Annotated in this window: 97 protein-coding genes, 1 tRNA gene and 2 pseudogenes (1 of these 100 only partly in view); 35 read left to right on the top strand and 65 right to left on the bottom strand. The window is 70.9% G+C overall.

The window, feature by feature from the left end; translation table 11 throughout:
- Positions 1-764: 764 nt before the first annotated feature.
- Entirely contained in the window at positions 765-2,492 is a 1,728-nt protein-coding gene (locus ACWGJ5_RS22615; RefSeq protein ID WP_453311473.1) for a recombinase family protein, read from the top strand.
- Here the strand turns inward: ACWGJ5_RS22615 and ACWGJ5_RS22610 are convergent.
- The 4 genes from ACWGJ5_RS22610 to sucC form a co-directional block, all read right to left on the bottom strand.
- Positions 2,457-2,541 (bottom strand) — tRNA-Leu (locus ACWGJ5_RS22610). The genes ACWGJ5_RS22615 and ACWGJ5_RS22610 overlap by 36 nt on opposite strands.
- A gap of 174 nt (positions 2,542-2,715) precedes the next feature.
- The gene (locus ACWGJ5_RS22605) at positions 2,716-4,314 is read right to left on the bottom strand and encodes an aldehyde dehydrogenase family protein (protein ID WP_453311472.1); all 1,599 of its coding nucleotides are present in this window, start codon (positions 4,312-4,314) and stop codon (positions 2,716-2,718) included.
- A 78-nt stretch (positions 4,315-4,392) separates the two neighbouring features.
- Positions 4,393-5,274 (bottom strand): succinate--CoA ligase subunit alpha, encoded by an 882-nt coding sequence (sucD, locus tag ACWGJ5_RS22600; protein ID WP_453311471.1) that lies wholly within the window; start codon positions 5,272-5,274, stop codon positions 4,393-4,395.
- Between the two features lie 11 nt (positions 5,275-5,285).
- On the bottom strand, positions 5,286-6,416 hold the full coding sequence (gene sucC / locus ACWGJ5_RS22595) for an ADP-forming succinate--CoA ligase subunit beta (protein ID WP_453311470.1): 1,131 nt from the start codon (positions 6,414-6,416) through the stop codon (positions 5,286-5,288).
- A 235-nt stretch (positions 6,417-6,651) separates the two neighbouring features.
- Between sucC and ACWGJ5_RS22590 the strand changes: the two genes are divergently transcribed.
- The 5 genes from ACWGJ5_RS22590 to ACWGJ5_RS22570 all read left to right on the top strand — a co-directional run bounded on the left by ACWGJ5_RS22590 (position 6,652) and on the right by ACWGJ5_RS22570 (position 14,739).
- Positions 6,652-8,334 (top strand): thiamine pyrophosphate-binding protein, encoded by a 1,683-nt coding sequence (locus tag ACWGJ5_RS22590; RefSeq protein ID WP_453311469.1) that lies wholly within the window; start codon positions 6,652-6,654, stop codon positions 8,332-8,334.
- A 12-nt stretch (positions 8,335-8,346) separates the two neighbouring features.
- On the top strand, positions 8,347-9,588 hold the full coding sequence (gene frc, locus ACWGJ5_RS22585; protein WP_453311468.1) for a formyl-CoA transferase: 1,242 nt from the start codon (positions 8,347-8,349) through the stop codon (positions 9,586-9,588).
- A gap of 4 nt (positions 9,589-9,592) precedes the next feature.
- Positions 9,593-11,725, top strand: a complete 2,133-nt coding sequence (locus tag ACWGJ5_RS22580) for an acetate--CoA ligase family protein (protein ID WP_453311467.1) — start codon at positions 9,593-9,595, stop codon at positions 11,723-11,725.
- Positions 11,726-11,996: 271 nt separating this feature from the next.
- Positions 11,997-13,319, top strand: coding sequence for an MFS transporter (locus ACWGJ5_RS22575; RefSeq protein WP_453311466.1), 1,323 nt, complete (start codon positions 11,997-11,999; stop codon positions 13,317-13,319).
- Position 13,320: 1 nt separating this feature from the next.
- The gene (locus ACWGJ5_RS22570; protein WP_453311465.1) at positions 13,321-14,739 is read left to right on the top strand and encodes an OFA family MFS transporter; all 1,419 of its coding nucleotides are present in this window, start codon (positions 13,321-13,323) and stop codon (positions 14,737-14,739) included.
- A 363-nt stretch (positions 14,740-15,102) separates the two neighbouring features.
- Here ACWGJ5_RS22570 and ACWGJ5_RS22565 read toward each other — a convergent pair whose 3' ends face one another.
- The 7 genes from ACWGJ5_RS22565 to ACWGJ5_RS22535 form a co-directional block, all read right to left on the bottom strand.
- Positions 15,103-15,819, bottom strand: a complete 717-nt coding sequence (locus ACWGJ5_RS22565) for a hypothetical protein (RefSeq protein WP_453311464.1) — start codon at positions 15,817-15,819, stop codon at positions 15,103-15,105.
- A gap of 302 nt (positions 15,820-16,121) precedes the next feature.
- Entirely contained in the window at positions 16,122-18,488 is a 2,367-nt protein-coding gene (fxsT, locus tag ACWGJ5_RS22560; protein WP_453311463.1) for an FxSxx-COOH system tetratricopeptide repeat protein, read from the bottom strand.
- Complete coding sequence (locus ACWGJ5_RS22555; protein ID WP_453311462.1) at positions 18,485-18,904, bottom strand: hypothetical protein; 420 nt, start codon at positions 18,902-18,904, stop codon at positions 18,485-18,487. Before ACWGJ5_RS22555 ends, fxsT begins: the two co-directional genes overlap by 4 nt.
- A 625-nt stretch (positions 18,905-19,529) precedes the next feature.
- The gene (locus ACWGJ5_RS22550; protein WP_453311461.1) at positions 19,530-20,207 is read right to left on the bottom strand and encodes a GntR family transcriptional regulator; all 678 of its coding nucleotides are present in this window, start codon (positions 20,205-20,207) and stop codon (positions 19,530-19,532) included.
- A 117-nt stretch (positions 20,208-20,324) separates the two neighbouring features.
- Positions 20,325-21,272, bottom strand: coding sequence for a beta-ketoacyl-ACP synthase III (locus tag ACWGJ5_RS22545; protein ID WP_453311460.1), 948 nt, complete (start codon positions 21,270-21,272; stop codon positions 20,325-20,327).
- Positions 21,273-21,410: 138 nt separating this feature from the next.
- Complete coding sequence (locus tag ACWGJ5_RS22540) at positions 21,411-21,539, bottom strand: MFS transporter small subunit (protein WP_283844141.1); 129 nt, start codon at positions 21,537-21,539, stop codon at positions 21,411-21,413.
- A complete protein-coding gene (locus tag ACWGJ5_RS22535) occupies positions 21,514-22,845 on the bottom strand; it encodes an OFA family MFS transporter (protein ID WP_453311459.1) in 1,332 nt (443 codons plus the stop codon). The genes ACWGJ5_RS22540 and ACWGJ5_RS22535 overlap by 26 nt, the downstream gene beginning before the upstream one ends.
- Positions 22,846-23,069: 224 nt before the next feature.
- Here ACWGJ5_RS22535 and ACWGJ5_RS22530 point away from each other — a divergent pair, with 224 nt between their 5' ends.
- The 5 genes from ACWGJ5_RS22530 to fdhD are packed head-to-tail and all read left to right on the top strand — an operon-like array spanning position 23,070 to position 29,520.
- A complete protein-coding gene (locus ACWGJ5_RS22530; RefSeq protein WP_453311458.1) occupies positions 23,070-24,041 on the top strand; it encodes a 2-dehydropantoate 2-reductase in 972 nt (323 codons plus the stop codon).
- A 23-nt stretch (positions 24,042-24,064) separates the two neighbouring features.
- Positions 24,065-25,984: a molybdopterin oxidoreductase family protein gene (locus ACWGJ5_RS22525; protein WP_453311457.1), complete on the top strand. Its 1,920-nt coding sequence runs from the start codon at positions 24,065-24,067 to the stop codon at positions 25,982-25,984.
- Positions 25,985-25,989: 5 nt separating this feature from the next.
- Positions 25,990-27,807, top strand: coding sequence for an NADH-ubiquinone oxidoreductase-F iron-sulfur binding region domain-containing protein (locus ACWGJ5_RS22520; RefSeq protein WP_453311456.1), 1,818 nt, complete (start codon positions 25,990-25,992; stop codon positions 27,805-27,807).
- The gene (locus tag ACWGJ5_RS22515; protein ID WP_453311455.1) at positions 27,804-28,664 is read left to right on the top strand and encodes a 2Fe-2S iron-sulfur cluster-binding protein; all 861 of its coding nucleotides are present in this window, start codon (positions 27,804-27,806) and stop codon (positions 28,662-28,664) included. Before ACWGJ5_RS22520 ends, ACWGJ5_RS22515 begins: the two co-directional genes overlap by 4 nt.
- A gap of 7 nt (positions 28,665-28,671) precedes the next feature.
- Positions 28,672-29,520 carry a formate dehydrogenase accessory sulfurtransferase FdhD gene (gene fdhD / locus ACWGJ5_RS22510; protein WP_453311454.1) on the top strand — a complete coding sequence of 283 codons (849 nt, stop codon included), beginning with the start codon at positions 28,672-28,674 and terminating at the stop codon, positions 29,518-29,520.
- A gap of 70 nt (positions 29,521-29,590) precedes the next feature.
- Here fdhD and ACWGJ5_RS22505 read toward each other — a convergent pair whose 3' ends face one another.
- A complete protein-coding gene (locus ACWGJ5_RS22505; protein WP_453311453.1) occupies positions 29,591-30,406 on the bottom strand; it encodes a LysR family transcriptional regulator in 816 nt (271 codons plus the stop codon).
- 120 nt (positions 30,407-30,526) lie between these two features.
- On the opposite strand from ACWGJ5_RS22505, the gene ACWGJ5_RS22500 reads away from it, so the two are divergent.
- Positions 30,527-31,246, top strand: coding sequence for an SDR family oxidoreductase (locus ACWGJ5_RS22500; protein WP_453311452.1), 720 nt, complete (start codon positions 30,527-30,529; stop codon positions 31,244-31,246).
- A gap of 4 nt (positions 31,247-31,250) precedes the next feature.
- On the opposite strand, the gene ACWGJ5_RS22495 is transcribed toward ACWGJ5_RS22500, so the two are convergent.
- Complete coding sequence (locus ACWGJ5_RS22495; RefSeq protein WP_453311451.1) at positions 31,251-31,778, bottom strand: isochorismatase family protein; 528 nt, start codon at positions 31,776-31,778, stop codon at positions 31,251-31,253.
- Between the two features lie 19 nt (positions 31,779-31,797).
- Entirely contained in the window at positions 31,798-32,235 is a 438-nt protein-coding gene (locus ACWGJ5_RS22490; protein WP_453311450.1) for a MarR family winged helix-turn-helix transcriptional regulator, read from the bottom strand.
- Positions 32,236-32,365: 130 nt separating this feature from the next.
- Between ACWGJ5_RS22490 and ACWGJ5_RS22485 the strand changes: the two genes are divergently transcribed.
- Positions 32,366-33,283 (top strand): quinone oxidoreductase family protein, encoded by a 918-nt coding sequence (locus ACWGJ5_RS22485; RefSeq protein WP_453311449.1) that lies wholly within the window; start codon positions 32,366-32,368, stop codon positions 33,281-33,283.
- Positions 33,284-33,422: 139 nt separating this feature from the next.
- Positions 33,423-35,300, top strand: coding sequence for an exo-alpha-sialidase (locus tag ACWGJ5_RS22480; protein ID WP_453311448.1), 1,878 nt, complete (start codon positions 33,423-33,425; stop codon positions 35,298-35,300).
- On the opposite strand, the gene ACWGJ5_RS22475 is transcribed toward ACWGJ5_RS22480, so the two are convergent.
- On the bottom strand, positions 35,250-36,266 hold the full coding sequence (locus ACWGJ5_RS22475) for a bile acid:sodium symporter family protein (protein WP_453311512.1): 1,017 nt from the start codon (positions 36,264-36,266) through the stop codon (positions 35,250-35,252). The two genes, ACWGJ5_RS22480 and ACWGJ5_RS22475, sit on opposite strands and share 51 nt — an antisense overlap.
- A gap of 162 nt (positions 36,267-36,428) precedes the next feature.
- Between ACWGJ5_RS22475 and ACWGJ5_RS22470 the strand changes: the two genes are divergently transcribed.
- Positions 36,429-37,298, top strand: a complete 870-nt coding sequence (locus ACWGJ5_RS22470) for a LysR substrate-binding domain-containing protein (RefSeq protein ID WP_453311447.1) — start codon at positions 36,429-36,431, stop codon at positions 37,296-37,298.
- A 642-nt stretch (positions 37,299-37,940) separates the two neighbouring features.
- Positions 37,941-39,767: an AMP-dependent synthetase/ligase gene (locus tag ACWGJ5_RS22465; RefSeq protein WP_453311446.1), complete on the top strand. Its 1,827-nt coding sequence runs from the start codon at positions 37,941-37,943 to the stop codon at positions 39,765-39,767.
- Between the two features lie 25 nt (positions 39,768-39,792).
- Here ACWGJ5_RS22465 and ACWGJ5_RS22460 read toward each other — a convergent pair whose 3' ends face one another.
- The 9 genes from ACWGJ5_RS22460 to pqqA all read right to left on the bottom strand — a co-directional run bounded on the left by ACWGJ5_RS22460 (position 39,793) and on the right by pqqA (position 51,751).
- Entirely contained in the window at positions 39,793-41,823 is a 2,031-nt protein-coding gene (locus tag ACWGJ5_RS22460; RefSeq protein ID WP_453311445.1) for a PQQ-dependent sugar dehydrogenase, read from the bottom strand.
- Between the two features lie 22 nt (positions 41,824-41,845).
- Complete coding sequence (locus ACWGJ5_RS22455) at positions 41,846-44,092, bottom strand: alpha-galactosidase (protein ID WP_453311444.1); 2,247 nt, start codon at positions 44,090-44,092, stop codon at positions 41,846-41,848.
- Entirely contained in the window at positions 44,089-47,334 is a 3,246-nt protein-coding gene (locus ACWGJ5_RS22450; protein WP_453311443.1) for a glycosyl hydrolase family 28 protein, read from the bottom strand. The genes ACWGJ5_RS22455 and ACWGJ5_RS22450 overlap by 4 nt, the downstream gene beginning before the upstream one ends.
- Positions 47,335-47,347: 13 nt before the next feature.
- Positions 47,348-48,133 (bottom strand): Tat pathway signal sequence domain protein, encoded by a 786-nt coding sequence (locus ACWGJ5_RS22445; protein WP_453311442.1) that lies wholly within the window; start codon positions 48,131-48,133, stop codon positions 47,348-47,350.
- Positions 48,130-49,326: a glycoside hydrolase family 88/105 protein gene (locus ACWGJ5_RS22440; protein WP_453311441.1), complete on the bottom strand. Its 1,197-nt coding sequence runs from the start codon at positions 49,324-49,326 to the stop codon at positions 48,130-48,132. Before ACWGJ5_RS22440 ends, ACWGJ5_RS22445 begins: the two co-directional genes overlap by 4 nt.
- A 157-nt stretch (positions 49,327-49,483) precedes the next feature.
- Complete coding sequence (pqqE, locus tag ACWGJ5_RS22435; protein ID WP_453311440.1) at positions 49,484-50,584, bottom strand: pyrroloquinoline quinone biosynthesis protein PqqE; 1,101 nt, start codon at positions 50,582-50,584, stop codon at positions 49,484-49,486.
- Positions 50,581-50,865, bottom strand: a complete 285-nt coding sequence (gene pqqD / locus ACWGJ5_RS22430) for a pyrroloquinoline quinone biosynthesis peptide chaperone PqqD (protein WP_453311439.1) — start codon at positions 50,863-50,865, stop codon at positions 50,581-50,583. Before pqqD ends, pqqE begins: the two co-directional genes overlap by 4 nt.
- Positions 50,862-51,587: a pyrroloquinoline-quinone synthase PqqC gene (pqqC, locus tag ACWGJ5_RS22425; protein WP_453311438.1), complete on the bottom strand. Its 726-nt coding sequence runs from the start codon at positions 51,585-51,587 to the stop codon at positions 50,862-50,864. Before pqqC ends, pqqD begins: the two co-directional genes overlap by 4 nt.
- Positions 51,584-51,751 (bottom strand): pyrroloquinoline quinone precursor peptide PqqA, encoded by a 168-nt coding sequence (gene pqqA, locus ACWGJ5_RS22420; protein WP_453311437.1) that lies wholly within the window; start codon positions 51,749-51,751, stop codon positions 51,584-51,586. The genes pqqC and pqqA overlap by 4 nt, the downstream gene beginning before the upstream one ends.
- Before the next feature lie 315 nt (positions 51,752-52,066).
- Between pqqA and ACWGJ5_RS22415 the strand changes: the two genes are divergently transcribed.
- Positions 52,067-52,903: an aldo/keto reductase gene (locus ACWGJ5_RS22415; protein WP_453311436.1), complete on the top strand. Its 837-nt coding sequence runs from the start codon at positions 52,067-52,069 to the stop codon at positions 52,901-52,903.
- Between the two features lie 399 nt (positions 52,904-53,302).
- Here the strand turns inward: ACWGJ5_RS22415 and ACWGJ5_RS22410 are convergent, their stop codons facing one another.
- Complete coding sequence (locus ACWGJ5_RS22410) at positions 53,303-53,914, bottom strand: hypothetical protein (protein WP_453311435.1); 612 nt, start codon at positions 53,912-53,914, stop codon at positions 53,303-53,305.
- A gap of 208 nt (positions 53,915-54,122) precedes the next feature.
- Between ACWGJ5_RS22410 and ACWGJ5_RS22405 the strand changes: the two genes are divergently transcribed.
- Positions 54,123-54,830 (top strand): glycoside hydrolase family 75 protein, encoded by a 708-nt coding sequence (locus ACWGJ5_RS22405; protein WP_453311434.1) that lies wholly within the window; start codon positions 54,123-54,125, stop codon positions 54,828-54,830.
- Positions 54,831-54,843: 13 nt separating this feature from the next.
- Here ACWGJ5_RS22405 and ACWGJ5_RS22400 read toward each other — a convergent pair whose 3' ends face one another.
- The 5 genes from ACWGJ5_RS22400 to ACWGJ5_RS22380 all read right to left on the bottom strand — a co-directional run bounded on the left by ACWGJ5_RS22400 (position 54,844) and on the right by ACWGJ5_RS22380 (position 61,294).
- Positions 54,844-55,545, bottom strand: coding sequence for an SDR family oxidoreductase (locus ACWGJ5_RS22400; protein ID WP_453311433.1), 702 nt, complete (start codon positions 55,543-55,545; stop codon positions 54,844-54,846).
- A 282-nt stretch (positions 55,546-55,827) separates the two neighbouring features.
- Entirely contained in the window at positions 55,828-56,736 is a 909-nt protein-coding gene (locus ACWGJ5_RS22395) for a class I SAM-dependent methyltransferase (protein ID WP_453311432.1), read from the bottom strand.
- A gap of 146 nt (positions 56,737-56,882) precedes the next feature.
- On the bottom strand, positions 56,883-57,848 hold the full coding sequence (locus tag ACWGJ5_RS22390; RefSeq protein ID WP_453311431.1) for a hypothetical protein: 966 nt from the start codon (positions 57,846-57,848) through the stop codon (positions 56,883-56,885).
- 200 nt (positions 57,849-58,048) lie between these two features.
- Positions 58,049-59,779 carry a glycoside hydrolase family 6 protein gene (locus ACWGJ5_RS22385; protein ID WP_453311430.1) on the bottom strand — a complete coding sequence of 577 codons (1,731 nt, stop codon included), beginning with the start codon at positions 59,777-59,779 and terminating at the stop codon, positions 58,049-58,051.
- 39 nt (positions 59,780-59,818) lie between these two features.
- Positions 59,819-61,294, bottom strand: coding sequence for a cellulose binding domain-containing protein (locus tag ACWGJ5_RS22380; RefSeq protein WP_453311429.1), 1,476 nt, complete (start codon positions 61,292-61,294; stop codon positions 59,819-59,821).
- A 259-nt stretch (positions 61,295-61,553) separates the two neighbouring features.
- On the opposite strand from ACWGJ5_RS22380, the gene ACWGJ5_RS22375 reads away from it, so the two are divergent.
- Entirely contained in the window at positions 61,554-64,472 is a 2,919-nt protein-coding gene (locus ACWGJ5_RS22375; RefSeq protein ID WP_453311428.1) for a glycoside hydrolase family 48 protein, read from the top strand.
- A 360-nt stretch (positions 64,473-64,832) separates the two neighbouring features.
- On the opposite strand, the gene ACWGJ5_RS22370 is transcribed toward ACWGJ5_RS22375, so the two are convergent.
- Genes ACWGJ5_RS22370 through ACWGJ5_RS22360 form a run of 3 tightly spaced genes read right to left on the bottom strand, consistent with a single transcriptional unit; the run spans position 64,833 to position 67,121 of the window.
- Positions 64,833-65,633, bottom strand: coding sequence for a class I SAM-dependent methyltransferase (locus ACWGJ5_RS22370; RefSeq protein WP_453311427.1), 801 nt, complete (start codon positions 65,631-65,633; stop codon positions 64,833-64,835).
- 4 nt (positions 65,634-65,637) lie between these two features.
- The gene (locus ACWGJ5_RS22365) at positions 65,638-65,946 is read right to left on the bottom strand and encodes a 4a-hydroxytetrahydrobiopterin dehydratase (RefSeq protein WP_453311426.1); all 309 of its coding nucleotides are present in this window, start codon (positions 65,944-65,946) and stop codon (positions 65,638-65,640) included.
- A 56-nt stretch (positions 65,947-66,002) separates the two neighbouring features.
- Positions 66,003-67,121 (bottom strand): ADP-ribosylglycohydrolase family protein, encoded by a 1,119-nt coding sequence (locus ACWGJ5_RS22360; RefSeq protein WP_453311511.1) that lies wholly within the window; start codon positions 67,119-67,121, stop codon positions 66,003-66,005.
- A 48-nt stretch (positions 67,122-67,169) separates the two neighbouring features.
- On the opposite strand from ACWGJ5_RS22360, the gene ACWGJ5_RS22355 reads away from it, so the two are divergent.
- From ACWGJ5_RS22355 to ACWGJ5_RS22345, 3 genes are all read left to right on the top strand, one after another.
- Entirely contained in the window at positions 67,170-68,000 is an 831-nt protein-coding gene (locus ACWGJ5_RS22355) for a helix-turn-helix domain-containing protein (protein ID WP_453311425.1), read from the top strand.
- A gap of 98 nt (positions 68,001-68,098) precedes the next feature.
- Positions 68,099-68,962, top strand: a complete 864-nt coding sequence (locus ACWGJ5_RS22350; protein ID WP_453311424.1) for a helix-turn-helix domain-containing protein — start codon at positions 68,099-68,101, stop codon at positions 68,960-68,962.
- Positions 68,963-69,000: 38 nt separating this feature from the next.
- Positions 69,001-69,810 (top strand): SAM-dependent methyltransferase, encoded by an 810-nt coding sequence (locus tag ACWGJ5_RS22345; RefSeq protein ID WP_453311423.1) that lies wholly within the window; start codon positions 69,001-69,003, stop codon positions 69,808-69,810.
- 52 nt (positions 69,811-69,862) lie between these two features.
- Here ACWGJ5_RS22345 and dnaK read toward each other — a convergent pair whose 3' ends face one another.
- From dnaK to ACWGJ5_RS22315, 6 genes are all read right to left on the bottom strand, one after another.
- Positions 69,863-71,722: a molecular chaperone DnaK gene (dnaK, locus tag ACWGJ5_RS22340; protein WP_453311422.1), complete on the bottom strand. Its 1,860-nt coding sequence runs from the start codon at positions 71,720-71,722 to the stop codon at positions 69,863-69,865.
- A 137-nt stretch (positions 71,723-71,859) separates the two neighbouring features.
- On the bottom strand, positions 71,860-72,285 hold the full coding sequence (locus ACWGJ5_RS22335; protein ID WP_228620741.1) for an OsmC family protein: 426 nt from the start codon (positions 72,283-72,285) through the stop codon (positions 71,860-71,862).
- An 82-nt stretch (positions 72,286-72,367) separates the two neighbouring features.
- Positions 72,368-74,101: a vWA domain-containing protein gene (locus ACWGJ5_RS22330; RefSeq protein WP_453311510.1), complete on the bottom strand. Its 1,734-nt coding sequence runs from the start codon at positions 74,099-74,101 to the stop codon at positions 72,368-72,370.
- 83 nt (positions 74,102-74,184) lie between these two features.
- Positions 74,185-75,246, bottom strand: a complete 1,062-nt coding sequence (locus ACWGJ5_RS22325) for an ATP-binding protein (RefSeq protein ID WP_453311421.1) — start codon at positions 75,244-75,246, stop codon at positions 74,185-74,187.
- Positions 75,247-75,326: 80 nt separating this feature from the next.
- Positions 75,327-77,474, bottom strand: a complete 2,148-nt coding sequence (locus ACWGJ5_RS22320; RefSeq protein ID WP_453311420.1) for a phage holin family protein — start codon at positions 77,472-77,474, stop codon at positions 75,327-75,329.
- Positions 77,475-77,649: 175 nt separating this feature from the next.
- Complete coding sequence (locus ACWGJ5_RS22315) at positions 77,650-77,883, bottom strand: hypothetical protein (protein WP_453311419.1); 234 nt, start codon at positions 77,881-77,883, stop codon at positions 77,650-77,652.
- 257 nt (positions 77,884-78,140) lie between these two features.
- On the opposite strand from ACWGJ5_RS22315, the gene ACWGJ5_RS22310 reads away from it, so the two are divergent.
- A complete protein-coding gene (locus tag ACWGJ5_RS22310) occupies positions 78,141-80,486 on the top strand; it encodes a DUF4132 domain-containing protein (protein WP_453311418.1) in 2,346 nt (781 codons plus the stop codon).
- Positions 80,486-80,878 carry a hypothetical protein gene (locus ACWGJ5_RS22305; RefSeq protein WP_453311417.1) on the top strand — a complete coding sequence of 131 codons (393 nt, stop codon included), beginning with the start codon at positions 80,486-80,488 and terminating at the stop codon, positions 80,876-80,878. The genes ACWGJ5_RS22310 and ACWGJ5_RS22305 overlap by 1 nt, the downstream gene beginning before the upstream one ends.
- Positions 80,879-80,919: 41 nt before the next feature.
- On the opposite strand, the gene ACWGJ5_RS22300 is transcribed toward ACWGJ5_RS22305, so the two are convergent.
- On the bottom strand, positions 80,920-81,357 hold the full coding sequence (locus tag ACWGJ5_RS22300) for a hypothetical protein (RefSeq protein ID WP_453311416.1): 438 nt from the start codon (positions 81,355-81,357) through the stop codon (positions 80,920-80,922).
- Between the two features lie 85 nt (positions 81,358-81,442).
- On the opposite strand from ACWGJ5_RS22300, the gene ACWGJ5_RS22295 reads away from it, so the two are divergent.
- Positions 81,443-82,216, top strand: coding sequence for an MBL fold metallo-hydrolase (locus ACWGJ5_RS22295; RefSeq protein ID WP_453311509.1), 774 nt, complete (start codon positions 81,443-81,445; stop codon positions 82,214-82,216).
- Positions 82,217-82,230: 14 nt separating this feature from the next.
- Positions 82,231-82,848 (top strand): DedA family protein, encoded by a 618-nt coding sequence (locus ACWGJ5_RS22290; protein ID WP_453311415.1) that lies wholly within the window; start codon positions 82,231-82,233, stop codon positions 82,846-82,848.
- A 50-nt stretch (positions 82,849-82,898) separates the two neighbouring features.
- Here ACWGJ5_RS22290 and ACWGJ5_RS22285 read toward each other — a convergent pair whose 3' ends face one another.
- From ACWGJ5_RS22285 to ACWGJ5_RS22275, 3 genes are all read right to left on the bottom strand, one after another.
- Positions 82,899-84,065, bottom strand: coding sequence for an MBL fold metallo-hydrolase (locus ACWGJ5_RS22285; protein ID WP_453311414.1), 1,167 nt, complete (start codon positions 84,063-84,065; stop codon positions 82,899-82,901).
- Entirely contained in the window at positions 84,062-85,318 is a 1,257-nt protein-coding gene (locus tag ACWGJ5_RS22280; RefSeq protein ID WP_453311413.1) for an aminotransferase class I/II-fold pyridoxal phosphate-dependent enzyme, read from the bottom strand. The genes ACWGJ5_RS22285 and ACWGJ5_RS22280 overlap by 4 nt, the downstream gene beginning before the upstream one ends.
- Before the next feature lie 261 nt (positions 85,319-85,579).
- Entirely contained in the window at positions 85,580-85,738 is a 159-nt protein-coding gene (locus ACWGJ5_RS22275; RefSeq protein ID WP_453311412.1) for a hypothetical protein, read from the bottom strand.
- A gap of 1,127 nt (positions 85,739-86,865) precedes the next feature.
- Between ACWGJ5_RS22275 and ACWGJ5_RS22270 the strand changes: the two genes are divergently transcribed.
- From ACWGJ5_RS22270 to ACWGJ5_RS22260, 3 genes are all read left to right on the top strand, one after another.
- Positions 86,866-88,662, top strand: coding sequence for a thiamine pyrophosphate-requiring protein (locus ACWGJ5_RS22270; protein ID WP_453311411.1), 1,797 nt, complete (start codon positions 86,866-86,868; stop codon positions 88,660-88,662).
- A 16-nt stretch (positions 88,663-88,678) separates the two neighbouring features.
- Positions 88,679-89,056: a DUF2795 domain-containing protein gene (locus ACWGJ5_RS22265; RefSeq protein ID WP_453311410.1), complete on the top strand. Its 378-nt coding sequence runs from the start codon at positions 88,679-88,681 to the stop codon at positions 89,054-89,056.
- 251 nt (positions 89,057-89,307) lie between these two features.
- On the top strand, positions 89,308-89,850 hold the full coding sequence (locus ACWGJ5_RS22260; protein ID WP_453311409.1) for a type 1 glutamine amidotransferase domain-containing protein: 543 nt from the start codon (positions 89,308-89,310) through the stop codon (positions 89,848-89,850).
- Between the two features lie 91 nt (positions 89,851-89,941).
- Here the strand turns inward: ACWGJ5_RS22260 and ACWGJ5_RS22255 are convergent, their stop codons facing one another.
- Positions 89,942-90,199 (bottom strand): DUF6158 family protein, encoded by a 258-nt coding sequence (locus ACWGJ5_RS22255; RefSeq protein WP_228620719.1) that lies wholly within the window; start codon positions 90,197-90,199, stop codon positions 89,942-89,944.
- A 191-nt stretch (positions 90,200-90,390) separates the two neighbouring features.
- On the opposite strand from ACWGJ5_RS22255, the pseudogene ACWGJ5_RS22250 reads away from it, so the two are divergent.
- A pseudogene (locus ACWGJ5_RS22250) lies at positions 90,391-90,696 on the top strand (hypothetical protein); the annotation flags it as partial.
- 52 nt (positions 90,697-90,748) lie between these two features.
- On the opposite strand, the gene ACWGJ5_RS22245 reads toward ACWGJ5_RS22250, so the two are convergent.
- Together ACWGJ5_RS22245 and ACWGJ5_RS22240 are read right to left on the bottom strand one after the other, a co-directional pair.
- Positions 90,749-92,368, bottom strand: a complete 1,620-nt coding sequence (locus ACWGJ5_RS22245; protein WP_453311408.1) for an ABC-F family ATP-binding cassette domain-containing protein — start codon at positions 92,366-92,368, stop codon at positions 90,749-90,751.
- A gap of 113 nt (positions 92,369-92,481) precedes the next feature.
- Positions 92,482-93,138: a histidine phosphatase family protein gene (locus ACWGJ5_RS22240; RefSeq protein WP_453311407.1), complete on the bottom strand. Its 657-nt coding sequence runs from the start codon at positions 93,136-93,138 to the stop codon at positions 92,482-92,484.
- 81 nt (positions 93,139-93,219) lie between these two features.
- On the opposite strand from ACWGJ5_RS22240, the gene ACWGJ5_RS22235 reads away from it, so the two are divergent.
- From ACWGJ5_RS22235 to ACWGJ5_RS22225, 3 genes are all read left to right on the top strand, one after another.
- On the top strand, positions 93,220-94,728 hold the full coding sequence (locus ACWGJ5_RS22235) for a phosphatase PAP2 family protein (protein WP_453311406.1): 1,509 nt from the start codon (positions 93,220-93,222) through the stop codon (positions 94,726-94,728).
- A 115-nt stretch (positions 94,729-94,843) separates the two neighbouring features.
- On the top strand, positions 94,844-95,665 hold the full coding sequence (locus ACWGJ5_RS22230) for a methyltransferase domain-containing protein (protein WP_453311405.1): 822 nt from the start codon (positions 94,844-94,846) through the stop codon (positions 95,663-95,665).
- 42 nt (positions 95,666-95,707) lie between these two features.
- On the top strand, positions 95,708-95,878 hold the full coding sequence (locus ACWGJ5_RS22225) for a hydrophobic protein (RefSeq protein WP_453311404.1): 171 nt from the start codon (positions 95,708-95,710) through the stop codon (positions 95,876-95,878).
- A gap of 157 nt (positions 95,879-96,035) precedes the next feature.
- Here the strand turns inward: ACWGJ5_RS22225 and ACWGJ5_RS22220 are convergent, their stop codons facing one another.
- The 17 genes from ACWGJ5_RS22220 to ACWGJ5_RS22140 all read right to left on the bottom strand — a co-directional run bounded on the left by ACWGJ5_RS22220 (position 96,036) and on the right by ACWGJ5_RS22140 (position 112,503).
- Positions 96,036-96,317 (bottom strand): hypothetical protein, encoded by a 282-nt coding sequence (locus tag ACWGJ5_RS22220; RefSeq protein WP_453311403.1) that lies wholly within the window; start codon positions 96,315-96,317, stop codon positions 96,036-96,038.
- Entirely contained in the window at positions 96,317-101,017 is a 4,701-nt protein-coding gene (locus ACWGJ5_RS22215) for a putative T7SS-secreted protein (RefSeq protein WP_453311402.1), read from the bottom strand. The genes ACWGJ5_RS22220 and ACWGJ5_RS22215 overlap by 1 nt, the downstream gene beginning before the upstream one ends.
- A complete protein-coding gene (locus tag ACWGJ5_RS22210) occupies positions 101,017-101,658 on the bottom strand; it encodes a hypothetical protein (protein WP_453311401.1) in 642 nt (213 codons plus the stop codon). The genes ACWGJ5_RS22215 and ACWGJ5_RS22210 overlap by 1 nt, the downstream gene beginning before the upstream one ends.
- 8 nt (positions 101,659-101,666) lie before the next feature.
- Complete coding sequence (locus ACWGJ5_RS22205) at positions 101,667-102,212, bottom strand: hypothetical protein (protein ID WP_453311400.1); 546 nt, start codon at positions 102,210-102,212, stop codon at positions 101,667-101,669.
- Positions 102,213-102,946: 734 nt separating this feature from the next.
- On the bottom strand, positions 102,947-103,228 hold the full coding sequence (locus ACWGJ5_RS22200; RefSeq protein WP_453311399.1) for a gas vesicle protein K: 282 nt from the start codon (positions 103,226-103,228) through the stop codon (positions 102,947-102,949).
- Positions 103,225-103,413 carry a gas vesicle protein gene (locus tag ACWGJ5_RS22195; RefSeq protein WP_351606526.1) on the bottom strand — a complete coding sequence of 63 codons (189 nt, stop codon included), beginning with the start codon at positions 103,411-103,413 and terminating at the stop codon, positions 103,225-103,227. The genes ACWGJ5_RS22200 and ACWGJ5_RS22195 overlap by 4 nt, the downstream gene beginning before the upstream one ends.
- Positions 103,410-104,168 (bottom strand): GvpL/GvpF family gas vesicle protein, encoded by a 759-nt coding sequence (locus ACWGJ5_RS22190; RefSeq protein WP_453311398.1) that lies wholly within the window; start codon positions 104,166-104,168, stop codon positions 103,410-103,412. The genes ACWGJ5_RS22195 and ACWGJ5_RS22190 overlap by 4 nt, the downstream gene beginning before the upstream one ends.
- Positions 104,165-104,500, bottom strand: a complete 336-nt coding sequence (locus ACWGJ5_RS22185; RefSeq protein ID WP_453311397.1) for a gas vesicle protein — start codon at positions 104,498-104,500, stop codon at positions 104,165-104,167. Before ACWGJ5_RS22185 ends, ACWGJ5_RS22190 begins: the two co-directional genes overlap by 4 nt.
- Entirely contained in the window at positions 104,497-105,627 is a 1,131-nt protein-coding gene (locus tag ACWGJ5_RS22180; RefSeq protein WP_453311396.1) for an SRPBCC family protein, read from the bottom strand. Before ACWGJ5_RS22180 ends, ACWGJ5_RS22185 begins: the two co-directional genes overlap by 4 nt.
- Entirely contained in the window at positions 105,624-106,235 is a 612-nt protein-coding gene (locus tag ACWGJ5_RS22175; protein ID WP_453311508.1) for a DNA primase, read from the bottom strand. Before ACWGJ5_RS22175 ends, ACWGJ5_RS22180 begins: the two co-directional genes overlap by 4 nt.
- Before the next feature lie 2 nt (positions 106,236-106,237).
- On the bottom strand, positions 106,238-106,495 hold the full coding sequence (locus tag ACWGJ5_RS22170; RefSeq protein ID WP_453311395.1) for a gas vesicle protein GvpG: 258 nt from the start codon (positions 106,493-106,495) through the stop codon (positions 106,238-106,240).
- A gap of 26 nt (positions 106,496-106,521) precedes the next feature.
- Entirely contained in the window at positions 106,522-107,292 is a 771-nt protein-coding gene (locus ACWGJ5_RS22165; RefSeq protein ID WP_453311394.1) for a GvpL/GvpF family gas vesicle protein, read from the bottom strand.
- On the bottom strand, positions 107,289-107,708 hold the full coding sequence (locus ACWGJ5_RS22160; RefSeq protein WP_453311393.1) for a gas vesicle structural protein GvpA: 420 nt from the start codon (positions 107,706-107,708) through the stop codon (positions 107,289-107,291). The genes ACWGJ5_RS22165 and ACWGJ5_RS22160 overlap by 4 nt, the downstream gene beginning before the upstream one ends.
- 69 nt (positions 107,709-107,777) lie before the next feature.
- On the bottom strand, positions 107,778-108,152 hold the full coding sequence (locus ACWGJ5_RS22155; RefSeq protein ID WP_453311392.1) for a gas vesicle protein GvpO: 375 nt from the start codon (positions 108,150-108,152) through the stop codon (positions 107,778-107,780).
- Positions 108,153-108,197: 45 nt separating this feature from the next.
- Positions 108,198-109,133: a non-homologous end-joining DNA ligase gene (gene ligD, locus ACWGJ5_RS22150; RefSeq protein WP_453311391.1), complete on the bottom strand. Its 936-nt coding sequence runs from the start codon at positions 109,131-109,133 to the stop codon at positions 108,198-108,200.
- Positions 109,130-110,977 (bottom strand): transketolase, encoded by a 1,848-nt coding sequence (locus ACWGJ5_RS22145; protein WP_453311390.1) that lies wholly within the window; start codon positions 110,975-110,977, stop codon positions 109,130-109,132. The genes ligD and ACWGJ5_RS22145 overlap by 4 nt, the downstream gene beginning before the upstream one ends.
- Positions 110,978-111,042: 65 nt before the next feature.
- Positions 111,043-112,503, bottom strand: a complete 1,461-nt coding sequence (locus tag ACWGJ5_RS22140; RefSeq protein WP_453311389.1) for an NAD(P)/FAD-dependent oxidoreductase — start codon at positions 112,501-112,503, stop codon at positions 111,043-111,045.
- 207 nt (positions 112,504-112,710) lie between these two features.
- Between ACWGJ5_RS22140 and ACWGJ5_RS22135 the strand changes: the two are divergent.
- Positions 112,711-112,916, top strand: a pseudogene (locus tag ACWGJ5_RS22135) (LLM class F420-dependent oxidoreductase); the annotation flags it as partial.
- 93 nt (positions 112,917-113,009) lie between these two features.
- On the opposite strand, the gene ACWGJ5_RS22130 reads toward ACWGJ5_RS22135, so the two are convergent.
- On the bottom strand, positions 113,010-113,438 hold the full coding sequence (locus ACWGJ5_RS22130) for a phage holin family protein (protein WP_453311388.1): 429 nt from the start codon (positions 113,436-113,438) through the stop codon (positions 113,010-113,012).
- An 80-nt stretch (positions 113,439-113,518) separates the two neighbouring features.
- Between ACWGJ5_RS22130 and ACWGJ5_RS22125 the strand changes: the two genes are divergently transcribed.
- Positions 113,519-113,866, top strand: coding sequence for a VOC family protein (locus ACWGJ5_RS22125; protein WP_453311387.1), 348 nt, complete (start codon positions 113,519-113,521; stop codon positions 113,864-113,866).
- 5 nt (positions 113,867-113,871) lie between these two features.
- On the opposite strand, the gene ACWGJ5_RS22120 is transcribed toward ACWGJ5_RS22125, so the two are convergent.
- Positions 113,872-114,378 carry the final stretch of a DUF5107 domain-containing protein gene (locus ACWGJ5_RS22120; protein WP_453311386.1) on the bottom strand. Its footprint extends 1,455 nt past the window's final position, so only the last 507 of its 1,962 coding nucleotides appear in the window; the start codon falls outside the window, past its right edge; the stop codon is at positions 113,872-113,874.

Below are 114,378 nucleotides of genomic sequence, written 5' to 3'. Positions count from 1 at the left end.
CGCCAGGGCTCGACAGCCATGAGCCGTCACCCGGCACACGACACCGCTCGGCTCCAGGGAAACGGACTGTCCTGCCGCTGAGCCGCAACCGTCCAGCGGTTCAGGCTGGAGTCTCATGGCGGCCTAAGTAATCGCCGCCCGGTGCGCTCCGCCAACGTTTCCTGCGAGACAGCCGCTCCGACGCCCCAAGATCAATGCACATCCAGTGCACAACCGCCCGGGAACTCCCGGGAAACCGCAGGTACATGCGGGAACTCCCACAGCACGCACTGGGGCCCTGACCAGGTAGTTTCGCCTGGTCAGCGCCCCAATGGCAGACGAGTCGGGCTGTACGCCGGGTTCAGTCCGGGCCGGAATGGACCAACGGAATCCGCAGCCGGCCGGCTTGCCTTGGCCAGCCGAACGGCAAAACCGACGTGCAACATCTCTATACGGGATGTGCCGGCACCGACGATTCCCCCTGGCCCTGACGCCCAGCAGCGCATGCCCCAGCCCCCATCCGAGCCGTACTCAAGTCCGGACAACCCGCAGAAGATCCACGTGGCCCTCCCCGAGGAGCCACCCGACGTGACGGCATCCGTTGCTGCCGCCCTCCTTGAGCTCCTTCACGCCATAAGCGCCGATCCCGACCGGCCACACCCCGAGCTCGAAGGACTCCAGGCAGGCAGGCCCGCTGGCTCTTCTCGCCCGTTCGAGGTACGACAGACCGCCACATAGCACCCGCATCACGCTGCACACCACAATCGCTGGGGGTCTGACCACACGTGATCCGCTTCGCCTTCGCCGGACGCTGTTCCACCGAGGACCTGCAAGACCCCGAGGCCTCCAGAAACTGGCAGCTCACCCGCGCCCGAGCCCTGATCGAACCCGCCGACGGCCGCATCGTCGCCGAGTACTTCGACATCGGCCACAGCCGCTCCCTGCCCTGGCAACGGCGCCCACGCGCCAACGACCTCCTCCAAGCACTCCGCGACCCCAACCGCGGATTCGACGCCGTCGTCATCGGAGAGCCACAACGCACCTTCTACGGCAACCAGTTCGGCAACACCTTCCCCGTCTTCGTCCACTTCCGCATCCCCCTGTGGGTCCCCGAGGTCGGCGGCCCCATCGACCCGGACAACGAGGCCCATGACCTCGTCATGTCCGTCTTCGGCGGCATGAGCAAGGGCGAACGCAACCGCATCAAGATCCGCGTCCGCACCGCCATGAGCTCCCAGGCCAAACTCCAGGGCCGCTACCTCGGGGGACGACCACCCTACGGCTACCGGATCACCGACGCCGGAATCCACCCCAACCCCGCCAAAGCAGCCACCGGACAGCAACTGCACAAACTCGAACCCGACCCCGAAACCGCACCCGTCGTGCTGCGCATCTTCACCCTGTACGTCGGCACCCCGTACGTCGACGGCATGAGCGACGAGGCCATCGCCCGCCGACTCGACAGCAACAACGTCCCCTGCCCCTCCGCCCACGACGCCGCCCGCAACCCACACCGCACGAAATCCGGATGGCAGGCCGGTGCGGTCAGAGCGATCCTCCACAACCCCCGCTACACCGGCCATGAGGTCTGGAACAAACAACGCAAGGAAGAACGCCTCCTCGACATCGACGACGTCACCCTCGGCCACCGCACCACCATGACCCACAACCACACCGACGAATGGATCTGGTCCAACGAACCCGCACACGAGCCGCTCATCACCAAGGAACTCTTCGAAGCCGCCCAACGAGCCCGGAGGCAACGCGCCCGCGCCTACCAGCGGCAGGAACGCCCCAACAGGCGAAGCGACCGGCGGGCCTACGTCCTGCGAGGCCGGGTGAAGTGCACGCTGTGCGGCCGGAAGATGCAGCCCTCTGCGATCCGCGACCGCGTCTACTACCGATGCGAGTACAAGGAACAGGAAGCAGCCCTCTACCCCGGCCTCGACCACCCGCGCACCATCAACCTGCGCGAAGACATCATCTGCCGGGCACTCGACACCTGGATCGCCCGCGCCTTCGCCCCGGGCCGGCTCACCGCCACCCTCACCGCGCTCAGCCACGCCAGCGCCGCAGCAAGCGCCACGCAGCCCCAGACCCCCGAGCAGGCCCAAGCCCGCCAGGCGATCAAGGAATGCGAGCGGCGCCTCGCCCGCTACAAGGCCGCCCTCGACACCGGAGCCGACCCAGCCGTCGTCACCCAGTGGATCAACGACGCCCAACGCGACAAAGAGGCGGCACAGAAGAAGCTCGACGCCCTCCCCGCCGTCACCCGGAAGAAGGAACCACCGCTCACCCCCGACCAGATCCGGAAGATTACTGAGAGACTCGGAGACATCGCACAACGCATCCAGACCGCCGACGCCGAGAAGAAGGAACCCCTCTACGAGGCCCTGGGCATCACGATCACGTACGACAACGCAACGAGGACCGCGACCGTAAGGTCGAGGCCCTCGATTCCGTATCGCTATAAGGAGTGTCCGAGGGGGGACTTGAACCCCCACGCCCGATAAAGGGCACTAGCACCTCAAGCTAGCGCGTCTGCCATTCCGCCACCCGGACTAGGTGTCTGCCGCCTTGCCGGGGGTGTTCCCCGCGGCGACATGGACAACAATACCAAGGTTTCGGAGCGCGTTTCACCTGCGTATCCGTCCCGTGGGGCGGCCCGGCACGAGCCGGGCCGCCTGGTCGGCGGACGTGTACGGAATGCATGATTCCGTGTACGTCGTGTGAGAGTCACGGCATGAGCTGGTACTCCGGGAAGTTCCCGGGCAGCCGCTCGCCCACAGGGCCCCGGGTGACGGCTCGCACCAGAAGATCGCCGCCGACGAAGGCACCGCGCCAGGACGCGCCGGAACCGCCGAACAGTTCGTCGCGGTCGCCCCGGGAGCGGGGGACGCCGTGACCGGTCTTGAAGGCGCGGATGTGCGGGGCGAGCCGGTCGTAGGTGGCCCGGTCGTCCGTGGCGAGGGTGGCGACCAGCGCGCCGTTGGACGCGTTCATGGCGGCCAGCAGCTCGGCCTCCGTGTCGACCAGGACGATCGTGTCGACCGGGCCGAAGGGCTCCGCGTGGTGCAGCGGGGAGGACGGCGGCGGGTTGAGGAGGGTCACCGGGTGGACGTAGGCGGAGGTGTCCTGGCCCGGTAGGAATCGCGTCTCGTCGGGGCGCCCCCGGTACAGCGGTACGGCGCCCCGGTCGACGGCCTCGGCGACCTGGTCGGTGAGCTCCTTGGCCTTAGCGGCGTTGATCAGCGGGCCGAAGTCGAGCTCGGGGAGCGGGTCGGCCGGGTCCGCCACCGCCAGGGGGTGGCCGACGCTGACGGAGCGGACCGCGGGAAGGTAGGCGGCCAGGAACGCGTCGAACAGGGAACGCTGCACGACGAAACGCGGGTAAGCGGTACAGCGCTGTTTTCCGTAGTCGAAGAGCTTGGGGATCATGGCGGTGAGCCGCTCCCAGCCGGAGAAGTCCCAGATGCCCCAGGTGTTCAGGCCCTCCTGTTCCAGGATGTGCGGTTTGCCGAGGCCGGCGACCGCCGTGGCGACGTCGGCTCCGGTGTCGCGGCCGCCGACGAAGGACACGCAGCCGATCTCCGGTGCCCGTACCAGTGCCCGGTTCAGCTCGCGGCCGCTGCCGCCGACCAGGGTGACCGGCACTCCCTCGCGGGCGGCCAGCGCCATGGCCAGGGTGAGGCATGCGACTCCGCCGTCGGTCGGGGTCTTGGCGATCACGGCGTTGCCGGCCAGGGCCTGCACGAGGGCGGCGTGCACGAGCACGCTCATCGGGTAGTTCCAGCTGGCGATGTTGGAGACCGGTCCCTCCAGCGGGGTCCGGCCGGCGAGCACGGGCTCGATGCCGTCGGCGTACCAGCGCACGCCGTCGATCGCCCGGTCGACGTCGGCGAGGGCGAGCCGCCAGGGCTTGCCGATCTCCCAGACGAGAAGCAGGGCGAGCAGCTCACGGTGTGCGGTGAACGCGTCCAGGGTGGCGGCGATCCGCGCCCGCCGTTCGGACAGCGGGATGTGCCGCCAGGCGCGGTGCTGGTCGAGGGCCGCTCGTACGGCCTGCTGGGCGGTGGCGCCGTCGAGCCGCGGGGCGCCGGCGATCGGGGTGCCGTCGACCGAGGTGGTCGCCGGGAGCGTCCGTCCGTCGGGCCGCCACTCCGCGCCCCAGAGGTTGAGGACGCGGTCGTCCCGGAAGGCCTCGGGCGCGGCGGCGAGACAGCGCCGCCAGGCGTCGGCGTAGGCCGTGCCGGGTTTCAGGAGCGCGGGGGTCGGGCCGGCCGGGCGCCCGGCCGGGTTCGGGGGCGGCGGGTTCGGGGTGAGGGTCGGTGTCATACGTCGGCTCCGCTCTCGGTGCACGGTCGGGGCGGGGTGGGCAAAGCTTCGGTGTGAGGAGGGGCGGTGCCGCGGGAGTCAGCCGGCGCCGAGGGTGTCCAGGACCAGCCGGGCCGTCTCGGTCGGCGTGCGGCCGACCCTGACTCCGGCCGCCTCGAGCGCCTCCTGCTTGGCGCGGGCGGTGCCGGACGAGCCGGAGACGATCGCGCCGGCGTGGCCCATGGTGCGGCCCTCGGGTGCGGTGAATCCGGCGATGTAGCCGACGACGGGCTTGGTGATGTGGTCGCGGATGTAGGCGGCGGCACGTTCCTCGGCGTTTCCGCCGATCTCCCCGATGAGGACGACGAGTTCGGTGTCGGGGTCGTCCTGGAAGGCGGCGAGGCAGTCGATGTGGCTGGTGCCGACGACGGGGTCGCCGCCGATGCCGACGCAGGTGGAGAAGCCGATGTCGCGGAGCTCGTACATGAGCTGGTACGTCAGCGTGCCCGACTTGGAGACCAGGCCGATGGGGCCGGGCTTGGTGATGTCGGCGGGGATGATGCCGGCGTTGGACTGGCCGGGGGTGATCAGGCCGGGGCAGTTGGGGCCGATGACACGGGTGCCGTTGCGGCGCGCGTACGCGGTGAAGGCGACCGTGTCGTGGACCGGGATGCCCTCGGTGATGACGACGGCGAGGGGGATGCGGGCGTCGGCGGCCTCGGTGACGGCGGCCTCGGCGAAGGCGGGCGGCACGAAGACGACGGTGACATCGGCGCCGGTCGACCGGATGCCGTCGGCGACCGAGCCGAAGACGGGGACGGCCCGCCCGTCGAAGTCGACGGTCTGCCCGGCCTTGCGCGGGTTGACCCCGCCGACGACGTTCGTGCCGGCCGCGAGCATGCGCCGGGTGTGCCGCATCCCCTGCCCCCCGGTCATGCCCTGGACGAGGACCTTGCTCTCCTTGGTGAGGTGGATGGCCATGTCCCGGCTCCTCAGGCGGCGTGGGCGAGTTCGGCGGCCCGGCGGGCGGCGCCGTCCATGGTGGTGGCCTGTTCGACGAGCGGATGGGCGCGCTCGCCGAGGATCGCGCGTCCGCGTGCGGCGTTGTTGCCGTCGAGGCGGACGACGAGCGGCTTGGTCGGCCGGACGGTGTCGACGGCGGCCACGATTCCCTCGGCCACCGCGTCGCAGGCGGTGATCCCGCCGAAGACGTTGACGAGGACGGACTTCACGGCCGGGTCGGAGAGGATCACGGACAGTCCGTCGGCCATCACCTGCGCGGAGGCCCCGCCGCCGATGTCGAGGAAGTTGGCGGGACGGGCGCCACAGCCGGCGACGACGTCCAGGGTCGACATGACCAGGCCCGCGCCGTTGCCGATGACCCCCACCTCTCCGTCGAGCCTGACGTAGGTGAGGCCGCGCTCGGCGGCGGCCGCCTCCAGCGGGTCCTGGTGCTCCTCGTCCCGCGCGCCCCAACGGGCCTGCCGGAAGCGGGCGTTGTCGTCCACGGTGACCTTGCCGTCCAGGGCGAGGATCCGCCCCTGGGCGGTGCGCACCAGCGGGTTGACCTCGACCAGCAGGGCGTCCTCGCGGACCAGTACCTGCCAAAGGCGTACGAGGACGTCGACGGTCTGCGGGGGCAGTCCGGCCGCGCTCGCGATCTCCCCCGCCTTGGCGGAGGTGACGCCCTCGGCCTGGTCGACCGGGATCCGCGCCACCGCCTCCGGCCGGGTCGCCGCGACCTCCTCGATCTCCATGCCGCCCTGGGCGGAGGCGATGGCGAGGAAACCGCCGGCGCTGCGGTCGAGGACGTAGGAGACGTAGAACTCCTCGGCGATGTCGACCGGTTCGGCGAGCAGCACCGTGCGGACCCGGTGGCCCTTGATGTCCATGCCGAGGATCTGGCGTGCGGTCAGCTCCGCCGCGGCGGGGTCGGCGGCGAACCTGACTCCGCCCGCCTTGCCGCGCCCGCCGGTCTTCACCTGGGCCTTGACCACGGCCGGGCCGCCGAGCCGGCGGGCGGTCCCGCGGGCCTGCTGGGGCGAGTCGGCGACCTCGGCCCGCGGCACGGGGATGCCGTGTTCCTCGAAGAGCTGCCGTGCCTGGTGTTCGTACAGGTCCATGCGTGGCTCCTGTCTGCGAGGCCGTCGTGAGTCCGCCCGGCACTGACCGAAAAGGGCCGGACTCCGATGACCGAAAAGTGTGTACGCCCCCTGGACACCACCCACCGGATGCGGGATAACAAGCTTCATACAGTATTCGTCGACTGTATGCAATCTACTGCATACAGCTCTCCGGCTGTCCGTATGCAGTGCACCGCGAGCCGCCCAACCCCTACGAAAGGGACAGGACTTCGCCATGCCCGACGACACCCAGGACGTGATCTCCGGTGGTCATCTCGTTGCCAAGGCGCTGAAGGCCGAGGGGGTCGACCGCATCTACACGTTGTGCGGCGGCCACATCATCGACATCTACGACGGTTGCGTCGACGAGGGCATAGAAGTCGTCGACGTACGCCACGAGCAGGTCGCCGCGCACGCCGCCGACGGCTACGCCCGCATCACCGGCAAGCCCGGCTGCGCGGTCGTCACCGCCGGCCCCGGCACGACCGACGCCGTCACCGGGGTCGCCAACGCCTTCCGCGCGGAGTCCCCGATGCTGCTGATCGGCGGCCAGGGCGCGCTCACCCAACACAAGATGGGATCTCTGCAGGACCTGCCGCACGTCGACATGATGACGCCGATCACCAAGTTCGCGGCGACCGTCCCGGACACCGCCCGCGCCGCCGACATGGTGTCGATGGCGTTCCGCGAGTGCTACCACGGTGCGCCCGGCCCGTCCTTCCTGGAGATCCCCCGCGATGTACTGGACGCCAAGGTGCCGGCCGACCAGGCACGAGTGCCCCGGCCCGGCGCCTACCGCGCCTCCACCCGCTCGGCCGGCGACCCCGAGGCGATCGAGAAGCTCGCCGACCTGCTGGTGCACGCCGAGAAGCCGGCGATCCTGCTGGGCAGTCAGGTGTGGACGACGCGGGGCACGGAGGCCGCCGTCGAGCTGGTGCGGACGCTGAACATCCCGGCGTACATGAACGGCGCGGGACGCGGCACGCTCCCGCCGGGCGACCCGCACCACTTCCAGCTCTCCCGCCGCTACGCCTTCGCGGGCGCCGATGTCATCGTGATCGTCGGCACGCCGTTCGACTTCCGCATGGGCTACGGCAAGCGTCTCTCCCCCGACGCCACGGTCGTCCAGATCGACCTGGACTACCGCACCGTGGGCAAGAACCGGGACGTCGACCTAGGCATCGTCGGCGACGCGGGGATGGTCCTGAAGTCCGTCACCGAGGCCGCCTCCGGACGCCTCAACGGCGGCGCGGCCAAGCGCAAGGAGTGGCTGGAGGAGCTGCGGGCGGCCGAGCAGGCGGCGCTGGAGAAGCGGTTGCCGCAGCTGAGGTCGCACTCCTCCCCCATCCACCCGTACCGGCTGGTCAGCGAGATCAACGACTTCCTCACCGAGGACTCGGTCTACATCGGTGACGGCGGCGACATCGTCACCTTCTCCGGGCAGGTCGTCCAGCCCAAGTCGCCCGGCCACTGGATGGATCCGGGCCCCCTCGGCACCCTCGGCGTCGGCATCCCCTTCGTACTCGCCGCCAAGCAGGCCCGCCCGGACAAGGAGGTCGTCGCCCTCTTCGGCGACGGCGCGTTCTCCCTGACCGGCTGGGACTTCGAGACCCTGGTCCGCTACGACCTCCCCTTCGTCGGGATCGTCGGCAACAACTCCTCGATGAACCAGATCCGTTACGGCCAGGCCGTCAAGTACGGCAAGGACCGCGAGCGGGTCGGCAACACCCTCGGCGACGTGCCGTACGACAAGTTCGCGCAGATGCTGGGCGGTTACGGCGAGGAGGTCCGCGACCCCGCCGGCATCGGCCCCGCACTGCGCCGGGCCCGCGAGTCGGGCAGGCCGTCCCTGATCAACGTCTGGGTCGACCCGGACGCCTACGCCCCCGGAACCATGAACCAGACCATGTACAAGTGAGGAGCGCCCGTCATGACCGCAACTCCGACCAGGGCTCTTGACGGCATCCGCGTCCTGGACATGACCCACGTCCAGTCCGGGCCCTCCGCCACCCAGCTGCTGGCCTGGCTCGGCGCCGACGTCGTCAAGCTGGAGGCACCCACCGGCGACATCACCCGCAAACAGCTGCGCGACCTGCCCGACGTGGACTCCCTCTACTTCACGATGCTCAACTGCAACAAGCGCAGCATCACCCTGAACACCAAGACCGAACGCGGCAAGGAGATCCTCACCGAACTCATCCGGCGCTCGGACGTCATGGTCGAGAACTTCGGCCCCGGTGCGGTCGACCGGATGGGGTTCACCTGGGACCGAATCAAGGAGATCAACCCGCGGATCGTCTACGCCTCCATCAAGGGCTTCGGCGAGGGCCCGTACACCAACTACAAGGCCTACGAGGTCGTCGCGCAGGCCATGGGCGGGTCGATGTCGACCACCGGCTTCGAGGACGGGCCACCGCTCGCCACCGGCGCCCAGATCGGGGACTCGGGCACCGGAGTGCACACAGTCGCCGGCATCCTCGCGGCGCTCTTCCAGCGCGAGCGCACCGGGCGCGGCCAGCGCGTCAACGTCGCCATGCAGCACGCCGTCCTCAACCTCTGCCGGGTCAAGCTCCGCGACCAGCAGCGCCTGGCGCGCGGGCCGCTCGCCGAATATCCCAACGACGACTTCGGCACCGAAGTTCCCAGGTCCGGCAACGCGTCCGGTGGCGGTCAGCCCGGCTGGGCGGTCAAGTGCGCACCCGGCGGCCCGAACGACTACGTGTACGTCATCGTCCAGCCCGTGGGCTGGCGGCCGATCACCGAGCTCATCGGCCGGCCCGAACTCGCCGACGACCCCGAGTGGGCGACCCCCGAGGTCCGGCTGCCGAAGCTGAACAAGATGTTCCAGCTGATCGAGGAGTGGTCGTCCGCCCTCCCCAAGTGGGAGGTGCTGGAGAAGCTGAACGCGCACAACATCCCGTGCGGGCCGATCCTGTCCACCAAGGAGATCATCGAGGACGCCTCGCTGGCCGCCAACGAGATGGTGGTGCGCGTCCCGCACCCCGAGCGCGGCGAGTTCGTGACCGTCGGCAGCCCGCTCAAGCTCTCCGACTCCCCCGTCGAGGTGACCGGTTCACCGCTGCTCGGCGAGCACAACGAAGAGGTCTACGTCGGCGAACTGGGCCTCGGTGACGAGGAGCTGCGCCTGCTGAAGTCGAACGGAGTGATCTGACGTGATGGCAGAGGATGGGGAACTGCGGGTGCGCGCGCTCCTCGACTCGGTGCGTGCCGAGGGCCGTACGGCACTCACCGCGCCCGAGGGCAAGGTGATCGCCGAGGCGTACGGGATCGCCGTACCGGGCGAGGAGTTGGCGACGGACGTGGACGAGGCGGTGGCCGCGGCGGCACGCTTCGGCGGGCCGGTGGTCATGAAGATCGTCTCGCCGGACATCCTGCACAAGACCGACGCCGGCGGTGTCGTGGTGGGCGTGGAGGGCGCGGCGGACGTACGGGCCGCGTTCTGCCGGATCGTGGAGAACGCCCGCGCGTACGACGCCGCTGCCCGGATCGAGGGCGTGCAGGTGCAGGAGCTGCTGCCGAAGGGACAGGAGGTCATCGTCGGCGCGGTCACCGACCCGACGTTCGGGAAGGTGGTGGCCTTCGGGCTCGGCGGGGTGCTGGTCGAGGTGCTGAAGGACGTGACGTTCCGGCTGGCGCCGGTCACGGCCGACGAGGCGCTGTCGATGCTGGACTCCATCCGGTCGGCGGAGATCCTGCGCGGGGTGCGCGGGCAGGCCGGCGTGGACCGGTGGGCGGTCGCCGAGCAGATCCGGCGGGTCTCCCAACTGGTGGCGGACTTCCCGGAGATCGCCGAGGTGGACCTCAACCCGGTGATCGCGACACCCGAGGGCGCGATGGCCGCCGACATCCGGGTGATCCTCGCCGGGAAGCAGCCGGTGGCGAGGAAGACGTACACCCGCGACGAGATCCTCGCGTCCATGCGCCGGCTGATGCAGCCGTCCTCCGTCGCCGTCATCGGGGCCTCCAACGAGGCGGGCAAGATCGGCAACTCGGTCATGCGCAATCTCGTCGACGGCGGTTTCTCCGGGGAGATCCATCCGGTGAACCCCAAGGCCGATGACATCCTGGGCCGCAAGGCGTACAAGAGTGTCACGGACGTTCCCGGTGAGGTGGATGTGGCCGTCTTCGCCATTCCCGCCAAGTTCGTGGCAGCCGCGCTGGAGGAGGTGGGACGGAAGAAGATCCCCAACGCCGTCCTCATCCCTTCCGGGTTCGCCGAGACCGGCGAGCACCAACTCCAGGCGGAGATCGTGGAGATCGCCGAGCGGCACGGGGTGCGCCTGCTCGGCCCGAACATCTACGGCTACTACTCCACCTGGCAGGACCTGTGCGCCACGTTCTGCACGCCGTACGACGTCAAGGGCGGGGTGGCGCTGACCTCGCAGTCCGGCGGCATCGGCATGGCCATCCTCGGCTTCGCCCGCACCACGAAGACGGGTGTGTCGGCGATCGTCGGCCTCGGCAACAAGTCGGACCTGGACGAGGACGACCTGCTGACCTGGTTCGGCGAGGACCCGCACACCGAGTGCATCGCCATGCACCTCGAAGACCTCAAGGACGGACGGGCGTTCGTGGCGGCGGCACGGGCGACCGTGCCCAAGAAGCCGGTGGTGGTGCTGAAGGCGGGCCGTACGGCGGCGGGCGCGAAGGCGGCCGGCTCGCACACGGGCGCGCTCGCGGGCGACGACGCGGTGTACGACGACGTCCTCAGGCAGGCGGGCGTCATCCGGGCACCGGGCCTGAACGACATGCTGGAGTACGCCCGCGCCCTGCCCGTCCTGCCCGCTCCCAAGGGCGACGACGTCGTGATCATCACCGGCGCGGGCGGCAGCGGCGTGCTGCTGTCGGACGCGGTGACCGACAACGGGCTGTCCCTGATGGAGATCCCGCCCGACCTGGACGAGGCGTTCCGCCGGTTCATCCCGCCGTTCGGCGCGGCCGGCAACCCGGTCGACATCACCGGGGGCGAGCCGCCGTCGACGTACGAGGCGACGATCCGGCTCGGCCTGGAGGACCCGCGGATCCATGCGCTGGTGCTCGGCTACTGGCACACCATCGTCACCCCGCCGATGGTGTTCGCGGAGCTGACGGCACGCGTGGTCGCCGAGTTCCGCGAGCGCGGGATCGAGAAGCCGGTCGTGGCGTCCCTCGCGGGGGACGTCGAGGTCGAGGAGGCCTGCCAGTACCTGTTCGAGCGGGGGGTGGTGGCGTACCCGTACACGACCGAGAAGCCGGTGGCCGTGCTCGGGGCGAAGTACCGCTGGGCGCGAGCGGCGGGGCTCCTGTGACGGCGGGGGCCCGCACGGCATCGGCCGGGGGTCCGGGGGCTGCCCCCCGGGCGAAACACGGTCCGCTGGGCGCGGGCGGCCGGACCGCTGGGGGGCGGTTCATGAGGTGAGTGACGCGGGGGCCGGCCGGCGGTGCGCGTCGGCCGGCCCCGGGACCCGAGCGCGCACGAAAGGCAATGGACAGGGGGCGCCGGCCAGAACTTTCGACGCAAGGGGTGCAAGCCGCGAGATGGAAACGATCGTTCCCCCCGCCTCCGTGCTGTGCAGGGAGGTGAGGGACCGCAGGGGCCGCGTGTACCGGGTCGGCGAGAGCGACGTCGAGCTGCTGGGCCGTGGCCGGATCTGGATGGTCGTCCTGCCCTGGGTGGGCATGGCGGGCATCAGCTGGGCGGCGTGCGCGTTCTTCGCGGCGCAGGCCGGTCTCCGTGCCGACCACCGGTGGGGCGGGGACCCGTACTGGCCGGCGGGCCTGTGGGCACTCGCCCAGGCGGCCGTCGCCCTCCCCGCCGGGCGGCTGCGGGAGAGCGGCCGGCTCCCCGCCCGTGCGGCCATGACAACCGGAGCGCTCGGCACCCTGGCCGGGTACCTGGCGCTCGCCCTCGCCCCGCAACTCGACGTGGCCCGGCTTGCCTTCGCGGTGTGCGCCGGTGCCGGGGCCGGGCTGGTGCACGCCACCTGTCTTACGCTGCCGGGCAGGTGGTGGCCGGAGCGCCGGGGCGGTCCCACGGCAGTGGTGGCGAGCGGGCTCGCCTTCGGGGCCGTACCGCTTCTCCTTCCTCCTGTCCTGGACGCCGACCCGCGGGTGCTGCTCGCGGTCGCGGGCGCCGGAGTGTCCCTGGCCTTGGCCGGCGCCGGCCGCATCTTCCGGGACCCGCCGCGGAACTGGTGGCCGCCGCGGCCCGACCCGCTGTCCCTGCCGGCCGATCCCGTCGCCCGGCGGGCACGCGAGAAGAACCCGCCCGCCGTACGCCACCACACCCTCCGGCAGGCGGGCAGGAGCCCGGTGTTGTGGCTGTTGTGGCTGTGTCTGCTGGGCGCGACCGGAGGCACCGTGCTGGGCATCGTCCTGCAGGAGCGGTACGCCCAACAGCTCGGCGTCCCCGCCGAGTTGCTGCGGTCGGTGACCGTCGCGGGTGTCGCCGCGGCGGCCGTGGCCGGTGCGCTGTCGGACCGCTCGGGGCGGCGTACCGCCCTGATGGCGGCCTGTCTGCTGCTGGGCACGGCACAGTTCGGCGTGCTGATCGCGGCCCGCACGGGCAGCGGTGCGCTGCTCCTCGGCTGTGCGGCGGCCACCGGGACCGCCGGCGCCACGGCCTTGGCGCTGGCCACCGCGCTGGCCGCGGACCTGTTCGGTGAGAACCACCACGCGAGCGTCCACGGACTGCTCACCGGCGCCTGGCTCCTGCCGGTCGCCGCCGGCTGCGGCACGGGGGCGGCCCGGTACGCCGCCCGGGACCCGCACGCCGCGTTCCTCCTGGCGGGCTGCACCGGGCTCGCCTGCGCCGCAGTGGCGCTGTTCCTCAGAGCTCCGGGCAGGCTCAGCGTCCGGCGCATCGTCCCCAATCCCCACCCCCTCGGCGAGGAGATGGCCTGACATGACGGCTGATCCCACAACAAGGAACACGCCGGCCGATCCCGGCGCGGCGAACCGCTCGTACCGCGAAGTCACCGACTCCCGGGGGCGGGTCTACCGCGTCGGCGAGACGGACCGCGACATACTCGGCCACTCGCGCAAGCTCATGGTGTACCTGCCGTGGATATCGATGATGGCCATCAGCGTCTCGGAGTACGCCTACGGCTCCGCCGAGGACACCCTGTCCAGCGCGCACGGCTGGACCCAGAGCAACACCTTCTGGATCCTCAGCGTCTGGGTGTTCTTCCAGGCCGGCATCGCCTTCCCGGCGGGCTGGCTGCGCGAGAAGGGCATCCTCACCGCACGCCGCGCGATGTACCTCGGCTCCGCGATGTGTCTGCTCGGCTTCCTGGCGCTGTCCCACCTGGACAACGTGTTCCTGGCGATCCTCGGTTTCGGTGTCGTCGGCGGTGTCGGCTCCGGGCTGATCTACGCGACCTGCATCAACATGGTCGGCAAGTGGTTCCCGGAGCGGCGCGGCGCGAAGACCGGCTTCGTCAACGGCGGCTTCGCGTACGGCTCGCTGCCGTTCATCTTCATCTTCAACTACGCCTTCGACACGGGCAATTACAACGAGGTGCTGGATCTGATCGGGGTCTACGTGCTGATCGTGGTCGCCGCGTGCGCGTGGTTCTTCAAGGACCCGCCGAAGAACTGGTGGCCGGCCGACGTCGACCCGCTGTCGTTCTCGGGGAACACCCGCAGCGCCGTGAGTCTGGCCAAGAATCCGCCCGCCGTACGGCAGTTCACCCCCATGGAGGCCATCCGGACCGGCATGCTGCCGCTGATGTGGATCACCGTGGTGATGACCGCCGGGGTGTCGATCTTCGGGATCTCCTTCCAGGTGGACTTCGCCAAGAAGATCGGCTTCGGGCCGCTGGTCGCCGCGTCGTCGATGGGCGTGATGGCCGTCATCAACGGCGTGGGGCGGGCCGCGGTCGGCTGGCTGTCGGACCGGTGGGGCCGCAAGACGACCCTGGTCTTCGTCATCGTGGTGCTCGGGCTCGCCCAGTTCGGCGTCATCTGGGCCGGTGACATGAAGAGCGAGTGGCTGTTCCTGTTCTTCGCCTTCCTCTCCGGCTTCGGCGGCGGCGCCTTCTATCCGATGTTCGCGGCGCTCACCCCGGACTACTTCGGCGAGAACTACAACGCCACCAACTACGGCCTCGTCTACAGCGGCAAGCTGGTCAGCGGCCTGTTCGGCGGCGGCCTCGGCTCCATGGTGGTCGGCGCCTGGGGCTACAACGGCGCCTACGCCCTGGCCGGCGGGGTGTCGATGGTGGCGGCGGCGATCGCCCTGCTGCTGCACCAGCCGGGCCGGGACAGCACCGGGCGGACCGAACGGACCGCCACGCCACCGAGGACGCAGCCGACGTCCTGAACAAGGCCGGCAGGGCTGGGCAAAGCGGCCCTGTGGATGTACACCGCCTCGACAGGGCTGCAACACCCCGGGGGTGTTGCAGCCCCTACGTCGTCGTCCCGTCAGGGCTTCAGCATCCGGAGGTGACCGCCGCCCCTGCCACGTTCCGATCCCCACCGGATGCCCATGACCAGGGACAGACCTCACCCTGCGCCCCCGCCCATCGTGCTGGGTATACCGGCAGTGCTCTGCTACATCGCGTTCGCTGCGTGGCTGCCCTCCGACAGGGAGCGCTACCGGGACCACCAGGCTGCCGAACCATGTCCCGCTCATGCAACAGTGCGGGTGGAGAGTGACTGCCGCGACGGCGGCGGCTCTCGGGTTTCAGGGGGTGAGTTGTTTGGCGATCCTCAGAAGTTCGGCTTCGTGCAGGTCCTGATCCGTGGTGCTCACGATGAATGTGTAGGTCCCGTTCGTCCGTGTCACGGTGCTATTGGAGTCCGGGGTGAGCCCACCGATCCACCCGTGGATGGACTCCGGAGTGCCTGCGGCACTCACCGTGGGACTTCCAGCGATTTGCGTGATACTCAAAGACGCCTTCTCCGAGGCGCGGTGGTAGAAACGGGTCCAGGCGGGGGCCGAGCTCCGGGTCCGAAAGAGTCGTGGCAGCAGCTCATTCTGGCTGGAGTCACTCCAGTGCACGTCAGTTGTCGGCGCATAGCCTGGCGGGAGATAGTGCGGGTTGGCCAGCCGCTTCTGGTCGAAGGGGGCAATGGTCCAGCCGTTGCCAGGGTCTATCAGCCGTCGTGTTCCCAGCGGTGACTGCAGCGTCGTGGTGATCTGCTCGTCGATCATGTTGCACTCAGGTCGGAGATCGACATCGCTTTCCTTCAGTACCAGGCTGACGGAATCGCGGGATTCGCTCGCCACTAGTTCGGGCGGGTCCTGCCGGCATGGGGTCCGACTGTTCAGGGTGGTGAGGGTACGGCCGTCACCGCTCACCAGTACCTCACCCAACGCCCCCTCCCCATGTCTGGGGTCCTTCATGATCCATGCAGTGACGGCAATGGCGAGAGCAGCCCCTACGGCAACGGCCACCATGAGGCGCAGGGTGCGATGGAGCCTTTTCGGGTTCACGGTCGCGCTCCAAGGCGGGCGAGCCAGCTCCCTGGCTTCATTCGATGGGTCGTGCAGCCCTCGGGGCGACATCCCCGCTTCGCATCACACGGGTTCAACGGCTCGTCCAAGTCGAGATGGAGGAGGGGACGGCTCACCAAGGTGCACTGCCTCTCACCAAGCCGTACGGATCCCGGTGACCATCCGCAGACTGAGGAAGTCCTCGATCGGCGGGGCTGACCTCATTTGGCGACAGTGGAGGCTTGGACGGAGCGACCGAGTTTCGCCTATTGCGACATTTCGACATTTCTTTTGTGATACGCCTGGGCGAGACTGTCACGAAGAGCCAGGGTTTCTGCATGAGTGGGACCAATGACTTGTTGAGACTCGGCCAGTGCTGCCTCAAGGACACAGATGGCGCGCTCCAACTGACCTGCTACCTGGTAGCCGGCGGCGAGATTTTGTCGCGCATTAAGTGTGACAGGGTGAGTGCCACCGAGGACTTTTTTGTACTGCGCAGCGACTATTTCGAGCAAGGGTAGACCATGCTCCAAATTTCCCGAAAACAAGTACGCTGTACCAAGATTATTGCGACTTTGCAGAGTGTCAGGATGGATGTCACCGAGCAATTGCTCACGTTGCGCGAGCACTTCCTCCAAAATAGGGATTGCGCGGCGCAAGTCCTGCTTTTCCACGTAGGCATGACCAAGGTTGTTACGAACGGTCATCGTGTTGGGGTGATTCTTGCCGAGTATTTGCTCATGTTGCGCAAGAGTCGACTCAAGCATGGGAACGGCTCGCTCTAGATCCCCTGCCGCTTGGCATGCGGTGGCGAGGTTGTTGCGGGTGTTCAAGGTGTCTGGATGGTAAATTCCGAGCGAGGCCTCCCGTTGGGAAAGGATACCCTCGTACAGCCGCATAGCTCGCTTGAAGTTTCCCGAGACCTTGTACGCATAGGCAAGGTTATTCCGCACTGTCAGAGTCTCGGGGGCTGCGTTGCCAAAGGCCTGAGCAGTCTGTTTGTGAACCTTTTTATACAAGGAAATGGCACGTCCCATATTCCCTGCAGATTCGTACGAGCCCGCCAAGTTCGCGCGAGTTATCAAAGTGGTTGGATGATGATGTCCGAATACTTCCTCACACCTTCCAAGAGCCGCCTCGTACAGAGAAACAGCCTCAGCCACACTTCCTGCAGATTCATACGAGGTGGCCAATTTGCATTGCGCGAGTATCGTGTCAGGATGCGTCTCTCCTTCGAACGTACTGAAGTGGTTGAAGATGGCTTCCCGCAATGGGAGTGCACTCGCTTTATGACCCATTTCGTAGAGATGCTCAGCGGCGATACGGTATGCGGCAACGACCGACTCATTTTGATGGTTTGGTGGAGTGGTGGCGGCCAGAGACACCAGGTGGGGGGTCAACAATGCCCACTCTGGTGCTAGTTCTTCATGGGCCCCTGCGGGGACAGGTAGAGCGTGAAGGACTGCCTCTTCGGCCAGGCGTCGGCCTTGAGCGTCTGGGCTTGACGTCTCGGTGCTGCGGAGTACCGCCTGGACGAGTCGATGGATACTGACGCTTGTCCGATCCGGAGAGAAGCCAATCATGCTGTAGGCCCGTAGGGCTCCGAGGGCTTCGGCGATGTCGTCGGGTTCGTTGTCGAAGACTTCCATGAGGCGGACAGGGACGCTGTCGGGGGCGAGCCACGCGAGGACGTGCAGGATGCCGACGGCGAGCGGATTGTTTGAAGTGAGAGCTTGCAGGGTGTGGGTCCAGATACGGGCGATGGTGCGCTCGGCATCAATGCCGTCGGCAGCCTTGTCGAGTTTGGCGACCAGGCGCCGACGGTAGGCATCGATGCTGATAGTGGGATTCTGCTGTAGGTAGGCGCCGGCTTGCTCCAAGGCGAGTGGAAGGTAGCCGAGTTCAGCGGCGAGCGCACGAGCCTCCTGCAGCTCGATGGCTGTCGGTACAGCACTGTCCAAGGCGTAAGTGCACAGCAGTTCAGCGGCTTCGTCGGGAAGCAGAGTGCCCAAGGCCCGACTCGGCGTGGTGCGGGGCCACCCGGTGACGCGGCGACTGGTGGCCAGATGGTGTCCGCGGTTGAGTGCGCCAGTGTAGGGCGCGAGGTCGCGGGGGGCGTCGACGTTGTCGAACACCAGGAGCCAGCCAGGGTGCCACTGCAACCAGTTGAGTGCCCACTGGAGCTGCTCGTGCTCAGACGCCCTTGCTGCCCACGAGGGGAACAGACGGAGTGCAAGGCCGGCGATGGATTGTTCGATGCGGGCTGGCGAGTCGGCTGCAACCCACCAGATGAACGTGTAGTCGGAACGGTGGCGGTGGGCGTATTCCAAGGCCAGGGTGGTCTTACCAATCCCGCCTAGGCCATGCACCGCCGGCATCTGCGTGATCGCGGTCTCGTTACCAGCCGCTAGTACGTCCCGCAGCCATGCAAGGTCGTCCTCGCGCCCAAGACACAGGCCACGAGGGGGCAAGTTGCCGGTCCCGGGAGCCGCCTCAATGTCGCGAGCCGCGTTCAGCGCTTCCGCAGGCAGAACAACATCGCCCGTGACGGCAGTGCCGATGACACCAGCAGCAATCGACCGAGTTCCCGAAGCTTCGATGCGGGCGCCTGCGGAGGGCCGGTCGGAGGTCACTTCCCGATCCGGGTGTGGTCACCGGTGACGGCAGTGCCAATAGTGTGGGCCGCGATGGCCCGGGCCCCCGATGCAGTGATCGTCATTGGTCCGGACGGATCGGGCATGAGATCCGCGAGCTCGCGACGCAAGTCCTCGTCATCGCGTAGGGCTCGCTTGAGCGTGTAGCGCAGCGTTGCCGCAGCGTCAGCGTCCCCACTGTCCTCGGCCGCGTCTTGTACCGCACGTTCCATCAGAGCCTGCTCATGCTCGTTGCGGCGCGACCAGACCGCTTGCAGCAGGCGACGGCCCAGATTGGCGGTGGCGTCGGCAGCTGCATCCTCCGCCCGGGTCAGTACACCACCGCCATACGCTCCCAGTGCCGCAGTCAGGTACGGGCCGGCCTGTTCAACCCACTGCGCTATCTCCGCACTCAACTCATACCCCCGGCTGAGTAACCTTCACTGATCGGTATGACGCAGCGTAGAGCCGTTCCCGTGGCGACGTAGGCTATCGGGCAAAGTGAACGCCGAGGAGCAGCCGCTCACCGCACGGCCAACCTCGTGCTCTCAAGCCACGACAGCCGTGGACCGAGAGCAAGAGGCCGGTCCTGGACCGACTGAATCCCAGGCGCTCGGCCCCCTCCCCCGCTTCGGCCCGGATCGGGTGCACAAGGCGGAACTACCGCCTCCGGTGAATAGGCGGAGGAACTGATGTCCTCGACCCGCTGCCATTTGTTCCATCGCACTGCGATCCGGGCCGAGTGTCCGACTGCGTGACAACGCCGACGAACGACGGCGGACGAGCGTGACTGCCTGCGGACCATCGACGCAGGTGAGCGGCACTCCAGCCCAAGGCACAACCCTCAGCCAAGTTGCTGTGAGACAAAAACGTAGGCCGAGGCCGCGTTCCGGGTGACGCCGCCGCCGGTCCGCCGGGGTCCGGCGCTGAACGCGTACTACTGCGCCTGCATGTCGATGCCGCTCGCCGCCGCCACCCCCTGGGCCGGAGCCCGTATGCCTCTCTACATGGAATTCCCGCCGTTGATGGCCGTGTTGGTGATCAGGACCCGTTGCGCTCATGGTAGGAGCGGCGGGTGTGTTCCGTGTGGGTGCGCATCAGCTGGGCGGCCCGCTGTTCGTCGCGGGCGGCGATCGCGGTGATCAGTTCGCGGTGCTCGATCCAGGACTGGCGTCCGCGCCGGCGGGCCACCGGGGTGTAGTACCAGCGGACCCGGCGGTCGACCTGGGCGGCGAGTTCGGCGAGGACCGCGTTGCCCGCCAGTTCCATGATCTTGGCGTGGAAGGCCGCGTTGAGGGCGACGGCGCGGTCCACGTCGTCGGCGGCGACGGCCTTCTCGCCCTCGGCGCACAGCTCCTCCAGCGCGCCGACGCCCGGGGCACCGGCGTGCGCGGCGGCCAGCCGGGCCGCCTCCGCCTCCAGCAGGGTGCGGACGGTGAGGAGCTGGTCGGCCTCCTCCTCGGTCGGTTCGTGCACGAACGCGCCCTGTGCGGGCCGCAGATCGACCCAGCCCTCGGTGTTGAGCCGCTGCAGCGCCTCGCGCACCGGCTGCCGGGAGACGCCGAGGTGTCCGGCGAGCTCGCTCTCGACCAGATGCTGGCCGGGCTGCAGGGCGCGGGTGGTGATGAGCTCCAGCAGTGCCTCGTAGACGCGCTCGCGCAGCGGTCCGGGGCGTTCCAGCCTGGGCACCGCCCCCTGCGGCAGTCCGGTCGACAACATCGCGGTCCCCTCCTGGGCAGGTCTGGCTGTGTGGACGCTGGACGCTCAGTATCAATTGTCTTTTGTCTACAGTCTACGGTGCACAAAATCCAGACCTGTTTGCGCCCGCTTCGCCGTTCAGGGGCAGCGTACGACCTGCCCGGCGTAGGACAGGTTGCCGCCGAAGCCGAACAGCAGCACCGGATCGCCGGCGCTGAGCGCCCCCCGCTCGAGCAGCTTGGAGAAGGCGAGCGGGATGCTGGCGGCCGAGGTGTTGCCGGATTCCGTGACATCGCGGGCGACCACGGCGTTGACGGCGCCGAGCCTCTCGGCCAGCGGTTCGATGATGCGCAGGTTGGCCTGGTGCAGGACGACACCGGCGAGGTCCTCGGGGGCCACGCCGGCCCGTTGGCAGGCGCGGCGGGCGACGGCCGGAAGCTGGGTGGTGGCCCAGCGGTAGACGCTCTGCCCCTCCTGCGCGAACCGGGGTGGGGTGCCCTCGATCCGCACGGCGTGCCCCATCTCCGGCACCGATCCCCACAGCACCGGCCCGATGCCCGGCTCCTCCCCCGGCGGGCAGGCCTCGACGACGGCGGCCCCGGCCCCGTCGCCGACCAGGACACAGGTGGTGCGGTCGCTCCAGTCGGTGACGTCGGACATCTTGTCGGCGCCGATGACCAGCGCGCGGGCGGCCGCGCCGGCCCGGACGGTGTGGTCCGCGGTGGCCAGCGCGTGGGTGAACCCGGCGCACACCACGTTGACGTCCATGGCGGCGGGCTGCGGGATGCCGAGCCGGGCCGCGACCCGGGCGGCGGTGTTCGGGGAACGGTCGATCGCCGTGGAGGTGGCGACCAGGACCAGGTCGATGTCGCCGGGGGTCAGACCGGCGGCGGCGAGGGCCTTGGCGGCGGCGTGCGCGGCCAGCTCGTCGACCGGCTCGTCCGGTCCGGCGATGTGCCGGTTCCGGATGCCGACCCGGCTGCGGATCCACTCGTCGCTCGTGTCGACCATGCCGGCCAGGTCCTCGTTGGTGAGCACCCGGGCGGGCTGGTAGTGACCGATGGCGGCGATGCGCGAGCCGTTCATGACGGAAGTCCCCTCGTGGCCGTGGGTAGCGGGATCCACCAGTCTGATCAGTGACCCACGGGTACGACGGCAGGTGAAGCCACAGGAATCGGGCGTCCGAGTTGTCGGCTTCCCTCAGACCCTCGGACGCCCGAGCACTCATCCTGTGAACAGCTGCGTCGCCTTCTGCACGAGTTCGTACACCCCGTAGGCGAGGGGCGCCCCCACCCACAGCCAGGCGAGGGCGATCAGGCCCCGGCGGCTAGGCGGGCTGCTGGCGCTGGGCATCTGCGGCCTCCCTCTGGGCGGGGATGTGGTGGCGGGTGTGGACGGGCCGGACGAGTTCGTTGGCGACGAAGCCGACGACGAGCAGGCCGATCATGATGCCGAACGACAGCCCGTACAGCGCCGGGCCGTGCTTCCCGGCCTCCTTCTGCCGGTCCGCGATCCAGTTGACGATCAGCGGCCCGAGCACGCCCGCGGTGGACCAGGCGGTGAGCAGCCGGCCGTGGATGGCGCCGACCTGGTAGGTGCCGAAGAGGTCCTTCAGATAGGCGGGGACCGTCGCGAAGCCGCCGCCGTAGAAGGAGAGGATCACGAGGGCGCACAGCACGAACAGCGGCTTCGCCGAGTCCCCGAACAGCGCGATGAGCAGGTACATCAGCGCGCCGACGCCGAGGTAGCAGCGGTAGATGTTCTTGCGGCCGATCCGGTCGGAGGCGGACGACCAGCCGATCCGGCCGGCCATGTTGGCCGCCGACAGCAGCGCGACGAAACCGGCGGCCGCGGAGGCCGACACCGGGGTGGAGCTGTCCGCGAAGAAGTCCGTGATCATCGGGGCGGCCTTCTCCAGGATGCCGATGCCGGCGGTCACGTTGGTGCACAGCACGACCCACAGCAACCAGAACTGGGGAGTGCGCAGCGCGCTGTTGGCGGACACCTGCACGCCGGCGACGGAGCTCGGCCCGCTCGCGCCCGCGCCGGGGGTGTCCCCGCGGGGCACCCGCACGAGGAGCACGCCGAGCGTCATGAAGACGGCGTACGACAGTCCGTGCACCAGGAACGCGAGGGCGATCCCGGAGTGGCCGGTGCCGAAGGAGGAGAGCATCTGCGCCGACCAGGGCGAGGCGATCAGGGCGCCGCCGCCGAAGCCCATGATGGCGATGCCGGTGGCCATGCCGGGCCGGTCCGGGAACCACTTGATCAGGGTGGAGACGGGCGAGATGTACCCGATGCCGAGGCCGATCCCGCCGACGAAGCCGTAGCCGAGGACGATCAGCCAGTACTGCTGCGTCTGGGCACCGAGCGCGGAGATCAGGAAGCCGGAGGAGAAGCAGACGAGGGCCACGGTCATCGCCCAGCGCGGCCCGTTGCGCTCCACGAGCGTGCCGCCGAACGCGGCGGACAGGCCGAGCATCACGATCGCGAGCTGGAAGGGCAACGCGCTCTGGGTGCCGTCGAGATGGAGCGCGGATTCCAGCGGCGGCTTGAACACGCTCCAGGCGTAGGCCTGCCCGATGGACAGATGGACGGCGAGGGCGGCGGGCGGGACGAGCCAGCGGCTCCAGCCCGGGGGTGCGAGAGGGGGGCTCATGCCCGCGGACGGTAGGGCGGGCGACGGGAGTTGAGAAGGGCGCGGTCGACCGTATGCGGTGAACGGTGTCCAGCAGGCGCTCAACGGTCGCCGCTCGAACCCTTGTCGAGTGCCATTCCATACTGTAGACAATATTTCGTCGACAGCATTCAGCCGACGAGCGGCTCGCGTCGGCCCTTCTTCCCCCTCTCCGCGGTATCCCTCAAACCGAACGGAGTGCTCCCGTGAAAGTGGCAGTTCTCGGCGCCGGCGCCATCGGCGCCTACGTCGGTGCCGCGCTCCACCGCGCCGGCGCCGATGTGCATCTCATCGCCCGTGGATCGCATCTCGCGGCCATGAGGCAGCACGGAGTACGCGTGCTCAGCCCGCGCGGCGACTTCACCGCACACCCCCACGCAACCGACGATCCCGGCGAGGTGGGCCCGGCGGACTACGTCCTCCTCGGCCTGAAGGCCAACGCGTACGCGGCGTGCGGGCCGCTGATCGCGCCGCTGCTGCACGAGCGCACCGCGGTGGTGGCCGCGCAGAACGGCATCCCCTGGTGGTACTTCCACCGGCACGGCGGTCCCTACGACGGCCACCGCCTCGAGAGCGTCGACCCGGACGGCGCCGTCAGCCGCGTCCTCCACCCCGAGCGGGCCGTCGGTTGCGTCGTCTACGCGGCCACGGAACTCCAATCCCCCGGTGTCGTACGGCACTTGGAAGGCACCCGGTTCTCCCTCGGCGAGCCCGACCGCAGCGTCTCCGCGCGCTGTCGGGACCTCAGCGAGGCCATGCGGACCGGCGGACTGAAGTGCCCGGTGGAGTCCGACCTGCGCGGGGACATCTGGGTCAAGCTGCTCGGGAACATCTCGTTCAACCCGATCAGCGCCCTGGCGCGCGCCACCATGCGGCAGATGTGCCGGCACGGCGGCACCCGCCGGGTCATCGAGACGATGATGCGCGAGACGCTCTCGGTCGCCGAGGCCCTCGGCTGCACGGTCGGCGTCTCGGTCGAACGCCGGCTCGCGGGCGCCGAACGGGTGGGCGACCACCGCACCTCCACCCTGCAGGACCTGGAGCGCGGCAAGCCGCTGGAGCTGGACGTGCTGCTCGCGGCCGTCGTCGAACTCGCGGAGATCACCGGCGTGGAGGTGCCCACCCTGCGCACCGTGCACGCCATCTCGGACCTCCTCGCGCTGAGGAGCGCCGCATGAGGAACGTGCCTGAGGAGCGCCGCATGAGGAAACGGCAACCGAAGACCTACACCCGGCTGACCCACCCGCTGGTCCGGGACAGCCGCGACGCACCGTTCCGTCAGGCGAGCTGGGAGGAGGCGCTGGACCGGGCGGCCCGGGGCCTCGCCCGCAACAAGGGCGCGTTCGGGATGTTCTCCTGCGCCCGCGCCACCAACGAGATGAACTACGTGGCGCAGAAGTTCGCCCGGGTCGTCATGGGCACCAACAACGTCGACTCCTGCAACCGCACCTGCCACGCCCCGAGCGTCGCGGGCCTGTCGGCGGCGTTCGGCTCCGGCGGGGGGACGTCGTCGTACGAGGAGATCGAGCACACCGACGTCATCGTGATGTGGGGGTCCAACGCGCGTTTCGCGCACCCGATCTTCTTCCAGCACGTGCTGAAGGGGATCAGGAACGGCGCCCGGATGTACGCGGTCGACCCGCGGCGCACCTCCACCGCCGAGTGGGCGGAGAGCTGGCTCGGGCTGAACGTGGGCACGGACATCCCCATGGCGCACGCGATCGGCCGCGAGATCATCCGGGCCGGTCTCGCCAACGAGTCGTTCGTCGAGCGGGCGACCACCGGCTTCGGGGAGTACCGCGCGCTGGTCGAGCCGTGGACGCTGTCGCTCGCCGAGAAGGTGACCGGCGTACCGGCCCGCGCGATACAGGAGCTGGCGCACGCCTACGCCCGCGCCGAGCGTGCCCAGCTGTGCTGGACGCTGGGCATCACCGAGCACCACAACGGCACCGACAACGTCCGCGCGCTGATCAACCTGTCCCTGCTCACCGGCCACGTCGGCCGCTACGGATCCGGTCTGCAGCCGCTGCGCGGGCAGAACAACGTGCAGGGCGGCGGTGACATGGGCGCGATCCCCAACCGGCTGCCCGGCTTCCAGGACATCCTCGACCCCGATGTCCGGCTGAAGTTCGAGTCCGCCTGGGACACCGTCGTCCAGCCGCACTACGGGCTGAACCTGACGGAGATGTTCGAGGCGATGGAGGAGGGCAGTCTGCGGGCCGTGTACTGCATCGGGGAGAACCCGGCGCAGTCGGAGGCCGACAGCGAGCGGGCCGTACGGCGGCTGGAGGCGCTGGACTTCCTCGTCGTGCAGGACATCTTCCTGACCAGGACGGCCGGACTGGCGGACGTCGTGCTGCCGGCGACAGCCGGGTGGGCGGAGACCGAGGGCACGACCACCAACAGCGAGCGCCGGGTGCAGCGGGTGCGGCGGGCGGTCACCCCGCCCGGTCGGGCCCGCGAGGACATCGACATCATCTGCGAGCTGGCGGCCCGGCTGGGCCACGACTGGAAGTACGCCGACGCCGAGGCCGTCTGGAACGAGCTGCGCTCGGTGTCCCCGGACCACTACGGGATGACGTACGAGCGGCTGGAGGAGCACCGGGGCATCCAGTGGCCCTGCCCCAGCACCGACCGGCTCGAACCGACGTATCTGCACGGCCGGTTGTGGGAGTCCGACGCGGACATGAGGGGTGTGCCGGCACCCTTCGGGCTGGTGCAGCACGATCCGCCGGTGGACCTCACCGACGAGGAGTACCCGATCCGGCTGACCACCGGGCGACGCCTGGACTCGTACAACACCGGGGTGCAGAGCGGCGGTTTCGCCTCCCCGCTGCGCCGCGGCGAGTACGTCGAGCTGTGCCCGGAGGACGCCGAGCGCCACGGGGTCGTGGTCGGCGAGGAGGTGCGGGTCGTCTCGCGGCGCGGATCGGTGCTGGCGCCGGTGTGGATCGACACCGCGCTGCGACCCGGACTGGCCTTCATGACCATGCACTTTCCCGACGAGGTGGACACCAACCAGCTGACGATCGAGGCCAACTGCCCGATCGCGGGGACGGCGGAGTTCAAGGCGTCGGCGATCCGCATCGAGAAGCTGCCCGCAGTGACGTACGTGAGGTGACGTGAGTGGACCTGCACTTCGGCGACGGCAAGCCGACGGACGAGGAACGGGCCGCCGTGGACGCCCTGTTGGGCCCGCCCGAGTCCTCCTGGGAGGGCGCCGGCCGCAGCGACGCCGACCTGAGGTGGGCGCGCGGCGGCCGGGCGGCCCGGGACCGGCGCGATCTGCTCCTGCCGGGGCTGCACGCCCTCAATGACCGGATCGGCTGGATCAGCGACGGCGGCCTCGGCTATCTGTGCCGCCGGCTGACCGTGCCGCCGGCCGAGGCGTACGGGGTCGCCACCTTCTACGCCATGTTCTCCCTGAAGCCCCGCCCGGCGACCGTGCTGCACGTGTGCACCGACCTGGCCTGCGCGGCCGCCGGAGCCGACGCGCTGTGCACCGGCCTGGAGGAACGTCTCGGCAGCGGGGTCGGCGTCGAGCGCAGCCCCTGCCTGGGCCTGTGCGAACGCGCTCCGGCCACCCTCGCCGTCAGGGCGGGCGATCCGGTGCGTACGGCCGTGGCGGCGCCGGCCACCGTGGACGAGGCCGTACGCGCAGCCCGTGCACCCGACTCGGCACCGGAGGAACCTCCGGCGGTCATGGCGGTGCCTCAGGCCGGCCGGGAAGACCTCGTGCTGTTGCGGCGTGTGGGGGTCGTCGACCCGGCCTCCCTGGACGACTACCGTGCGCACGGCGGTTATACGGCGTTGCGCCGGGCCTTCGAGCTGGGGCCGGCCGAAGTCATCCGCGAGGTCACCGACTCCGGCCTGGTCGGCCGCGGCGGCGCCGCCTTCCCCACCGGCCGCAAATGGCAGGCCACGGCCTCCCGGCCCGACCACCCGCACTACCTCGTCTGCAACGCCGACGAATCCGAGCCGGGCACCTTCAAGGACCGCGTGATCATGGAGGGCGACCCGTACGCGCTGGTCGAGGCGATGACCGTCGCGGCGTACGCGACCGGCGCCCACAAGGGCTACCTGTATCTGCGCGGCGAGTACCCGCGCGCCCTGCGCCGCCTGCAGCACGCGATCGGGCAGGCACGCGCGCGTGGCCTTCTCGGGGACGACGTCCTCGGTCAGGGCTACGCCTTCGACATCGAGATCCGGCGGGGCGCGGGAGCGTACGTCTGCGGTGAGGAGACGGCCCTGTTCAACTCCATCGAGGGCTACCGGGGCGAGCCGCGCTCCAAGCCGCCGTTCCCCGTGGAGAAGGGGCTGTTCGGCAAGCCGACGGTCGAGAACAACGTGGAGACACTGGCCAACGTCCTGCCGGTCCTGACCATGGGTGCCCCGGCGTACGCGGCGATCGGCACCGAAAGGTCGACCGGGCCGAAGCTGTACTGCGTCTCCGGGAGCGTGGCGCGGCCCGGCGTCTACGAACTCCCCTTCGGTGCCACGCTCGGCGAACTGCTCGAACTGGCCGGCGTCCGGGAGGCGTTGCGGGCGGTGCTGCTCGGCGGCGCGGCGGGCGGGTTCGTACGGCCCGACGAGCTGGACATCCCGCTGACCTTCGAGGGCACCCGTCAGGCGGGCACCACGCTCGGCTCGGGCGTGGTGATGGCCTTCGACGACGGCGTGCCCCTGCCCCGGCTGCTGCTCAGGATCGCCGAGTTCTTCCGTGCGGAGTCCTGCGGCCAGTGCGTGCCGTGCCGGGTCGGGACCGTCCGGCAGGAGGAGGCGCTGCGCCGGATCGCCGAGCGCACCGGAGCCGCGGCCGCCGACGACATCGCCCTGCTGCGGGAGGTCGGCCGGGCGATGCGGGACGCCTCGATCTGCGGTCTGGGGCAGACCGCGTGGAACGCCGTGGAATCCGCCATCGACCGTCTGGGGGCGTACGCATGACCGTCACACCGCTGGGGATCCCGCGCAGGATGCTGGAGTTCACCCTCGACGGCGAGCCCGCGCGGGTGCCGGAGGGCTCGACCGTCCTGGACGCCTGCCGGGCGGCCGGGAAGGACGTCCCGACGCTCTGCCAGGGCGACACGCTGCGGCCGAAGAACGCCTGCCGGGTGTGCGTGGTGGAGGTCGAGGGCTCGCGGACGCTGGTGCCGGCCTGCTCGCGCAAGGCGGAGCCCGGAATGGAGGTCCGCACCGGCACCGAGCGCGCCCGGCACAGCCGCAAGATCGTCCTGGAGCTGCTCGCCTCCTCGGTCGACTTGTCGACAACCCCGAAGGCGACCGGGTGGATCAAGGAGTACGACGCGAAGCCGGACCGTTTCGGCCCCGACGCGGCCCGGGTGAAGGAGAAACCGAGGATCGACAACGAGCTGTACGTACGCGACTACGGCAAGTGCATCCTGTGCTACAAGTGCGTCGACGCCTGCGGCGACCAGTGGCAGAACACCTTCGCGATCTCGGTCGCCGGGCGCGGTTTCGACGCCCGGATCGCCGTCGAGCACGACGCGGCGCTCACCGACTCGGCGTGCGTGTACTGCGGGAACTGCGTCGAGGTGTGCCCGACCGGGGCGCTGGCGCCGAAGACGGAGTTCGACATGCGGGCGGCGGGCACCTGGGACGAGTCCCGGCAGACGCGGACGTCCACCGTGTGCGCGTACTGCGGAGTGGGCTGCACCCTCACGCTCCACGTGCAGGACAATGAGATCGTGAAGGTCACCTCGCCGCACGACAACCCGGTGACCCACGGCAATCTCTGCATCAAGGGCCGTTTCGGCTACCAGCACGTACAGAACCGGGGCTGATCAGGACATGGGACGAGTCACGGAACGACGCAAGGTCCTCCGCATCCGGGACGGGGCGCTCTCCACCCGGCCGGACACACTCGTCGCCGAGGAACCCCTGGAGATCCGGCTGAACGGCAAGCCGCTCGCGATCACCATGCGCACACCGGGCGACGACTTCGCGCTGGCGGCCGGGTTCCTGGTCAGCGAGGGCGTACTGGCGACTGCGGACGAACTGCAGAACATCGTCTACTGCGCGGGGGCGACGGCGGACGGCTCGAACACCTACAACGTGGTCGACGTGAAGACCGCGGCCGGCGTCGCCCTGCCGGACTTCACCCTGGAGCGGAACGTCTACACGTCCTCCTCGTGCGGCCTGTGCGGCAAGGCCAGCCTGGACGCCGTACGGACGACCGCGCGTTTCCCGATCGCCGACACTCCCCCGGTCCGGGTCGCCCCGGAGCTGCTGGCGAGCCTCCCCGACCGGCTCCGGGCGGCCCAGCGGGTGTTCGACCGGACCGGGGGCCTGCACGCGGCGGCCCTGTTCACCGAGGACGGGGAGCTGCTGGACGTACGGGAGGACGTGGGCCGGCACAACGCGGTCGACAAACTGGTCGGGCGGGCGCTGCAGAACGGCGGCCTGCCGCTGTCCCGGGCGATCCTGCTGGTCTCCGGGCGGGCCTCGTTCGAGCTGGCGCAGAAGGCGGTGATGGCGGGCATCCCCGTTCTGGCCGCGGTGTCGGCGCCGTCGTCGCTGGCGGTGGACCTGGCCGCGGAGACGGGTCTGACGCTGGTGGGGTTCCTGCGGGGCAGCTCGATGAACGTGTACGCGGGCGAGGACCGCATCGCCCTGCGAGAGGCGGCCGCCCAGGGCTGAGGCGCCTCCCGCGGCACGGCGGCGGGGCCCGGACCGGCGGGGAGCGCCCCCTGCGCCGCCGGGCCCCGCCTCAGCCGGGAGACTGCGCCGCTTCGAGGAACGCCGTGATCAGGGGTGAGCCACGGCCGGCCGCCCAGGCCAGCAGGACCTGGTCCGGTTCGGCGTCGGTGACCGGCACATAGCTGATGTCCGGGCGGGAGTACTGCTCGGCGACCGAGCGCGGGACGAGCGTGATGCCGGTGCCGGCGGCCACGCACTCGAACTTCTCCTCGATGGTGCGGATCGGCAGGTCGCCGGGCCGGGGATCGGCGTATCTGAGCCACCGCTCGCCGTCGAGGTCGGCGAGCGACAGCTCCTGCTTGCCGGCCAGCCGGTGGCCCTCCGGGAGCATGGCCACGCGGGTCTCGCTGTACAGGGGCCGCAGCTCCAGCCCGGCCTCGCGGACCGGTCGCCGTACGTAGGCGATGTCGACGGTCCCGTCGAGGATCAGCCGCTCCTGGTCGTCCCACTCGACTCGCCGGGCGTTGGTCTCCACGTCCGGGTGCGCCGCCGTGAAGGCGCGCAGGGCCCGGGTGACGACGACACCGGCGCGGAAGCCGACGAGGAGGCGCCGGGGCCCGCGCGCGGCGCGCAGTACGCGGCGGCGCGTCCCGTCGGCGGTGTCCAGCAACTGCCGTCCGTCGTCGAGGAGTTGCTGTCCTGCGTCGGTCATTGTCACGCCATGGCTGTCGCGTACGAACAGCTCGGCGCCCAAGTCCTTCTCCAGTGCGCGGATCTGACGGCTGAGCACCGGCTGTGCGATGTGCAGCCGTTCGGCGGCGCGGCCGAAGTGCAGGAGTTCGGCGACCGCCACGAAGTAGCGGACTTTCCGCAGGTCGAGGTCCACGGCCACCCCTTTCGTCGGCGATACCTTCAGGGTATCGCCACTGCCGGAAGAGGTCTTGGACGGCGGGCCGCGGGCGGTCGCAGGCTGGATCCCGTCAGGCAACGAGGAAGGGGAAACAGCATGGGGCTGCAAGGACAGCGGATCGTCGTCATCGGGGGTACGTCGGGGATCGGACTCGCGGTCGCCGAGGGTGCGGCACGGGAGGGCGCCGAGGTGGTCGTGGCCTCGCGCCGGCAGGAGAGCGTGGAAGTGGCGCTGAAGCGGCTGGGCGACGGCGCCGAGGGACATGTGCTGGACGCGACGGACGAGGACGCGGTGCGCGGCGTCTTCCAGCGGATCGGCGCGTACGACCACCTGGTGTACACCGCGGGTGAGCCGCTGCTGCTGGAGCCGCTGGCGGAGGCGGATGTCGTACGGGCGCGGCGGTTCCTGGACACGCGGCTGTGGGGTGCGTACACGGCGGTGAAGCACGGCGCCGCCTCGATCCGCCCGGGCGGGTCGGTGGTGCTGACCACGGGGACGGCGGCACGCCGGCCGCTGCCGGGATCGAGTGCGGCGTCGGCGCTGTGCGGGGCGATGGAGTCGCTGGCCCGGGCGCTGGCCGTGGAGCTGGCGCCGCTGCGGGTCAACGCGGTCTCGCCCGGGCTGGTGCGCACCGAGCTGTGGCGGGAGGTGCCTCAGGACGCGCGGGAGGGGCTGTTCCGGTCGTCCGCCGAGTCGCTGCCGGTGGGGCGGGTCGGCGAGCCGGCGGATGTGGCGGAGGCGTATCTGTATCTGATGCGTGGGGGTTACAGCACCGGTTCGGTGGTGGTCGTGGACGGGGGCGGGACGCTGGTGTGAGGGCTCATGCGGGGGTGAGGCGTACGTCGGCGGCGGTCACCACCGTGCCGAGCCGGGGGAAGTCGAGCCGGACGGACGCCTCGTGCTCGGCGGCGGTGAGGGCGGCCATGGCGTCCTCGACGAAGACGAGGTCGTAGCCGAGGTCGCCGGCGGCGCGGGCGGTCGACTCGACACCGAGGTTGGTGGCGATGCCGCCGAACACCAGGGTCGTGACGCCGCGTCCGCGCAGCCTCTCGTCCAGGCCGGTGCCCTGGAAGGCGCCGATGGTCCGCTTGACCACCTCCAGGTCGCCGGGTGCGGCGAGGCCGGGCACGAGTGAGCTGCCGGGCGGCTGTTCGGCGACCGAGGGGCGCTCGACCCGGACGAGGACGACGGGTGCGCCGGCGGTGCGGAAGGCGCGCGCCAACTCCTCGGCGGTGGTGAGCACTTCGGTGCCTTTGCGGGGTTCCAGGGGCAGCGCGACGATACGTTCCATCAGGTCGACGAGGACCAGGGCGGTGCGCTGCGGGTCGAGGACGGGAGCTGCGGTCATGACGGAACGTTAGCCGCCGTCAGCCGTCCGTGCCGGAAATCCGGATCAACAGGCCCGTGAACTGATCGCGTTCGGCGGCCGACAGCGGGGCGAGCAGCTCGTCGTTGGCCTCGCGGGCCGCCTTCTCGCAGCGCAGGAGGAGGCGGGCGCCGGCGTCGGTGAGGGACACGGCGTTCTTGCGCCGGTCCCCGGGGTCGGGGGCACGCAGGACATGGCCGGCGGACTGCAGGTCGTTGAGCACGCCGACCAGGTCCTTGGGGTCCAGGCCCACGCTGCGGCCGAGGTCGGCCTGGGCGACGGGCTGGAGATCGCGGACGGCGGAGAGGACCACGTGGTGCCACATCTTCTGACCCTCGGCCGCGAGCGCGTCGGCGACCAGGGAACGACCCCGGGCGGCGGCGCGCCCGAGGAGCCAGCTGGGCAGGGAGCGGATCGCGGGCAGGGATGCTTCGGCCATGCCGGCAGCCTAGCCGAGAAACCGTTGGACATCCCAACGAAATTTCATTACCGTTGGGACTCCCAACGAATTCGTCGGTGTTCCCGACGATCAATGTGCCGGGGTGTGCCCGGCCGTGGAGGTGTGTGCGATGCGTCGCGTCCGGTATGAATCCACCGGCGGCCCCCTGTTCCTGGAGGAGGCGCCCGCCCCCGAGCCCGGCCCCGGCGAGCTGCTGGTGCGCTGCGCCGCGATCGGCGTCACCCTGCCCGTGGTCCGCAAGGTCACCGAGGCCGCCGAGCCGATCGCGCTCGGCGGCGAGATCGCCGGCGAGGTGGTGGCGGTCGGCGAGGGCGTGACCCGCTTCCGGCCGGGCGAGCAGGTGACGGGGATGTGCTTCGGGCACGGGTACGCCGACTTCGCCCTGCTGCACGAGGCCATGACCTCCCCGATACCGGACGGCGCCGACGCCGTGGACGCGATCGCACTGGTGCGCAGCGGCCTGGTGGCGTACGGGGCGCTGGAGGCGGCGCGGCCGGCCACGGGCGAGGCGGTCCTCGTCACGGCGGCGGCCAGCGGGATCGGTCACCTCGCCGTACAGCTGGCGCGGGCGCGGGGCGCCGGACGGGTGGTGGGCGCCGTGTCCGACCCGGGCAAGGCCGGGTTCGTCCGCTCGCTCGGCGCGGACGACTGCGTCCGGTACGGCGACGACAGCTGGGGAGACCCCGTCGACTGCGTACTGGACGCCGTCGGCGGTGACCTGCTCACCCCCGCGCTCGCCGCCCTGGCCCCGCACGGCCGCCTCGTCGCCTACAGCTCGGGCGGCGGCACCATCCAGGCGTACGACCTGCTGGTCGGCGCCAAGTCGGTGATCGGGTTCCAGATGGCCCTGATCGCCCGCGGCCGGCCGGACCTGTACGAGCAGTGGCGCCAGGAGCTGTGGCGCCTGTTCGCCGACGGCGCCCTGAAGCCCGCCGTGCACGCCGAGTTCGCCCTGGAGGACGCGGCGAAGGCGCACGAGACGATCGAGCTGCGGGCCAACCTCGGCAAGGTGGTGCTGCGCCCGTAGACCCCGTGCGCGCTCCTTGTGCTGCACGCTTCTTGTGAGGCGACCTGGCCCCAACTACCGTCGATGGGGCGCACGTTGGACGTGGGATGTCCGGATGTCCGGATGTCCGGATGTCCGCCGACGAAGGGCAGGTCGCATCATGCCGTCAGGTCTTCGCGCCCGTCTCAGAGCCGTACTCGCCACCGCCCTCACCACGGCGGCACTGCTCCTGGTGCCGCTCGCAGCCCCCCACCCGGCACAGGCCCAATCCCCTGCGGGCGAACCCGGGTTCGAGCAGCAGATCCTTTTCAAGACCTCTCAGGACCCCGGCTACGCCTGCTTCCGCATACCGGCGATCGTGAGGACGGCCGACGGCACCCTGCTGGCGTTCGCCGAGGGCCGGGTCCTCAACTGCGGGGACGCCGCCGACATCGACATCGTGCTCAAGCGCTCCACCGACGGCGGCCGCACCTGGGGCCCGTTGCAGGTGGTCAACGAGGGTGCCGGGGACACGCACGGCAACCCGGCGCCGATCGTGGACCGCGCAACGGGCCGGGTCTGGCTCGCGGAGACGTACAACACCGGCCGTACCGACAGCGCCAGTTGCTCGATCCCCTGCGACCGCACCCCGCACCTGCAGTACAGCGACGACGACGGCCGGACCTGGTCCGAGCCGCGCGATCTGAGCCCGGAGATCCTGCCCGCCGACTGGAACTCCTGGTACGCGACCGGCCCCGTGCACGGAATCCAGCTCACCCGGGGCCGGTACGCGGGCCGGCTGGTCTTCGGGGTGAACACCGAGACCTGGGACGGCAGCCGGGTCACCGCCAACCACGCGGCACTGATCGTCAGCGACGACCACGGCGGCCACTGGCGGATCGGCGCCACCGACACCTGGCCCATCGCCGACGACGGCACCTTCCGGCAGAAGCCGTCCGAACTCACCCTCGCCGAGCGCGGCGACGGCTCCCTCCTGGTCAGCGGCCGGGAGCAGGACGGCACCGACCTCGGCCACCGCACCCAGGCCGTCAGCCGCGACGGCGGAGGCAGCTTCACCGCGCCCTTCCACGACCTGCCCGACCTGTACGCCCCGCAGGTGCAGGGTTCCGTGCTGCGCCTGGACGACCGCCTTCTGCTGGCCTGCCCCGCCGACCCCGACCGGCGGCGGACGATGATGATCCGCTCCTCCTACGACGGCGGCCGCACCTGGGACAGCGTGGACCGCGGCACGGTCGTCACCACGGACTGGTCCGGCTACTCCGACCTGGTGCGCGCCGACGCGGACACCGTGGGCCTCATCTACGAGGGCGGCGCGGTGGACGCGCGCGACGAGATCCGCTTCGCCCGCTTCACCGAGGACTGGCTCGCCCCGCGCCGCGGCCCCGACCCGGTCACCGCCGACCTCGCCCCGCACGCCCGCCCGGCCGCGGTGCTCGGCGGCGCCGAGGAGACGGACGGCGTCTTCGGCGGCGCGCTGGAGTTCGACGGCACCGACGCCGCCGTACGCCTGCCCTTCCGCACCGGGCTCCCCCTGGGGACGAAGGACTTCACAGCCTCCCTGTGGTTCCGGTACACGGCCACGACCGGGGAGCAGCCGCTGCTGTGGATGGGCGGGATCGGCACCACCCAGCCGCAGGTGTGGGTGCGCGGGGAGCCGGCGAACAACCGCATACAGGGGCTGATCACGGTACGGGACGGGGCGATCGCGCCGCAGACCGCGTACGTCCGCACGGACACCGCGTACAACGACGGCCGGTGGCACCACCTGGTGCTGCGCCGGGGCGGGGGGCGGCTGTCGCTGTTCGTGGACGGTACGGAGGCCTCCGTCGCCGACATACCGGGGTCGGTCAGCCGTAACTCCCCCTTCGGCGTGCACATCGGTCAGCGCATGGACAGCCGGGCCTTCTTCACCGGCGCCATCGACGAGGTGCACGTCTGGGACCGGGCCCTGAGCGACGAGGAACTGTCGGACGCGAAGGCGCTCAGGTCACCGAAGGACACGGTCCTGTGGCTGCCCCTGGACCGGGTGAGCGGCTGACTCTCCGGCGCTGCCCGGGACCTCCTCCGGGTCCCGGGCCCGGCGCTTGGCGATGACCGCGCACACCATCAGCTGCATCTGGTGGAAGAGCATCAGCGGCAGCACGGCGAGGGAGGCGTGGGCGCCGAAGAGGACACTGGCCATGGGCAGCCCGGAGGCGAGGGACTTCTTCGAGCCGGCGAACTGGATGGCGATCCGGTCCTCCCGGCCGAAGCCGAGCGCCCTGCCGCCGAACCAGGTCAGCAGGAGCATCACGGCGAGCAGGGCGGCCTCGACGGCGAGCAGCCCGCCGAGCCGGGCGGGGCTGACCTGGTGCCAGATGCCCCGGGTCATGCCCTCGCTGAAGGCGGTGTAGACGACCAGCAGGATCGAGCCCCGGTCGACCAGCCCGAGGACCTTCTTGTGCCGGGCGACGAAGCCTCCGATCCAGCGGCGCAGCACCTGCCCGGCGAGGAACGGCACCAGCAGCTGGAGCACGATCTTGACCAGTGAGTCGGCGGAGAACCCCCCGCCGCTGTTGCCGAGCACCGCGGCGGCGAGCAGCGGGGTGAGGACGATGCCGATGAGGGAGGAGAAGGAGCCCGCGCAGATCGCCGCGGGCACGTTGCCGCGGGCGATCGAGGTGAACGCGATGGACGACTGGATCGTGGACGGCACCAGCGTCAGGAACAGCAGCCCCTGGTAGAGCGGCTGGGTCAGCAGCACCGGCACCAGAGCGCGCGCCGCCAGCCCGAACACCGGGAAGAGGACGAACGTGCAGACCAGCACGGTGACGTGGAGGCGCCAGTGACGCAGCCCGTCCAGCGCCTCCCGGGTGGAGAGCCGGGCGCCGTAGAGGAAGAAGAGGAAGGCGATCGCGGCCGTCGACGCGCCCGAGGCCACGTCGGAGGCGGTGCCCCTGGCCGGCAGCAGCGCGGCGAGACCCACGGTCCCGAGCAGCAGGACGATGTAGGGGTCGATCGGCATCCAGCTCGGCCAGCGCAGGCGTTTCACGGTGCTCCGATTGCTCTCTTGCTTTCGTTCCGGTGCGGCCCCGCAGGGCCCCCGTTCATCTTCCCCCTCGGAGCGCCGATCGGGAATCCCGGTCACCGCTCTGACTGTCATCACAGATCGCGATAGCCTTGTACCGTGTACGACCCGACGCACCTGCGCACCTTTCTCGCGGTCGCCCAGACGCTGAGCTTCACGCAGGCCGCGCGCCGGCTGGGGCTGCGCCAGTCCACGGTGAGCCAGCACGTGCGCCGGCTGGAGGACGCGACCGGGCGGCAGCTGTTCGCCCGGGACACCCACTCGGTGGAGCTCACCGAGGACGGCGAGGCGATGCTGGGCTTCGCCCGCCGGATCCTGCGCGTCCACGAACAGGCGACGGCGTTCTTCACCGGCACCCGGGTACGCGGCCGGCTGCGGTTCGGGGCGTCCGAGGACTTCGTGCTCACCCGGCTGCCGGAGATCCTGGAGGGCTTCCGCTACGACCATCCGGAAGTCGACCTGGAGCTGACCGTGGAACTGTCCGGCACCCTGCACGAGCAGCTGGCCGCCGGGAAGCTGGACCTGGTCCTCGCCAAGCGGCGCCCGGAGGATCCGCGCGGCGACCTGGTCTGGCGCGACGACCTGGTGTGGATCGGCGCCGAGCGGCTGCGCCTGGACGCGGACCGGCCCGTCCCGCTGATCGTGTATCCCCCGCCCGGCATCACCCGGGCCCGCGCACTGGAGGCGCTGGAGCGGGAGGGCCGCGCCTGGCGGATCGTGTGTACCAGCGGCAGCCTCAACGGGCTGCTCGCGGCGGCGCGCGCCGGGCTCGGCGTGATGGCCCACTCCCGGCACCTGATTCCGCCCGGCCTCGTCCGCCTGCCGGACCGCACCGGCCTGCCCGACCTCGGCAAGGTCGACTTCGTCCTCGCCCACGGCCGACGCCGGGGCACGGCAGAGGAAGCAGCGAACGCGCTGGCCACGGCCGTCCTAGCAGGCGGGGAGCGGCTGCGGCGGCGGGGCGGCTGAGGACGCCAGCGGGGCACCGGGTACGGCAGCTGCTCGACCCGGCGCAGGAACAGCGTGGCCTCCACGTGCTGCGCTCCCTCCAGCTGCCCGAGGGGAGCGCCGAGGTGGGCGTGGAGCCGGGCCGTTCCGGGGACCGACGCGGACCACGAGGAGGTGGTGGCGGGGCTCGCGGGCACGGTCGGGGGCGTACTGGTGCCGCTGCTCGTGCGGGCGGACCGGCCCGCCCAGCGGAAGGGTCCTGGGCGGACGCGCAGCAGACGGAGGCGGCGAAGGCGGTGTCGGCGCACCGCTGACCGCGAGGCGCGGCGGCGAGGGCGGTTCCCGGGGAGATGCTCCGGGGCCGCTCTCGCGGCGTACGCCACCCGGTCCCGATGGTGCCGGGTATGCGACGATCGGTACGGTGTGCGCCGTAATCGCCGCGTACAGATTCGGTGGAGATTACGGCACCGAAACTTACTGACCCGTCAGTACTGTGTCCGGCCCTTCCCCATGTGCGGGCATTTTCCGGTCACCTCCCGGGGGAAACGTGAGGTTTGCTCGGTTTCCGCCCCCCTCCCGTCCGGTGACGGCGTGGGGTAGCTTTCACCGCGCTGTGCCGAGCATCACGGGCGTGACCATGCAGCGAGGATCGGGGAGCGAGGTTTGCGCGAGTTCACCAACCCGCCGCTCACGTCGGCACCGCCGGTGGGCGGTCTGGCCGACGCGGTCTTCGAGCATGCCCGGACGGACCCGGCACACGTCGCTCTCGGACGCAAGGACGCCTCCGGGCAGTGGCGGGAGGTGACGTCCGCCGAGTTCCGCGACGAGGTCATGGCCCTCGCCAAGGGCCTCCTCGCGCGCGGCATCCGCTTCGGCGACCGCGTCGCCATCATGTCCCGCACCCGCTACGAGTGGACCCTGTTCGACTTCGCCCTGTGGTCGATCGGCGCCCAGGTGGTGCCCATCTACCCCACCTCCTCGGCCGAGCAGTGCTTCTGGATGCTGTACGACGCCGAGGTGTCCGCGGCGATCGTGGAGCACGAGGACCACGCGATGACCATCGCCACCGTCATCGACCGCCTCCCGCAGCTGCGCCAGCTGTGGCAGCTGGACTCCGGCTGTGTGCAGGAGCTGTACGACGCCGGGGCGCACCTGGACGACGACCTGGTCCACCGGCACCGGCAGGCGGTCACCCCGGACTCGGTCGCCACCATCATCTACACCTCGGGCACCACCGGCCGCCCCAAGGGCTGTGTCCTCTCGCACGCCAACTTCATGTACGAGGCGGACACGATGATCCAGCGGTGGGCGCCGGTGTTCCACACCAAGAAGGACGACGAGGCCTCCACCCTGCTGTTCCTGCCGCTCGCGCACGTCTTCGGGCGCATGGTGGAGGTCGCCGCGATCCGCGGCCGGGTCCGCTTCGGGCACCAGCCGCAGCTGAACGCCGCCGCCCTGCTGCCCGACCTGCAGGCGTTCAAGCCGACGTTCATCCTGGCGGTGCCGTACATCTTCGAGAAGGTGTTCAACGCGGCCCGCCGGAAGGCGGAGAAGGACGGCAAGTCCGGGCCGTTCGAGAAGGCGGTCGACGTCGCGGTGAAGTACGCGGAGGCCGTGGAGGCCAAGGCGTGGGGCACCGGGCCCGGCCCGTCGGCGGGGCTGCGCATGCAGCACCAGTTCTTCGAGAAGGTCGTCTACTCCAAGGTCCGCGCGGCGATGGGCGGCCGGATCCGCAACGCCATGTCCGGCGGTTCGGCGATGGACCGCCGGCTGGGCCTGTTCTTCGCCGGCGCCGGCGTGCAGATCTACGAGGGCTACGGCCTGACCGAGTCGACGGCCGCGGCGACCGCCAACCCGCCCGAACGCACCCGTTACGGCACCGTCGGCCAGGCCATCCCCGGGGTGACCGTGCACATCGGCGACGACGGGGAGATCTGGCTGTACGGGGGGAACGTCTTCCAGGGATATCTCAACAATCCGAAGGCCAGCGACGAGACCCTGCACGACGGCTGGCTGGCCACCGGCGACCTCGGTTCGCTGGACGAGGACGGCTACCTGACCATCACCGGCCGCAAGAAGGAGATCCTGGTGACCTCCGGCGGCAAGAGCGTCTCCCCCGGTGTGCTGGAGGAGCGGGTCCGGGAGCATCCGCTGGTCAACCAGTGCATCGTCGTCGGCAACGACCGCCCCTACATCGCCGCCCTGGTCACCCTCGACCAGGAGGCCGTCGAGCACTGGCTGCAGATGCGCGGAAAGCCGAGGATGACCCCGGTCGAGCTGGTGCGCGACCCGGACCTGGAGACGGAGGTGCGGCGGGCGGTGGTCGCCGCCAACACCCTCGTCTCCCAGGCCGAGTCGATCCGCACCTTCCGCATACTCGCGCAGCCGTTCACCGAGGAACACGGCCTGCTCACGCCCTCGCTGAAGCTGAAGCGGAAGGCGATCGAGAAGGCGTACGGCAACGAGGTCGAGGCCCTCTACCGGAGTTGACGGATCCGGCTGACCTGATACTCCGTCAACTGATCGTCAGCTTGAAGATCTTGTCGGACCCGTCGGCGGCACCTCCGTTGTTGTCGCAGTTGGTGGTGGACAGCCACAGCTGGTCGGCGCCCGGCACCTTGGTGACGGTGCGTAGCCGGCCGTAGGTGCCGACGTAGTACGCGCTCGGTGTGCCGACGCTCTCGGTGTCGCCGTTGACGGGGATGCGCCACAGACGTTCGCCGCGCAGGGACGCCATGTAGATCACGTTGCGGACGATGGCGATGCCGCTCGGCGAAGCCTCGGAGACGTTCCAGGTGGCCTTGGGGTTGGTCATGCCCGCGACGTTGCAGGTGCCCTCGCAGGTGGGCCAGCCGTAGTTGGCGCCGGGCTTGATGAGGTTGAGTTCGTCCTTGGAGCTGTTGCCGAACTCGGCCTCCCAGAGCCGCCCGTTGCGGTCGAAGGCGAGGCCCTGCGGGTTGCGGTGGCCGTAGGAGTAGACGTAGTTGCCGAAGGGGTTGCCGGGGGCCGGCCTGCCGTCGGTGGTCATGCGCAGGATCTTGCCGTTGAGGGAGTTCTTGTCCTGCGCGATGTCGGGCTGCTGGGCCTCGCCGGTGGAGACGTACAGGTAGCCGTCGGGGCCGAAGGCGAGGCGGCCGCCGTTGTGGTAGCGGTTCTTCTTGATGCCCTGCAGCAGCACCTTGTAGTCGCTGAGTGTCGTGCCGTCGTAGGTCATGCGGACGACCCGGTTGCCCTCGGCGGCGGTGTGCATGAAGTAGACGTAGTGGTTGGTCTCCCACTTGGGGTCGACGGCGACGCCGAGCAGACCGCCCTCGCCGTTGGTGGTGACCGCGTTGGGAACCGTGCCCACCTGTGTCTTCGTGCCGCTCCTGGTCAGCTTCCACACCCGGAAGTCGTCCCGCTCGGTGACCAGGGCGGACTGGCCGTCGGGCATCCAGTAGGTGCCCCAGGGGATGGTCCAGCCGGTGGAGAGGGTGGCGATGGAGGACGGGACACCGCCGTCGGTGGCGCAGGCCTTGGTGGTGAAGGAGACCGTGTTGCTCGGCGCGGAGACGTTGCCGGCGGCGTCCCGGGCGACGACGTTCAGGCTGTACGGGCTGTCGCAGGCGAGCCCGGTGAGCGTGGTGGACGTGCCGCTGGTCACGGTCTTGTAGACGGTGGTGTCGCTGCGCACGTCGTAGGCGGTGACCGCGTGGTCGTCGGTCGAGGCGCCCCAGGTGAGGTCGACCGTGTTCGACGTGACGTTTGCCGTGTGCAGGGTGCCGGGCGCGGTCGGCGGTGTGGTGTCGGAGCTGGGCTTGGTGGTGCAGTCGACGACCGGGCTGGCGGGCGAGGTGTTGCCGGCCGCGTCACGGGCGATGACCGTGAGGTCGTAGGTGGTGTTCGGGGCGAGCCCGGTCAGTGTCTTCGACGTCGCGCTGCCCGGCGCCTCGCCGATCTTGTTGCCGTGTTCGTAGAGGTCGTACGCCGCGACGCCCACGTCGTCGGTCGACGCGCCCCAGGACAGGGTCAGACGGTCCTCGCCGATGTCCGAGCAGGAGGGCTGCCCGGGGCGGGTGGGGGCCTGGGTGTCGGTCGGCGTGCCGAGGCTCATGCGGTCGAGGTTGGGGCCGCCGTTCGCCGAGGTGGCGGTCGCCCGGATCTTGTTGCTGCCCGCCTTCAGGGTGACGTTGACGGACTTGGCGGCCCAGGTGTTCCAGTCCGCCGTGGCCGGGAAGGAGACGGCGGGCGCGACGACGGTGCCGTTGACGGAGAGGTCCATCGGCCGGTCGGCCGTGGTGCCGTTGGCGTACCGCAGGGTGACCGACGCGGGCCCGGCGGAGGCCGCGCTGACCGTGAACTCCACGTAGGAGCCCTTGACGTTGGTGTAGTCGACGAAACCGGTGCCCGTGAAGCCGGTGTGGTTGCCGGCGACGGTGCCCTGGGAGATCAGGGCGTCCTCGGCCTGGTAGTCGGTCGCCGCGAGGGCGGTGCCCTGACTGAGGCCGGCCAGGGGCAGCGCGAGGGCCGCGGCCAGGCCGTACGGCAGAACTCTCTTGAGATGCATGGGTGTTTCCCCTTGTTTTCCCTCAGCCCGTGTACTGGGTGAAGACCTTGAGGTAGTCGTACGGCTGCTGCGACACGCCGCTGCAGGAGTCGCCGTCGGTGCCGGGGCCGCAGGGGCGGTCGCGGTTGGCGGACCAGTAGGTGAGGCGCGCGATGTGGTGCTGCCGGGCGTAGGCGAGCATGGTCCGGAAGTCGGCGACGCGGACGCGCTCACCGGAGTCGTCGGTCTTTCCGTTCATGGACGACAGGCCGATGTGGGCGTAGGCGGTGGCGTCCTCGTAGCCGTAGGCGGCCTTGACCCGGGCCTTGAGGCCCTCCACGGCCTGCGTGGTGAGGGTGCCCATGTTCGCGGTGCCGCCGCCGAAGTCGAACGGCATGACGCACCAGACGTCGTTGGCCAGGCCGGACCTTGCCGCGCGCTTGATCATGTCGACGCCGGTGGCGTCGGGGCCGCTGGTGGCGGTGCCGAAGGTGATGACCGTCTTCAGACCGGGGTTGTTCGCCTTCACGGTCGTCAGGGCGTCCACGACACGCTGGCGGACGGTGGCGTTCGACCACTCGGTGTTCTCGATGTCGATGTCGAGCGCCTTCAGCCCGTAGGCGTTGATCACCTTCTGGTAGGCGCCGGCCAGTGCGGAGGCACTGGAGCACTTCTCCCCCAGCTTGGCGCCGCTCCAGCCGCCGACGGAGACGATCACATCGCCGCCCGCGGACCGTATGCGGTTGATCGCCGACTGGTCGCCGCCGCCGGTCAGCGGCCGGGTGCCGTCCCACTTGGGGTTGCAGATGCCGTCGGACAGGACGAAGGCGAGGGTGAACCACTTGGCGCCGGTCGCCGACATCACCTCGGTCGGGTCCGGCGGATCGCCCCAGCCCAGGTACTCGTAGGGGGCGACGGCCATGCCGGGGGACGCCGCGAGTGACTTCGCGGCGGCGGTGGGCCTGACCTTGACGAGCCGGGTCTCGCCGGGGCGGAGGGTCGCGCTGTAGGAGCCGGTGACCGTGCCCTTGTGGGAACCGGACCACAGGTCGGTGACGTCACCGGAGCCGGTGAAACCGACCTGGGACCAGTTCACGGTGACCGTGGCGCTGCCGGAGGTTCCGGTGTTGAACAGGGCCACCACGTAGTCGCCGTTGCTCTCCCGCTTGCTCCAGACCTGCTTGCCCCCGCTGTTCACGATCCGCTTCGCCGCGGCCCCGTCCTGGTCCACGCCGATCAGCCGGTCGTTGGTGAGCATCGCCTTGTCGACCGGGTCGAGGTGGGTCAGGTCGGTGCCCAGCAGCAGCGGTGCCGCCGCCATCGTCCAGAGCGTGAACTGGGAGCGGCGCTGGTCGGCGGTGAGTCCCGCCCGGTCGCCGTTGCCGATCTCCAGGGAGTCCAGGTCGTTCCACCCGCCGGGCCCGGCGTACGGCTGCCAGGCGGCGGCCGAGTCGAAGCGGGTGGAGACGTGGGACCAGTTCGTGAGCGGGTAGCCGCTTCCGTTGGGGCCCGGACCGCAGTAGCACTCGACGTCACCCTGGGTGCGCCAGCTGTTGGCGAGCTCGCGCCAGGTGGTGGCGTGGTCGAGGGGGAGGTTGTTGGACAGGGCGAAGGTGATGGGCCGGCCGGTGGCCCGCAGGGCCTTGTCCCAGGCCTGGACGTCGGGGATGTCCTGGCTGCCCACGCCGTCGATCTTCAGGTAGTCGACTCCCCATGAAGCGAACTGCCTGGCCCACGAGTTGACGAACTCCTGGGCGCCGGGCCGGGAGTAGTCGATGGCGTACATGTTCCTGCAGTTGTAGTTCTTCTCCGTCTTCGAGGTGTCCGCGATGTCCTTCGCGTGGTACGGCGTGCCCTCGATCGGGGTGTTCTTCAGGACGGCGTTCTTCGCGATGCCGGGGGTGACGTAGAAGCCGAACTTCAGGCCCTCGGCGTGGACGTGATCGGCGAGGGCCTCGATGCCGTCGGGAAACTTGGCGGTGTCCACGGCCCAGCGGCCGTGGGAGTCGACCGTGAAACCGTTTGCATCGCATTTCTGCCAGAAGTCGTCGAGGTCGACCTGGACGAAACCGTGGTCCTTCAGGCCGCTCGACACCAGCGCGTCGGCCTGGGCCTCGATCTTCGCCTCAGTGGGCTGCCGGCGTACGAAACTCCAGCTGCTCCAGCCCATGGCGGGCCGCAGGGACTGGCCGTTGTCGGACGCGGCCGCGGGGTGGGCGGCGCCGGTGAGGGGCACGGCGACGACGAGCAGCCCGGCCGCCGCCGTCGTGAGGGTTCTTAGGCGGGTCATGGACGTCCCTTCGGGGCGGGTGTGGCGTAGGAGGTGCCGATCCAGGCCTCGTCGATCCGCAGCCGCTGGTAGCGGGTGGTGTCGGTGGAGGCGGCCCAGGTGGTGTCGACCTCGAGGCGGACATAGCGGGCCGTGGTGCCGGGCAGGTCGATGCCCTGGATGCCACGGGCGCTCGGAAGTTGTCCGGTCTTCACCGGGCTGCCCCAGTTCTTGCCGTCGTCGCTGAGGTAGACCCTGTAGGCCTTGATGCGCGCGGACTGTTCGGTGGCGGAGCGGGCGTAGGCGACGGAGTCCTCGCGCTGGTTCAGCCCGAGGTACTGCGCCTTCTGCGCCGTGCCGAGGTCGAAGGTGAGGCTGACCGGGAGCGTCTTGTCGTTGTCCCAGTAGGTGAGGTGGTCGCCGTCGCCGGCGGCGGAGCCGGAGTGGCCGCTCGCGGCCGTGCTCGCGGTGACCTTGACGCCGGTCGCGATGCCCTGGCGCCCCGCGGTGATCACCTTGAAGACGGTGTCGTACGGGTCCCAGCCGCCGAGACCGGTGAGGGTGAGCACGCCGCCGGACTGCGACCACGAAACCGGCGCTCCCGTGCGGAGGTTGGTGACCGAGGTGATGCGGTAACCGTTGTCGCGGATGCGCAGGGTACCGGTGCTCGGCGGGGTCAGGACGTGGATGTACTGCCGGTTCGGGTCGTCCTTGGCGACGGTGGTGACGCCGTGGGCGCCGTCGTTCCAGAAGCCGGGCTTGAGGCCGCCGTACATGTAGCCGCCGCCCTCGGTGCCGTGCAGGGACTCCCAGATCTTGTCGAGGTAGGAGTTCGCGAAGTTGTTGAAGTCGGCCTGGTTCGCCGGGAACTTCCCGTTGACCTGGGCGGTCTCCGCCATGAGCGCCTTCACCGAGGAGCCGGCGTTGGTGATCAGCCGACCGAGGGTGAGCATCTTGTCGACGGTGGGGTTCGAGCCGTCGTACCACCAGGCGCCGGTCGACGGCAGCTTGAAGTCGGCCTCGGTCAGGCGGGGTTGGGCAGTGTAGATCGCCTGCGGGTAGTCGTAGGCGGGCGTCATCCCCGCCTTCTGCTCATTGCTGATCATGTCCATGATCGGCGTGTCTTCGTTGTTGTTGCTGAGCGTGTAGTTCGGGCGCTTCTGATAGATCTGCGCGTAGAGGTTGTGGCTCTCCCAGTACGCGTTGTCGTTGTCGATCCAGAAGCCGCCGAGGTCGGGGTAGCGGTCCATGACCTCGAAGAAGTTGTCGTACGAGAACTGCCCGAAGCCGTCGCGGGTGGTCAGGTCGACGTTCTTGCCCTTGTAGGCGGAGTAGGCGGCCGAGTCGAGCCACTCGTGGCCGCCCTCGTCGTGCCACTGGGGGTCGTCGGTCATGTAGAGGATGACCTTCATGCCCTTGGCCTTCGCGGCGTTGATCAGCTCACCGAGGAAGTCACGCTTGGTGGAGCAGGAACCGGGGATCTTCGACGGCCACGGGCGGGCGTAGCCGAGTCGGCTGTGGAAGGTCGCGAGCACGATGTACTGCGTGTGCAGTTTCCGCGCCTCGTTCACCCAGTAGTCCGGCGTCCAGCCGCCGCTGGTTACGTCCTTCTCCCAGGCGGTGCAGCTGGTGTGCGCGGGGGTGGTGCGCAGGCCCCAGTGCAGGAAGAGGCCGCCGACGGAGGCGCGGAGGAAGGCCTGGCGGGGGTTCTCGACGTCGCCGGGGCGTACCGGTGCCGCGCAGTTCTGGCTGGATCCGCTCGCGGACACGCGCAGGGCGCCGCCGTTGGTGGTGTGGCTGTCGCTGACGCAGTAGCCGGTGACGGACTGGAAACCGAGGTCGTGAGGTGAGTTGCCGCCCTTCTGCGCTGTGAACCGGGTCAACCGGATGCCGCTCGCCGCGTTGGCGATGAAGGCGGGGCGGCCGTCGTCCGCCGCGAACTTCACGGAGCTGTCGGTGAAGGTGACGCCGTCGGCGTCGTGCAGGTACCAGCCGTACGCCGGCCGGGTCCCGATGCTCTTGGGGTTGTAGTCCTTGGGGTCGTTGCTCGGCACACCGGTGGCCATGGTGCCGTTGCCGCCGGGGACGGTGAGGTTGACATGGCTGAAGGTGACGTCGCTGATGCGGTGACCGTCCTCGCCCCACAGGGTCGGGCTGAAGGACGGGCTGTTGCCGGTGGCCGTGATGTTGTCGTAGGTGATGTTGCTGATCGAGCCGACGCCGGGACTGTTTCCGCATCGCCTACGGGTGCCGATCTTCTGCATGATCGGCGAGTGCACGTCGGTCATGGTGATGTCGCGGTAGTGGACGTCGGAGATCTTCGCGCCGTCCATGGAGACCATGCCGAGCCCGGACTTGTCGGCGCCTTCGATACGGATCTTCTCGAACTGGTAGTCGGAGAAGTCGCCGCAGGTCTCGGAGCCGAACATCAGGGCGTTGCAGCAGCGCGCCGACAGTACCGAATCGCTCACGCGCACATGGCCGTTGGGGAGCTTGGCGCCGAGGGCGTAGTCGCTCTTGAAGACCAGGGCGTCGTCGTTGGCCGCGATGTGCGCGTTGGTGATCGTGACGTCGGTCGTGGAGATGACGTTCCAGCCGTCGCGGTCGCTCGCGGTGTCGATGGTCAGGTGGTCGGAGACGACATTCGTGCAGCCGTTGATCAGGGCGGCGAAGTGGCCGCCGCGGCGCAGCGTGAGACCGTCGCCGAGCCGGAGCCCGTCGCAGCGGGTCAGCGCGAGGATCTTGTCGGCCTGCCCGGGCTTGGGGTTGCCGGTGATCAGGTTGCCGGCGCCGTCGATGACCCCGCCGCCGGTGAAACCGATGTCGGTCAGCCGGTCGCCGTAGATCATCGCGTCGTGGAAGTGGCTGTGCCCGTAGTCCTGGTACTTGTCGTTCGGGTTGGACTCGGGCGGGTCGTAGGTGCCGGCGGAGGAGCCCTGGAGGGTGGCGCCCTTGTCGACCTGGAGCGTCACATGGCTCTTCATGTGGATGGTGTTCTTGGACTTGTAGGTGCCGGCCGGGAGGCGGACGGTGCCGCCGCCCGCCGCGTTGGCCGCGGTGACGGCCCTGTCGATGGCGGGGGTGTCGTTGGTCGAGCCGTCGCCCTTGGCGCCGTAGTCGCGCACGTCGTAAACGGTTGCCGGGCGAGGCGTGGCAGGGTGCGGGGCCGCGAAGGCGGCGGGGTGGGTGAGGCCGAGGACGACGGCGAGGACGCACAGCACGATCGCCGCCGCCCGTCTCGGGTCGGCGATGGCGGGTTTCACGAAGACCGCTCCTCTAGGCGAGTTGGTAGCCGCGGAGGTTGGTGAGCAGCAGGTAGGTGTCCTGCAGGGATCCGGAAGTGTCGCCGAGGGAGCGGTAGATGCCCCACTTGGGGCGCACCCGGTCGGCGAGGAAGGTGTCGACACCGGACCTGGACTTGTCGACGACGGTGGTGGAACCGCTCTTGAGGATCCAGCGGACGGAACCGGCCGAACCGTTGCCGACCTTGATCTGGAAGTCGACGTCGGTCCACTTGTCGTGCAGCGGGTCGAGGTTCGTACGGCCGACGAGGACGTCGTCGATCGCGAGCCGCAGTTCGATGGTCTGGACACCGTTCAGGCGCCGCAGCGACTGCACGACGATCGGCGAGGTGCCGGCGCCGGGCTGCTTCATCTGCATGATGTGGGTGAAGGTGGTCGTCGCCTTGAGGGTGCTGGGGATGTACATCGAGTACGTCAGCCGCCAGGTCTGGCCCTCGGTCCACTTCAGATAGCTGCCGGCGCCGGTGCGCAGCCCGGTGACCTCCTGGCGCTGGCGGTCGGTCGAGGTGTCCCGGTCGACCGTGTGCATGTTGAAGCGCCAGTTGTCGCCGGTGGCGAAGATGTGCGGATGGCCCGCCGGGTGGGAGTGCGCGCGGTCGTCCTCGACGGTCTCGAAGGCGCCGAGCCCGTCACTGCGTGCCGACGGCGACCACTTCAGCTGCCAGGAGGCGGCGTGCGCCTCGGTGGCGGGCAGGCCGGTCGCTGCTGCCACGGCACCGCCGAGCGCGGCGCCCAGCACAGCCCTTCTGGACGTGCTCATGACACTGAATCACCTCGCAGTTGCTCGTTCATGATCAGGAAGGCCCCGAGCCCGTGGAAGTCGTTGGTGGCCCGGGTGCGGCCGACGTAGTACGCGTAGTCGCCGACGTTGGTGCCCACGGAGATGTCGGCCAGGTTCGTACGGCCGTCCGCGCCGACCGACAGCCGGGCCAGCACGCCCTGGTAGCCGCGCCGGGCGACCGCGTTGAAGCGCGGGTCCAGATAGCCCTGCCGGACGCCGCGGGAGAGGGCGTAGGCGAACATGCTGGAGCAGGAGGTCTCGGTCCAGTCGTCCGGCCGGGAGCCCTTGTCCAGCACCTGGAACCAGCGCCCGGACGCCGGGTCCTGGTACTTCTCCAGCGCCGAGGCCAACGTAGTTAAGACGCCCAGCAGTTGGGGACGCCGAGGCTGGTCGGCGGGGATCGCGTCGAGGACGTTCACCAGCGCCATGGCGTACCAGCCGACGGCACGGCACCAGTGCTCCGGGGCGAGTCCGCTGGCCGGGTCGGCCCAGCTCGCCGACCTGGACTCGTCGTAGGCGTGCCGCAACAGGCCGTTCGCCACCTGGAGGTGACCGCCGTAGACGGCCAACTGCTTGGCGGCTTCGTCGTTCGCGTAGGCGCCGTCACCGAACTCTTTGCCGTACTCGACCAGGAACGGGTTCACCATGTAGGCGCCGTCCGCCCACAGTTGGTGGGCCCGGCTGCTGGTGTCGGCGTGCCAGAAGCCGCCGTCGGAGGTGCGCGGATAGCTGTTCAGGCGGTCGCGGATCTTCCGCGCGGCCTTGCGGTATCGGTCCTGGCCGGTTTCGTGGTGCAGGATCACCAGCAGCCGGCCCGCCTGCATGCTGTCGAGGCTGTTGAAGGACTGGTCGATCGTGCCGTCACCGTGCACGAACCGGTCGGCGTAGGCCTTGATGTAGGCGAGCAGGCGAGGATCGTGGGTGCGCCGGTAGACGAGGTACTGGCCGTAGAGGTACAGGCCCACGGGGTACGACCAGCCGCCGATGGTGGCCGGCGTGTAGCGCGCCATGGTGGAGTCCACGACGGCCGTCGACCAGTCGCGGGCGGCGGCGGGGCGGGGCGCGGGGGCCGGGGCGGCGCTCGCCGGCGGTACGGCGGCAGGCAGCGCGACCAGGGTGGCGGTGGCGAGCGTCGCCGCGGTCAGCGCGGCCCGCAGACGTCGGCGTCTCATGGCCCTCCTCCTCGGTAGGCGTTGGCGGATGGATCAGCGGGGTCAGTGGTGCCACGGACCAGGACGTCGACCAGAGGGCGGTCCGGGGCGTACCGGCAGGCGGGGATGGTGGTGCGTGGGACGTCGCCGGACAGCCCGGCCCGCGAACGTCGGCATCTCAACGGCCTTCCCCTCGGTGGACGTACACGGGTGGACGAACGGCGCCGACGGCACCGTGCACCGCCGCGTCGACCAGAGGGCGGTCCGGGGCGTACCGGCAGGCGGGGTCGGTGCGGGTGGCGTCGCCGGTCAGGGCGTATGCCTGGCAGCGGCAGCCGCCGTGGTCGACGGTGCGCAGGGCGCAGCCGTGGCACGGTCCGGACATCCAGGACTCGCCCCGGAAGGCGTTGAAGGCCCTCGACTCCCGCCAGATCCAGGCCAGTTCGCGGTGCGTCACGTTCGGCGGGTCCAGACCGGGCAGGGTGCCGGCCGCGGGGCACGGCAGCACGGTGCCGTCCGGGGCGACGGTGAGCGAGACGGCGCCCCAGCCGCCCATGCAGGGTTTCGCGGTGGCGTCCAGCAGGTCAGGGGCCACCCACACCAACTCCAGTGTGTTTCCGAGGCGTTCACGCCAGTGGGCCACTCGGGCACGGGCGCACTCGACCTGGGTGGGTGTGGGCAGCAACGCGGCGCGGTTGCGGGCCGCCCAGCCGTGGTACTGGGTGTTCGCCAGCTCGATCCGGTCGGCACCCCAGTCGAGCGCGAGCCGGATGAGGCCGTCGAGGTCGTCCAGGTTGCCGCGGTGCAGGACGGCGTTCAGCCCCAAGGGCAGTCCGGCCTCGCGGATCAGCCGAGCGGCGCGTTCCTTCGCGGTGAACGACCGTGCTCCCGCGATCCGTTCGGCGGCGGCGCGGTCCGCGTGCTGCACCGACAGTTGCACACTGCGCAGCCCGGCCTCGGTCAGCTCGGCCAGCCGCCGCTCACCGAGGCCCACCCCGCTGGTGACGAGCTGGGTGTAGAGGCCCGCGCCGTCGGCGGCGGCCACCAGGTCGGGCAGGTCGCGCCGCAGCAGCGGCTCGCCGCCGGACAGATGGGTGTGGACGACACCGAGCGCGCCCGCCTGCCGGAAGACCTCCGACCACTGCTCCGTGGACAGTTCCCCTGACCGGCCGACCAGTTCTACGGGGTTGGAGCAGTATCCGCAGCGCAGCGGGCAGGCGTGGGTGAGCTCGGCGAGCAGGGCCCAGGGAGGTGCGGGAGGTGCGGGAGGTGCGGTCATCTCAGCCAGCCCTCCTTCCGTAACCGGTTCAGGAACTCGGGGACTTCGGCGGCGACGGGCGCGGCGGGGTGGCGTACGGCCAGCTGGGCGACGACGGCGGCCACGTCCCGGACGCCGTCGCACAGCCGGAGCACACAGCCCGCACTGCCGTCGAGCACCACCACCCGCTCCGGCAGCAGCAACAGGTCGGCGTCCCGTACCGGGTCGTGCCGCAGCACCACACCGCGGGCGAGGACGGGGCGCCATGACGTGGCGGGCGAGGCGGGCGAGGCCGTTGTCATGGGTCGCTCCGGTCCACCGCGTCGAGCAGGGCCCACAGCACCTCGCACTTGAACTCCAGGGCCGCGACGGCCCGTTGCTGCTCCTCGCGGGTGCGGGCCCGGGCGAGGACCAGGGCGAGCGCCTGCTCGGCGTCCCGGGCGCCCTGGGTGACACGGGTGCGGAAGTAGGCGAGGCCCGCCGCGTCGATCCACGGGTAGTGGCGTTCGAAGGCGGCGATGCGGGTGCGCATCAGGTCCGGGGCGGACAGCTCGGTCAGGGAGGCCGCGACGGCGTCCAGCAGCGGGCTGCGCCGGCAGAAGGTGACGTACCCCTCCACCGCGAACCGCACCCCGGGCGGGACCCGGGAGGTGTCCCACAGCTCCTCGCGGGCCAGGCCGGCCGCCTCGCCGAGCCGCAGCCAGCGCTCGATACCGCCGCCCGCCGGGGAGTCAGCGTCGGTACCGTCCTGGTCGTGGATGCGGCGCAGCCAGGCGCGGCGCTGCTCGGGCCGGTCGAGCTTCGCGAGGATCAGCGCGTCCTTGACGGGGATGTGCCGCTGGTAGTGGAAGCGGGCGGCGATCCAGCGGCGCAGTTCGGCGGGGGTCAGTTCGCCGCGGTGCATCCGCTGGTTGAAGGGGTGCCGGTCGTGGTAGCGCGTCGCGGTGACCGCGCGCAGCCGCTCGGTGAACTCGGCGGCCGGCCAGGCGGCGCGGCCGTCGGGTTCGGGTGGTGCCGCGGTCATGCGGCCGGGGGCGGCTGGGGCGGACGGCGGTCGGCGAGCGCGTACGCGGTCACCTCCAGCGCGGTCTCCACGATGTGGTAATCCGGGCTTTTCCAGAGCTTTTCATCCGATGTATTCAGGGCGGAGCGGTGCGTCAGGGCAGGCAGGGAAGGACTCTCGCTCATGTGTGCGTACTCGCTTTCCTGAGGGTGGGGAGTCTCAGAAGGGAGCCGGAGGGAAGACGCGGCCTGGTCAGGGCCGGTTCACATGTATGCACCGGGTTCAGTGACACGTCCGGTGGCGCGATACAGAGTTGCGGGGCGGAGAGCTCCGGTCAATGGTCCGGACCGAAAACGTCGGATGCGTTTCCGGCCAATCTCCGCTCCCGGCACTGACTGACCGGTCAGTAGAGGCCAATGTCGCCGTCAGGAATGCATGGCGGCGCGTGATCGTTGACGATAGGAGTACCACCTGTCGACAACCGAAGGATCAAGAGGCTCGTGAGCAGCAAGGTCCCCCCGATCATCCTCAACAACGGCGTCGAGATGCCCCAGCTGGGCTACGGCGTGTGGCAGGTGCCGGACGACGAGGCCGAGCGGGCCGTCGCCACGGCGCTGGAGGCCGGGTACCGCAGCATCGACACCGCGGCCATCTACGGCAACGAAGTGGGCACCGGCAAGGCGATCGCCGCCTCCGGCCTGCCCCGCGAGGACGTCTTCGTCACCACCAAGCTCTGGAACAGCGACCAGGGGTACGACTCCACGCTGCGCGCCTTCGACGCGTCGCTCGAGAAGCTGGGTCTCGACTACGTCGACCTGTACCTGATCCACTGGCCGCTGCCGGCCCGCGGCACGTCCACCGACAGCTACAAGGCGTTCGAGAAGCTGCTGGCCGACAAGCGGGTCCGCGCCATCGGCGTGTCCAACTTCCTTCCCGAGCACCTCGAGCGCCTGATCCCGGAGGCCTCCGTCATCCCGGCGGTCAACCAGATCGAACTGCACCCGCATCTGCAGCAGCAGGCCGCTCGCGAGTTCCACGCCGAGCAGGGCATCGCGACCGAGGCCTGGTCGCCGCTCGGCCAGGGCAAGGGCCTGCTGGAGGTGCCGGCGATCGTCGCCATCGCACGGAAGCACGGCCGAACCGCGGCCCAGGTCGTGCTGCGCTGGCACATCCAGCTCGGCAACATCGTGATCCCGAAGTCGGTGACACCGTCCCGGATCAAGGAGAACATCGAGGTCTTCGACTTCAGCCTGGACGACGAGGACCTCGCGGCGATCCGCGCCCTCAACGAGGACCGGCGCCTCGGCCCCGACCCGGCCGTCTTCGACATGGGCTGACACCCACCGACCCCCGTCACCTCGGGCACGGGCCGACCCCCGTCACCTCGGGCACGGGCTGACACCCAACGCGCACCCCACGGCCGCGCGCCCCGTCCGCGCGGAGGGGCGGGCGGCCGTGTGCGCTGCAGGGGCGGCCACGCGGCGCGCCGTGCACCTGACCCGCGGCGCCTCGGGCCGCACGGGCCACGCCCCATACCGGGCCACACGCCCCACACCACCCGGCCCCCACGCACCTGACCCGCGCCGCCTCGAACCGCACGGCCGTGTGCGCCCCGTTCCGGATCATGAGCCGGCGTCACCCGGCGCCCGCCGCCCCCGCCGGTTCCGGAATACCCCCCACGCACAGGCCCGCCCACCCCGGCGCCCGGTCGGCCGCGTGCCCTCGCGTCGGCGGGCTCAGTCGCCCCGCACGTCCGCGTGGAGGACCTCGAACTCCTCCAGGGCGACCACCAGCACGTGCGCCTTGGCCGCACTCTCGCGCCGGATCGCCGCCTGCCCGGCCCGGGACGCGGTGAGCGACACGCGGTCGGCGAAGAGGGACCCCGCCATGCCGCGACCCCGGTCGCGGTCCAGGAAGAGGGCCGCGCCGGCGAATCCGGGCAGGGCCTCCAGCCGGGGCAGCACACCGGCGTGGAAGGTGTCGGTGGCGAGGTCCGCGTCCGCCGGGTCGAACTCGAGCCGGGTGACCCGCAGCCCGCCGCCGGTGACGGGCCGGTGCGCGCGGTGGAAGACGGCAGCCTCGTAGTTCTCGACCGCGACGGTCCCCGCGAAGGGCTGCAGCAGCTCCAGCCGCCGGGCGCTCATCACCTCGTCGCTGTTGCGGCGCGCCTCCGCGGACTCCCACCAGCTGACCGTGAGCAGTTTGCCGAGGTCGCGGTCGACGAAGACACCCGCGCCCCGGTAGCCGGGACGTTCCTCCAGCAGGTCGTGCCCCCGCGTGTTCAGGGCCCCCACGGCCATGCCCAGCTGCGCCGGATCGCCGGTCGCGTACACCGTGCGTACGAACATGCGCCTCGCCTCCCGGAGCGGTGACCCTGCCGACCGACGCGGCAGACATATCCGGAAAAGTGGTCCTCTTCAGTTTTGCCAAGGTCTCAAATCCCCGCAATACGCACAGCTTTCGGGAGCTCGCAACCGGAGGCTTGACGAGGACATGCACACGGGTCCACGGTGTACGGCACCTGGTAAGGAAACTTTCCTAACAGAAGGGCCCACAGTGCGCCTTCGAACCCTGACCCTTGCCGCGGCCTCCGGGGCCGCCCTGCTCGCCGCGGGAGTGCTGCCCGCGCACGCGTCCGCCGGCTCGGCGGCGCGGACCGCTCCGGCCTCCGCCCAGGAGGGCTCGGTCAGTGCGGCCGACCTGCTCGCCAAGGTGAAGTCCTGTTCGCAGATATCGAACGGCAAGTACAAGACCGACGACGAGACGTCCGCCACGGTCCCCGTGTGCGGCAAGAACGGCGCGGTGTTCTGGAAAGCCGACATGGACATCGACTGCGACGGCCGGCGGACCACCAACTGCAACGAGAACCGCGACCCCTGGTACCAGGACGACACCGCCTTCCACCAGTCCGACGGCAAGCCCCTGAAGGCGGAGTCACTCCCGTACATCGTCGTCCCGAGCTCCAGCAGCATCTGGAACTACTCCAGCGCCGGCATCAAGGGCGGCGGCGTGGTCGCGGTCATCTACAACGACAAGGTGGAGTACGCCGTCGTCGGCGACACCGGCCCCACGAAGATCATCGGCGAGGCGTCGTACGCCACCGCCAAGGCGCTCGGCATCGATCCCGACCCGAAGACCGGCGGCGCCGACTCGGGCGTGACCTACATCCTGTTCAAGAACTCCAAGGTCTCCCCCATCGAGAGCCACAGCGCCGCGGTCTCTCTCGGGGACCAGCTGGCCAAGCAGTTCCTGGCCAACAACTAGCCGGATCAGTACGTCAGTTGGGCTGCCCCAGCGGGCGTACGACCACGGTGTTGACGTCGACCCCGGCCGGCTGCCGGATCGCCCAGACCACCGAGTCGGCGATCTGGTCGGGGGTCAGCAGATGTCCCGGCGGCAGGCTGCCGAGCCCGTCCCAGAACGGGGTCTCCACCCGGCCGGGGGCCACCAGCGTCACCCCGATCCCGAACTCCGTGACCTGGCGCCGGGTGTTCTCGGCGAGCCCGGTGACCGCCCACTTGGTGGCGCCGTAGATGTTGCCCGGGGTGTTCACGAACCCGGCGACGCTGCCGACGAGGACGATCCGGCCGCGCGACTCCTTCAGCGCCTCGACGGAGGCCCGGATGAGCAGGGCGGGACCGAGGACGTTGGTGAGCACCATCTCGGTCCAGCCGGCCGGGTCCCCGTCGGCGACGGTGTCGTGGGTGGCGAAGCCGGCGTTGGCAACGACCGTGTCCAGTCGGCCGTATGCCTTGAGCGTACGGTCGACGGCGTCCTGTACGTCGTCGAACGCCGCCGCGTTGCCGGCGACCGTCAGCAGTTCCTCGGGATTGCCGAGCCCCTCGGCGAAGTCCCGCAGCCGGGTCTCCGTACGGCCGGTGACGGCGACCCGGTGGCCGGCGGCCAGCAGCTGCCGGGCGACGGCGGCGCCGATGCCGGTGGCGCCCCCGGTGACGAGTGCGACCGGAGAGTCGTTCATGTGAGTCCCCCTGTGTGTCGGTGAGACCGGGAGTCCATCACTTGGAGCACTCTCCAAGTCAAGTGCCGCCGCAGGTACGGCGGTACGGCACCGACGGCAGGTAGCGGTGCCCGGCCGCGACAGTGGACTGCTGCGGGCCCAACGACCGTACGAGGACGGGCACATGGGGTGCCGGGGCGGGGCGATCCCGAGATGCGCGGTCCAGCGGGCATGCGGCGCCGGAGTCGTGGTCGTGCTCGGCACCTCACTCGACAATTCGGAGACATGCCGGGCCGCGCCCGGTCACACCGGTCGTACCGCCCGGTGCACCGTGTGGGCCGACAGTACGAACACGTCGGGGCGTCGGTGGAGGCTACCGGGGTCGGTGGGGTCGAGGAGGCGGTCGAGGGTGGCGCGGTCCTCGGCGTCCATGACGTCGCCGTGGATGTCCCGGGTGCGGGTCAGCCACCCGACGACGAAGGCCCGGGTCCGGTCCGGCACGGGGGCGGGGATGTCGAGGAGGAAGCTGCGGGTGCCGGTGTGCTTCAGTCCGGCCGCGGTGAGCAGGGCGGGCCAGTCCTCGGTCTCGGGGACCGCGCCGGGCAACTCGGCGCGCATCCGTGCGAAGCGGTCCTCCTGGGCCGCGTCGAGGCGGGCCTGCAGTCCCGGGCGGCCGAAGCCGATGTCGCGGGGCAGATAGCGGCTGGGCAGGCCGCCCTCCAGGATGGCAAGGGTCCCGCCGGGGGCGAGCCGGGCGGCGAACGCGGCGAGCGCGGCCCTCTGGTCACCGAGGTGGTGCAGGCTGCGGCTGGCCCACAGCAGGTCCGCCGGATAGTCCAACTCCGCCAGGGATTCCGGCAGTTCACCGGCGATGGTGTCGAAGCGGTCGGCGACGCCCTGGCGGGCGGCCCGGGCCCGGGCGCGTTCCAGAAGCGGTTCGGAGGCGTCGGCAGCGACCACCCGCGCGCCGGGGAACGTCTCCGCCATCAGGCAGGCGATCACTCCGGGCCCGCTGCCCGCGTCCACGATCAGCCCGGGCTCGGTCACTTCCTTGCCCAGCCAGGCCAGGGCGCGCGCGTACACCGGGGCGCACACCTCGGCCTCCGCCTCCATCAGCTCGACCATCGCGGCCCAGTCGACGTCGCCGCCATGGGTGTGACCGTGGCCGTGCTGTGTGGGGTGCCCCTGGTGGGCCTGGTGGTCGCGTGCCATGTCGCTCAGCCTCTCGCTCGGATGCGGCCAGAGTGCGACGGTGCACGGGGAGATGCCACTTTCCTTGCCGGTCCCGCAAAAAACGGTGCCGATGCGGCAAAAGGCAGCTCGACCTCCTCCAGCCGCACGCCGACTCGGCGTGCGTCTCACGGCAGGTTCCCCAAGGTCGCTCGGGCCTTGTCGGCAGCGGCCTTCTTCTGGCGGTATGCCTCTTCGAGAGCGGTCTGGTTTTTCTGGATCAGATGTTGCTGGACGCGAATGTCGATGGCGCGGACCGTGGGCACGTAGTGGGTCTTCTGCTTGCAGATGGCGTCCGCCACGGCGGTCGCCTTCTCCAGCTCGGAGGGAACATGGGTGTCGCGGTGGGGGTTCTGTGCGAACTCCTTCTCGCTCCGCTTGGGGTCGTTGCGGGCATCGGAGGGCTTGGCGTAGTGGTATCCGCGGGCTTTCATACACGCTGACCAGGCGCGGTCCACGGCCTTCCACTCGTTCGTCTGCTCGCCGTCGGTGATGCCTTCTCCCATCACATCCAGCACCGGGTCGCGGCGGTCCTGGGGCCGGAAGCCGTACAGGGTGCGGTCGGCCTGGCCGAGACAGCCGTGCGGGGGGACGGTGTGCCCGTGCACGGTGTTCTTGTTGCGCTGGTACTCGAACTCGCCGGTCAGAGCTACGTACTGCGGCAGGGTCCACTTCCGGTCGACGGTCTTCCGGTTGGCCTTCCACTCCGCGTACGCGCCCTGGTAGCCGTGGGCGGCCGCCTGCTTGGGGTCGCTGACGCCGTACCGGTCGGTGTCGGCGGTGAAGCTCACGGCAACCAGCACTCCGGCCTGCTGCGGAGGCATCGGCCAAGCCGGAGGCGGGTCCAGGCTCAGCGTACGAAGCGCGGGGAATCCCAGGTCGTTCATGCAGGAACGCGCCAGGGCCCAGCGTGCCCTGTCGATGGTTTCGTTGTCCGTCCTGGTCAGTTGGTAGCGGTCGACGGGCAGGGCCGGGGAATCAGCAGTGCCGGCCGGCTCTTCGTGCTGCCGGGACGCCGACTGCCCGCTGCCGCAGCCGGTGACGAGGGCGAACACCGCGACGGCTGCTGCGGCGAGAGGAGTGGTCTGACGCATCCCGACAGCCCACCAGGTGCAGACCAACCGCGGCTATGGCGGAGGCCACACCTCCGGTCCCAGGAAGGATCTGGCCGTGCCTGTCCCGGTCGAGGACGTGCCCTGCCCGGGCAGGGTGGACGGCTCGTACTCGCCGGTGGAGCGCGCGATCCGCCGGGGCCTGGGCCGGTAAGGCCCGGACCCCGGCGGAGGTCACCGGGTCAGGGCAGCGGCGGATACGCGTTCTGCATCAGCTGCTGGAACTGGGCGGAGAACCAGTGCCCGGCCAGCGGCGCGTTCGACAGCGCGCCCGTGGGGTTGTTGCCGTTGCGGGCGTTGCCGCCGTACGTCGGGTCGCACATCCGGTCGAAGCCCTTGCCCTCGTCGTTGGCGATGGCGGTGCTCGAGCCGTCGGACTCCCCCGGCGGCTTGGCCCACACATAGGCGTCGATACCGGCGGCCGGGGCCGCGGTCGGCCGTTCGCCGAGGCCGGCGCCACTCTGGTTGCACCAGTTGCCGACGTGGATGCGCCGGTCGGTACGACCGCCGTTGACGTAGTCGTCGACGGAGGTCAGCGTGCCGGAGCCGGTGGGCCGGGCGGTGCCGCCCCAGCCGTTGCGGGAGGTGTCGACCAGCATGCCGATGCCGGAGCCGAACCCGGCCGTGACGAGCTTGTCCCGCAGGGCGAGGGCGTACGACTGCTCGTCCACGTACTGGTTCCAGTCCACCCACTTCGACTGGCGCACGGTCGTGCCGTTCACCGTGTCGGTGACCTTGAAGTACGGCTCCTTGGTGGCACTGTAGTTGGCGGTGTTGACGATGAAGCCGGCCACGTCGTTCACGCTCGCGCCGTTCGTCGTCGCGACCTTGTAGAACTCCTGAACCGCCGGGCCGAGGTTGGTGTCCCAGCCGAGCCAGCCGTGGTGGGCGGCGTCCACGTAGTTGTAGACGTTGGGGATGGCGCCGAGCTTGTCCAGGGCGTAGGAGACGCCCTTCTCGTAGTTGCCGTTGTTCTTCATGGTCACGCAGGCGTCGGTGCTGGTGTTGGTGCCACCGGCGTTGGTGACCAGGTTGGGCAGTGAGTCGGGTTCGATGACGGTGGCGACCCTCAGGGACGCGTAGGCCGGGTCGGAGAGGATCGAGGCGATCGGGTCGATGTACTGGGTCTGGTACTTGTCGATGTCGTCGGGGCCGAGTTCGCCGTTGGAGGCGAGGGCGGCGCAGTCGCGTCCGGGGAGGTCGTAGATGACCAGCTGGACGACCAGGTCGCCGGAGCCCTTCTGTTTCAGGGCCTCGTTCAGGTGGTCGCGCAGGCCCATGCCGCCGTTCACGCCGTTGATCGCGGCGATCCGGTCGAGCCACACGGCGGTGGGCTGGTTGGAGACGCGGCTGCCGCCCGGTTCGGCGGCGGCCTTGGCCGACCACTCGGGGTTCACATAGACCTTGGCCCCGGAGTAGGGGTTGTCGACCCGGCTGCCGGTGCCGCCGCCCGAGCCGCCACCGCCGGTGCCGCCGCCGCCCGAGCCGCCGCCGTCGTCGACGTTGCAGGTGACGCCGTCGAGGGTGAACGTGCCGGGCACGGCGTCGGTGCCGCTGTAGGAGGCGTTGAAGCCGAAGCCGACCGAACCGCCGTTGGCCAGCGAGCCGTTGTAGCTCGCGTTGGTCGCGGTGACATCGGCACCGCTCTGGCTGATCAGCGCGTTCCAGCCGTTGGTGACCTTCTGGTTGCCGGCGTAGGTCCACTTCAGGGACCAACTGGACTTCGCCGCACCCTTGTTGGTGACGGTGACGGCGGCGGTGAAGCCGGTGTCCCACTGGTTCTGCACCGTGTAGGCCACGGTGCAGGGGACGGCGTCGGTGGCGGCGCCGGCCGGTGCCGCGAGCAGCGCCGTCCCGGACGTCCCGGTGAGCAGCGCCAGGGCGGCGAGCAGCGAGGTTCTGGTACGACTCATGAGTGCGGGTTCCTTCTGTCGTCCGTGGGGTCCGGGTGTCTAGGGGTTCAGGGCGCGCAGGTGGTCGCGCAGCCCGGTGCCGTACGCGGTCGGTGTGCCGTCGTAGGCGGAGATCAGGGACGGGCCGGAGGAGCAGTCCCAGGTGTTCCAGGTCCAGCCCAGATAGGACAGGTTCCGGTCGTCGAACCACTTCATGACCTGGTCGACGAACGCGTGCGCGCAGGTGTTCTCACCGATCTCACCGGCGATCAACGGCACCTGGGCGGCGACCGGGGCGAGGGTGGAGTTCCAGCAGCTCTCGCTGGAACAGGTGTTGAAGTTGTACACGTGGTAGGCGGCGGTCAGATTGTCGGCCGGGTCGGTGGGCTTGTACGTCAGCCACTGGCTGAGGTCGTTGGCGTACGCCGGCCCGCCGGCCATGATGACGTTTCTGGCCCCGGCGCCCCGGACACTGTCCACGAGATCCTGCATGCCGGCGACTTCGTACGAGATCCCGGGGCAGGTCCCGCCGTCCCGCCAGCACTTCCAGGCGTCCGTCGCGCTGGAGGTGGCCCGGTCCGGATAGGGCTCGTTGAACAGGTCGAACACCGGTGCCGGGTCGTCCTTGAAGGTGCTGGCCACCGACGCCCAGAACGACGGGCTGTACTGCATGTCGGGCATCGGCTTCTGGCAGGTGGCGTGGACGTCGGAGCAGCCGGCCGAGTTGCCGGTGTACTGGCCGTAGGACCAGTGCAGGTCGAGGACCGGGGTCAGGCCGTGCGCCTCGACGCGGGCCACCAGGTCCTTGACCGCGGCTATGTAGTTGGCGCCTGCGTACTCGGGCTTGATGTCGGAAAGGCCCAGCCAGCACTCCTCGTTGAGCGGGATGCGCACGGCGTCGGCCTTCCAGTCGGCGATCGCCGTGATGGCCGCGTCGTCGACCGGGCCGTCCCAGATGCCGTAGCCCTGGACGCACATGAACTCGCCGCCGGAGCGGTTGACGCCGAGGAGGCGGTGGTCCTTGCCGTCGGCGTCCACGAGCCTGTTCCCGGAGACGTGCAGGGCGGGGGCGGTGCCGCCGGAGGACGGCGGCGGTGTGGTCGGCGGCGGGGTCGGCTCGGAGTCCACATTGCAGGTGGTGCCGTTGAGCTTGAACACCGGGGGCGCCGTGTTGGACCCCGACCAGGAGGCGAGGAAGCCGGCGGTGACGCTCGCGCCGGTGCCGAGGGAACCGTTGTAGCTCTCGTTCCCGGCGGTCACGGTGGCGCCGGACTGGGACCACTCGGCGTTCCAGCCCTGGGTGATCTTCTGGCCGTCGGCGAAGTCGAAGCCGGTCCGCCAACTGCTCAGTGCAGCCTGGTTGTTGGTGATTCTCACGGACGCCTGGAAACCACCGGACCACTGGTTGGTGACGGAGTACTCCACCGTGCACGCGGGCGTGGCTCCCTGGGCCGACACCACCGGGACGACCGCGCTCCCGACGAGCGCGACCGCACCGGCGGCGGCTAGAAGTACCGAACGCGGGGGGTGTCGCATGAGCGACTCCTTGCAGGTGGGCGCGACGTGACTGGCGCGCCGACTGACTGGAACCGCTCCCACTGGTGCGAAGGAAGGTAGCGCCAAGTGGCCTTGCTGCACAGGGGAGTTGCTGACTTTTCCTCAACCGCGTCCGTCGAATCTTTTCGACTCTTCAAGCACCTTGACCGCTCACAGGGTCGTCTCCACTATGGGAGCGCTCCCACTGGTTCAAGCCTTGACCTCTCCCGAGCTGCAAGCCGCAAGGAGGAACCAGCACATGGATCCCGGACGCAGACGCAGAGCCGTGCGGCGGCTTTGGACCGCCGTGGCGGCCGCGTTCGCCCTGCCCCTGTCGATGCTCGCCACCGGCGCCACGACCGCGCACGCGGCGTCCGTGCAGTGCAGCGTCGACTACAAGACCAACGACTGGGGAACCGGTTTCACCGCCGACCTCACGATCACCAACCGCGGCACGGACGCGATCGACGGCTGGACACTGGGTTACGCCTACACGGGCAACCAGACGCTGTCCACCGGCTGGAACGGCACCTGGTCCCAGTCCGGCAGGACCGTCACCGTGCAGAACGCCTCGTACAACGGCACCATCGCCGCGGGCGCCGCCGTCTCCACCGGTGCGCAGTTCAGCTACAGCGGCACCAACACCGCCCCCGCTTCCTTCACCGTGAACGGCACGACCTGCGCCGGCGCCCATCAGCCGCCGGTGACGGTGCTGACCAGCCCGGGCGCGGGCGCGGTGTACACCCAGGGGGACGCGGTGCCCCTCGCGGCGACGGCCGCGGCCGCCGACAACGCGACGATCAGCAAGGTGGAGTTCTACGACGACACCACGCTGCTGGGGACGGACACGAGCGCGCCGTACACCCTTTCCGTCTCTGATTTGACCGTGGGCGGTCATTCGCTGGTGGCGAAGGCGTACGACAGCCTGGGCGCGTCCGCCGAGTCCGCGCCGGTGGGCATCACGGTCGCCTCGGGACCGGCGGTCGTGGCCTCCCCAACCCAACTGGGCGTCCAGCAGGGCAAGTCGGGCACATTCGACGTGAAGCTGTCGACGCAGCCGAGCGCGAACGTGACGGTGAACGTGGCCCGCACGGACGGCAACACCGGCCTGTCCGTCACCGGCGGTTCCTCCCTCACCTTCACTCCGTCCGACTGGAACACCGCACAGACGGTCACCGTCACGGCGGACTCCTCCGGAACCGGCTCGGCGGCCTTCACCGCCTCGGCCACCGGCCACACCAAGGCGACGGTCACGGTGACGGAGCTGGCCGCGACGAAGGCGTACGGCGCCCGTTTCCTGGACCTGTACGGGAAGATCACCAACCCGGCAAACGGTTACTTCTCCCCACAGGGCATCCCGTACCACTCGGTGGAGACCCTGATCGTGGAGGCCCCGGACTACGGTCACGAGACCACCTCGGAGGCGTACAGCTACCTGCTGTGGCTGCAGGCGATGTACGGCAAGGTCACCGGCGACTGGTCGAAGTTCAACGGTGCGTGGGCCCTGATGGAGAAGTACATGATCCCCACCCACGCCGACCAGCCGACGAACTCCTTCTACAACGCCTCCAAGCCGGCGACCTACGCGCCCGAGGAGGACACCCCGGACCAGTACCCGGCGAAGCTGGACACGTCCGTGTCCGTCGGGTCGGACCCGATCGCCGGTGAGCTGAAGAGCGCCTACGGCACGGACGACGTCTACGGCATGCACTGGATCGAGGACGTCGACAACGTCTACGGCTACGGCGACACTCCGGGCGGCACCTGCGAGGGCGGGCCGACGGCGAGCGGTCCGTCGTACCTGAACACCTTCCAGCGCGGCCCGCAGGAATCGGTGTGGGAGACGGTACCGCAGCCGACCTGCGACGCCTTCAGGTACGGCGGCAGAAACGGTTACCTGGACCTGTTCACCGGCGACAGCTCCTACGCCAGGCAGTGGAAGTACACCGACGCTCCGGACGCGGACGCCCGCGCGGTACAGGCGGCGTACTGGGCGGACGTGTGGGCAAAACAGCAGGGCAGGGGCGGTGACGTCTCCGCGACCGTCGCCAAGGCCGCGAAGATGGGCGACTACCTGCGCTACGCCATGTACGACAAGTACTTCAAGAAGATCGGCAACTGCGTGGGCACCTCCGCCTGCCCGGCCGGCACCGGCAAGGACGCCTCGCACTATCTGCTCTCCTGGTACTACGCCTGGGGCGGCGCCACCGACTCCGGTGCGGGCTGGGCGTGGCGGATCGGCTCCAGTCATGTCCACGGCGGCTACCAGAACCCGCTCGCCGCGTACGCGTTGAGCAGCTACCCGGACCTGGAGCCCAAGTCGGCCACCGGCCCCTCGGACTGGGGCAAGTCGCTGCAGCGGCAGCTGGAGTTCTACCAGTGGCTGCAGTCGTCCGAGGGCGCGATCGCGGGCGGCGCGACCAACAGCTGGCAGGGCCGCTACGCCACCCCGCCGGCCGGGACACCGACCTTCTACGGCATGTACTACGACTGGGAGCCCGTCTACCACGACCCGCCGTCCAACCAGTGGTTCGGGTTCCAGGCGTGGTCGATGGAGCGGGTCGCCGAGTACTACCAGCAGACCGGGAACGCCACCGCCAAGGCGGTCCTCGACAAGTGGGTCAAGTGGGCGCTGTCCAGGACCACGATCAACCCCGACGGCACCTACCGGATCCCCTCGACCCTGCAGTGGTCGGGTCAGCCCGACACCTGGAACCCGTCAAGTCCCGGCTCCAACACCGGACTTCACGTCACGGTCGCCGACTACACCGACGACGTCGGCGTGGCGGCGGCGTACGCCAAGACGCTGACGTACTACGGCGCCAAGTCCGGTGACGCGACGGCGAAGTCCACGGCGAAGGCGCTGCTGGACGGCATGTGGAACAACTACCAGGACAGCCAGGGCATCGCCGTCCCCGAGACCCGCAGCGACTACAGCCGGTTCGGCGACAGCGTGTACGTGCCGAGCGGCTGGAGCGGCACCATGCCGAACGGCGACGCGATCAACTCCTCGGCCACGTTCACCTCGATCCGGTCCTTCTACAAGAACGACCCCGCCTGGTCGAAGATCGAGTCCTACCTCAAGGGCGGCGCCGCGCCCAGCTTCACCTATCACCGGTTCTGGGCCCAGGCGGACATCGCCCTGGCCATGGGCTCGTACGCGGAGCTTCTCGAATAGCCCGGCCCCGCCAAGGCTCCGCGTTCCGCGACGGGCGGCCCCCACCCGCACTGGGGGCCGCCCGGTCGTCGCGTCTACGCACGGTGAGCTCAGACCCCGAAGGTGACGTCCGGTGCCCCCCATGCACCGCGCGGGGCGCCGTGACGCGGGCGGCCCTCAGCCGAGGCCCGGCCGGGGCGGGTCGCCGGGATCCCGTCGTCGGGTAGTGCCGTCGTCGGGCTCCGGCAGCCGTCTCCGGAACGCCGATTGTGCCCCATGCGGCGTTCCAACGGCCACCCGTTCGGGCGCCTGCCCCTCGTCCCGCAGCGCGCGCCTCGACGGCCGTGAGTACGGGGGCCGCCGGCTGGCCGGGAGTTGCCGTCACGCGCCCTCAATTGCCGCCCGTTTCAGGGGACTTGCCGTGTCCCGGTGTCGGTCCTCCAGGGGTTTTTGGAAGGCGCGCACCGCGAACACCGGGTCCGGGCGGGGGCGGTCCTGGTCCGGGAGGCGGGACAGGCTCGCGGCGAACTCCTCGGTGCGCGGCTCGCCCGGTGGCAGCTGGGTGAACCAGCCGCGGCGCAGGTCGGCGACGGTGACGCGGGGGCTGCGGCCCTGCCCGACGCCGGGGAACGCGGTGGCGCCGGCCGGCCGGAGCCCGTGCCGGACGGCGTGCGCGGTGACGGTGGCGGCGGCGTCCTGCGCAGGGCGGCGCGGACGGGAGGCGAGGACGGCGTCGATGTCGCTGCCGACGTCGTGCGCCGCGGCCTTGTCGACGGTGGTGACGTAGAGCCCGCCGGGCCGCAGCACCCGGGCGCACTCGGCGACGATCGCGCGGACGTCCTCGGCGTCCTGCAGCAGGTGCAGCAGCCAGATGCTGGTGACGGCGTGGAAGGTGCCGGTACGGAACGGCAGCCGGCGGCTGTCGGCCCGTACGATCGCGTTCGGCAGCCGTGCGCCCGCCCTGCGCACCATGGCGGCGGTGAGGTCGGCGCCCGTCACCCGGAGCGCGGGACGGTCGTCGGCCAGCCGGCGGGTGACGATGCCGGTGCCGCAGGCCACGTCGAGCAGGCGGCCCGGCCCCTCGGGGATCAGGCCGAGCACCGCCCGTGTGGCCGCCGCGGCGCGGGCCTCGCCGCCCCGGGACGCGTCATAGGCGTCGGCTTCCTTGTCGTAGTCGAGCACGCCCTCAGTGTGCTTGGTGACCTGGGGCGATGTCCTCCACCCTGCGGGCGAGCGCGAAGTCGTTCGCGGTGAGAGCGCCGCCCGCGCTGTGTGTGTGGACGCTGAGGGAGACGGTGTTGTAGCCGAGGGTGAGGTCGGAGTGGTGGTCCAGTTCGTCCTGGACGGCGGCGACGTGCATGACGAGCGCCGCCGCCGCGACGTGCGAGCCGAGGCGGTAGGAGCGGGTGAGCCGGCCGGTGTCGTCCACCGACCAGCCGGGCAGCTCGGCGAGCCGGTCCTCGATCTCCTTCTGCGACAGCGGTTCGACGGCCATGGCCGGGTCTCCCTTCGAGGGGGCTGCAACACGGGCTACGGGTTCAGCCTGCCACGTCAGCCGCGTGCGCACTCCGCCGCGAGGTCGTCGGCGAGCGCGGCGATCCGGTCCCGGCCCTCCACCCGGGCCACCCAGGCGTGCGGCAGGCCGGTGTCGCCGCAGAGCGCGCCGAGCAGGTTGCCGCAGATCGAGCCGGTGGAGTCGCTGTCGCCCGAGTGGTTGACGGCCAGCAGCAGGGCCTGCCCGGTATCGGGCTCGGCGAGCGCGCAGTAGACGCCGATGGCGAGGGCCTCCTCGGCGACCCAGCCCGCCCCGAGGGACTCCACCTTCTCGGCCGTCGGCGTCCCGTCGGCGGCGAGGTCCAGGGCGGCGCGCAGGGCGGCCGTGGTCTCCGTGTGGCCACGGTGCCGCTCCAGCAGCCGCAGCGTGCGCAGTACGGCGCCCTCCAGGGACTCCCCGGCGACCAGGTGCGCCACGATCGCGGCGAGCGCGCCGGCGGCGTAGTAGCCGGTGGGGTGGCCGTGGGTGATCTGGGCGCCGCGCGCGGCCATGGCGAAGGCCTCCTCGGCGGGCCCCGCCAGGCCGAAGGGGGCCGAGCGCATGACCGTGCCGCAGCCCTTGGAGTCGGGGTTGACCTCGCCCGGTGTGCCGTCCAGCGGGAGCGCGGGGTCGGGCGCGTACATCCGGGCCACACCGGACAGGCAGGCGTTGCCGGGGGCGCGGCGGGCATACAGCCAGGCCTCGGTGACCAGGCCGCCGGCCGGTGCGGTGCCGGACTGCGGCTGCGCCGGCTGCTCGGGGCCGGGCTTCGACTGGGTCTCCAGCCAGCGCTCGTAGGCCTGGCGCAGCAGCAGGGGCCAGGCGCCGCCGATGCCCTTCTCGCGCTCCCGTGCGTGCGCCTGGATCAGGGCCTCGACGGTGAACAGGTTCATCTGGGTGTCGTCGCTGATCAGGCCGACCGCGCCGTGAGCCCCGGGGACGAAACCGGTTACACCGCGCGCACCGTGGGTGGCGCGGATACGGTCCAGGGTGGAGAACTCCACCGGGTAGCCGAGGGCGTCACCGAGCGCGCCGCCCAGGAGACAGCCGCGGACCCTGGCCCGGTACACGGCCGAGGCCTGAAGGGACGCCTGCGGGGACGAGGTCCGCCACGGCTTCGACCACGGCTCGTTCATGCCCAACTGAAGCAACTCCTCAGCGACTCCTCGACTACGGTCGGACGTATGACCATTGTCGCTTCCGGTCCCTCCGCGTCCGCCACCGCCCCCGCCGCCGACAAGGGCGTCGGCCCGCTGCTGCGCGCCTGGCGGGAGCGGCGCCGGGTCTCCCAGCTGGAGCTGGCGCTGCGCGCCGACTCCTCGGCCCGGCACATCAGCTTCATCGAGACCGGCCGGTCCCGGCCGAGCGAGGAGATGGTGCTGCGGCTCGCCGAACATCTGGACGTGCCGGTGCGCGAGCGCAACGCGCTGCTGCTGGCGGCCGGTTACGCCCCGCACTATCCGGAGACCCCGCTGGACGACCCGGCGCTGGACGCGTTGCGCGACGGCATGGAACGCCTCATCCAGGGCTACGAGCCCTATCCGGCGCTGGTGGTCGACGCCGGGTACACGGTCGTCACCGCGAACCGGGGCATCATGATGCTGCTGGACGGCGTGCCGGAGACACTGATGTCGTCGCCGAACGCGATGCGGCTGACCCTGCATCCGGAGGGTCTCGCACCGCGCATCCGCAATCTGCGCGAGTGGCGCGGGCATCTGCTCGCGCAGATGGAGCGGCAGATCGCCCTGCAGCGCTCGGACCAGCTGCGCGCCCTGTACGAGGAGGTGGCCGCCTACCCGGTGCCCGAGGACGCGCCGGGTGTTGAACCGGCCGAGCCCGTCCCGTACTTCGCGCTGCCGATGCTCATCGAGCACGACGGCCGGATCCTGTCGTTCGTGTCGTCGATCTCCACGTTCAACACGCCGATGGACGTCACGGTCGCCGAGCTCGCCATCGAGACGTTCCTGCCGGCGGACCCGGCAACCGCCAAGTACCTGCACGGGCTGGCCGGTTGACCCCCCTGTCCCGCGGTCCCCGTCGCCTCGGACCGGTGTGCGAGAGGGGATCACATGGCAGACTGCCCGCGTACTTCGGCGCGTAGGGGAGGCGTGGCGTGAGTGAGCGGCGGGCTGCGCCCACCGTGGGCCAGGTGGTGCTCGGTAAACGGTTGCAGGAACTGCGCGAGGCGTCGGGCCTCGGCCGGGAGGAGGCCGCCAGGGTCCTCAGGGTGGCGTCGGCGACCGTACGGCGGATGGAGACGGCCGAGGTCGCGCTGAAGATCCCGTACGTGCAGGTGCTGCTGGACACCTACGGGGTGCCCGAGGAGGAGGCGGCCGCGTTCGTGCGGCTGGCCGAGGAGGCGAACCAGCCGGGCTGGTGGCAGCGGTTCCACGACGTGCTCCCCGACTGGTTCAGCCTGTACGTCAGCCTGGAGGGCGCCGCCCGGATCATCCGCTCCTACGAGCCGCACTTCATACCCGGTCTGCTGCAGACGGAGGACTACGCGCGGGCGGTGCTGGAGGCCGGGACGATCGGGCAGACCTCGCCGCAGTCCGTGGAGCGGCATGTGTCGCTGCGCATGGAGCGGCAGCGGCTGCTGGAGTGGGACGACCCGCCCCACCTCTGGGTGATCATGGACGAGACGGTGCTGCGGCGCCCGGTGAGCATGCGCGGCGAGGTGATGCGCGAGCAGCTGGACAAGCTGCTGGAGTACATCGAGCGGGACCGGGTCACCCTCCAGCTCGCCGAGTTCGCTGCGGGGCCGCATCCGGGGACCTACGCGCCGTTCACGCTGTTCCGCTTCGCCGAGCCGGAGCTGCCGGACATGGTGTTCACCGAGTACCTGACCGGCGCCCTGTACCTGGACTCCCGCCGCGAGGTGGCCGCGCATCTGGAGGTGCTGGACCACATGACGGCCCGCGCCGCGTCGGCACAGCGCACACAGAACCTGCTGCGGGAGTTCCGCAAGACCTTGTGACGCCACGTCCCGACCGATTCTCTGGGGGAAACAGCCGTATGACCGCACGCGATGCCACGCCCACGCCGATCGACACCAGCCGTCCGCACCCCGCCCGGGTGTACGACTGGTGGCTGGGCGGCAAGGACAACTACCCGGTGGACGAGGAGCTGGCGCGCAGGATCCTCGCCGTGGACGGCACGGTGGTACGCGGGGCGCGGGCCAACCGGCGGTTCATGCACCGGGCCGTCCGGGCGGCGGCCGAGGCCGGGGTACGGCAGTTCCTCGACATCGGGACCGGTATCCCGACCGAGCCCAACCTGCACCAGGTCGCCCAGGGCGTGGCCCCGGAGTCCAGGGTGGTCTACGCGGACAACGACCCGATCGTGCTCCGGCACGCCGAGGCGCTGCTGCGGAGTGCCGCCGAGGGCAGCACGGACTACGTCCACGCCGATGTCCGCGATCCCGACACCATCCTGGGGCCGGCTGGCGAGTTCCTCGACTTCCGCCGCCCGGTCGCGCTGTCCCTGATCGCGCTCACCCACTACCTGGGTGAGCGGGAGGACGATGTGTTCGGGCTGGTCAAGCGGTACGTCGACGAGCTCACCCCCGGCAGTTTCCTGATCCTGTCCCAGGTCACCCAGGACCTCAGCCCCGAGGGTGTGGCCAGAGCGGCCGAGCTGTTCCGCAGGAGCGGCACGCCGTTCCACCCCCGCACGCTGCCCGAGTTCTACCGCTTCTTCGACGGCCTGGAGCTGCTCGGTCCCGGCGTCATCCCGGTGTACGGCTGGCGCCCGGAGCCGGTGGACGTGGCGGCCCAGGCGGAGGGCGTCGTGCCGGTGTACGCGGGGGTGGCGGTCAAGCGCTGACCGCCCTTCCTCCGCTGGTGTGTGCCGCCGTGCGCCCCCGGCCGGGCAGGCGTCAGGCGGCTCCGCCCTTGCTGTCGTGTTCGTCGTCCACGATCTCCGCGTCGACCACGCCCTCCGTGTCGGCCGGGGTCTCGTCCTCCTGTGTCGTCTGGCCGCCGGCGGCGGCGGACGCGTACATGGCCTGCCCCATCTTCTGGCTGACGGTGGCGAGTTTCTCCACGCCGGTGCGCAGGGCGGTGGTGTCGGCGTTCTGTTCCAGCAGGGTCTTCAGTTCCGCCGCGGCCGTCTCGACCTCGCCGCGCGTGTCGGCGGGGACGCGGTCGTGGTTGTCGCGGATGAACTTCTCGGTCTGGTAGACGAGTTGCTCGGCCTGGTTGCGGGTCTCGGCGGCCTCGCGGCGCCCCCGGTCCTCCTCGGCGTACTGTTCGGCCTCCCGCATCATGCGGTCGATGTCGTCCTTGGGAAGCGCGGAACCGCCGGTGACGGTCATCTTCTGCTCGCGGCCCGTCGCCAGGTCCTTGGCGGAGACGTGCATGATCCCGTTGGCGTCGATGTCGAAGGCCACCTCGATCTGCGGCACGCCGCGCGGGGCGGGCGGCAGGCCGGTGAGGTCGAAGACGCCGAGCTTCTTGTTGTAGGCGGCGATCTCGCGTTCGCCCTGGTAGACCTGGATGCCGACCGAGGGCTGGTTGTCGGTGGCGGTGGTGAAGATCTCCGAACGGCGCGTCGGGATCGTGGTGTTGCGTTCGATCAGCTTGGTCATGATGCCGCCCTTGGTCTCGATGCCCAGGGACAGCGGCGTGACGTCGAGCAGCAGGACGTCCTTGACGTCGCCGCGCAGGACGCCGGCCTGCAGGGCGGCGCCGACGGCGACCACCTCGTCGGGGTTGACGCCCTTGTGCGGGTCCTTGCCGGTGAGGTCGCGCACCAGGTCGGTGACGGCGGGCATCCGGGTGGAGCCGCCGACGAGGATGACGTGGTCGATCGCGGACAGCTGGATCCCGGCGTCCTGGACGGCCTGGTGGAACGGTTTCTTGCAGCGGTCGAGCAGATCGGCGGTCAGCTCCTGGAACTGGGCCCGGGTCAGTTTCTCCTCCAGGTGCAGCGGGCCCTCTGCGGAGGCGGTGATGTAGGGCAGGTTGATCGTCGTCTCCGAGGACGACGACAGCTCGATCTTGGCCTTTTCGGCGGCCTCGCGCAGCCGCTGCACCGCCATCTTGTCGGCGCCGAGGTCGATGCCGTAACTCCCCTTGAACCGCTTCACCAGGTACTCGACGATCCGCTGGTCCCAGTCGTCGCCGCCGAGGTGGGTGTCGCCGTTGGTGGCCTTGACCTCGATGACGCCGTCGCCGATGTCCAGCAGGGACACGTCGAAGGTGCCGCCGCCGAGGTCGAAGACGAGGACCGTCTGTTCGTCGCCCCGGTCCAGGCCGTAGGCGAGGGCGGCGGCGGTCGGCTCGTTGATGATCCTGAGCACCTTCAGGCCCGCGATCTCGCCGGCCTCCTTGGTGGCCTGCCGCTGGGCGTCGTCGAAGTACGCCGGTACGGTGATCACGGCGTCCGTGACGTCCTCGCCGAGGTAGGCCTCCGCGTCCCGCTTCAGTTTCTGCAGCACCCGCGCGGACAGCTCCTGCGCACGCAGGCGGCTGCCGTCGATGGAGCCCTGCTCGGGGAAGCGCCAGCTCGCGTCTCCCATGTGCCGTTTCACCGAGCGGGCGGTGCGCTCCACGTTGGTCACGGCCTGCCGTTTGGCGACCTCGCCGACCAGCACCTCCCCGTTCTTCGCGAACGCCACCACGGACGGCGTGGTGCGCGCACCCTCCGCGTTGGTGACAACAGTGGGCTCGCCGCCCTCCAGGACGGCCACCACCGAGTTCGTCGTCCCGAGATCGATCCCGACCGCACGTGCCATGGTCCGTCCCCTTCCGCCCGGGCGCCTGCCGCACTCCCAGCAGAGGACGTGCCCGCGACGCTGTCAATGGCCGGGTACCCGCACACGGCGATGCCGCGCCCCAGGAGCGGGACGCGGCATCCGGGGCCGTACGGGCGTCAGGCCAGCTCGGCCGTCAGGGTGATCGTCGTACCGGCCAGGGCCTGGCTGACCGGGCAGTTCTTCTTGGCCTCCTCGGCGGCCGAGGCGAAGCCCTCCGCGTCCAGGCCCGGCACCTCGCCGCGCACGGTGAGGTGGATGCCGGTGATGCCCTCGCCCGGCTGGAAGGTCACGTCGGCCTTGGTGTCGAGCCTGGTGGGCGGGGTGCCGGCGCCGGCCAGGGCGTGCGAGAGGGCCATGGAGAAGCAGCTGGAGTGAGCGCCGGCGATCAGCTCCTCGGGGCTGGTCTTTCCGTTCGCGTCCTGGGAACGCGACGCCCACGTGACCGGCTGCTCGCCGATGCCGGAGGAGTCGAAGGTGACGACGCCGTTCCCCTCGAGCAGATTGCCTTCCCAGACGGTGTGCGCGGTGCGCGTGGTGGCCACGATCATTCCTTTCACGTCGGGTCCCGTGACGTGAGATCCCGTTACGGGGGTTTTCCGTGCTCCTATCCGATCACATCCGGGCTCATCTCACCCTGAAGACCGGCCCACGCGGCATGAACGGGAGGTGACTTCCCTGCGGGATCAGATAGGCGTGCTCGCGGCGCACCCGCAGCACCTCGCACCAGCCGTCGGTGATCACCAGCACCGGTGCGGCGGGCGGGAAGTCCTCGGACCGGTGCAGCAGGTCGATGCCGGGCTGCAGGACGGTGCCGCCGCGCCCGTGCACCCGGACCCGGCCCGCGATCTCGGTGACCGGGAGATAGCCGGCGTCGTGCGGGGCCGCGTCGCAGAACACCACGCGGGCGGCCGGTACGTCCCGGGCCTCGGCGTAGGAGGCGATCGCACCGAGCGCCTTGCCGAGCAGGGTGCGGCTCATCGAGCCGGAGGTGTCGAGGACCACCCCGAAGGTGCAGCGCGCGACCTCCTCGGGCGGGAACCAGCGGCCCGCGCGCGGGATGTCGGGGGTGGACGCCTGACGGCGGGCGGGGCGGGCGAAAGACCGTACGGGCTCCGGGCGGGGCACGAACTCGTCGAACCATCGGGCGAGTTGCGCGTCCCAGGGCAGCGGCGGATGGCTGAGCGCGCGGATCTCCTCGACCAGGCCACCGGGCAGGAAACCGCGCTCCTGCGCCTGGTGCAGGTCGAGGCCGCGGCTGAGGCCGCGCCGGTAGAACTCGTCCAGGTCCACGTAGTCGCCGGGCTGCCCCAGCGGGGCACCGAGGACGTCGCCGGCGCCCTTGCCGCGCAGGGTGGCCAGGCGGCGGACGCGGCGCAGGTCGCCGGCGATGCGGTCGTAGACCTCCTCGGCGGACAGGCCGGCCAGCTGCGGGTCGTGCAGCAGGCCCTCAGGCATGGTGCCGACCCGCATCTCGACCAGCCAGCCGTTGATGACGTAGTCGCAGGCGACGTTGAAGAGGAAGGGGTCGCGGGGGCCGCAGCGGTCGCCGTGGCGGAGGGCGGCGTGCAGCATCTCGTGGGCGAGGACGAACCGCCACTCCTCGGCGTCGAAGGTGCGCAGCGGGTTGATGTAGATCTCGCCGGCCTCGGGGTTCACGGCGGCGATCTGGATGCCGTGGGCGCGGGCCAGTTCGGCGTCGGCGACCAGCTTGATACCGGCGGCGATGCCGCCGAGCAGCGGGTAGGAGGAGACGAACCAGCTCAGGGCCCGCTCCCAGGGGCGCTGCGGGGTCCGCTCACCGTCGAGTGAGTCCCGGCGGCCGCCTGCCACGTCCATCGCGGCGGACACGGTCCGGGTCAGCGCGGTGGCGAAGGCCAGCTGCCGGTCCGGGACGGGGCCCTGCCAGGCATGCCATTCGGTGAGCACCTGGTCGGGTGCGTCGCCCGCGGTGCCGCAGCGCTCGTAGGCGGGCGGCAGGCCGTGGGCCCGCCAGCGCGCGGCGAGCCGCTCCTCGTCCCCGTCGGGGTAGGTCGCCGGCAGTTCCTCGGGGGTGGTGCCGATGGGGAAACCGAGCAGAAAACGGTTCACCACGACGCAGCGGGCGGCGAGGTCGTAGCGGTCGGGCTGCTCGCGCGGGCCCTTGGCGGCCGGGACGTGCCCGAACCCGAGGTGGAGGGCGGCGTGCGCCAGCGCCCAGGCCCAGGCGCCGGGGTCGGCGAGCCGGTGGGGGCGGGCGTGCACGGTGGCGTCGGAGTCGACGACCAGGAGCCCCTCGTGCGGAGCGAGGGTGCAGGTCTCGCTGCGGCAGGTGCTGAAGTCGACGGCGGTGAGGGCGGGGTTCGCACGCAGCAGCCGCATGCCCTCGGCGAACGCCTCGCCGGCCAGGTCGCGTTTCCTCGCCGGTCCGGTCTTCTTCGGGCCGTTCTTCTGCCCGGTGCGGCTCACCGGCGGGCCTCCACCAGGCGGGGCATGTCGCGGGCGGCCTCGACCAGGAACCACGAGGGCAGTACGGGGTTGCCGTCGGTGTCCCCGGCGATCACGGTCTGGGCGACCTCCACGGAGATCTCGGCGAGCTGCACCAGCAGCGACTTGGCGCGGTGGGCGATCTGCCGGCCGTTCGCCGACATGTGCTCCTTGCCGGCGGGCAGTTCCTTGACGAGCCGGCCGCGGAAGGACTCGGCGAGGTAGTACAGCAGGTCGCGGTCCTGCAGGCGGTGCGGCCAGCGGGCGTCGCCCTTGAGGATGGCCTCGATCCCGAACCGGCTGCGCACGACCTTGACGTAACCGCAGAACGCTGTCGCGTGCGCGGGCGTGAGCGTGCCGTGCGCGAGGACCGTCAGGGTCGGCTCGTCCAGCTCGGGGCCGAAGGAGTGCAGGGCGTCGGAGAGCATGTGCCAGGAGCGGGGCGTGGAAAACGGTTCCTCGGTTTTCGGCGGCTTGGACCACAGGTGGTCCGGGCGGTCGGTGAGGTGGTCCAGGATCCACGGGTGGATGCCGTGTTCGGCGGCCCAGGCCAGCCAGTCCGTGGCGGAGACCTCCAGATGGACGTGGGCGAGCCGGTTGACCAGGGCGGAGGCCAGCGGCCGGGCGAGCGCGTTGTCGGTGGCCCGGTTCCCGGCGCCGATGACGATGGATCCGGCGGGCAGCTCGTAGTTTCCGATGCGGCGGTCGAGGATCAGCGAGTAGAACGCTTTCTGCACATCCGGGGTGGCCGCGTTCAACTCGTCCAGGAAAAGGCAGTACGGCTCGTCCCGGGCGATCGTCTCCGGCGGGCAGAACACCGACCGCCCGTCGCGGATCTGCGGCACGCCGATCAGGTCCTCGGGGGCCAGCTGCGTACCGAGCAGGCTCACGCACTCCAGGCCGAGCGAGTCGGCGAACTCCCGTACCAGGGACGACTTTCCGATGCCGGGGGCGCCCCAGAGGAACACGGGCCGGACGGTGGCGAGGCCGAGGAGGAGTTCGGGGACACGGGCGGGAGTGACGGTGACGGCAGCCTGCAAGGCGGAGCATCCTCAGGGGGGTTCGAGTCATGTACGACGCGAACAGTGTCGGTGTCCGGCCGGTCGGGCGCAGCCGATTTTCACGCGGCCCGCTCGTCCTCGGTGCCGTCGGTACCGGTGTCGTCGGTAGCGGTGCCGTCGGTACCGGTGTCGTCGGTGAGCGGGACCTGGGGTCCGTCGAGCTCGCCCAGCCAGCGGCGCAGCACCTGGTGCACCTGCTCGGCGCCGGTCAGCTCCTCCACTCCGTCGACCGGTGCGGACAACTCCAGCGGCGAGAGCAGGAACGGGTGGGACTGCGCGCCGCCGAGGCCACCGTGGGAGCCGATCTGCTCCTCGAAGGCGAGCACCTCGCCGTCGGCGGGGTCGAAGGCTGAGTTCACCATGATGTCGGCGGTGTGCGGGAAGGAGTGGGTACGGCGGACGGCGTCGGCGGCGCCTGGACCGAACCGGGCCAGCGGGCCGGGCTGGTCGTCGAGCCTGGCCAGCGGGATCTCGGCGCCGTGGGCACCGAGCACCACGCCGTCGTGCTCCGCGCTGCGCACCAGCAGGAAGCCGATGCCGGGGTGGTTGGCGAGGGTGGTGAGCAGGGCCGGGTGGCGGGCGTCGATCTCCTCCTTGGTCATGCGGTGGGGCACGTCCGGGAAGGAGACCAGGCCGAGGTTGCCGGAGGCCAGCACGATCGGCTCGGAGCGGCGGACGGGGCGCTGCTGCTCGCCCTTCTCCTCCACGGGCCGGCGCAGTGCGGCCCGGACGGCGGCACGGGCCTCGGCCCCGCTGTGCGTGCCCTCCGCCCGGCGCGGCACGTGCAGCCCGCACCCGGCCCTGACCAGGTCGCCGAGGGTGAGTCCGTAGCGGGAGCGGAAGGTCTCACCGGGGCTCTGCCCGTGGTCGGACAGGACGACGATGCGGTACGGACGGGGCGCGTGCTCGGCGACCCGCTGCAGCAGGGCGAGGGCGCGGTCGAGGCGCCGCAGCACCTGCTCGGCGTCCCGGCCGCACGGACCGGAGTGGTGGGCGACCTCGTCGTAGGCGACGAGGTCGGCGTAGACGGCGGTGCGACCGGCGAGCATGTCGCCCATCACCGCGGCGAGGACGACGTCCCGTTCGACGACGGTGGCGAAGGCGCGGACGAGCGGGTAGAGCCCGCCGCGCCTCACCCGGGGGCGCTGCCCGCGCAGGCGGGCGCGGGTGGACTGGCCGATCTCGCGGACCACCTCGGCGACGAAGGACAGGGCGGTGCGGACGGCGTTCGCGGGGTCGGAGAAGTAGGCGAAGTAACCGGCGCGGGAACGGTTCTCCCGGCCCCGGCGGCGGGCCGCGATGGACAGCACGAGGGCCTGTTCGCCGGCGCCGCCGCTGAAGAGGTTGCCGCGGCTGGCGCCGTCCACGGTGAGCAGTCCGCCGTCGCCGGTGTGCCGTACGGCGCGGCGCTGCAACTCGGCGGCGCTCGTCGGGCGGTTGCACACCATCACCTCCCCGCGGTCCTTCTCGTACCAGCGGAAGGCGGGCACGTCGAAGGTACTGCCGTGGAGTATGCCGAGCTGGCTGGCACCGGTCTGGCTGGACCAGTCGGTGCGCCAGGAGTTGAGACGGTGGGTGGGCCGGGGGACGTCGTCGCCGGTCGGCCGTATGACGTCCCCCGGCTCCAGCCAGCCCGCGACCGTGGGCATCACCCCCTTGCGGACCGCGTCCGTGAGGACGTCGTGGCCGACGCCGTCGAGCTGGACGAGGAGCAGGCCGGGGGTGGCGGGGCAGGGCGGGTCGGATCTGCGGCGGCGGGCGGCGAGGCGGTGCAGGCGGCGCCGGTAGGTCTCGTCGTCGCGTACGGCGAGGGCGGCGCCGGTGGCGGAGGCGACGGCGGACATCACCGCGGCCACGATGACGGCGGTCTCGGGGGCGGCCTCGCCGTGGCCGGAAGGGTTGATGCGCAGAGCGAGCAGCAGCAGGGAGCCGTTGAGGAAGAAGACCAACAGGCCCAGCACGAGGGCGGGTACGAGCAGCAGCAGGCGCACCAGGAGCGGCCACACCACGGCCGACAGCACACCGAAGGCGCCCGCGCCGCAGGCGGCGGTGACGGCGATGCGAGTCACGCTGTCGCCGTCGGCGGACTGGAGCCGGAAGTCGGGCAGGAGTGCGGCGAGGACCAGCATGGTGAGGGTGGAGACCGCCCATACGGCGATGCTCCGACCGATCTGACTGGCGATCCGCCGCCACCGCACGCCCCGCACGCCCCGCACACCCCACGTCCCGGCCCGTTCGACGCCGGGGCCTCGCTCCACCCTGTCACACGGGCCCGATGCCAGGACTCCTTGACGGGTTGCGGGCCGTCGCCGCGCTGACTTCATCGGCACCGGACACCTCCTGCTCGACCTGGCGCAGACCTCCGGTACAGCGAGTGAGGGGCTACGTCACCAGGGCGTGCAGCCGGCGCAGGCGCGCCGGACGACCGAGCGGCCGGCGGCCGGGGACGGCCTGGCGGCGACCGGCGGCCAAGCGGCCGAGGACGCCCTCGCCGCCCTCGGCAACGACGTGGCCGAGGTCCAGCGGCGCGCCGACGACACCTTCGGCCCCGGAGGGTTCCGCTGCCCCCGGCCCGCCCTTCCCTCCCCGCGCCACGAAGGCGACCGCTCGGCCCACCAGGCCTCCCAGCGCAGGTGGGGCACGGGACGCTCCAGCCTCCGCCCGGGCCGAGCTGATCGCGTTGTCAGACCCCCCTGCCATCATCCCGGCATGCCCTACGACGCCTCGATGACCGCATCCCGCTGGAACGCCCCGCCCGACGGCGCGCGATCCGCCGCCCGTCACTGTGTCCAACGTCCCGGCGACCTGCCGGGGCGTCAGCGGCCAGGGTTCCGGCGGGCCATGGGGCACGAGCAGATCAAGAGGGGTGCCTGATGGATCTCGCGGCACGGCTGATGTGCGCGCTGACCGACCCGGAGTTCAGCCCCGAGGACGGGGACACGCGCCCGGATCTGTCGCAGGTCTCCGACGAGGAGCTCGGCAGCCTGCTGGTGGCCGCCTACGGAGTGGACGCCACGGCCCCGCGGGGGATGGCCGCGGTCCGCTTCGCGGTCGAGGACGCGGCCCGGGAACGGCGGCCGCTCTATACGCCCGACGCGTGCCGGCGCATGTTCGAGGTACTCGTCGAGCAGTACGAGGACCGCGGGTGGGCGAACCTGAACCAGGCCCTGGACGCGCTGGAGCACTGCACCGGGCCGCTGCCCGACGTCTCCGAACAGGCCCGCGCCCTGGTGGCGTTCTGGCTGGAGAAGGACACCGCGCGGCAGCCGTACGCGCTCCTCGCGATCGCGCGGCTCGGCGGCGACGGCACGCTGCGCACGGCCGTGGAGCGGCTCTCGCACGACGTGGGCCCCATCGTCGCGGACGAGATCGCCGTCGTCGCGGGGCTGCCCTCGGCCGAACAGACGCTGCTGTCCGGGATCGACCGGGACCACCGGTTCATGTCGCCCGTCGCGCACGCGTGGCGCGGATCGGCGGACAACCCCGCCTATGCGGCGTTCACGCGCCGTGCGCTGGAGACGGCGGCCGACCGCACCGACGCCATCCGGCGCGGCGAGATCCCCTACCGGGCGGACAAGGCGTTCACGGACCGGGAGATCACCACGCTCGGCCAGGCCCTGCGGGTGGCACTGCTGCGCGACGAGCCCTGGCTGCCGGAGCTGTTCGAGCGGCTGCTGCCCGGCATCTCCCTCGCCCCGACCGCGGCGAAGACGCTCCCCTCGCAGGCCCTGCTGTACGAGGTGGTCCGCGCCGCGCAGGACTTCCCGACGCCCGAGTTGGTGACCGCGATCCGCACAGTGCGCCGGACCGTCCGGCACGTCGGGGTGCCCAAGCAGCTCGACAAGATGCTCAAGAAGGTAGACACGGCCCTGGCGGAACGCACCGACGTGGCGCTGCGGCTGCCGGGACTGGGCTTCGAGACCGCACCCACCGGCGGCTCCGCGGCGGTCGGCGTCCTGCGCCGTGCGGCCGGCGACTACCAGGCCGTCATCACGGTCGCCGAGTCCGCCACGCTGACCTGGGAGAAGGACGGCCGCCCGCTGCGCAGCCTCCCGGCTCCGGTCCGCCGCGACCACAGCGCCCTGGTCAAGGAAGTGCGCGACCTGGTGAAGCGGGTGAACGCCCAACTCGTCACCCTCGTACGCGCGTTGGAGGGCGGCTGCACCGTCGACGCCGTTCATCCGTACGGCTGGTGGCGCACCGAACTGGCCGGGCATCCTCTCGCCGGGACCCTGGTGCGGCGGCTGATCTGGGAGATCGAGGTCGCACCCGGCGAGTGGCACGCCGTGCTGCCCGAGACGCAGGAGCGCCTTCCCCACGCGCCCGACGACGCCTCCGTACGGCTGTGGCACCCGCTGCGCTCCGAACCGCACGCCGTACGGGCCTGGCGTGACCTGCTCACCGAGCAGCGCATACGGCAGCCCTTCAAGCAGGCGTTCCGCGAGATCTACCTCCTGACGCCGGCCGAGGAGCAGACCCGCGTCTACTCCAACCGTTTCGCCGCCCACCTGGTCCGCTACCGCAGGATGTTCGCCCTGTTCCGGGCGCGGGGATGGAAGAGCGACCTGCTCGGCCCGTGGGACGGCGGGGACGGCGACGAGGCGGAGCGCACCCTCGGGGGCGGGCAGTGGCGGGTCCGCTTCTTCCACAGCTGGGCCGACTGGGCGGGGGACGAGGAACTCGCCTCGACCGACCAGGTGCGCTTCGACCGCCTGGAGGCGGGCGCCTGGCGGGAGGCCCCGCTCGCCGACGTGCCCCCGCTGGTGTTCAGCGAGGCGATGCGGGACGTGGATCTCTTCGTCGGCGTGACCTCGATCGCCGCCGACCCCGACTGGACCGACGGCGGCCCCGGGCGCACCTACTGGGAGCGGGCTTCCTTCGGCGCGCTCACGGAGAGCGCCGAGGCGCGCCGCGACGCCCTGGAACGCATCCTGCCCCGCCTGAAGATCGCCGACCGGTGCACGCTCGACGGCCGCTTCCTGACCGTTCGCGGCGATCTGCGCACCTACAGAATCCACCTGGGCTCGGCCAACATCCTGATGGAGCCCGACGACAGCTACCTGTGCATCGTCCCGGCACGGCCGCCGAAGGACGGCACGGTGTTCCTGCCGTTCGAGGACGACCGGCTCTCCCTGATCCTCAGCAAGGCGTTCCTGCTCGCCGCCGACACGAGGATCACCGACCGGACCATTCTCACGCAGATCGAGCGAGGTGCCTGATGGCCACAGTGACGTTCCGGGACGAGACCGCGACGGGCAGGCCGCTCGGTGAGTGGGAGGTCGCCGGGCTGCCGGACCGGATGACCGTACGGGAGCTGATCGGACTCCGGGTCCAGGAGGAGGTCGCCCGGTACAACGCCCGTCCCGGCACTCGGTTCAACGGCCTCGTGCGCCCCGCCGACGCCGAGACCGAGCTGAACGGCTACCGACTGCGCGAGCCCCGCCGCATCGACTGGGAGCGGCAGGCCGAGATCGCCGAGCGCGCCTTCCTCGCCAACGGGTTCTTCGTGCTGGCCGGCGATCGCCAGGTCGAGGATCTCGACGAGGTCGTGGATCTCACCGTCGATCCCGGGCTGGTCTTCATCAAGCTCGTCGCCCTCGTCGGCGGCTGAAGGGCCGGCAGCGCGCTGAACCCGGCGGAATCCAGTGGACCCTAGCGGCCGTCGTAGCCGGCCGTCGGCATGGACAGCCGGCGGTGCACGCGGGCTTTCATCTGCGCGTCGTACGACGGCTCGGCCCGCCCGACGGTCTCCACACGCACGCCCCGGCGCGCGCACTCGGCGGTGAACGCCTCGACCGAGGACAGAGCGCGCCGGAGCACGCGCAGGCTGGGCGCGACGAACACGTCCACCCCGGGCCGGACGCCGTCCCACAGCGCGCCGTGGTCGAAGCGCAGTCCGCCGACGAGGAGTTCCCGGCCGATGACGTACCCGCGTTCGGCGGCCCAGCGGGCGCACATGGCGTGCTGGCTGCGGGAGTCGACGAGGAAGGGGTCCGCTTCCAGTTCCTCCAGCGGGGTCAGGCTGGCGATCGCGATGACCCGCACCGGCGCGGGCGCGGGCGTGTCGGAGGTACCCCGCAGCTGTCCCATGGCGTCCCCCCTCACCTCCGGGTTTCGCCGCAGACCCTACTCCTGCCCGTAGGCTTCGGGGAGTCGCGTGAAGGAGGCGAAGAGGGTGCCGGTGGAGATCACCTGGTGGGGTCACGCGACCTGCACGGTCCAGGACGCGAACATACGCGTGCTGACCGATCCTCTGTTCGCCCGCCGACTCGCGCATCTGCGGCGGCGCCGGGGTGCCGTGCCGCCGGCCGAGGCCCGGCGGGCGGACGTGGCGCTGGTCTCGCATCTGCACGCCGACCATCTGCATCTGCCCTCGCTGGCGGAGCTCGCCCCGGGCACGCGCCTGCTCGTGCCCCGGGGCGCACCACGCGCCGTGCCCGGTCTGCGCCGGCTGCGCCGGCTGCGGGTCGTGGAGGTGGTGCCCGGGGACGTGGTGCGGATCGGTGAGCTGCTGGTACGGGTGGTGCCGGCGCTGCACGACGGGCGGCGGCTGCCGGTGGGCCCGCACCGCTCGCCCGCGCTCGGCTATGTCGTGGAGGGGGAGGCGCGGACGTACTTCGCCGGGGACACCGGGCTGTTCGACGCGATGGCCGAGCGGGTCGGGCCGGTGGACGTGGCGCTGCTGCCGGTGGGCGGCTGGGGGCCGTATCTCGGTGAGGGGCATCTGGACGCGGGACGGGCGGCGCGGGCGCTGGCGCGGCTGGCGCCGCGGGTGGCGGTGCCGGTGCACCACGGCACGTACTGGCCGATCGGGATGGACGCGGTGCGCCCGCACGAGTTCCATGCGCCGGGCGACGAGTTCGTGCGGCTGGCGGCTGCTGCGGCGCCTGGGGTGGCGGTGCACAAGCTGGGGCACGGCGAGAGTGTGCGGCTGGAGGTCGCGCGGTGAGGTGGGCGGCCTCGGTGGCGGTACTGGCCGCCGCGTCCACCACGTCGACCGTGCCGCCGGAGTCGACGCAGCAGGCGATCGGGTATCCGTCGCTGTTCCTGCTGGTGCTGATCGGGGCGCTGGTACCGGTGGTGCCGACCGGGGCGCTGGTGAGTTCGGCCGCGGTGGTGGCGTTCCATCAGACGGCGCCGTTCTCGCTGGCGCTGGTGTTCGTGACGGCGTCACTGGCGGCGTTCCTGGGGGATGCGGCGCTGTACTGGCTGGGGCGGCGCGGGATGCGGTCGCGCAACGGGTCGCGGTGGCTGGAGGCGATACGGTCGCGGGCGCCGGACGCGCGGCTGGCGTCGGCCAGGGAGAAGTTGGCCGAGCATGGGGTTGCCGTGCTGGTGCTGTCCCGGCTTGTTCCTGCGGGGCGCATACCGGTGATGTTGGCTTGCCTGATGGCTGACTGGCCGTCGAGGCGATTCACGCGGGGGAATCTGCCCGCGTGTCTGGCCTGGGCGGCCACGTATGAGGTCATCGGTGTTCTGGGTGGGTCGTTGTTCGAGCAGCCGTGGGAGGGGGTTGTGGTGGCGGTCGCGCTGACCGTTCTGATCAGCGCGATGCCCGGTGTGGTGCGGCGGTTCCGGTAGCACCGTTCCAGTGCGGTCGGGTTCGGGCCGCGGGTGCGTTTGCGGGCGCTTCAGTCCAGCACCTTCGATGCCCCGACCGGCAGATCCCACAGGTCTTCCCGTTCCAGCCCCGCTTTCTCCCAGGCCGCCCGCACCCGCCCGAGCGGCTCCAGGACCGGCTCGGCCGAGAGGATGAAGGTGCCCCAGTGCATGGGAGCCATCCGGCGCGCACCCAGGTCCAAGGTCGCCTGTACGGCCTCCTCGGGGTCGCAGTGGACGTCGCTGAGCCACCAGCGGGGGTCGTAGGCGCCGATGGGCATGAGGACGAGGTCGATGCCGGGGTAGCGGCGGCCGATGCGGGAGAACCAGTGGCCGTAGCCGGTGTCTCCGGCGAAGTGGAGCCGCTGTCCGTCGGCGTCGGTGAGCACCCAGCCGCCCCAGAGGCTGTGGCAGGTGTCGGTGAGGGTGCGCTTGGACCAGTGGTGGGCGGGGACGAAGTCGAAGCGGACACCGGACAGTTCGGCGCCCTCCCACCAGTCCAGCTCGGTGACGCAGGTGAAGCGGCGGCGACGGAACCAGCGGCCGAGGCCGGCCGGCACGAACACCGGGGTGTCCCGCGGGAGTTGGCGCAGGGTGGGGGCGTCGAGGTGGTCGTAGTGGTTGTGGCTGATGACGACGGCGTCGACGCGGGGCAGGCTGTCCCAGGGGACGCCGACGGGGGTGATACGGGCCGGGGTGCCGAGGATGCGGCGGGACCATACGGGGTCGGTGAGCACCGTCAGGCCGCCGATCCGCACGACCCAGCTGGCGTGTCCGGCCCAGGTGACGGCGAGGGTGCGGGTGTCGACGCGGGGCAGCGGGGCGGGGGCGCAGGGCAGCCGGGGGACGGATGTGAGGCCTTCGGCGCCGGGGCGTACGGCACCTTCACGGGCGAAGCGGGCGAGGGCCTTGAGGCCCGGCAGGGGGGCGGTGAGCCGGTCGTGGAAGGTGCGTGGCCACACGCGGTGTTCGCCGAGGGGGCGGGGCTCGGCCAGCGGCGGGAACGGGGGTGCCAGGGGGGTCGGCGTACCGGTGGCGCGAGTCGGTGCGGTCAGTGCGGTCGCCGTCGCCGTTGCCGTCGTCGTAGTGGTGGTCGTCGTTGCCGTTGTGGTCGTCGTTGCCGTGGTGGTCGTCGTGGCCGATCCGGGCTCGTGCGTCTCGGGCTCATACGTCTCGGGATCGTGCGTCTGCTGCGTCATCGAGGAGGCTCCCATCGCTGAGCGTCGTCGCGGAGATCGTCGAGGACCGACGTCAAGAAGATCAACGCGCGTTGCACATGTGGCAGTTCCAACGGCACGGGTGAGGTGAGGCATTCCGCGCGTTCCTCGTCGTCGCCGCCCAGCAGGGGGCCCGTGGCGAGTCGTACGCGCAGCGCCCCGAGGTCGTCGCCGAAGCGGTGGCCGCCGGGTGCGGGCATGCCGAGCCGAACGGTGAGAAGGTCCTCCAACTCCTGTGCGTCGCTCACGCCTTGATCGGCGAGGGGTTCGCGCAGCGGGCCGAGGTCGGCGTACAGGTGGCGGCCGGCCTGCGGGGGGCGGACGAGCGCGCCGGCGGCGACGAGGGCGGCGTGCACGGCGGCGGCCACGCGCGCGTGCAGCCGTACGGCGGCCTCGCGGCGCTCGGTGACGGGCGGTGGTTCGTCGAGGGCGTAGCCGGCCGCGGCGGCGACGGGTGCCGCGATGTGGGCGCCGAGCCCGGTGAGGATGTCGAGCACGCGCGCGTGGAGCTGCCGGCCGGGTCCCGTGGCCGGGAATCGGGCGACCGCGGCGGGCCAGCCGGCCGGCAGCAGGGATCCGGCGAGGTCGGTGACGACGGTGACCCGGTCGGGCAGCATCTCGGCGGGGCTGAGCAGCACGGTGTCGTGGGGGTGGTGCAGGGTGTCGCGCCAGGTCTCGTCGCTGACCAGGTGCAGTCCTTCGGCGGTGGCGGCCTCGACGGTCTCGTGCAGCAGTTCCGGAGGGGCGACGGTGGCGGTCGGGTCGTCGGCGACGGACAGGACGAGCAGCCGCGGGTCACCGCCCTCGGCGCGGACCCGGCGGACGGTCTCCAGCAGCGCGTAGGGATCGGGGACGCCGCCGCTCTCGGCGGGGGTGGGCACGTGGTAGGCGGGCCGGCCGAGCACTCGCGCGTACGGCGCCCACCAGGCGGCGCAGGGGCGCGGTACGAGGACGTCGGCGCCGTCTCCGGCGAGCGCGGCGGTGAGGGCGAGCAGCAGGGCCGGGGCGCCGGGTCCGGCGGCCACCTGGTCGGGGACGGTGGGCAGTCCGCGCCGGGTCCAGTAGCCGCAGGCCGCTTCGAGGAGGGCGGGGGCGCCGCCGACGGGCTGGGCGTCGGCACGGCTTGCCGCCGCGGCGAGCACGGCCATGAGTTCGGGGAGCACGGGGAGGCCGTCGCCGGGCAGGGGCGGGCCGTAGCGGACCGGGCCGTGGCCCTCGGGGTCCGTCCGCCGCATGTCCGCCTCCGCGCGGTCCTGGTGCCGTGTGCCGCCGGTCCGGGCCGGGTGGCCGGGACCGGCGGACTGTGTCGTCGTGGGCTGCTTTTTTATGGGGCGTGGGTGGTGGGAGCTTTGTGGGGCGTGGGGGTGGGAGCGTGGGGTGGGTGCGTTCGTGGCCTGCCTTGTCGCCTGCGGTGTGTGGGGGCCGCCTGCCGGTGTCCTCGGGAGGGTGTGTACCCGCCGGGCGGCACTCCATGGGGGTGACGGGTCTCGCCCCGGTCATTCGTCCGTGGACCGGACTCCCGCGGCGCGCCAGCGACCGTACAGCCGGTAGCCTGCTCCGCCGCAGGCCGCGGCCATGAGGGCGGCGCCGGCGGCGAGGGCCGGGACCGAGTCGGTGAAACTGCCTCCCGCGCCCGCCTCGACTCCGTGCTGCACGGTGGGCGGGTCGCAATCGTCGTGGCCCTGCGTGCACCGGTGACCGTCGTCGGCGCAGGCCCCGGCGACGGGGCAGTCGCGGCGGTCACCCGCCGTACCGTCCGAGCAGGCCTCCCCCGGCTTGCACCCCGTACCTCCCGAGCAGACCTCCCCCGGCTTGCACCCCGTACCTCCCGAGCAGGCCTCCCCCGGTTTACAACCCGAACCGGCACCACTCGGGCACGCCTCCCCCGGCTTGCACGCCGAGCCCGCACTGCTCGGGCACGCCTCCCCCGGCTTACAACTCGCACCCACACCACTCGGGCACGCCTCCCCCGGCTTGCACCCCGCACCGCTGGGGCTCGGGCAGGTCTCCGGGCTGTGGCAGGGGGTGCCGTACGGGTCGGGGACGCCCATCGGAGCGGTGGTGAGGGTCGGGAACGGTGTGCTCATCGGAGCGGTGCTGAGGGGCGGGAACGGAGCGCCGGTCGGAGCGGTGACGAGGGTCGGGAACGGAGCGCCGGTCGGGGCGGCGGCGAGGGTCGGGAACGGAGCGCCCATCGGAGCGGTGGTGAGGGTCGGGAACGGAGCGCCGGTCGGGGCGGCGGCGAGGGTCGGGAACGGAGCGCCCATCGGAGCGGTGGTGAGGGTCGGGGACGGAGTGTCCGGGACCGCGTCGGCGGCGGAGGCGGCGGGCCCGGCCAGGGCTAGCACGGCCCCGGCGGCGAAGGCGACGGACAGGGCACGGGCGGTGCGGCGCATGGGACGGGCTCCTCGGCGGACACGGCGGATCGGTCGGCGGTGGTGGTACGCCGGACGCCGGTACGCACTTCGTCGGGCACCGGCAGGGCGGTGCAGGGGCGCTGCCCCCACGGCGTCTCGGGTACGGGGCACAGGGCGTGCCCTCGCTGCCATGACAGCCCGCCCGGCGACGCGGCGCGCGCGGCCGGACCCCATTCGCGGGACGGGCACGCCCGGCCGGGTGACAAACAGCGGCCCACCGCGGTCTTCCGGCTCCGCCGCCCGCACCGGCCACCCCGAGCGTCCCGTGTCCGTGCCCGGAGAGGTTTTCCGTCCCCCGTGCAGGTGACTCGGTATGCGCAGACCGGATCGTCCGCTTCGTACTCACCGCACCGAGGAGGTCCTTCATGAGCACCAAGGTCGCCGACCAGATCCTCGAGCGCCTGCGCGCCTGGGGCGTGGAACAGGTCTTCGGCTATCCGGGCGACGGCATCAACGGGCTGCTCGCCGCCTGGGGCCGGGCCGAGGACCGGCCGCGCTTCATCCAGTCCCGGCACGAGGAGATGTCCGCGTTCGAGGCGGTCGGATACGCGAAGTTCAGCGGCCGTATCGGAGTGTGCGCGGCGACGTCGGGGCCCGGCGCCATCCATCTGCTCAACGGTCTGTACGACGCCAAGCTCGACCACGTGCCGGTGCTGGCGATCGTCGGGCAGACCGACCGGACCGCGATGGGCGGCTCCTACCAGCAGGAAGTCGATCTGCACACGCTGTACAAGGACGTCGCCTCGGACTTCGTGGAGACGGTGACGGTGCCCGAGCAGCTGCCGAACGTGCTGGACCGGGCGATCCGCACCGCCTACGCCCGCCGCTGCCCGACCGCGCTGATCATCCCCGGTGACGTGCAGGAGCTGGACTACTCCCCGCCGACGCACGAGTTCAAGATGGTGCCCTCCAGCATGGGCATGAGCGACTACACCATGACCCCGACGGACGAGGCGCTGCGCCGGGCGGCGGACGTGCTGAACGCGGGCGGCAAGGTGGCGATCCTGGCGGGCCAGGGCGCGGCCGGCGCGGTCGCGGAGGTGCAGGAGATCGCCGAGCTGCTCGGCGCTGGTGTGGCCAAGGCCCTGCTCGGCAAGGACGTCCTCAGCGATGAACTGCCGTACGTCACCGGGCCGATCGGACTGCTGGGCAGCCGGCCGTCGTACGAGCTGATGCGGGACTGCGACACCCTGCTGACGATCGGGTCGTCGTTCCCCTACACGCAGTTCATGCCGGACTTCGGCAAGGCGCGCGGTGTGCAGATCGAGATCGACCCGCACATGATCGGAATGCGCTACCCGTACGAGGTGAACCTCGTCGGTGACGCGCAGGCGACGCTGCGCCGGCTGATCCCGCTGCTGAACAGCGACCGGGGCGGGCGCGAGTGGTACGACACGGTGTGCGCGAACGTACGGCGCTGGCACGAGACGATGGAGCGGCGGGCCGGCCTGTCGGCCGATCCGATCAATCCCGAGTACGTGGCCCGGGCGCTGGATCCGCTGCTGCCGGAGAACGCGATCCTCACCTCCGACTCCGGTTCGGTCGCCAACTGGTACGCGCGGCACATCACGATGCGGCCGGGCATGCGCGGTTCGCTGTCCGGGACGCTGGCGACGATGGGGCCGGGCGTGCCGTACGCGATCGGCGCGAAGTTCGCCCATCCGGACCGGCCGGTGTTCGCGCTGGTCGGCGATGGCGCGATGCAGATGAACGGCCTGGCGGAGATGATCACGGCGGCGAAGTACCGGGACCGCTGGTCGGATCCGCGGCTGGTGGTGGGCGTGTGGAACAACCAGGACCTGAACCAGGTGACCTGGGAGATGCGCGCCATGGAAGGTGCACCGTCGTTCCTGCCGTCGCAAGCGATCCCGGACGTGCAGTACGCGGCGTTCGCCCGCTCGCTGGGTCTGACCGGCGTCCGGGTGGAGAAGCCGGAGGACGTGGAGGCGGGCTGGCGTGCGGCTGTGGAGGCCGACGGGCCGTGCGTGATCGAGTTCCTCACCGATCCCGCCGTGCCGCCGATCCCGCCGCACGCGACCTGGGAGCAGATGGAGTCGACGGCGGCGTCGATCCTGAAGGGGGATGCCGACCGCGGGTCGGTGGTCAAGCAGGGCTTCAAGGCGAAGATGCAGGAGTTCCTGCCCGGCAGGGACAAGGGCTAGCCCTCTGGAGGTTGCCATGCAGCGAGGCAGTGACCGGCTGAACGTCCACCGGGACGACGAGATGAAACACGAGCTGAAGGGGCTGCTGAGGTCCGGCCATCCGACGCGCGTGGAGGAGTGGCACGATCCGGAACCGGCCGCGGACGACGACCCCGAGGTGTGGAGCGGACCTGTGGGCGGCCTGGGCTCGCCGGCGTCGCTGGAGCGGGTGCGGTCGGAGCTGGCCCGCACCCTGAGCCGGGGCTCGTTCCCGGCGACCGCCCGTGACCTGGCCCGGATGCTGCGCCGGCACAACGCGCCGGCCGCACTGGGCGACGCGGTGGCCGCCCTGCCCCACTCGGCGCGCTACGAGAACGTCCAGCAACTCGCCGAGGCGGTGACGGGGGGCGCATGAGCAAAGACCGGGCGACCGATATCGCGAAGGGTGCCGCGGTCGTTGGTGCGGAGCGGGGGAGGGGAAGAACGCCTGGACGCTGCGAAGGCGCCGGCGCCCGCTGTCGCCCGGCTGTCTGACCGGGATCGGCGTCGCGATCGGGCTGTGCGTGGTGCTGCCGTACGGCGAGGAACTGCTGTGCTGCGGCGGGCGGCCCGGCGGCGCACCCGGAGGGCAGCGCAGGAGAATGCACGGAAGGTGAGTGAGGAGTCATGCGCATCGCGTTTCTCGCGGCGCCCCAGGGTGTGGAGCAGGTCGAGCTGACCGAGCCGTGGAAGGCGGCCTCGGACGCCGGGCACGAGCCGGTGCTGGTGTCCACGAAGCCGGGGAAGATCCAGGCGTTCGACCATCTCGACAAGGCGGACACTTTCGACGTGGACGAGGTGGTGGGCGAGTCGTCGGCGGGGTCGTTCGGCGGTCTCGTACTGCCCGGCGGGGTGGCCAACCCGGATTTCCTGCGGATGGACGACAAGGCCGTGGCGTTCGTGAAGGACTTCTTCGACCAGGGCCGTCCGGTCGCCGCGATCTGTCACGCACCGTGGACGCTGGTGGAGGCGGACGTCGTACGGGGCCGGGTGCTGACGTCCTGGCCGAGTCTGCGCACGGACATCCGCAACGCGGGCGGCACCTGGGTGGACGAGCAGGTGAAGATCTGCGACCACGGCTCCAACCAGCTGGTGACCAGCCGTAAGCCGGACGATCTGAAGGCGTTCTGCGACGCGTTTCTGCACGTGTTCGCCGGCGAGGCCGGCTGAGCCGCCGCCCGACCGTGCAGGCCCGACCGTGAGGGCCGGCCCCGCACGGGCCGGCCCTTCTCGTGTGCCGGCCCTGGGCCGGTCCGGCCGCTCAGGTGCCGGACGCCTCCGGAGTCACCGCCTCGCCGCACCGCCGGTCCCGGGCTCCCTCGCGGGTGCGGCCCGCGCTGACGAGGCGGCGCGGGTTGCGGCGCAGATACTCGCCCTCCAGCTGCGCCATGCGCTCGTTATGGGTCCGCAGCGCGTCGTTCGAGCCGTACAGGAGGGTGTCGTGGCGCGTGCGGTGGATCGTCTCCAGCTCCTTCATGAGCTGCTGGTCGTCCAATCGGCTGGGCTCGACTCCGGTCATGTGGTGCCCCGCTCGTCGTATCCGTGTCCTTGGGTCCCGGCCCGGGTACCCGCCCGGCAGGCACTGCCCCCGAGGAGTTTCCGGCGAGCTCGGGTTCTTGAATCCACTCTACGAACATCCGGGGTCCTGGGCCTCTGCATACATCGACACCTCTGTCCACGCGGAGGACCAGCAGCAACGCCGTCATCACCCAGGGCTTGCCGCAGCTGATCGAGGTGGCGCGCGAGCACCGGCTGGCCGAACTGCTGATCCGGCCGGACGCGCCCGACACGCAGCGCGAGGTGTGGATCGGCGAGGACCCGGACCAGCTGGCGGCCCGCCGCGACGAGCTGAGGAACCTCGGCGAGCGGCAGTCGTGGCCGGCCCGCGCCGACGACGCGCTGGTGCGTGCGGCAGTGGTGACAGACGCGCCGGCGGTGTCGCTGCCCCCGGTGCTGGGGGGCACGGGTGAGGAGGTCGCTCCGGGCGGCATGGGCGCGCTGCTGCGCTGGAGGTGACCAATCGCCCGTAGGGGGCGCGGGGGCCGTATCCGCCCTGGTCCGGATCCCCCTAGCGGACGCGCTCCACGCGGCGTTCGTCCCAGACCGGTTCCGGCGTCTCGCGGACGCGGCCGTCGGCGCCGAAGACCAGGTAACGGTCGAAGGACCGGGCGAACCACCGGTCGTGGGTGACCGCGAGCACCGTGCCCTCGAAGGCCTCCAGGCCCTCCTGGAGGGCCTCGGCCGACTCCAGGTCGAGGTTGTCGGTGGGCTCGTCCAGGAGCAGCGCGGTGGCGCCCGCCAGCTCCAGCAGCAGGATCTGGAAGCGGGCCTGCTGGCCGCCGGAGAGCCGGTCGAAGGGCTGCTCGGCCTGCTGGGTCAGCTCGTAGCGGCGCAGCCGGGACATGGCGGCGCCGCGGTCCTGGGAGTGCTCCTTCCACAGGATGTCGAGCAGCGTTCGGCCGTGGAGTTCGGGGTGCGCGTGGGTCTGCGCGAAGTGCCCGGGTACGACGCGCGCGCCGAGCTTCCACTCCCCCGTGTGCGCGACGTCCTCGCCGGCGAGGAGGCGCAGGAAGTGCGACTTGCCGGAGCCGTTGGAGCCGAGGACGGCGACCCGTTCGCCGTAGAAGACCTCCAGGTCGAACGGCCGCATGAGGCCGGACAGTTCGAGCCCCTTGCAGGTGACGGCCCGGATGCCGGTGCGGCCGCCCTTCAGGCGCATGGTGATGTCCTGCTCGCGCGGCGGCTCCGGCGGCGGGCCGGCCTCCTCGAACTTGCGCAGGCGGGTCTGGGCGGCGGCGTACCGGGAGGCCAGCTCATGGCTGACGGCGGCGGCCTGACGGAGGTTCAGGACCAGCTTCTTCAGCTGGGCGTGCTTCTCGTCCCAGCGGCGGCGCAACTCCTCGAAGCGGGCGAAGCGTTCACGTCGGGCCTCGTGATAGGTGGCGAACCCGCCGCCGTGCACCCAGGCGTCGGCTCCGGCCGGGCCGGGCTCCACGGAGACGATCTTCTCGGCGGCGCGGGCGAGGAGTTCACGGTCGTGGGAGACGAAAAGGACGGTCTTGCGGGTCTCCCTGAGCTGCTCCTCCAGCCATCGCTTGCCGGGCACGTCGAGGTAGTTGTCCGGCTCGTCCAGCAGCAGCACCTCGTCGGTGCCGCGCAGCAGCGCCTCCAGCACGAGGCGTTTCTGCTCGCCGCCGGAGAGGGTGCTCACCTGGCGCCACTGGGCGCGCTCGTAGGGCATGCCGAGGGCCGCGGTGGTGCACATGTCCCACAGGGTCTCGGCCTCGTAGCCGCGCGCCTCGGCCCAGTCGGCGAGGGCCTGCGCGTAGGCCAGCTGGGCGGCCTCGTCGTCGACCGTCATGATGCCGTGCTCGGCCTCGTCGACCGCCTCGGCCGCCTCGCGGATGCGGGGCGGGGCGACGGACACGAGCAGGTCCCGTACGGTCGTGTCGTCCCGCACGGAGCCCACGAACTGGCGCATCACGCCGAGGCCGCCGCTGACGGTGACGGTGCCGGCGTGCGGCTTGAGCTCGCCGGAGACCAGCCGGAGCAGTGTCGTCTTGCCGGCGCCGTTCGGGCCGACCAGGGCGACGGCGGCGCCTTCCCCGACGCGGAAGGACACGTCCCCGAGCAGGGTCCTCCCGTCGGGGAGGTGGTACTCGAGGTGCGCGGCTTCCAGATGTCCCATGGGGAGGCATTCTCCGGGGCGGCCCGGGACGACGGCAAACGCTTATCGGGCGCGGACACCGCGCCGGCCGCACGAGGACACCGCGCGCCGGCCCGACGGGCATGTCCGAACGGCTATCCCGCCGTGTCCACCGGCTCCCCCGTCGGCCCCGCCTCCCCCGCGGGTGCCACCGTGGCGCCCTCCCAGGAGAGGGCCTTCCAGCCGTCGGCCGGGGAGCCCTCCAGGACGACCACGCCGGTGTTGCCCAGGGGGCGGGCGGCGGCGAAGGGGACGTCGACGTTGTGGGCACGGGCGGAGGTCCACAGGCGGATCGCGGCGCCGTGGCTGACCATGGCGACCGTGCCGGCGCCGCTCGCGCCGGCCTCGGCGACCACGGCGTCGTACCGGGCCAGGGCCTCCTCGCCGCTCTCCCCGCCGGGGATGCGCGGCGCGGTGTCCCCGGCCGCCCAGGCGAAGATCGTGCGCATGTACTCCCGGCCCCCGGCGGACTCGCCGGGCAGCATCTCCAGGTCGCCGGCGGACACCTCGCGGATGCCGTCGCGGACGATCACCTCCAGACCCCGGGCGGCGGCCAGCGCAGCGGCGGTGAGCCGGGTGCGCAGCAGTGTGGAGGCGTAGACGGCCTCGATGTCCTCGCCGGCGAGCGCCTCGGGCAGTGCGGCGGCCTGCGCCTCGCCCAGCGGGGTCAGCGCCGGTCCCGGCACGTCGGTGTCCAGCAGACGGTGCACGTTGGACGGGGTCTCGGCGTGGCGGACGAGCAGGAGGCGCATCCGGGGGAATCTCCTCACACGCCGGCGGGTGCCCGGCGCAGACAGGCACAAGAAACGAGCACTTCAGGGTAACCGGACCCCATGAGCCCGGACCTGGACCTGACTGACCTGGACCTGACCGCCCGCTCGGCCGGCCGGAAGACGCTGTGCCGGCTGCTGGAGCTGGACGGCCGGCTGTTCGAGGCGGCCGCCGCCTGGCACTGGCCCGGCGCCGAGCGGGTGCTGCCCCGCCTCAGCCGCGGCGCGAACCACGGCGTGCTGTGGTTCGCGACGGCAGCCGCGATGGCCGCGAGCCGCACCCCGAGGGCCCGCCGGGCGGCCGCCCGGGGCCTGGCCTCCCTCAGCGTGGCCTCGCTGGCCATCAACACGATCGGCAAGCGCTCGGTGCGCCGGGCCCGGCCGGTACTGGACCCGGTGCCGCTGGTGCGGCAGCTCAAGCGGCAGCCGATCACCACGTCGTTCCCGTCCGGGCACTCCGCTTCGGCCGCAGCGTTCGCTACCGGCGTCGCGCTGGAGTCCTCGGCGTGGGGCGCGGCGCTGGCGCCGGTGGCGTTCTCGGTGGCGGCCTCCCGGGTGTACACGGGCGTGCACTTCCCGAGCGACGTGCTGGCCGGGGCGGCCCTCGGCGCGGGCGCGGCCTTCCTGGTACGACGGCTGATGCCGACCCGCGCCCAGGTGCGGCGGCGGTCCCGGTCGCACGCCCCGGCGCCGGCGCTGCCCGAGGGCGACGGTCTGGTGGTGGTCGCCAACCGGGCCTCGGGAACGGCCGACCGGGCCCGTGCGCTGCACGCCGCGCTGCCGCAGGCGGAGATCGTCGAGTGCGCGCCGGAGGAGGTCGGCGACGAACTGGCGAAGGCGGCGGCCCGTGCGCGGGTGCTCGGCGTGTGCGGCGGCGACGGCACGGTGAACGCGGCCGCGAGGATCGCGCTCGGGCACGGGCTGCCGCTCGCGGTGCTGCCGGGCGGCACCCTCAACCACTTCGCCCTCGACCTGGGCGTGGAGGACGAGCGCGATCTGGCAGGTGCGGTCCGGCGCGGCGAGGCGGTGCGGGTGGACGCGGTCCGCTATGTCACCGGCGACGGCGAGGGCCTGTTCCTGAACACGCTGAGTCTGGGCGTCTATCCGGAGCTGGTGCGCGTGCGGGACCGCTGGTCGCACCGGATCGGCGGGTGGCCCGCCGGGCTGCTGGGCGCGTTGCGGGTGCTGCGCGCGGACCGGCATCCGCTGGAGGTCGAGCTGCGCGGTGAACGGCGGCCGCTGTGGCTGCTGTTCGTCGGCAACGGCGTCTACCACCGGATGGGGCTCGCGCCCGGCCGCCGTACCGATCTCGCGGACGGGCTGCTGGACGTGCGGGTGGTGCACGGCAGCCGCCGGCCCGCGCTGCGGCTGCTGGCGGCCGCTGCCGCGGGTCCGCTGACCCGCTCCCCCGCCCACGCGGCGGTCCAGGTGAACCGGCTGAGGCTGACCGGCATCACGCCGGGCACCCCGATGGCGTACGACGGTGAGGTGACGGCCGTGTCGGGCGAGGTGACGTTGGAGAAGCTGCCGGAGGCGCTGACGGTCTACCGCCCGCTGTCCGCTGCTTCTTGACGGACAGCCAGGATCCACATGGGGTCCAGAATGTGAAACGTTGGTCTCATTATTCGACATGCGCGCGTACGGTGGTGCGTACCAGCGGAGACGAGGGTGAAGAAGGGGAACAGCCATGCCGAAAGCGCAGGAGACCGCCGTCTACACGCACGGGCACCACGAGTCGGTACTGCGGTCGCACACCTGGCGGACCGCCGAGAACTCCGCGGCCTATCTGCTCGGCTCCCTGAAGCCCCACATGAAGATCCTGGACATCGGCTGCGGGCCCGGCACCATCACCGCCGACCTGGCGGAGCGGGTCCCGGACGGCCACGTCACCGGCGTCGACCACGCGCCCGGCATCCTGGAGCAGGCCCGGGCCACCGCAGCCGGGCGCGGCCTGACCAACGTGGACTTCGCGGTCGCCGACGTGCACGCCCTGGACCACCCGGACGACACCTTCTGCGTCGTCCACGCCCACCAGGTGCTGCAGCACGTCGGCGACCCGGTGCAGGCGCTGCGGGAGATGCACCGGGTGACGAAGCCGGGCGGGTTCATCGCCGTACGCGACGGGGACTACGGGGCGATGACGTGGTATCCGGCGGCGCCGGGCCTGGAGAGCTGGCTGGACCTGTACGAGCGGGTGGCCCGGGCCAACGGCGGCGAGCCCGACGCCGGGCGCCGGCTGAAGGCGTGGGCGCTGGCCGCCGGGCTGACCGACATCACCGCCACCTCCAGCACGTGGACCTTCACCACGCCCGAGGAGCGGACCTGGTGGAGCGGACTGTGGGCGGACCGCACGCTGGCCTCCTCCTACGCGGAACGGGCCACGCAGGGCGGTCACGCGACGGAGGGACAACTGCGGGCCGTCGCCGACGCGTGGCGGGAATGGGGCCGGCGGGAGGACGGCTGGTTCGCGGTCCTGCACGGCGAAATTCTGTGCCGTAAAGAAGCCTGATCCACGACTTTCGGGAAACCCGGATCGCAGGAGGTACACATTATGGTTCCCATCCTGCTGGTACTGCTTCTGGCGCTGCTCCTATTCGGTGTCGGGTTCGCGGTGAAGATTCTCTGGTGGATCGCACTGATAGTGCTGGTGATCTGGCTGTTGGGATTCCTGGTCCGCAGCACCACCGCCGGTGGCGGCAGGAGCCGCTGGTACCGGTGGTGACGTGAGCCAGGGCGACGTACAGGAACCGCACGGTCGAGATCTGGGCCAGCCCCTACGGCGCCGACAAGCCCGACGATTCACCAACCAGCCGTACCCGCCACCCCGTCCACGAGGTGACAGGCCGGCCAGGGCCCGGACTCGGACCTTGGCCGGCCGGCTACCGCGCGTTGAACGGATCGACCGCGAGCGATTCCTGGACACTCAGCAGTCGGCATTCGCCGGTCACACTGTGCACCGAAATCTGACAGGGTCCGTAAAGGAAGTACTTGTCGTCATCGGTGGCAATATATTTCGCCGACTGGAAGGCAAAGTAGAAGAAGTCACCTTTCTTCGCCCTGCATTCATCATCCTCAAATAGGGCGACCTCGTTGTCCCAGTCGGCAGAGATCTGCCGGAGGTAATCCGCCGCGATGCGCTCCGCCTGTTCCATCGTGTACATCAGTTTGTCCTCATCAGCTTGAACATCTTGAAGTAGGCAGGGTCGACGAATCCCGTCTGCATGTCAATGAAGACCACTCTGCCCTGTTGGTTTATTATGTTGAACACATGGCCCGGCATACCCTTTCCGGGGCGCGCCGCCACGATACCTCGAGCGCCGTCTCCGGCGTTCTGGACATGCTTGATCATTTTGGCGAAACTGGTTTTCTCGAAGCTCGATCCGTACACATTCTCCAGGCGCTCCAGGGACTGCAGTCCTCCCATGTCTCCCGGTACGGGGTGAATCCCCTCCCCGCGCATATACCGTTCGAATGCGTCGGCGACGAAGGTGCAGTTCGTGTTCCCGCCCTCGGGGTTGAACAGCTTCGCCTGATCGGGAAAGTTGGGAGTATCGTACGGCTTGGCCGGGAGGGGTGACTTCTGAGGTGCAAGCCCGAGGGGGTCACAAGAAACAGCAGGTCGATCCACATATCCGACGGGATTGGCCGCCGGAGCGAGCCCCAGCGGGTCCAGACTGATGTACCTGCCCACGTCGGGATCGTAATACCTCAGGTAATTGTAATTCAGGCCGGTCTCGGAGTCGAAATACTGCCCCGGGAAACGGAGGGGTGTGTACGCGCGGCTCTCCACCGACCAGGACAGTTTCCCCCAGTTCGTGGACCGAGCGCGCCAGGCTATTTCTCCGGACTCGTCGACCAGTTCACAGGGCGACCCGGAGAGATCGGACACCATGGCGAAGAACCGGGCGTCCGTCTCCTCCTGTGAAGCGCCGGACACGGTCTTGCGCTCGCTCTGGGCAACCGCTTCAGCACCGTTGAGGTGCCATGTCAGCGTCACCGAGTCGCCCGGGTTCCCCCAGCTGGTCGTCTGCTCGCAGAGGGAGACACCGTCCCAGCTGAACTCCACCTGCTCCAGTACGTCGGTGCCGTTCGCGGCGATGCGCTGCTTGCTGACGCGCCGGCCCAGGGCGTCGTACCGGTATCGCCAAACCGTGCCGTCCGGCGTACTGACCTGGGTGAGCCGGTCCTCCGCGTCCCAGCTGTATCGCCATGTGTCCGGCTTGCGGGAGAGGCGCGTCTTCTGGCGGAGTACCACGCGTCCGGCGGCGTCGTGCTCGTAGCGGATCCGGCCGGCGCGCACGAGGTCGGCGCCCCGGTGGGCGCGGTCGCCGCACCCCTCGTCGCCGAACTGCCGCGCAGGCCAGTCGGCCGCCACCTGGTTGCCGAGCCTGTCGTACGCGTAGGACTCCGCCCACCCGTCCCCACTGACCCGAGTCGTCCTGCCCGCCGGATCGAGTTCATAGCGCCGAACGCCGTTCAGCTGGTCGGCGACCTCGGTCAGGCTGCCGTCCGCACGGTACTCGTAGGTCCTCGACTGGATACGCCCACGCGCATGGTCCACCGTCTGGGAGATCAGCCGGCTCATCGCATCGAACGACCGAGAGATGCTCAAGGTCTCGCCGAACCGGCGACTGATTTCGCGGCCGACCTGGTCGTATTCCAACGCGATGCCACGGCCGTCAGCCGTCAGCCGGCAGGGATTCCCCGCAGAATCGTATTCCCAGGAACTTTCGGCACCCGACGGCGTCGTGCGCCGGCTCAGTTTCCCGAACTCATCGTACTGATAAGCCACTTCCCGACCGTTGACCCGCTCGGACACCAGGAGTCCGTGCCGGTCGCGCAACAGGGTCAGTTTCGTGTGAGAATTTTCCGCCTGGGCGATCTGGTCGGTGAAGTCGTAGGTGTACGCCATCGCCTCCCCGTCGACGTCCTTGCGTACGACCTGTCCCAGCTCGTTGTGTTCGAAGGTGACGACCTGGCCGAGTGCGTTCGTGCGGGAGACCAGTTCACCGGCCGCGTTGTACGAATATCGATTGACTCGGCCACCGAAGTCGGTTTCCGTGGCCAGGCGCCCGACCACGTCGTATTCATACGTCCAGGTCTGCCCATGGGGGTTGGTCACCCCGGTCAGACGGAGTTCTTTGTCGTACTCGAACTCGTAACGAGAACCGTCGGGCTCGACGCGCGCGGTCAGCAGATCGAACTGTGCGTGCTCGAAACGGGTGACTCCGCCGATCGTGTCGGTGTGCGCAAGGCAGTTGCCCTCGCCGTCATAGGTCCACGTTTCCTCGGACCCGTCCGGATTCAATCGGCGAGTGATTTTCCCCTCTACGGACCATTCCATTTTCCCGATCGCGCCCAAGGGATCCGTAATAGACACGACGCGGCCGAGCGCATCTCGCTCGTATCGCATGACCCTGCCCGCATGGTCACGCACCTCGACGGGCAGGCCGGCGGCATCACACCGTATCCGGGTCACGCGTCCGTACTGGTCACGCAGCGCGGACAAACACCCGGACCCATCGTACGTGAAAGAGGTCTCGCCGCCGCTTGAATCGGCTACCGATGTCCGATTCCCGCGGTCGTCGAATTCCTGACGGACCGTGCTCCCGTCAGGGCGCACCACACGGGTGAGCAGTCCGCGGGCGTCGTAGGAGAGTGTCGTTCGCCTACCGTCCGGGCGGATGATCTCCGTCAGGTTCCCCAGGTCGTCGTACCGGTAGGACGTCGTGCGGCCGACGGCGTCGGTCTCGGACAGCAGGCGGTTGAACCGGTCGCGGGTGAAGCGCCTGGTGTGTCCGGCCGGGTCCACGATGGCGACAACCTGGTACCGGTCGTTGACGAAGTACTGACGTACGGCGCCCTCGCCATTGACCGCCGTCGTGGTCCGCAGCCCGGTTTCCGGATCCCTTTCACCGTAGGACAGCCGGAGCCCCATGTGCCCTTCGGTACTGCCCTGCGCGATGCACCGGTCCCTGTCGTCGTACGCGTACTCATAGGCGTGCCCATTGGTGTCCGTCCATGAGACGACTCGGCGCGCCTCGTCGTAACCGAACCTGAGAGGCAGCCCGGACGAATTCGTGACCTCGGTGAGGTTCCCCTGCGCATACCCGTACCGGATCAGCTGGAGATCGGTTCCGTCCGCTGCCCCACCGACCAGGTGCACACCGGTGACCAGCCCGTCGGCACTGTCGATCCGCAGGCGGTACCCGCCGCTGTGGACGATGGCCGAGGGAAGTCCCGCCTCGTCGTACTCGAAGGTGACCCAGTTGCCCTTGCTGTCGTCGATCTGCACCAGCGCGGCCAGGTTCTCGTCCCGCTCCGCGAAGCGCCACACCTGCCCCGTCTGCGGGTCGGTGACGGTGTAGCCGTCCGCCTCGCGGCTCAAGGGCCAGCGCGGGCCGTGTGCCGGCATGACGGGCAGGCCGGGTGCCGGATGCGGATAGAAGAGCCGCATCCCGTCCTCGTGCAGGAAGGTGATGCCCGCGGAGGTGATGTCCAGTCGCTGATCGACGGTGCTGGCCCAAGAAGGGCCGAACCAGCGCCCGTACGCGTAGCCCGACTCCACCCGACGCTTGAAGGCGAACTCCAGCGCACCGGGCAGCGACACGTCGGTCTGGTCCAGGAACATCTTGCCCGTGGCCAGGTTGACCGGGTCGGTGCCCCCGGACTCCACATCCCCTGGAGCGTGGCTCTCGGCCGCCCCTGGTGCCATCTCAGCCTCTCCGGCCGCCGCCTCCGCGCCGTCGGCGGCGAGCACTCCCTCGTCCGCGACCGCTCCCGCCCCGTCCGTCGCCACGGCCAGGACGGCCTGGGGAGCCAGTTCCCCGAAGAAGTTGGCCGGGTCCGACGAGAACGACTTCCAGGCCGAGTCAAGGGCGCGTTCGGGATGCGTGGCCATGCTGACCACTCCTCCGAGCAGCTGCACCTTGTTCTGCAGGAAGGCGGCCGGATGCGTCAGGTTGTAGGGGTCCAGGGGGTCGAGGCCGCGGAAGAAGTTCACGATGCCCGCCGTCCCCTTGACGAGGCCGCCGAAGAAATGCGCCGCGTCGATGGAGTCGGACGCCAGCACGTCCATGCCGTCCAGCTTCAGCTGCTGGACGGCCGACGGCTCCTTCGGGGCGTGCTGCAGCGCAGCCCTCAGCTTGGTCTCCGTCTCCCCGGCGATCTTGTTCCGCTGCCGCCGGGCCGCGTCGAGGAGGCCCTGCGCCTCCTGCATCGCATGCTCGCCGGGGTCCTGCTCCGAAGGACGCGGCCCGGGGTCGTCGCTGCCCTGTTCCACCTTGCCGTTGTACGAGTCGACCTGCTTGCGGTGCGCATCGGAGGCGGTCTTGCCCTGCTTGTAGAGGCGGATCGCTTCCCGCGCCTGTCCCTGGGCCCATTCGACGGTGTCGGCCAGGCCGTTCAGTGCCGTGGCCGCCTTCTGGCAGGCCGCTGCGGCCTGCAGCCACTTGGTGGGATGCAGGGCGAACTTCTCACGGAAGGCGTCCGCGGCCTTTCCCTTCCAGCCGTCCGAGTCGACAGCCTTCATGCCCACGCCGACTTCTTCGAAGGCCATGGCGAACACCACCAGGTGCTTGGCCTTCTCACGGATCGTCGACGGCTTGCCGTGGATCAGATCGGCCGGTTCGACATCGGGCCCCAACTGCCGTTCGGCGACGTGCGCACCGAGATAGGAGGCCACCCGGTCGCCACCGTGCCGCACCTTCTGCGCCGCGCCGTGCGCACCGACCTCGTCGAGCGCGTCGCCGGTGAGGTCGGCTCCCTCGTCGACCACCTCCCCCGTCACCCGCTTGGCGTGGTCGTAGAGGCTCTTGCCCCCGCTCAGGAGCTCGCCGCCCAACTTGCCCAAGCCCGACATCAGCCCTGCCCCTCCTGCTGCGGGCCGAACGTTGCGTCCACCGCGGCGTTGTACTGGTCCTGGTCCATCCCTGCGAGGGTCGGCGCAACCTCCACGCCCGGCACCGTCTCCGCAGTCGCCAGGTCACGTCCCATTCCCTTGAGCGTCTGTTCCGAGACGGCCAGACCGTCCTGGAAGGACTTCTCGCTGTAGTCCGGATGCAGCCAGCCGGGCGTGGCCAGCTGGCCCCAGCTCTCCTGGTCGATCTGCTGCTCGGAGGCGTAGGGGTTGCCCGTCAGGGAGTTCAGGCCGACCTTGAGCGAGTTCTTCACGGTCTGGTCCGTCTGATACATCGTCCCCGCCGCTAGGCCGACCGCTGCCGCGAACGCGTTTCCCTCGTCGATCAGGGCTCTCACGCCCCATTCCCAGCGCTCGCAGAACGAGTGGAAGACGGCGCCGACGGCCTCGTCGCCGATGGTCATACCGTCCACCTCCAGGTCGGTGAAACCGCGCCCCGTGCCCGACCGGCCCGCGTCGTCGACGAGCCCCAGCTTCCCCAACTCGCCGAGGGCCCTGTCGATCCCGTCGGCGATCAGGGCCAGCCCGATGACCCGCAGATCGGGAGCCCCACCCGCACTCGCCCCGCCGTCGGAACTGACCATCCTCTCCATTACCGCCCCGCCTCCCCGTCCGCACGATGGTCCGGCCCGTTCACCGCGACCGCCTCCGGCACCACTTGGGCCACCGGCGGCAGCACCAGTGCGTGTTCACCGTCGGCCGCGTTCACCAACACGCCGCACGGCACACCCGACTCGGCCACCGCCGGCACGGCCGCGTCCAGCAGAGCGGCGCCCCACACGCCCCGGTACCGCCACGCCCCTCCGTCTCCCCCTCGGGCCACCGCGTACCGCGCCAACGCCCTCTCACCGGTGAACGCCAGGATCCAGCGCACTCCGCCCATGTCCACCGTCAAGGGGACTTCCTCGGCATCCGGGCCGGGCAACGTGCCCACCGGCACCAGCACCCGTGACCGCCGGAACTCGCCCAGCTCGGCGAGAAACCGGCGTCGGCGCGCCTGCGCGGCCTCCTCCTCGGGGACCGCCTCGACGGGAGGCGGGAGGGTCCCCCGGCCGGCAGGGACGTCGACGTCCGCCGACACGGTGGCAACCGAGGCGGCGACACCGCCCTTCGGCTCGTCGGCACCGCTACGAATCACCGTTTGATCGGCGATGTCCGTCAAGCGCGAACGTGGCGGCGTCGGCACAACGCCCCGTGCGGCCAACTCGCTGGGATCGTCATGGCGTTCGGCCGGCCTCACGGCTTCAGTGCCGCGGCGGGCCCCCGACATCTCTCCTGGCTCGTCCACGATCAAGTCCCCGTCGCGGGCCACCTGTCAACCCCTGTTCCATGATCAAACTTCAGCATGCTCGCAAGACGTGATCACCCATTACAACCATCTGCCCGCCAAGGACGCTCAAAGGAATACCCAAGCCCCGAGAACAGGTTCTCCAGGCGGGTACCGCGGACGGCGCTCGCTTGGCAGTGCGGTGCAGGAGCAGCCCCTGGGCCAGTCGGACGCAGCGATCTGCGCCACGAGGACGGTACGGGCCGGGTCTCGAACCCAGCTGTTCGGCCGAGGCGGCGACGCGCCCCGTGAACCGGGATCAGTGGCCTGCGGATCGTGGTCGAGGGAGCCCGGCTCGACGGTCGCCACCGACCGCGCCGACGCTCACTGGCAACGGGCACCTGCGCTCTCCCGGCCAGGACCAGGTGCCGACCGCGAGGCCGTGGAACTGCTCGCTCGTGCGGGCATTGTGGACGCAGCCCATTCGTTTCCGACAGGAGAGCGTGGCGACGGCCGCGTTCGGTACTGGGGACGTGCCCCGGCGCCAGGACGTCATCCCGCAAAGCCCAGCCCTGGCCCCGGCCCTCATCGGCTACCGCGTGCACCTAGTCCCGGGGCAGCAGCGGACCGAGCGGCCCGAGGTCCAGATTCAAGTCCTCGGGCCCCAGGCCGTAGCGTTCGCGCAGCTCGGCCATGCGGTCCTCCAGGAGCATCAGGGTGAGCCCGATCCGCTCCTCCTGCTCCTCGGTCAGCTCGCCGGTGTCGAAGCGCCGCACGGCCTGCCGTTCCATCAGCTGCCGGAGCAGTTCCACCACGGTGAGCACCAGTTTCACCAAGTCGCGCTCGACCGTGTCGGGTTCCAGGTCCAGGCGGTTGCGCGCAGTCACAGGATCTCCTCGAAAGGCGAGGGCACCGACTCGTTCACCGAGCTGATCAGCGCGTTCAGATCGATGCGGACCAGGTCGACGTCCGCGATCCGCAGGGTGAGGTCACCCGTGATCACCACTCCGCCGGCCAGCAGCCGGTCGAGCAGGTCGACGAGGGCGATCTCGCGTCGTTCGACCACGGTCACGGCGTCGCCTCCCCGACGAACGAATAGGCCGCCCAGGGTCCGGTGAGTTCCACTCGCATTCCGGGTGCCTCGTCCTTCGTACGGTCCACCAGTTCCACGAATTCCTCGGAATGCGCGCGGGGCACCAGATAGGCCGCGTTGAGTACGTTCCGGCCGGGATCGGCGGACAGCGCGGAATTCTGTGGGGCGTGCAGCCGGGAATCCTCGGCGTACCGGGAAAGGCCCTCGTGCAGCGAGCGGGCGAAGGCCTCGGCCCGCTGCCACCGCTCCTCGGTCGCGTGGGTGCTCTGGCGCCGTCGGCGCAGATAGTCCCGGCCGCTCGCGGGCTGCGCGGCGGGAGCAGGCTCGGCGGCGGGCTCGGGCTCCAGGTAGACCTTGACCCCCCATTCCACCCGGCCCTCCAGCCGGTCGAGGGTGCGCAGGAAGTCGTCCTCGCGGGCCTCGATCATGGTGCGCACCCCGCTGTCGTCCTGGAAGACGGTCGCGAGCCGGAGCGGCAGCGGAGTGGTGACCGTGGTGAGGGCGTCGATCACGCCCTGGTGCGCGCGGGCGGTCACGGACAGCCAGTCCAGGTCCTCCAGGTGCGCCTTCAGAGCCTCCTCGCAGAAGTCGGCCGCCGGGACCTGGCTGACGACCGCGATCAGCCCGTGGTGGCGCAGCAACGCCGGCGGGGCGCCCCCTACGCCGGTGAGCTGGGACTGCAGGGGCGTCCCGAAGGGGCGGCACACGGCGTAGACGTAGCGCAGTCCGGTCATGGTGCCTCCTTCGGCGCGCGGCCCGGCTCCAGCTCCTCCAGGCGGGCCACCCGTTCTCTCAGCGCGGCGTTCTCCCGGGTCAGCTGGTCGCGGCGGGCCCGGGAGGAGAGCGCGGGATCGCTCTCCCACCAGTCGATGCCCATCTCCTTGGCCTTGTCCACCGAGGCGACGATGAGCCGCAGCTTGACGGTCAGCAGTTCGATGTCGAGGAGGTTGATCCGGATGTCACCCGCGATCACCACACCCTTGTCGAGCACGCGCTCCAGGATGTCGGCGAGGTTGGCTCCACTGCCCTGGCCGTACGGCTCGGGGAACCGGCTGGGCGTCGTCATCGACGGCTCCCGCGCTCGGCGTACTCGGGCTCCTCTTCCTCGTATTCCTCACCGTCCTCGGCTTCGTCCTCGTACGGCCCTTCCTCCTCCTCGTACTCCTCGGGCCCCTCTTCGCCCTCTTCATCCTCTTCGTTCTCTTCGTTCCCTTCCTCCTGCTGCCGGTCCTCGTACTCCTCCGGCTCTTCCTCGTCCTCGTACGGCTCCTCGCCCTCGTCCTCGGCGCGGGCCTCCTCGGACTCCTCCTCCGCCACCGCGTCCTCGTGGCTGCGGACCACCTCGCCGTCGCTGATCTCGCCGCGCCAGCCGTCTTCCGCCTCTCCCTTCAGGGTGATGAACCGGGCGAAGTTCTTCAGGTCCAGCCTGACCCGGCGGCCCTGGGCGCGCCACAGATTGCCTGTCTTCTCGAACAGGCCGGTCGGGTAGTACTCCATGACCAGCAGGATCCGGGTGAGGTTCTCGCCCAGGTCGTGGAAGGTCACGACCCCCTTCGTGGTGCCCTTGGCGCCCTGCGAGGTCCACTGGATGCGCCGGTCGGGGAGCTGCTCGGTGGTGTGCGCCTTCCAGCTCCGGCTGGACCAGAAGATCTTGGCCTGCCAGTCGGAGCCGGTGTCGTCGGCACGGCTCGCGCTCTTGACGCCCTTGGCGAAGGTGGAGAAGTCCTGGTACTGGGTCCACTGGTCGTAGGCGGTGCGCACCGGCACGCCGACGTCCACCGACTCCATGATGACCGTGGGCTTGTTGCCGCCCCCGCCCTTCTTCCTGCCCTTACCGCCCCCGAGGTTCTTGACCGCCTCCGTGACGTTGTCCTTGACTCTCGAGGCCCCCAGCTCCAGGGCGGAGCGCAGCGGCCCCTTGCCTTCGGCGATCTTGCGGCCTGCGTCGAGCGCCAGTTTGGCGAAGCCGGGGCTGTTGCCCTCGGCGATGTCGTTGAGCTTGACGGTGGTCTCGCCGAGCTTGCGCCCGAGGCCGCTGAGCAGCCGTTCGGCCTGGGCGGCCAGGTATTCCTGTGCCTCGTCCTTCAGCCGGTCGGCGGCCTCGCTGTGGGCGAGGTCGGCGAGCGGGTTGTCCTGCGCGGCCTTCGTGGCCCGGCCGGCCGTGGACGCCGCGGATCCGAGGGTCTCGGTCATCGGTCATCGCCGCCCTTCGACGAGCCGGCGCCACGGCTGCCGGCCGTCTTCTTCCCGGCTGTGCCGGTCTTCCTGGCCGCCGCCTTCTTCGCGGGGGCCGTCTTCTCCGCCGCGGCCTTCCTGCCCGCGGAGGCCTTCTTCACCGAGGGCGTCTTGCCCGCCTTCCGGCCGGACGGCTGCCGCCGGCGGCCCTCGCGGTCGTCGTCCTCGCGCGCCGTGCGTCCGCGGTCCCCGCGCGCCTCACGGTCGTCGTCCTCGTCCCGCTCCTCGTCGGAGTCGACGGCGGGCAGCGCCCCGGACAGCTCGTCGCGGACGTGGGCGGTCCGGTCGTGCAGCCGGTCGGCGAGCGCGCTCATCTGCCGCTCGACCATGGCCCCGGAGGCCGCCTTGCCGACGCCCCGAAGATCCTCGCGCAGCTGATCGCCGATCTCCTTGAACTGCGGGTTGTCACGCAGTTGCTGCCGCGCCACGGCGGCGAGCGTTCCTGGGCCGAGGTTCAGCTTCTTGCCCGCGACCAGGGAGCCGACCGCGACGGCCATTTTCAGCTTCTTCGTGCGTCCCAGGAGATATCCGGCCCCTATGGCGAGGCCCAGTGCCGTTCGGTTCATCATCACGTCCCCTCGCCTGTTGCGTAGCCGGAGCGCATGCCGGTCTCCAGCCGGTCGAGCAGCTCGTCCTCGCACCGGTCGAACTCCTCCTCGGTGATCTCGCCCGCCTCCAGCCGCTCTTCGAGGCGGGCGAGTTCCGCCCGCACGGTGGCGGGGTCGTAGTAGATCCGTTCCGCCTCGCGGAGGACCTGGCCGATCACCCACCCGGCGCCGCGCACCGGTGCGAACGGCAGCAGCAGCACCTCACCGATCAGCCCCATCGCCTCCTCCTTTCGGGCCCGTCGTCTCACCGCGCCCCGGCATCCGTGCCGGCCGTGTCGGCCGCCGGTTCGGCGGGGCCGGGCTCGACGAAGCTGTACGGCGGCAGCGGGCCGTTGACGCGCAGTTCGAGGTCGGGATGACCGGCGCGGACCTGCTCGACGGCGGTGACGAAGCCCTCGGCCCCCTCCCGGGGAACCAGGAACGAGACGTTGAGCAGCCAGCCCGTGGACTGCGGGCCGGCGCTGACCGCGGCGGCGGCCGGCTCGAGACCAGCCTGCACAGAGACCGCGTCCTCGGCCTCCTTGGCTTTGACGGCGGTCGCGACCATCTCGCCGAGGCGCAGCCTGTCGTCGTAAGTGCCGCCGCCCGCCCGTCGGGTGGCCTCGGCGAACGAGCGCAGCTCCGCGTCCTCGGCCATCACACGCTGCAGGACGGCGTCCTCCACGTGGTTCGCCTTGACGTTGTACTCGACCTTGCCGTCCAGGGCCTTCAGCCGCTCCCGGTAGTGGTCGGCGCGCTCGTCGAGCACGTGGGTGACGGTCTCGTCGTCGGGAGCCAGGTTCCCGAACCGCATCGGCAGCACACAGCCGGCCGCGCCGCTCTCGGCGAGGACGTTCTGGTGTGCGAGCAGGTCGCGGCGCTTGGGCCGCAGCCCCTCGGGGGCGTCACTGACCAGGGCGGCCAGCTCACCGGCCGTGACGACCCGCACCGGACGGGGCGGCTCGCCCACGCCCGTCATGCCCTCGGGCAGGGAGGGGTGCGACCGGGCGATGATCCCGTAGACGTACGTACTCACTCCCTCTCCTCCTTCCTGCGGGCTGTGTCCTTACGGGCGCGGGGCCGGGCCTCGGCGCCCTCCTCGCGGGCCTGCTTGAAGGCGTCGGAGATGGTCTCCGCGGCGCCGGACAGGGCGCCCTTGGACTTGCCGCGCGCGCCGGACTCGGTGACCTCGCCGACGAGGTCGGGCAGCCCGGGGGTCTTGTGGGGTCCGGCCTCCAGGTCGAGACGGTTGCACGCCTCGGCGAAGCGCAGATATGTGTCGACGCTGGCCACGACGACCCGGACGTCGATCTTCAGGATCTCGATACCGACCAGGGAGACCCGCACGAACGCGTCGATCACGAGTCCCCTGTCCAGGACCAGTTCCAGTACGTCGTAGAGGCCGCTGCTGCCGCCTCCACCTGCGGTCTGCTGTGCCGGGACAACGGTCATGCCCGCTGCTCCTCCTCGTGAGTGGTCGGTGTCACGGTGGCTCCGTGGGCGCGGTAGGCGGGGGGCGGCCTAGCGACCGCCGGGTCGGCGCGCGTCGGACCGTCCGCGTTCATATCGGTGAACGCGCCGGTAGCCGGTGAGCCGGGCCTCCTGGTCGAGATCGATCTGGTAGCTCGCCATCAGGCTCATGGTGTCCGGGACCCGCGCGAGTTCGAGAACCTCCACCTCAAGCGCCCATCCGTCCTCGGTCTGCTCGAAGGAGGTCACCGACTCGGGGGCAAGCCCGGTGAGTTCGGCGAGCTGGGCACGCGCTTGTCGCAGCACCTCGATGGGCGCGGGCCGAGGCTCCTCTGCCTTGCTGCGCTTGTCGTCGCTGTGTGACTCCTGTGAGTTATGTGTTTTCTGTGGACGTTGTGACTGGGATGTGTTGTTTGTGTTCGACATGGCCACCTCCCTCTGCGGGTGGCCCGGTCATCCCTGGCCAAACATTCAGGTGCGATGGTCCGCGAGACGCCGCCGGGCCGGACCCAGGGCGCGCCCCCGGCCCGGCAGGCCGGCCCAGGGATCGGTGCCGGCCTGGTCGACGGCGTCGGCGATGGTCCAGCGGCGGGCGTCGAGCCCGGGGTCGTCCAGCTGCTCCCAGGCGAGGGGTACGGCGACGGGGGCGCCGGGGCGGGCGCGCACGGTGTAGGGGGCGACAGCGGTCTGTGCGTAGGCATTGCGCTGCACGTCGAGGTAGAGGCGGTCACCGCGGTCCTGTTTCCGGGCCGCCGTGGTGAGCCGGTCCGGATGCCGGGAGGCCAGCAACTCGGCCACGTCACGGGCGACTTCGCGGACCTCGTCGAAGTCGCTGCGGCCGTCGAGGTGGACGACGAGATGGAGACCGCGCGACCCGGTGGTCATGGGGGCGGCGGGCAGCCCCAGTTCGTCCAGCAGCTCCCGCAGCAGGCCGGCCGCCTCACGCACGGGGGCGAAGTCGTCGCCGGGAGGGTCGAGGTCGAAGACGAGCCGGTCGGGGTGGTCCGGGCCGGCGGCGCGGTCCGTGCGGGAGAGCCAGCGGTGCAGGGTGAGGCAGGCCTGGTCGGCGAGGTAGAGGAGGGTGGCGGTGTCGTCGCAGACGGCATGGGTGACCGTGCCGCCCTCCTTGGGGACCTCGGCGCGGGTGATCCAGTCCGGATAGTGCTCCGGGATGTTCTTCTGCATGAAGCGCTGCCCGTCGACACCGTCCGGATACCGCTCCAGCATCAGCGGACGGCCCCGCAGGTGCGGCAGCATGTACGGCGCGACGGACCGGTAGTAGTCGGCGAGATCGCCCTTGGTGTACTCCTTGGCGCCGGCGCCGCCCGGGAAGAGGACCTTCCCGGGCCGCTTGATCTCCACCGTGCGGTGGCCCGCCCGTACGGTCCGGGCGTCCGCGTCGTTCATCGCACGACCGCCTCCTCCACCAGCAGCCTGGCCGCCGTCGCGATGCCCACGGCGTCGATGCCGGCCGCGTTCAGCTGCTCGTCGGGCGCGGCCGAGCCCGGCATGGTGCGCACCGCGAGCCGGACCAGCCGGGGCACGGGCCGGCCGTCGCCGAAGGCCTCCGCGACGGCGTCACCGAGGCCGCCCTCGGCGTGGTGGTCCTCCACGGTGAGCAGACAGCCGGTCTCCTCGGCGGCCCGGTGCAACGTCTCGGCGTCGACGGGCTTGACGGAGTACAGGTCGATGACGCGTACCCGGATGCCGTCCGCGGCGAGCCGGTCGGCCGCGGCCAGCGCCTCGGGCACGGTGACCCCGGCGGCCACGACCGTCAGCCGGTCCTCCTCGCTGGAGACGAGCGTCTTGCTGCCACCGACCGGGAACTCCTCGTCGGGGCCGTAGATGACCGGTGTCTTGCCGCGCGAGGTGCGCAGATAGCGGATCCCGTCGAGGCCGGCCATGGCCGCGACCAGCCGGGCGGTCTGGTTGGCGTCGCACGGATAGAGCACGGTCGAGCCGTACACGGCGCGGAACATCGCCAGGTCCTCCAGGCCCATCTGGGAGGGCCCGTCCTGGCCGATCGCGACGCCGGCGTGCGAGCCGACCAGGTTGATGCCGGAGCCGCTGATGGACGCCATCCGCACGAAGTCGTGTGCGCGGGTGAGGAACGCGGCGAACGTCGAGGCGTACGGCAGCCAGCCCCGCACCGCCATGCCGACGGCCGCGGCGACCAGCTGCTGCTCGGCGATGTAGCACTCGAAGAACCGGTCGGGGTGGGCCTTGGCGAACTCCTCGGTGCGGGTGGAGTCGCCGACCTCGCCGTCCAGGGCGACGACATCGCCCCGCGCGCTGCCGAGGGCGGCGAGTGCGGCGCCGAAGGCATCCCGGGTCGCGACCTCGTCGCCCTCGTCGTAGCGCGGGAGCTGCAGCACCTCGGTCGTCAGGTCGCGCAGCGCGGCGGCGGCCGGCGGCTCGCCGACCCGGACGTGCAGCGAGCGCGGTCCGCCGAGCTCGGCGACGGCCTCCTCGGCGTCCGCCAGCGGCTTTCCGTGATGGCCCTCCAGGTCCTCGACGGCGGCCACGCCCTTGCCCTTGAGGGTGCGGGCGAGGATCGCCACGGGCTGCCCGGCCGTGGACAGCGCCTCGCCGTAGGCCCGGTCGATCTTGTCGACGTCGTGGCCGTCGATCTCGACGGTGTGCCAGCCGAAGGCCTGGAATCGGCGGGCGTAGGCGTCCAGGTGGTGGCCGTGCCGGGTGGGGCCGCGCTGGCCGAGCCGGTTGACGTCCACGATCGCGATCAGGTTGTCCAGGTGTTCGTGCCCGGCGTGTTCGGCGGCCTCCCAGACCGAGCCCTCCGCGAGCTCACTGTCGCCGCACAGCACCCACACCCGGTAGCCGGTGCGCTCCAGCCGCTTGCCGGCGAGGGCGATGCCGACCCCGACCGGCAGGCCCTGGCCGAGGGATCCGGTGGCCGTCTCCACCCAGGGCAGCCGCCGGGGCGTCGGGTGTCCTTCGAGCCGGCTGCCGAGCTTGCGGAAGGTGAGCAGCTCGCCGTCCTCGATGGCACCGGCCGCCTTGTACGTGGCGTACAGCAGGGGCGAGGCGTGTCCCTTGGACAGCACGAAGCGGTCGTTGGCGGGGTGCTCGGGGCGTTCGAAGTCGTAGCGCAGATGGTTGGCGAGGAGTACGGCCATCAGATCGGCGGCGGACATCGAGGACGTGGGGTGCCCGGATCCCGCGGCGGCGGATGCCCGCACGCTGTCCACGCGCAACTGCTGTCCCAGCTCGGCGAGTTCGGCGGTGTTCATGGGTCTCCTTGCGGTGAGTCGAGGGGGTACGGCCGGAGGCCACTCGGCAGCGGGTCACTCGGCGGTCACCCGGCAGCGGGGTCCGGCGGGTCGGTGCGCTTGACCGGGCCGGGGGCGGGGTGGTCCCCGCGCCCGGCGGCCGGCGGTTCGCCGTCACGTTCCGCTTGCCGGGTCCGCACCGCTTCTTCCGCCTGCTCCGGCTCACCCGCGCGCTCCGGCCCGCCCGGTACGCGTGCCAGCTCCGGAGAGGCCGTGTCCAGGGGAACCGACCAGGACCGTACGAGGCCCAACTGGACGCCCTGGCGCGGCAGTACGGCGTCCAGCAGCCAGTCGGCGGCCACCCGGACGCGGTTGCCGGGCAGCGCGGCCAGGTGGTAGCCGCGGGTGACCGCACCGGCCGCCGGGCCGGACAGCGGGACGCCGAACGGGTTCGCGGCGGCCTGGATCCCGCCGAGGTCGACGGCGAAACCCAGGTCGCGATGGCGGTAGGCCCGCCGGCGCCGGCCGACACCGAGCGAGGCGGCCACGTTCTCCCCGGCCACCCGGCCCTGGCGCCACGCGTGCTGGGCCGTCATCGGCGTGAAGGACCCCGGCTTCTCCAGGTCCGGTACGGCGGCCGCGTCCCCGCAGCAGAACACCTCCGGCCGGCTCGGCACCTGCAGATGAGGGTCGACGATCAGCCGGCCCCGCTCCAGCGGCTGCCCGACCGCCTCCACCAGCGGATCGGGCCGTACCCCGACACACCACACCAGCGTCCGGGACGCGACGAACTCGCCGTCGGTGAGCAGCACCCCGTCGTGGGTGGCCTCCTTCACCGACGTACCCATCCGGACCTCGACGCCCCGAGCCCGCAGCACCCGGTCGGCCGTCCGGGACAGCCGCTCGGCCAGCTCCGGCAGCACGCGCGGCGCCACGTCCAGCAGGATCCAGCGCGGCCGGAACCCGGCGCACAGCGGATGCCGGCGGGCCAGCCGGTCGGTGAGCAGCTGCATCTGCGCGGCCACCTCGGTGCCGGTGTAGCCGGCGCCGACCACGACGAAGGTGCAGCGGGCCGCGCAGGCCTTCGGATCGTCCTCCGTGGCGGCCAGCTCCACCTGCCGGGTCACGTGGTCGCGCAGGTACAGCGCCTCGGGCAGCCCGCGGAAGCCGTGCGCGTGCTCGGCGACCCCGGGGATGGGCAGCAGCTTGTTGACGCTGCCCACACACAGCACCAGCCGGTCGTAGGTGAGGGTGCCGATGCCGCCCTCGGCGTCGGAGTAGTGCACCGTACGGCCGTCGAGGTCGACATGGTTGGCCTCGCCGAGCACCATCCGCACGCCGTGCAGGGTGCCCGGCAGCGACACGGTGACCCTGCGGGCCTCCAGGATGCCGGCGGCGACCTGGGGCAGCAGGGGCAGGTACAGGAAGTAGTCGGTCGGGTTCAGCAGAGTGATGTCGGCCCGGTTCCGGGTCAGCCGGGCCAGTGTGCGGGCAGCCCGGTACCCGGCGAAACCGGCGCCGACGATCACGACGTGAGATCGGCTCACGGTGCGCCTCCGGCGGTGTGGCTCGTCCGAGGTTTTCCGCGTAACCGAGGCCGGGGCACCCAAACGCCGCGCGGGTCACCCGTACGCCGGTCGGAGCACCCGAACGCCGCGCCGCGCCCGCGGTGTTTGACCCGGCAGGCACCGGTTACCCGGCCCGGGACCGGCGTCGCCCGTGGGGAGTTTCGGCATGCCCGGTACGGCCATTTCCTGGCGAGCCAGGAGCACACCCCGCCGAGCTCGTCGAGCAGGCCCGGATCGACGAGCAGGCCGGCTTCCGGGCGCTGTGGATCTCCGACCACTTCCATCCGTGGAACGACGCGCAGAGGCAGAGCGCGTTCGTGTGGTCGGTGATCGGGGCCCTGTCCGAGGCGGTGTCGCTGCCCATCGAGACGGCAGTGATCAGCACCTGTCCACGTTGACGGCGTTCGCCGACGCCGGGTTCGACCGGGTGTACGTGAACCAGATCGGGTCGATCAGAAGGGGTTCTTCGGTTCGGTTCGCTGTGCTCAGGCCCTGTGGTCGCCGGTGTCCGGAGGCTCCTTCGGCATCGGAGGGTATGGCAGGCCCAGGCCGCTCGGCGGGCCCGCCGGCGGGGTGCCGCCGATGACGTGCGCCGGAGGCGAGGGGTGGCCGTGCCTCGGGTGGGCGGCGCCGCGCAGGGCGTAGGCCACCGCGCCCGTGATCGCCGCAGTGATCAGGGCGGCGCCCCAGCTGGGCAGGCCGGTCGCCAGGGCCAGGCCGACGGCGAGGGCCAGCGCGGCACCGGCGTACAGCGCGGCGGCGCCGGACGCGGCGTAGAGCAGGGCGGTGCGACGCTGCTTGCGGGACTGTTCGCGCAGTTCGTCGCGTACCGTCTCGCGTGCCACCTGTGCCAGCTCTTCGACCAGACGCTTGTCGAGATGTTCCAGGTGTTCCAGGTGTTCCGAACGGTCCATACCCTGCGGGTACCCGGCGGACACAGCGGGTAACGCGGGCTCCCTGCACGGCCCGGGTCGCCGCAACTAGGCTCGGGCGCATGGAGATTCTGGGCGCCTCGCTGCGCATCTGCGTCGACGACCTCGAGACCGCGATCCCCTTCTACGAGCGTCTGTCGGGCGGCAGAGCGCTGCGTTTCGGGCGCGGTGGGGTCCAGGTCGCCGCGATCGGCTCCTTCCTGCTGATGAGCGGCCCGGAGGCGGAATTGGAGATCCTGCGCAAGGTGGCGGCGACCATCGCCGTCGAGGACGTGGACGAGGCACACCGGCTGCTGACCGACCTCGGTGCCCGGATCATCGCGGGGCCGGTGCCGACGCCGGTGGGCCGGAACCTGATCGCGATGCATCCGGACGGGTCGGTGTTCGAGTACGTCGACCAGCGGGGCTGAGCCGGTCAGACCGCGTCGGGCCGCATCCGGAAGTCGTGGCGGGCGGGCAGGGGCTCGTCGGTGAGCCGGGCCCACAACCGGCCGAGCACCTCCTCGCCCTCCCGCAGGTCGGCGACCTCGAACCCCGTGCCGAACACCGTCCGGGCCTCCTCGGGCCGGCCCTCGGCGAGCAGCAGTTCGGCCTCCAGCAGCCGGAACCGGCCGCGCCGGCGCACGGCGGGCAGCAACCGGTCCCAGACCGCCCGGGCGTCCGCCGTCCGCCGCACCCGGAACAGTGCCTGCAGGGTTTCCCGCCCGAGCGCGGCCACGGCGGCGGTCCATGTCTCCTTGTCGTCGCGGCGCTCGCGGCACAGGTCGTCGAAGGCGTCCGCGTACCGATCGGCGGCCCGTTCGTGATGACCGGACTCCTGGTCGGCGACGGCCAGGCAGCGCAGCAACGGCCAGAGAGACGGGGCGAGTCCGAGGGCGCGTTCCCAGCTGCGGACGGCCTGGGCGCGGTCGCCGGCGTGCCA

Source organism: Streptomyces sp. NPDC054783 (assembly GCF_053611725.1).
Note: the sequence above shows the minus strand (reverse complement) of the source record. Positions and strands in the feature narration are given on the sequence as shown.

Coding starts and splice junctions, on each gene's coding strand:
- ACWGJ5_RS22570 (WP_453311465.1), top strand. CDS start 13,321: ATGACGGCTGATCCCACAACAAGGAACACGCCGGCCGATCCCGGCGCG.
- ACWGJ5_RS22445 (WP_453311442.1), bottom strand. CDS start 48,133: ATGAGCACGTCCAGAAGGGCTGTGCTGGGCGCCGCGCTCGGCGGTGCC.
- ACWGJ5_RS22155 (WP_453311392.1), bottom strand. CDS start 108,152: ATGTCGAACACAAACAACACATCCCAGTCACAACGTCCACAGAAAACA.
- ACWGJ5_RS22480 (WP_453311448.1), top strand. CDS start 33,423: ATGCCGTCAGGTCTTCGCGCCCGTCTCAGAGCCGTACTCGCCACCGCC.
- ACWGJ5_RS22495 (WP_453311451.1), bottom strand. CDS start 31,778: ATGACCGCAGCTCCCGTCCTCGACCCGCAGCGCACCGCCCTGGTCCTC.
- ACWGJ5_RS22410 (WP_453311435.1), bottom strand. CDS start 53,914: ATGTTCGTACGCACGGTGTACGCGACCGGCGATCCGGCGCAGCTGGGC.
- ACWGJ5_RS22235 (WP_453311406.1), top strand. CDS start 93,220: ATGAGCCCGGACCTGGACCTGACTGACCTGGACCTGACCGCCCGCTCG.
- ACWGJ5_RS22345 (WP_453311423.1), top strand. CDS start 69,001: ATGACCGCACGCGATGCCACGCCCACGCCGATCGACACCAGCCGTCCG.
- ACWGJ5_RS22330 (WP_453311510.1), bottom strand. CDS start 74,101: ATGCGGCTGCTGCGTGCGAACCCCGCCCTCACCGCCGTCGACTTCAGC.
- ACWGJ5_RS22605 (WP_453311472.1), bottom strand. CDS start 4,314: ATGACACCGACCCTCACCCCGAACCCGCCGCCCCCGAACCCGGCCGGG.
- ACWGJ5_RS22230 (WP_453311405.1), top strand. CDS start 94,844: ATGCCGAAAGCGCAGGAGACCGCCGTCTACACGCACGGGCACCACGAG.
- ACWGJ5_RS22175 (WP_453311508.1), bottom strand. CDS start 106,235: ATGAACCGAACGGCACTGGGCCTCGCCATAGGGGCCGGATATCTCCTG.
- ACWGJ5_RS22305 (WP_453311417.1), top strand. CDS start 80,486: ATGGCCACAGTGACGTTCCGGGACGAGACCGCGACGGGCAGGCCGCTC.
- ACWGJ5_RS22475 (WP_453311512.1), bottom strand. CDS start 36,266: ATGCCGATCGACCCCTACATCGTCCTGCTGCTCGGGACCGTGGGTCTC.
- ACWGJ5_RS22220 (WP_453311403.1), bottom strand. CDS start 96,317: ATGTACACGATGGAACAGGCGGAGCGCATCGCGGCGGATTACCTCCGG.
- ACWGJ5_RS22300 (WP_453311416.1), bottom strand. CDS start 81,357: ATGGGACAGCTGCGGGGTACCTCCGACACGCCCGCGCCCGCGCCGGTG.
- ACWGJ5_RS22550 (WP_453311461.1), bottom strand. CDS start 20,207: ATGTTGTCGACCGGACTGCCGCAGGGGGCGGTGCCCAGGCTGGAACGC.
- pqqC (WP_453311438.1), bottom strand. CDS start 51,587: ATGACCGCGGCACCACCCGAACCCGACGGCCGCGCCGCCTGGCCGGCC.
- ACWGJ5_RS22270 (WP_453311411.1), top strand. CDS start 86,866: ATGAGCACCAAGGTCGCCGACCAGATCCTCGAGCGCCTGCGCGCCTGG.
- ACWGJ5_RS22365 (WP_453311426.1), bottom strand. CDS start 65,946: ATGGCCGTCGAACCGCTGTCGCAGAAGGAGATCGAGGACCGGCTCGCC.
- ACWGJ5_RS22460 (WP_453311445.1), bottom strand. CDS start 41,823: ATGCATCTCAAGAGAGTTCTGCCGTACGGCCTGGCCGCGGCCCTCGCG.
- ligD (WP_453311391.1), bottom strand. CDS start 109,133: ATGAACGACGCGGACGCCCGGACCGTACGGGCGGGCCACCGCACGGTG.
- ACWGJ5_RS22590 (WP_453311469.1), top strand. CDS start 6,652: ATGCCCGACGACACCCAGGACGTGATCTCCGGTGGTCATCTCGTTGCC.
- ACWGJ5_RS22160 (WP_453311393.1), bottom strand. CDS start 107,708: ATGACCGTTGTCCCGGCACAGCAGACCGCAGGTGGAGGCGGCAGCAGC.
- ACWGJ5_RS22260 (WP_453311409.1), top strand. CDS start 89,308: ATGCGCATCGCGTTTCTCGCGGCGCCCCAGGGTGTGGAGCAGGTCGAG.
- ACWGJ5_RS22455 (WP_453311444.1), bottom strand. CDS start 44,092: ATGACCCGCCTAAGAACCCTCACGACGGCGGCGGCCGGGCTGCTCGTC.
- ACWGJ5_RS22240 (WP_453311407.1), bottom strand. CDS start 93,138: ATGCGCCTCCTGCTCGTCCGCCACGCCGAGACCCCGTCCAACGTGCAC.
- ACWGJ5_RS22190 (WP_453311398.1), bottom strand. CDS start 104,168: ATGACCGGACTGCGCTACGTCTACGCCGTGTGCCGCCCCTTCGGGACG.
- pqqA (WP_453311437.1), bottom strand. CDS start 51,751: ATGAGCGAGAGTCCTTCCCTGCCTGCCCTGACGCACCGCTCCGCCCTG.
- ACWGJ5_RS22130 (WP_453311388.1), bottom strand. CDS start 113,438: ATGGACCGTTCGGAACACCTGGAACACCTGGAACATCTCGACAAGCGT.
- ACWGJ5_RS22485 (WP_453311449.1), top strand. CDS start 32,366: ATGCGTCGCGTCCGGTATGAATCCACCGGCGGCCCCCTGTTCCTGGAG.
- fdhD (WP_453311454.1), top strand. CDS start 28,672: ATGGGACGAGTCACGGAACGACGCAAGGTCCTCCGCATCCGGGACGGG.
- ACWGJ5_RS22125 (WP_453311387.1), top strand. CDS start 113,519: ATGGAGATTCTGGGCGCCTCGCTGCGCATCTGCGTCGACGACCTCGAG.
- ACWGJ5_RS22540 (WP_283844141.1), bottom strand. CDS start 21,539: ATGCCCAGCGCCAGCAGCCCGCCTAGCCGCCGGGGCCTGATCGCCCTC.
- ACWGJ5_RS22535 (WP_453311459.1), bottom strand. CDS start 22,845: ATGAGCCCCCCTCTCGCACCCCCGGGCTGGAGCCGCTGGCTCGTCCCG.
- ACWGJ5_RS22525 (WP_453311457.1), top strand. CDS start 24,065: ATGAGGAAACGGCAACCGAAGACCTACACCCGGCTGACCCACCCGCTG.
- ACWGJ5_RS22185 (WP_453311397.1), bottom strand. CDS start 104,500: ATGACGACGCCCAGCCGGTTCCCCGAGCCGTACGGCCAGGGCAGTGGA.
- ACWGJ5_RS22490 (WP_453311450.1), bottom strand. CDS start 32,235: ATGGCCGAAGCATCCCTGCCCGCGATCCGCTCCCTGCCCAGCTGGCTC.
- sucC (WP_453311470.1), bottom strand. CDS start 6,416: ATGGACCTGTACGAACACCAGGCACGGCAGCTCTTCGAGGAACACGGC.
- pqqE (WP_453311440.1), bottom strand. CDS start 50,584: ATGACCGCACCTCCCGCACCTCCCGCACCTCCCTGGGCCCTGCTCGCC.
- ACWGJ5_RS22145 (WP_453311390.1), bottom strand. CDS start 110,977: ATGAACACCGCCGAACTCGCCGAGCTGGGACAGCAGTTGCGCGTGGAC.
- ACWGJ5_RS22355 (WP_453311425.1), top strand. CDS start 67,170: ATGACCATTGTCGCTTCCGGTCCCTCCGCGTCCGCCACCGCCCCCGCC.
- ACWGJ5_RS22285 (WP_453311414.1), bottom strand. CDS start 84,065: ATGACGCAGCAGACGCACGATCCCGAGACGTATGAGCCCGAGACGCAC.
- ACWGJ5_RS22280 (WP_453311413.1), bottom strand. CDS start 85,318: ATGCGGCGGACGGACCCCGAGGGCCACGGCCCGGTCCGCTACGGCCCG.
- ACWGJ5_RS22180 (WP_453311396.1), bottom strand. CDS start 105,627: ATGACCGAGACCCTCGGATCCGCGGCGTCCACGGCCGGCCGGGCCACG.
- ACWGJ5_RS22395 (WP_453311432.1), bottom strand. CDS start 56,736: ATGGCACGCGACCACCAGGCCCACCAGGGGCACCCCACACAGCACGGC.
- ACWGJ5_RS22170 (WP_453311395.1), bottom strand. CDS start 106,495: ATGGGGCTGATCGGTGAGGTGCTGCTGCTGCCGTTCGCACCGGTGCGC.
- ACWGJ5_RS22385 (WP_453311430.1), bottom strand. CDS start 59,779: ATGAGTCGTACCAGAACCTCGCTGCTCGCCGCCCTGGCGCTGCTCACC.
- ACWGJ5_RS22565 (WP_453311464.1), bottom strand. CDS start 15,819: ATGGTGGCCGTTGCCGTAGGGGCTGCTCTCGCCATTGCCGTCACTGCA.
- ACWGJ5_RS22245 (WP_453311408.1), bottom strand. CDS start 92,368: ATGGGACATCTGGAAGCCGCGCACCTCGAGTACCACCTCCCCGACGGG.
- ACWGJ5_RS22500 (WP_453311452.1), top strand. CDS start 30,527: ATGGGGCTGCAAGGACAGCGGATCGTCGTCATCGGGGGTACGTCGGGG.
- sucD (WP_453311471.1), bottom strand. CDS start 5,274: ATGGCCATCCACCTCACCAAGGAGAGCAAGGTCCTCGTCCAGGGCATG.
- ACWGJ5_RS22390 (WP_453311431.1), bottom strand. CDS start 57,848: ATGCGTCAGACCACTCCTCTCGCCGCAGCAGCCGTCGCGGTGTTCGCC.
- ACWGJ5_RS22215 (WP_453311402.1), bottom strand. CDS start 101,017: ATGTCGGGCTTGGGCAAGTTGGGCGGCGAGCTCCTGAGCGGGGGCAAG.
- ACWGJ5_RS22515 (WP_453311455.1), top strand. CDS start 27,804: ATGACCGTCACACCGCTGGGGATCCCGCGCAGGATGCTGGAGTTCACC.
- ACWGJ5_RS22580 (WP_453311467.1), top strand. CDS start 9,593: ATGGCAGAGGATGGGGAACTGCGGGTGCGCGCGCTCCTCGACTCGGTG.
- ACWGJ5_RS22265 (WP_453311410.1), top strand. CDS start 88,679: ATGCAGCGAGGCAGTGACCGGCTGAACGTCCACCGGGACGACGAGATG.
- ACWGJ5_RS22375 (WP_453311428.1), top strand. CDS start 61,554: ATGGATCCCGGACGCAGACGCAGAGCCGTGCGGCGGCTTTGGACCGCC.
- dnaK (WP_453311422.1), bottom strand. CDS start 71,722: ATGGCACGTGCGGTCGGGATCGATCTCGGGACGACGAACTCGGTGGTG.
- ACWGJ5_RS22225 (WP_453311404.1), top strand. CDS start 95,708: ATGGTTCCCATCCTGCTGGTACTGCTTCTGGCGCTGCTCCTATTCGGT.
- ACWGJ5_RS22210 (WP_453311401.1), bottom strand. CDS start 101,658: ATGGTCAGTTCCGACGGCGGGGCGAGTGCGGGTGGGGCTCCCGATCTG.
- ACWGJ5_RS22380 (WP_453311429.1), bottom strand. CDS start 61,294: ATGCGACACCCCCCGCGTTCGGTACTTCTAGCCGCCGCCGGTGCGGTC.
- ACWGJ5_RS22310 (WP_453311418.1), top strand. CDS start 78,141: ATGGATCTCGCGGCACGGCTGATGTGCGCGCTGACCGACCCGGAGTTC.
- ACWGJ5_RS22440 (WP_453311441.1), bottom strand. CDS start 49,326: ATGAGACGCCGACGTCTGCGGGCCGCGCTGACCGCGGCGACGCTCGCC.
- ACWGJ5_RS22400 (WP_453311433.1), bottom strand. CDS start 55,545: ATGAACGACTCTCCGGTCGCACTCGTCACCGGGGGCGCCACCGGCATC.
- ACWGJ5_RS22255 (WP_228620719.1), bottom strand. CDS start 90,199: ATGACCGGAGTCGAGCCCAGCCGATTGGACGACCAGCAGCTCATGAAG.
- pqqD (WP_453311439.1), bottom strand. CDS start 50,865: ATGACAACGGCCTCGCCCGCCTCGCCCGCCACGTCATGGCGCCCCGTC.
- ACWGJ5_RS22360 (WP_453311511.1), bottom strand. CDS start 67,121: ATGAACGAGCCGTGGTCGAAGCCGTGGCGGACCTCGTCCCCGCAGGCG.
- ACWGJ5_RS22545 (WP_453311460.1), bottom strand. CDS start 21,272: ATGAACGGCTCGCGCATCGCCGCCATCGGTCACTACCAGCCCGCCCGG.
- frc (WP_453311468.1), top strand. CDS start 8,347: ATGACCGCAACTCCGACCAGGGCTCTTGACGGCATCCGCGTCCTGGAC.